This is a genomic window from Paraburkholderia graminis C4D1M (assembly GCF_000172415.1).
GTDB lineage: Bacteria > Pseudomonadota > Gammaproteobacteria > Burkholderiales > Burkholderiaceae > Paraburkholderia > Paraburkholderia graminis.
The window spans coordinates 227,752-339,681 of record NZ_ABLD01000006.1 but is presented as its reverse complement, the minus strand read 5'-3'; the positions used below and the strand labels follow the sequence as shown (position 1 = coordinate 339,681).

At 63.2% G+C, this 111,930-nt stretch carries 101 protein-coding genes (2 of these 101 cut by a window edge); 58 read left to right on the top strand and 43 right to left on the bottom strand.

Features of this window, described 5'->3' with window-relative positions:
* The 5 genes in view from ctaD to BGRAMDRAFT_RS13770 are tightly spaced (at most 11 nt apart) and all read left to right on the top strand, a layout consistent with a single transcriptional unit that may run on beyond the window.
* Positions 1-534, top strand: partial view of a cytochrome c oxidase subunit I gene (ctaD, locus tag BGRAMDRAFT_RS13790; protein ID WP_006049368.1) — the end only. The gene continues 1,416 nt to the left of window position 1, outside the view; the window shows 534 of its 1,950 coding nt (coding positions 1,417-1,950); the start codon falls outside the window, past its left edge; it ends in the stop codon at positions 532-534.
* A complete protein-coding gene (locus BGRAMDRAFT_RS13785) occupies positions 531-1,181 on the top strand; it encodes a cytochrome c oxidase subunit 3 (RefSeq protein ID WP_006049367.1) in 651 nt (216 codons plus the stop codon). The genes ctaD and BGRAMDRAFT_RS13785 overlap by 4 nt, the downstream gene beginning before the upstream one ends.
* Before the next feature lie 11 nt (positions 1,182-1,192).
* A complete protein-coding gene (locus tag BGRAMDRAFT_RS13780) occupies positions 1,193-1,525 on the top strand; it encodes a hypothetical protein (RefSeq protein WP_006049366.1) in 333 nt (110 codons plus the stop codon).
* A complete protein-coding gene (locus tag BGRAMDRAFT_RS13775) occupies positions 1,498-2,466 on the top strand; it encodes a cytochrome c oxidase assembly protein (RefSeq protein WP_006049365.1) in 969 nt (322 codons plus the stop codon). The genes BGRAMDRAFT_RS13780 and BGRAMDRAFT_RS13775 overlap by 28 nt, the downstream gene beginning before the upstream one ends.
* A complete protein-coding gene (locus BGRAMDRAFT_RS13770; protein WP_006049364.1) occupies positions 2,463-3,776 on the top strand; it encodes a c-type cytochrome in 1,314 nt (437 codons plus the stop codon). Before BGRAMDRAFT_RS13775 ends, BGRAMDRAFT_RS13770 begins: the two co-directional genes overlap by 4 nt.
* 45 nt (positions 3,777-3,821) lie before the next feature.
* Here BGRAMDRAFT_RS13770 and BGRAMDRAFT_RS13765 read toward each other — a convergent pair whose 3' ends face one another.
* Positions 3,822-4,331: a GNAT family N-acetyltransferase gene (locus BGRAMDRAFT_RS13765; RefSeq protein ID WP_006049363.1), complete on the bottom strand. Its 510-nt coding sequence runs from the start codon at positions 4,329-4,331 to the stop codon at positions 3,822-3,824.
* Between the two features lie 279 nt (positions 4,332-4,610).
* Between BGRAMDRAFT_RS13765 and BGRAMDRAFT_RS13760 the strand changes: the two genes are divergently transcribed.
* The 3 genes from BGRAMDRAFT_RS13760 to BGRAMDRAFT_RS13750 all read left to right on the top strand — a co-directional run bounded on the left by BGRAMDRAFT_RS13760 (position 4,611) and on the right by BGRAMDRAFT_RS13750 (position 7,892).
* Positions 4,611-5,126, top strand: coding sequence for a CinA family protein (locus BGRAMDRAFT_RS13760; protein WP_006049362.1), 516 nt, complete (start codon positions 4,611-4,613; stop codon positions 5,124-5,126).
* A complete protein-coding gene (locus BGRAMDRAFT_RS13755; RefSeq protein WP_006049361.1) occupies positions 5,123-7,171 on the top strand; it encodes an NAD(+) synthase in 2,049 nt (682 codons plus the stop codon). Before BGRAMDRAFT_RS13760 ends, BGRAMDRAFT_RS13755 begins: the two co-directional genes overlap by 4 nt.
* 133 nt (positions 7,172-7,304) lie before the next feature.
* The gene (locus BGRAMDRAFT_RS13750; RefSeq protein ID WP_006049360.1) at positions 7,305-7,892 is read left to right on the top strand and encodes a hemerythrin domain-containing protein; all 588 of its coding nucleotides are present in this window, start codon (positions 7,305-7,307) and stop codon (positions 7,890-7,892) included.
* A gap of 64 nt (positions 7,893-7,956) precedes the next feature.
* Here the strand turns inward: BGRAMDRAFT_RS13750 and BGRAMDRAFT_RS13745 are convergent, their stop codons facing one another.
* Positions 7,957-10,263: an FdhF/YdeP family oxidoreductase gene (locus BGRAMDRAFT_RS13745; RefSeq protein WP_006049359.1), complete on the bottom strand. Its 2,307-nt coding sequence runs from the start codon at positions 10,261-10,263 to the stop codon at positions 7,957-7,959.
* 278 nt (positions 10,264-10,541) lie between these two features.
* On the opposite strand from BGRAMDRAFT_RS13745, the gene BGRAMDRAFT_RS13740 reads away from it, so the two are divergent.
* Complete coding sequence (locus BGRAMDRAFT_RS13740) at positions 10,542-11,993, top strand: cytochrome ubiquinol oxidase subunit I (RefSeq protein ID WP_006049358.1); 1,452 nt, start codon at positions 10,542-10,544, stop codon at positions 11,991-11,993.
* A complete protein-coding gene (gene cydB / locus BGRAMDRAFT_RS13735; protein ID WP_006049357.1) occupies positions 11,974-12,990 on the top strand; it encodes a cytochrome d ubiquinol oxidase subunit II in 1,017 nt (338 codons plus the stop codon). Before BGRAMDRAFT_RS13740 ends, cydB begins: the two co-directional genes overlap by 20 nt.
* A 298-nt stretch (positions 12,991-13,288) precedes the next feature.
* On the opposite strand, the gene BGRAMDRAFT_RS13730 is transcribed toward cydB, so the two are convergent.
* Positions 13,289-15,970 carry a glucose/quinate/shikimate family membrane-bound PQQ-dependent dehydrogenase gene (locus tag BGRAMDRAFT_RS13730; RefSeq protein ID WP_006049356.1) on the bottom strand — a complete coding sequence of 894 codons (2,682 nt, stop codon included), beginning with the start codon at positions 15,968-15,970 and terminating at the stop codon, positions 13,289-13,291.
* A 164-nt stretch (positions 15,971-16,134) separates the two neighbouring features.
* Between BGRAMDRAFT_RS13730 and BGRAMDRAFT_RS13725 the strand changes: the two genes are divergently transcribed.
* The 4 genes from BGRAMDRAFT_RS13725 to BGRAMDRAFT_RS13710 all read left to right on the top strand — a co-directional run bounded on the left by BGRAMDRAFT_RS13725 (position 16,135) and on the right by BGRAMDRAFT_RS13710 (position 18,044).
* Positions 16,135-16,542: an NUDIX hydrolase gene (locus BGRAMDRAFT_RS13725; RefSeq protein ID WP_044021019.1), complete on the top strand. Its 408-nt coding sequence runs from the start codon at positions 16,135-16,137 to the stop codon at positions 16,540-16,542.
* 73 nt (positions 16,543-16,615) lie between these two features.
* Positions 16,616-16,843, top strand: coding sequence for a hypothetical protein (locus tag BGRAMDRAFT_RS13720; protein ID WP_006049355.1), 228 nt, complete (start codon positions 16,616-16,618; stop codon positions 16,841-16,843).
* 51 nt (positions 16,844-16,894) lie between these two features.
* Complete coding sequence (locus BGRAMDRAFT_RS13715) at positions 16,895-17,437, top strand: hypothetical protein (protein WP_006049354.1); 543 nt, start codon at positions 16,895-16,897, stop codon at positions 17,435-17,437.
* A 94-nt stretch (positions 17,438-17,531) separates the two neighbouring features.
* Positions 17,532-18,044, top strand: a complete 513-nt coding sequence (locus tag BGRAMDRAFT_RS13710) for a hemerythrin domain-containing protein (protein WP_006049353.1) — start codon at positions 17,532-17,534, stop codon at positions 18,042-18,044.
* 111 nt (positions 18,045-18,155) lie between these two features.
* On the opposite strand, the gene BGRAMDRAFT_RS13705 is transcribed toward BGRAMDRAFT_RS13710, so the two are convergent.
* Positions 18,156-18,656 (bottom strand): YciE/YciF ferroxidase family protein, encoded by a 501-nt coding sequence (locus BGRAMDRAFT_RS13705; protein ID WP_006049352.1) that lies wholly within the window; start codon positions 18,654-18,656, stop codon positions 18,156-18,158.
* 170 nt (positions 18,657-18,826) lie between these two features.
* Between BGRAMDRAFT_RS13705 and BGRAMDRAFT_RS13700 the strand changes: the two genes are divergently transcribed.
* A complete protein-coding gene (locus tag BGRAMDRAFT_RS13700; RefSeq protein WP_006049351.1) occupies positions 18,827-19,702 on the top strand; it encodes a manganese catalase family protein in 876 nt (291 codons plus the stop codon).
* A 104-nt stretch (positions 19,703-19,806) separates the two neighbouring features.
* Here the strand turns inward: BGRAMDRAFT_RS13700 and BGRAMDRAFT_RS13695 are convergent, their stop codons facing one another.
* The gene (locus BGRAMDRAFT_RS13695) at positions 19,807-21,045 is read right to left on the bottom strand and encodes a phosphatidylserine decarboxylase family protein (RefSeq protein WP_006049350.1); all 1,239 of its coding nucleotides are present in this window, start codon (positions 21,043-21,045) and stop codon (positions 19,807-19,809) included.
* A gap of 54 nt (positions 21,046-21,099) precedes the next feature.
* Positions 21,100-22,131 (bottom strand): flavodoxin family protein, encoded by a 1,032-nt coding sequence (locus BGRAMDRAFT_RS13690; RefSeq protein WP_029966266.1) that lies wholly within the window; start codon positions 22,129-22,131, stop codon positions 21,100-21,102.
* Between the two features lie 177 nt (positions 22,132-22,308).
* On the opposite strand from BGRAMDRAFT_RS13690, the gene BGRAMDRAFT_RS13685 reads away from it, so the two are divergent.
* On the top strand, positions 22,309-23,034 hold the full coding sequence (locus tag BGRAMDRAFT_RS13685) for a PIG-L deacetylase family protein (RefSeq protein WP_232292263.1): 726 nt from the start codon (positions 22,309-22,311) through the stop codon (positions 23,032-23,034).
* 92 nt (positions 23,035-23,126) lie between these two features.
* Positions 23,127-24,071: a glycosyltransferase family 2 protein gene (locus BGRAMDRAFT_RS13680; RefSeq protein WP_006049347.1), complete on the top strand. Its 945-nt coding sequence runs from the start codon at positions 23,127-23,129 to the stop codon at positions 24,069-24,071.
* A 39-nt stretch (positions 24,072-24,110) separates the two neighbouring features.
* Here BGRAMDRAFT_RS13680 and BGRAMDRAFT_RS13675 read toward each other — a convergent pair whose 3' ends face one another.
* Positions 24,111-26,792, bottom strand: coding sequence for an ATP-binding cassette domain-containing protein (locus BGRAMDRAFT_RS13675; RefSeq protein WP_006049346.1), 2,682 nt, complete (start codon positions 26,790-26,792; stop codon positions 24,111-24,113).
* 485 nt (positions 26,793-27,277) lie between these two features.
* Between BGRAMDRAFT_RS13675 and BGRAMDRAFT_RS13670 the strand changes: the two genes are divergently transcribed.
* The 8 genes from BGRAMDRAFT_RS13670 to BGRAMDRAFT_RS13635 all read left to right on the top strand — a co-directional run bounded on the left by BGRAMDRAFT_RS13670 (position 27,278) and on the right by BGRAMDRAFT_RS13635 (position 36,587).
* Positions 27,278-28,576 (top strand): glycosyltransferase family 4 protein, encoded by a 1,299-nt coding sequence (locus tag BGRAMDRAFT_RS13670; RefSeq protein ID WP_006049345.1) that lies wholly within the window; start codon positions 27,278-27,280, stop codon positions 28,574-28,576.
* Positions 28,577-28,685: 109 nt separating this feature from the next.
* Positions 28,686-29,291 (top strand): D-glycero-alpha-D-manno-heptose-1,7-bisphosphate 7-phosphatase, encoded by a 606-nt coding sequence (locus tag BGRAMDRAFT_RS13665; RefSeq protein WP_006049344.1) that lies wholly within the window; start codon positions 28,686-28,688, stop codon positions 29,289-29,291.
* Positions 29,288-30,577 carry a lipopolysaccharide heptosyltransferase II gene (gene waaF / locus BGRAMDRAFT_RS13660; protein WP_006049343.1) on the top strand — a complete coding sequence of 430 codons (1,290 nt, stop codon included), beginning with the start codon at positions 29,288-29,290 and terminating at the stop codon, positions 30,575-30,577. Before BGRAMDRAFT_RS13665 ends, waaF begins: the two co-directional genes overlap by 4 nt.
* Positions 30,578-30,602: 25 nt before the next feature.
* Positions 30,603-32,348 (top strand): carbamoyltransferase family protein, encoded by a 1,746-nt coding sequence (locus BGRAMDRAFT_RS13655; protein WP_006049342.1) that lies wholly within the window; start codon positions 30,603-30,605, stop codon positions 32,346-32,348.
* Positions 32,345-33,424, top strand: coding sequence for a glycosyltransferase family 2 protein (locus tag BGRAMDRAFT_RS13650; protein WP_006049341.1), 1,080 nt, complete (start codon positions 32,345-32,347; stop codon positions 33,422-33,424). The genes BGRAMDRAFT_RS13655 and BGRAMDRAFT_RS13650 overlap by 4 nt, the downstream gene beginning before the upstream one ends.
* A complete protein-coding gene (locus tag BGRAMDRAFT_RS13645) occupies positions 33,421-34,560 on the top strand; it encodes a glycosyltransferase family 9 protein (RefSeq protein WP_006049340.1) in 1,140 nt (379 codons plus the stop codon). Before BGRAMDRAFT_RS13650 ends, BGRAMDRAFT_RS13645 begins: the two co-directional genes overlap by 4 nt.
* Positions 34,550-35,506: a glycosyltransferase family 4 protein gene (locus BGRAMDRAFT_RS13640; RefSeq protein WP_006049339.1), complete on the top strand. Its 957-nt coding sequence runs from the start codon at positions 34,550-34,552 to the stop codon at positions 35,504-35,506. Before BGRAMDRAFT_RS13645 ends, BGRAMDRAFT_RS13640 begins: the two co-directional genes overlap by 11 nt.
* A 49-nt stretch (positions 35,507-35,555) precedes the next feature.
* Positions 35,556-36,587, top strand: a complete 1,032-nt coding sequence (locus BGRAMDRAFT_RS13635) for a UDP-glucuronic acid decarboxylase family protein (protein ID WP_006049338.1) — start codon at positions 35,556-35,558, stop codon at positions 36,585-36,587.
* On the opposite strand, the gene BGRAMDRAFT_RS13630 is transcribed toward BGRAMDRAFT_RS13635, so the two are convergent.
* Positions 36,566-38,326, bottom strand: coding sequence for a RecQ family ATP-dependent DNA helicase (locus tag BGRAMDRAFT_RS13630; protein ID WP_044021007.1), 1,761 nt, complete (start codon positions 38,324-38,326; stop codon positions 36,566-36,568). The two genes, BGRAMDRAFT_RS13635 and BGRAMDRAFT_RS13630, sit on opposite strands and share 22 nt — an antisense overlap.
* 233 nt (positions 38,327-38,559) lie before the next feature.
* Between BGRAMDRAFT_RS13630 and BGRAMDRAFT_RS13625 the strand changes: the two genes are divergently transcribed.
* The gene (locus BGRAMDRAFT_RS13625) at positions 38,560-38,820 is read left to right on the top strand and encodes a hypothetical protein (protein ID WP_006049336.1); all 261 of its coding nucleotides are present in this window, start codon (positions 38,560-38,562) and stop codon (positions 38,818-38,820) included.
* Between the two features lie 168 nt (positions 38,821-38,988).
* On the opposite strand, the gene BGRAMDRAFT_RS13620 is transcribed toward BGRAMDRAFT_RS13625, so the two are convergent.
* From BGRAMDRAFT_RS13620 to BGRAMDRAFT_RS13595, 6 genes are all read right to left on the bottom strand, one after another.
* The gene (locus BGRAMDRAFT_RS13620) at positions 38,989-39,600 is read right to left on the bottom strand and encodes a hypothetical protein (RefSeq protein ID WP_006049335.1); all 612 of its coding nucleotides are present in this window, start codon (positions 39,598-39,600) and stop codon (positions 38,989-38,991) included.
* Positions 39,601-39,703: 103 nt separating this feature from the next.
* A complete protein-coding gene (locus BGRAMDRAFT_RS13615; protein ID WP_006049334.1) occupies positions 39,704-40,873 on the bottom strand; it encodes a zinc-dependent alcohol dehydrogenase in 1,170 nt (389 codons plus the stop codon).
* Between the two features lie 170 nt (positions 40,874-41,043).
* Positions 41,044-41,349 carry a hypothetical protein gene (locus BGRAMDRAFT_RS13610; protein WP_006049333.1) on the bottom strand — a complete coding sequence of 102 codons (306 nt, stop codon included), beginning with the start codon at positions 41,347-41,349 and terminating at the stop codon, positions 41,044-41,046.
* A complete protein-coding gene (locus BGRAMDRAFT_RS13605) occupies positions 41,346-41,720 on the bottom strand; it encodes a phage holin family protein (RefSeq protein WP_006049332.1) in 375 nt (124 codons plus the stop codon). Before BGRAMDRAFT_RS13605 ends, BGRAMDRAFT_RS13610 begins: the two co-directional genes overlap by 4 nt.
* 116 nt (positions 41,721-41,836) lie before the next feature.
* Complete coding sequence (locus BGRAMDRAFT_RS13600; protein WP_006049331.1) at positions 41,837-42,121, bottom strand: CsbD family protein; 285 nt, start codon at positions 42,119-42,121, stop codon at positions 41,837-41,839.
* Positions 42,122-42,555: 434 nt separating this feature from the next.
* Positions 42,556-42,768: a hypothetical protein gene (locus BGRAMDRAFT_RS13595; protein WP_006049330.1), complete on the bottom strand. Its 213-nt coding sequence runs from the start codon at positions 42,766-42,768 to the stop codon at positions 42,556-42,558.
* 371 nt (positions 42,769-43,139) lie between these two features.
* Here BGRAMDRAFT_RS13595 and BGRAMDRAFT_RS13590 point away from each other — a divergent pair, with 371 nt between their 5' ends.
* From BGRAMDRAFT_RS13590 to BGRAMDRAFT_RS13565, 6 genes are all read left to right on the top strand, one after another.
* Positions 43,140-45,194: a TonB-dependent receptor plug domain-containing protein gene (locus BGRAMDRAFT_RS13590; protein WP_006049329.1), complete on the top strand. Its 2,055-nt coding sequence runs from the start codon at positions 43,140-43,142 to the stop codon at positions 45,192-45,194.
* Position 45,195: 1 nt separating this feature from the next.
* A complete protein-coding gene (locus BGRAMDRAFT_RS13585) occupies positions 45,196-45,726 on the top strand; it encodes a YfiR family protein (RefSeq protein WP_006049328.1) in 531 nt (176 codons plus the stop codon).
* Positions 45,723-47,666, top strand: a complete 1,944-nt coding sequence (locus BGRAMDRAFT_RS13580; RefSeq protein WP_006049327.1) for a putative bifunctional diguanylate cyclase/phosphodiesterase — start codon at positions 45,723-45,725, stop codon at positions 47,664-47,666. Before BGRAMDRAFT_RS13585 ends, BGRAMDRAFT_RS13580 begins: the two co-directional genes overlap by 4 nt.
* A gap of 83 nt (positions 47,667-47,749) precedes the next feature.
* Positions 47,750-48,202 (top strand): MarR family winged helix-turn-helix transcriptional regulator, encoded by a 453-nt coding sequence (locus tag BGRAMDRAFT_RS13575; RefSeq protein ID WP_006049326.1) that lies wholly within the window; start codon positions 47,750-47,752, stop codon positions 48,200-48,202.
* A 30-nt stretch (positions 48,203-48,232) separates the two neighbouring features.
* Positions 48,233-48,796, top strand: a complete 564-nt coding sequence (locus tag BGRAMDRAFT_RS13570; protein WP_006049325.1) for an isochorismatase family protein — start codon at positions 48,233-48,235, stop codon at positions 48,794-48,796.
* 64 nt (positions 48,797-48,860) lie between these two features.
* Positions 48,861-50,201 carry an MFS transporter gene (locus BGRAMDRAFT_RS13565; RefSeq protein ID WP_006049324.1) on the top strand — a complete coding sequence of 447 codons (1,341 nt, stop codon included), beginning with the start codon at positions 48,861-48,863 and terminating at the stop codon, positions 50,199-50,201.
* A gap of 106 nt (positions 50,202-50,307) precedes the next feature.
* Here BGRAMDRAFT_RS13565 and BGRAMDRAFT_RS13560 read toward each other — a convergent pair whose 3' ends face one another.
* Positions 50,308-51,831 carry a CoA-acylating methylmalonate-semialdehyde dehydrogenase gene (locus BGRAMDRAFT_RS13560; RefSeq protein WP_006049323.1) on the bottom strand — a complete coding sequence of 508 codons (1,524 nt, stop codon included), beginning with the start codon at positions 51,829-51,831 and terminating at the stop codon, positions 50,308-50,310.
* Positions 51,832-52,151: 320 nt separating this feature from the next.
* On the opposite strand from BGRAMDRAFT_RS13560, the gene BGRAMDRAFT_RS13555 reads away from it, so the two are divergent.
* Positions 52,152-53,561, top strand: coding sequence for an MFS transporter (locus tag BGRAMDRAFT_RS13555; RefSeq protein ID WP_006049322.1), 1,410 nt, complete (start codon positions 52,152-52,154; stop codon positions 53,559-53,561).
* Between the two features lie 27 nt (positions 53,562-53,588).
* Here the strand turns inward: BGRAMDRAFT_RS13555 and BGRAMDRAFT_RS13550 are convergent, their stop codons facing one another.
* Together BGRAMDRAFT_RS13550 and hpaR are read right to left on the bottom strand one after the other, a co-directional pair.
* A complete protein-coding gene (locus tag BGRAMDRAFT_RS13550; protein ID WP_006049321.1) occupies positions 53,589-54,614 on the bottom strand; it encodes a hypothetical protein in 1,026 nt (341 codons plus the stop codon).
* A complete protein-coding gene (gene hpaR / locus BGRAMDRAFT_RS13545; protein ID WP_006049320.1) occupies positions 54,611-55,018 on the bottom strand; it encodes a homoprotocatechuate degradation operon regulator HpaR in 408 nt (135 codons plus the stop codon). Before hpaR ends, BGRAMDRAFT_RS13550 begins: the two co-directional genes overlap by 4 nt.
* A gap of 192 nt (positions 55,019-55,210) precedes the next feature.
* Between hpaR and BGRAMDRAFT_RS13540 the strand changes: the two genes are divergently transcribed.
* Genes BGRAMDRAFT_RS13540 through hpaI form a run of 7 tightly spaced genes read left to right on the top strand, consistent with a single transcriptional unit; the run spans position 55,211 to position 61,230 of the window.
* Complete coding sequence (locus BGRAMDRAFT_RS13540) at positions 55,211-55,984, top strand: fumarylacetoacetate hydrolase family protein (protein WP_006049319.1); 774 nt, start codon at positions 55,211-55,213, stop codon at positions 55,982-55,984.
* Positions 55,981-56,739 (top strand): fumarylacetoacetate hydrolase family protein, encoded by a 759-nt coding sequence (locus BGRAMDRAFT_RS13535; RefSeq protein ID WP_006049318.1) that lies wholly within the window; start codon positions 55,981-55,983, stop codon positions 56,737-56,739. Before BGRAMDRAFT_RS13540 ends, BGRAMDRAFT_RS13535 begins: the two co-directional genes overlap by 4 nt.
* A gap of 29 nt (positions 56,740-56,768) precedes the next feature.
* Positions 56,769-58,226, top strand: coding sequence for a 5-carboxymethyl-2-hydroxymuconate semialdehyde dehydrogenase (hpaE, locus tag BGRAMDRAFT_RS13530; RefSeq protein WP_006049317.1), 1,458 nt, complete (start codon positions 56,769-56,771; stop codon positions 58,224-58,226).
* 60 nt (positions 58,227-58,286) lie between these two features.
* Positions 58,287-59,150 carry a 3,4-dihydroxyphenylacetate 2,3-dioxygenase gene (hpaD, locus tag BGRAMDRAFT_RS13525; RefSeq protein ID WP_006049316.1) on the top strand — a complete coding sequence of 288 codons (864 nt, stop codon included), beginning with the start codon at positions 58,287-58,289 and terminating at the stop codon, positions 59,148-59,150.
* 21 nt (positions 59,151-59,171) lie between these two features.
* Entirely contained in the window at positions 59,172-59,573 is a 402-nt protein-coding gene (locus BGRAMDRAFT_RS13520; protein WP_006049315.1) for a 5-carboxymethyl-2-hydroxymuconate Delta-isomerase, read from the top strand.
* A 41-nt stretch (positions 59,574-59,614) separates the two neighbouring features.
* Complete coding sequence (hpaH, locus tag BGRAMDRAFT_RS13515) at positions 59,615-60,418, top strand: 2-oxo-hept-4-ene-1,7-dioate hydratase (RefSeq protein WP_006049314.1); 804 nt, start codon at positions 59,615-59,617, stop codon at positions 60,416-60,418.
* Positions 60,419-60,426: 8 nt separating this feature from the next.
* Positions 60,427-61,230 carry a 4-hydroxy-2-oxoheptanedioate aldolase gene (gene hpaI / locus BGRAMDRAFT_RS13510; RefSeq protein WP_006049313.1) on the top strand — a complete coding sequence of 268 codons (804 nt, stop codon included), beginning with the start codon at positions 60,427-60,429 and terminating at the stop codon, positions 61,228-61,230.
* A 32-nt stretch (positions 61,231-61,262) separates the two neighbouring features.
* On the opposite strand, the gene BGRAMDRAFT_RS13505 is transcribed toward hpaI, so the two are convergent.
* Positions 61,263-63,596 carry a bifunctional diguanylate cyclase/phosphodiesterase gene (locus BGRAMDRAFT_RS13505; protein ID WP_006049312.1) on the bottom strand — a complete coding sequence of 778 codons (2,334 nt, stop codon included), beginning with the start codon at positions 63,594-63,596 and terminating at the stop codon, positions 61,263-61,265.
* Between the two features lie 92 nt (positions 63,597-63,688).
* Complete coding sequence (locus BGRAMDRAFT_RS13500; protein ID WP_006049311.1) at positions 63,689-64,957, bottom strand: DUF2252 domain-containing protein; 1,269 nt, start codon at positions 64,955-64,957, stop codon at positions 63,689-63,691.
* 394 nt (positions 64,958-65,351) lie between these two features.
* Between BGRAMDRAFT_RS13500 and BGRAMDRAFT_RS13495 the strand changes: the two genes are divergently transcribed.
* From BGRAMDRAFT_RS13495 to BGRAMDRAFT_RS13480, 4 genes are all read left to right on the top strand, one after another.
* Positions 65,352-68,054: a response regulator gene (locus tag BGRAMDRAFT_RS13495; RefSeq protein WP_006049310.1), complete on the top strand. Its 2,703-nt coding sequence runs from the start codon at positions 65,352-65,354 to the stop codon at positions 68,052-68,054.
* A 209-nt stretch (positions 68,055-68,263) separates the two neighbouring features.
* A complete protein-coding gene (locus BGRAMDRAFT_RS13490) occupies positions 68,264-68,524 on the top strand; it encodes a hypothetical protein (protein ID WP_006049309.1) in 261 nt (86 codons plus the stop codon).
* A gap of 280 nt (positions 68,525-68,804) precedes the next feature.
* Entirely contained in the window at positions 68,805-69,047 is a 243-nt protein-coding gene (locus BGRAMDRAFT_RS13485) for a hypothetical protein (protein WP_006049308.1), read from the top strand.
* On the top strand, positions 69,047-69,964 hold the full coding sequence (locus BGRAMDRAFT_RS13480) for a formate/nitrite transporter family protein (RefSeq protein ID WP_006049307.1): 918 nt from the start codon (positions 69,047-69,049) through the stop codon (positions 69,962-69,964). The genes BGRAMDRAFT_RS13485 and BGRAMDRAFT_RS13480 overlap by 1 nt, the downstream gene beginning before the upstream one ends.
* 35 nt (positions 69,965-69,999) lie before the next feature.
* Here BGRAMDRAFT_RS13480 and BGRAMDRAFT_RS13475 read toward each other — a convergent pair whose 3' ends face one another.
* Positions 70,000-71,250: an arsenic transporter gene (locus BGRAMDRAFT_RS13475; protein WP_006049306.1), complete on the bottom strand. Its 1,251-nt coding sequence runs from the start codon at positions 71,248-71,250 to the stop codon at positions 70,000-70,002.
* A gap of 298 nt (positions 71,251-71,548) precedes the next feature.
* Here BGRAMDRAFT_RS13475 and BGRAMDRAFT_RS13470 point away from each other — a divergent pair, with 298 nt between their 5' ends.
* From BGRAMDRAFT_RS13470 to dinB, 4 genes are all read left to right on the top strand, one after another.
* Positions 71,549-72,112 carry a YceI family protein gene (locus tag BGRAMDRAFT_RS13470; protein WP_006049305.1) on the top strand — a complete coding sequence of 188 codons (564 nt, stop codon included), beginning with the start codon at positions 71,549-71,551 and terminating at the stop codon, positions 72,110-72,112.
* A gap of 60 nt (positions 72,113-72,172) precedes the next feature.
* Positions 72,173-72,751, top strand: a complete 579-nt coding sequence (locus tag BGRAMDRAFT_RS13465) for a YceI family protein (protein ID WP_006049304.1) — start codon at positions 72,173-72,175, stop codon at positions 72,749-72,751.
* Between the two features lie 159 nt (positions 72,752-72,910).
* On the top strand, positions 72,911-73,618 hold the full coding sequence (locus tag BGRAMDRAFT_RS13460; protein WP_006049303.1) for a hypothetical protein: 708 nt from the start codon (positions 72,911-72,913) through the stop codon (positions 73,616-73,618).
* A gap of 68 nt (positions 73,619-73,686) precedes the next feature.
* Positions 73,687-74,853, top strand: coding sequence for a DNA polymerase IV (dinB, locus tag BGRAMDRAFT_RS13455; protein WP_044021003.1), 1,167 nt, complete (start codon positions 73,687-73,689; stop codon positions 74,851-74,853).
* Here the strand turns inward: dinB and BGRAMDRAFT_RS13450 are convergent.
* The 6 genes from BGRAMDRAFT_RS13450 to BGRAMDRAFT_RS13425 all read right to left on the bottom strand — a co-directional run bounded on the left by BGRAMDRAFT_RS13450 (position 74,820) and on the right by BGRAMDRAFT_RS13425 (position 83,806).
* Positions 74,820-76,310: a heavy metal sensor histidine kinase gene (locus tag BGRAMDRAFT_RS13450; protein WP_006049301.1), complete on the bottom strand. Its 1,491-nt coding sequence runs from the start codon at positions 76,308-76,310 to the stop codon at positions 74,820-74,822. The two genes, dinB and BGRAMDRAFT_RS13450, sit on opposite strands and share 34 nt — an antisense overlap.
* Positions 76,307-77,011, bottom strand: coding sequence for a heavy metal response regulator transcription factor (locus tag BGRAMDRAFT_RS13445; RefSeq protein ID WP_006049300.1), 705 nt, complete (start codon positions 77,009-77,011; stop codon positions 76,307-76,309). Before BGRAMDRAFT_RS13445 ends, BGRAMDRAFT_RS13450 begins: the two co-directional genes overlap by 4 nt.
* Before the next feature lie 90 nt (positions 77,012-77,101).
* Entirely contained in the window at positions 77,102-78,571 is a 1,470-nt protein-coding gene (locus tag BGRAMDRAFT_RS13440) for an efflux transporter outer membrane subunit (protein ID WP_044021060.1), read from the bottom strand.
* 50 nt (positions 78,572-78,621) lie between these two features.
* Positions 78,622-79,845 carry an efflux RND transporter periplasmic adaptor subunit gene (locus BGRAMDRAFT_RS13435; RefSeq protein WP_006049298.1) on the bottom strand — a complete coding sequence of 408 codons (1,224 nt, stop codon included), beginning with the start codon at positions 79,843-79,845 and terminating at the stop codon, positions 78,622-78,624.
* Between the two features lie 87 nt (positions 79,846-79,932).
* Entirely contained in the window at positions 79,933-83,136 is a 3,204-nt protein-coding gene (locus BGRAMDRAFT_RS13430; RefSeq protein ID WP_006049297.1) for an efflux RND transporter permease subunit, read from the bottom strand.
* Between the two features lie 235 nt (positions 83,137-83,371).
* A complete protein-coding gene (locus BGRAMDRAFT_RS13425) occupies positions 83,372-83,806 on the bottom strand; it encodes a VOC family protein (protein ID WP_029966336.1) in 435 nt (144 codons plus the stop codon).
* A 128-nt stretch (positions 83,807-83,934) separates the two neighbouring features.
* Here BGRAMDRAFT_RS13425 and BGRAMDRAFT_RS13420 point away from each other — a divergent pair, with 128 nt between their 5' ends.
* Together BGRAMDRAFT_RS13420 and BGRAMDRAFT_RS13415 are read left to right on the top strand one after the other, a co-directional pair.
* Positions 83,935-84,810: a LysR family transcriptional regulator gene (locus tag BGRAMDRAFT_RS13420; RefSeq protein ID WP_006049295.1), complete on the top strand. Its 876-nt coding sequence runs from the start codon at positions 83,935-83,937 to the stop codon at positions 84,808-84,810.
* 118 nt (positions 84,811-84,928) lie between these two features.
* Positions 84,929-85,564 carry a LysE family translocator gene (locus BGRAMDRAFT_RS13415; protein WP_006049294.1) on the top strand — a complete coding sequence of 212 codons (636 nt, stop codon included), beginning with the start codon at positions 84,929-84,931 and terminating at the stop codon, positions 85,562-85,564.
* A 6-nt stretch (positions 85,565-85,570) separates the two neighbouring features.
* Here the strand turns inward: BGRAMDRAFT_RS13415 and BGRAMDRAFT_RS13410 are convergent, their stop codons facing one another.
* The 4 genes from BGRAMDRAFT_RS13410 to BGRAMDRAFT_RS13395 form a co-directional block, all read right to left on the bottom strand.
* Positions 85,571-87,268 carry a SulP family inorganic anion transporter gene (locus BGRAMDRAFT_RS13410; protein WP_006049293.1) on the bottom strand — a complete coding sequence of 566 codons (1,698 nt, stop codon included), beginning with the start codon at positions 87,266-87,268 and terminating at the stop codon, positions 85,571-85,573.
* Positions 87,269-87,762: 494 nt separating this feature from the next.
* Positions 87,763-88,965: a DUF2252 domain-containing protein gene (locus BGRAMDRAFT_RS13405; protein ID WP_006049292.1), complete on the bottom strand. Its 1,203-nt coding sequence runs from the start codon at positions 88,963-88,965 to the stop codon at positions 87,763-87,765.
* 42 nt (positions 88,966-89,007) lie between these two features.
* A complete protein-coding gene (gene ftrA, locus BGRAMDRAFT_RS13400; protein WP_006049291.1) occupies positions 89,008-89,970 on the bottom strand; it encodes a transcriptional regulator FtrA in 963 nt (320 codons plus the stop codon).
* A 51-nt stretch (positions 89,971-90,021) separates the two neighbouring features.
* Entirely contained in the window at positions 90,022-90,429 is a 408-nt protein-coding gene (locus tag BGRAMDRAFT_RS13395; RefSeq protein WP_006049290.1) for a rhodanese-like domain-containing protein, read from the bottom strand.
* A gap of 357 nt (positions 90,430-90,786) precedes the next feature.
* Here BGRAMDRAFT_RS13395 and ald point away from each other — a divergent pair, with 357 nt between their 5' ends.
* Positions 90,787-91,905, top strand: coding sequence for an alanine dehydrogenase (ald, locus tag BGRAMDRAFT_RS13390; protein ID WP_006049289.1), 1,119 nt, complete (start codon positions 90,787-90,789; stop codon positions 91,903-91,905).
* Positions 91,906-91,996: 91 nt separating this feature from the next.
* On the opposite strand, the gene BGRAMDRAFT_RS13385 is transcribed toward ald, so the two are convergent.
* Entirely contained in the window at positions 91,997-93,307 is a 1,311-nt protein-coding gene (locus BGRAMDRAFT_RS13385; protein WP_044020996.1) for an MFS transporter, read from the bottom strand.
* A gap of 235 nt (positions 93,308-93,542) precedes the next feature.
* On the opposite strand from BGRAMDRAFT_RS13385, the gene BGRAMDRAFT_RS13380 reads away from it, so the two are divergent.
* Positions 93,543-95,621 (top strand): putative bifunctional diguanylate cyclase/phosphodiesterase, encoded by a 2,079-nt coding sequence (locus BGRAMDRAFT_RS13380; RefSeq protein ID WP_006049287.1) that lies wholly within the window; start codon positions 93,543-93,545, stop codon positions 95,619-95,621.
* Positions 95,622-95,723: 102 nt separating this feature from the next.
* Positions 95,724-96,530: a hypothetical protein gene (locus BGRAMDRAFT_RS13375; protein ID WP_006049286.1), complete on the top strand. Its 807-nt coding sequence runs from the start codon at positions 95,724-95,726 to the stop codon at positions 96,528-96,530.
* A gap of 27 nt (positions 96,531-96,557) precedes the next feature.
* On the opposite strand, the gene BGRAMDRAFT_RS13370 is transcribed toward BGRAMDRAFT_RS13375, so the two are convergent.
* The 5 genes from BGRAMDRAFT_RS13370 to BGRAMDRAFT_RS13350 all read right to left on the bottom strand — a co-directional run bounded on the left by BGRAMDRAFT_RS13370 (position 96,558) and on the right by BGRAMDRAFT_RS13350 (position 99,948).
* Positions 96,558-97,001: a bactofilin family protein gene (locus BGRAMDRAFT_RS13370; protein ID WP_006049285.1), complete on the bottom strand. Its 444-nt coding sequence runs from the start codon at positions 96,999-97,001 to the stop codon at positions 96,558-96,560.
* 49 nt (positions 97,002-97,050) lie between these two features.
* The gene (locus BGRAMDRAFT_RS13365) at positions 97,051-97,428 is read right to left on the bottom strand and encodes a hypothetical protein (protein WP_006049284.1); all 378 of its coding nucleotides are present in this window, start codon (positions 97,426-97,428) and stop codon (positions 97,051-97,053) included.
* Positions 97,421-98,431, bottom strand: coding sequence for a M23 family metallopeptidase (locus BGRAMDRAFT_RS13360; protein WP_044021058.1), 1,011 nt, complete (start codon positions 98,429-98,431; stop codon positions 97,421-97,423). Before BGRAMDRAFT_RS13360 ends, BGRAMDRAFT_RS13365 begins: the two co-directional genes overlap by 8 nt.
* 248 nt (positions 98,432-98,679) lie before the next feature.
* A complete protein-coding gene (dapA, locus tag BGRAMDRAFT_RS13355) occupies positions 98,680-99,543 on the bottom strand; it encodes a 4-hydroxy-tetrahydrodipicolinate synthase (RefSeq protein ID WP_006049282.1) in 864 nt (287 codons plus the stop codon).
* A 126-nt stretch (positions 99,544-99,669) separates the two neighbouring features.
* On the bottom strand, positions 99,670-99,948 hold the full coding sequence (locus tag BGRAMDRAFT_RS13350; protein ID WP_044020994.1) for a hypothetical protein: 279 nt from the start codon (positions 99,946-99,948) through the stop codon (positions 99,670-99,672).
* A 20-nt stretch (positions 99,949-99,968) separates the two neighbouring features.
* On the opposite strand from BGRAMDRAFT_RS13350, the gene BGRAMDRAFT_RS13345 reads away from it, so the two are divergent.
* Positions 99,969-101,261, top strand: coding sequence for an aspartate carbamoyltransferase (locus BGRAMDRAFT_RS13345; protein WP_006049281.1), 1,293 nt, complete (start codon positions 99,969-99,971; stop codon positions 101,259-101,261).
* A 62-nt stretch (positions 101,262-101,323) separates the two neighbouring features.
* Here the strand turns inward: BGRAMDRAFT_RS13345 and BGRAMDRAFT_RS13340 are convergent, their stop codons facing one another.
* Complete coding sequence (locus tag BGRAMDRAFT_RS13340; protein WP_006049280.1) at positions 101,324-102,166, bottom strand: alpha/beta hydrolase; 843 nt, start codon at positions 102,164-102,166, stop codon at positions 101,324-101,326.
* A 185-nt stretch (positions 102,167-102,351) separates the two neighbouring features.
* Positions 102,352-103,128 (bottom strand): NAD(P)H-dependent oxidoreductase, encoded by a 777-nt coding sequence (locus tag BGRAMDRAFT_RS13335; RefSeq protein WP_006049279.1) that lies wholly within the window; start codon positions 103,126-103,128, stop codon positions 102,352-102,354.
* Positions 103,129-103,204: 76 nt separating this feature from the next.
* Here BGRAMDRAFT_RS13335 and BGRAMDRAFT_RS13330 point away from each other — a divergent pair, with 76 nt between their 5' ends.
* Positions 103,205-104,113, top strand: a complete 909-nt coding sequence (locus tag BGRAMDRAFT_RS13330) for a LysR family transcriptional regulator (RefSeq protein ID WP_006049278.1) — start codon at positions 103,205-103,207, stop codon at positions 104,111-104,113.
* Between the two features lie 18 nt (positions 104,114-104,131).
* Here BGRAMDRAFT_RS13330 and BGRAMDRAFT_RS13325 read toward each other — a convergent pair whose 3' ends face one another.
* The gene (locus BGRAMDRAFT_RS13325) at positions 104,132-105,025 is read right to left on the bottom strand and encodes an aldo/keto reductase family oxidoreductase (RefSeq protein ID WP_006049277.1); all 894 of its coding nucleotides are present in this window, start codon (positions 105,023-105,025) and stop codon (positions 104,132-104,134) included.
* 117 nt (positions 105,026-105,142) lie between these two features.
* Here BGRAMDRAFT_RS13325 and BGRAMDRAFT_RS13320 point away from each other — a divergent pair, with 117 nt between their 5' ends.
* From BGRAMDRAFT_RS13320 to BGRAMDRAFT_RS13310, 3 genes are all read left to right on the top strand, one after another.
* Positions 105,143-106,039 (top strand): LysR family transcriptional regulator, encoded by an 897-nt coding sequence (locus tag BGRAMDRAFT_RS13320; protein WP_006049276.1) that lies wholly within the window; start codon positions 105,143-105,145, stop codon positions 106,037-106,039.
* A gap of 104 nt (positions 106,040-106,143) precedes the next feature.
* Positions 106,144-107,370 carry a sensor histidine kinase gene (locus BGRAMDRAFT_RS13315; RefSeq protein WP_006049275.1) on the top strand — a complete coding sequence of 409 codons (1,227 nt, stop codon included), beginning with the start codon at positions 106,144-106,146 and terminating at the stop codon, positions 107,368-107,370.
* Between the two features lie 270 nt (positions 107,371-107,640).
* Complete coding sequence (locus BGRAMDRAFT_RS13310; RefSeq protein WP_006049274.1) at positions 107,641-108,018, top strand: DUF2917 domain-containing protein; 378 nt, start codon at positions 107,641-107,643, stop codon at positions 108,016-108,018.
* A 104-nt stretch (positions 108,019-108,122) separates the two neighbouring features.
* On the opposite strand, the gene BGRAMDRAFT_RS13305 is transcribed toward BGRAMDRAFT_RS13310, so the two are convergent.
* The 4 genes from BGRAMDRAFT_RS13305 to otnI form a co-directional block, all read right to left on the bottom strand.
* Positions 108,123-108,704 carry a hypothetical protein gene (locus BGRAMDRAFT_RS13305; protein ID WP_006049273.1) on the bottom strand — a complete coding sequence of 194 codons (582 nt, stop codon included), beginning with the start codon at positions 108,702-108,704 and terminating at the stop codon, positions 108,123-108,125.
* A gap of 232 nt (positions 108,705-108,936) precedes the next feature.
* On the bottom strand, positions 108,937-110,139 hold the full coding sequence (pcaF, locus tag BGRAMDRAFT_RS13300) for a 3-oxoadipyl-CoA thiolase (RefSeq protein ID WP_006049272.1): 1,203 nt from the start codon (positions 110,137-110,139) through the stop codon (positions 108,937-108,939).
* 371 nt (positions 110,140-110,510) lie between these two features.
* Positions 110,511-111,491: a D-erythronate dehydrogenase gene (denD, locus tag BGRAMDRAFT_RS13295; protein WP_006049271.1), complete on the bottom strand. Its 981-nt coding sequence runs from the start codon at positions 111,489-111,491 to the stop codon at positions 110,511-110,513.
* A gap of 50 nt (positions 111,492-111,541) precedes the next feature.
* A protein-coding gene (gene otnI, locus BGRAMDRAFT_RS13290) for a 2-oxo-tetronate isomerase (protein WP_006049270.1) crosses the window boundary here: on the bottom strand, positions 111,542-111,930 show its final stretch. The gene runs 397 nt beyond the window's last position; the window shows 389 of its 786 coding nt (coding positions 398-786); its start codon lies off the right edge, out of view; its stop codon occupies positions 111,542-111,544.

Genomic DNA, 111,930 nt, shown 5'->3' with positions numbered 1-111,930 from the left:
CGCGTGTGGACGTATCCGCATGCAATGGGCTGGGACGGCCTGAACATGACGGCGACGATCGGCGCGATAACGATCGCAGTGAGCGTACTGATTTTTATCGTCAATGTGCTCCGTAGCTATCGGCATGGTGCAATTGCGGGCGCCGATCCGTGGGGCGCGGGCACGCTCGAGTGGAGCACCGCGAGCCCGCCGCCGCCGCATAATTTCGACGCGTTGCCGGTGGTTCACGGACGCGATCCGCTGTGGGAACCAGGCGCGCAGCCGACGCATGTCAGCGGGCTCGCGGCCGAGTCGCGCGAAGTGCTGTCCACCACTGCACTCGATGCATTGCCCGACCTGCGCTTGCTGTTTCCGTCGCCGTCGATCTGGCCGTTTATCAGCGCGGTGGCGACCACGGTGCTGTTCATCGGCTCGATCTTTTCGCCGTGGGCCGTGGTGTGGGGCTCGGTGCCCGTGATCGTCGCGATGATCGGCTGGTTCTGGCCGAATCGTGGGCAAAACCGGCGCGCGCTTCAGTTGGAGCAACGGCCATGACGGAGTTGCGCAAAGTGCCCGGCAATGCGGCGTTGGACCAACAGGGCGCCGCGCCTGCGTTGATGCTGGACGTGCGTCATTTGCCGAGCTTCGGCTTCGGACATCGCAGCCTGATGTGGTGGGGCACCGTATGCCTGATGCTGATAGAAGGCACCGTGTTCGCCATCGCGGCAATGGCGTACTTCTATCTGCGCAGCCTCACCGCGCACTGGCCGCTCGACGCGGCGCCGCCCGCGCTGCTGTGGGGCAGCGTGAACACGGCGGTACTGTTGCTGAGCATGTGGCCGAATCAACTCGCGAAGCGCGCCGCCGACTGCGAGCAGCGCGGCCGCGCGCGGCTGTGGCTCGCGGTGTGTCTGCTGTTCGCCGTCGTGTTCCTCGTGATTCGCGGCTTCGAATTCGCGGCGCTCAACGTGAGCTGGTATGCGAACGCGTATGGCTCCGTCGTGTGGCTGCTGCTCGGTCTGCACACCACTCACCTGATTACCGACGCCGTCGACACCGCGGTCCTCGCCGTGCTGTTATTCACCGGACCATTCGAAGGAAAGCGTTTCGTCGATGTCAGCGAGAACGCGCTGTACTGGTACTTCGTCGTACTGAGCTGGTTGCCGATCTATGCGGTGATCTATCTTGCTCCCCGGTTGTGATGGAGGTTGCCATGCGAACCTGGCTCGCGCTCCTTGGTGCGCCCTCCGCGGTACTCGCCGCGCTGAGCGCCGACTATGCGCTCGTCACGCCCTCGTGCGCGTGGCGCACGCTCTTGCCCTTGGGCAGCGTGACCGGCAGTGCGCTGCTGTTCTCGATCGTCGCCACGCTGCTTGCGTGGCATCGCTGGCGCGAGGCCGGCATGGTTGCGCCGGCGAGCGCGCCGGCCCTGCCTGCGCGGCCCGCGATGATGGCTTGCGCGGCCACATGGGTCGGCATGCTTTCGACGCTCGCGCTCGTCGCAATGTGGATACCGCAATGGCTTATTTCTCCGTGCGTGCAATGAACAATCCGCTCCGTTGTCTGCTTGCCTGCGCCGCGCTCTGCGCTTCTGCCGAGGTAAAAGCGCATGTGCTGAGCGCTGCCGAACGCAGTGCGCCGCCTGTGCTGCGCTGGACGTTCGAGCCGTGGGTCGTCGCCTTGCTGATCGTGAGTCTTGCTTTGTATGTGGCCGGCTATCGGCGTCTGCGCGCGCGCAGCAAACGCGGCCGCGAGATTCGCGCGCGTCAGCTAGGCGCATTCGTGCTCGGATGGCTCATGCTCGTCGCCGCGCTCGATTCGCCACTCGATGCGTTGAGCGCCGCGCTCTTCTCCGCGCACATGGTTCAGCACGAATTGATGATGATCGTCGCCGCGCCGCTGCTCGTGCTCAGCAGGCCGCTCGCGGTATGGCTATGGGCCTTTCCTCCCGCCGCGCGTCACCGGATAGCGGCGGCGGTTCGCACGCCGGCGTTGCGCGGACTCTGGCGAACGCTGTGCGCGCCGGCCGTCGCGTGGATGCTGCATGCCGCCGCGTTGTGGGCCTGGCATATGCCGCGTCTGTTCGAAGCGGCGCTTGCGTCGTCCGCTATTCACACGCTTCAACATGCGAGTTTTCTGCTGAGCGCACTATTGTTCTGGTGGGTCGTTTTCGGCGAAGGCACGCGGCGCGATCAGAGCGGCTATGCGATGCTGTCGCTCTTCACGACGATGGTTCACACCGGCGCGCTCGGCGCATTGCTCACGCTCGCGCCGGGACTTTGGTATCCCGCGTATATCGAGCCCACGTCGGTGCTCGGTTTCGATCCGTTGCAGGATCAACAACTCGGCGGACTCGTGATGTGGGTGCCCGGCGGTCTCGCCTATCTGATCGCGGCGCTTGCGACCGGCGCGCGCTGGCTGATGCATCGCGCGCCCGCGACGCTGATGCCGAACGCGCTGCCCGCACACAGAGACAGCAATTCATGATGCGGCGCTTCAGCTATTGGGCGCTGGGCGCTGCCGCGATGCTGTGCGTGCTTGGCGTGCTGCATGTCTCGCCGCAACAGCGCGCATGCGCGCAGCAATCGCAAGCCGCGGATGCCGCGCTTGTCGCGCGCGGCGACTATCTCGCGAAAGCATCCGATTGCGCGGGATGCCATACCGCGGTCGGCGGACCAGCGTACGGCGGCGGCCTCGGATTGACCTCGCCCTTCGGCACGATCGTCAGCAGCAATATCTCGCCGGACAAGCGCTATGGGATCGGCGCATTCAGCTATGAAGACTTCGCGCGCTCCGTGCGAGAAGGCGTGTCGCCAGGCAATAAGCGCCTCTATCCCGCGATGCCGTATGCGTCGTTTTCCAAAATGTCCGACGACGACATGCGCGCGCTTTACGCGTATTTCATGCATGGCGTGAAGCCAGTCCCTGAACCCGCGCCGCCGACGAAAGTCCCGTTCCCCTTCAATCAGCGCTGGGTGCTGTACTTCTGGCAACAGCTTTTCGCTCCAAAAGAACCGTTTCGGCCGAAGCCGGGACGCGACGCGCAATGGAATCGCGGCGCGTTTCTCGTGCAAGGCCCTGGCCATTGCGGCGCATGTCACACGCCTCGCGGCCTGGGCTTCCAGGAACGCGGCTACGACGAAACGTCGTCTACTTATCTGAGTGGTGGAGTCAACGACAACTGGTTTGCGCCGAATCTCACTGGCGATCCCGGCTCGGGGCTCGGGCGCATCGGCGAAAAAGATCTCGCCGCGTTTCTGAAGACGGGCCACGGTGCGGGCCTCGCGGCATTCGGCTCGATGGTCGAGCAGGTCGAAGACAGCACGCAGTATCTGACGGACGACGACGCGCTCGCGATGGCGCACTATCTGAAATCGCTGCCCGCGCAAAAACCTTCCGGACGCTACGATCCGCATGCTCAGCCCGACTTGCCGACGCGCAACGGCAATCGCGTCGATGCGCCGCAATCGGTCGGCGCACGCGTCTATGTTTCGTTCTGCGCACAATGTCACGGCGCGGAAGGCGCCGGCGTGCCGAATGTGTTTCCGCGCCTCGCGGGCAATCCGTCGGTGATCACCGAAGACACGACCTCGCTGATCCGCTTGATGGTGGAAGGCGGCAACAGTCCCGCGACGATCGGCGGGCCGCCGCGCCAGGCCATGCCCGGCTTCGCTCAAACGCTCACGAACGCACAAATGGCAAGCGTGCTTTCATGGATTCGCAGTTCATGGGGCAACGACGCGCGGCCCGTCACCGCGAACGACATTCAATCGCTACGCGAAAAATTGCATAAGTAGCGCGGCGTGTGTCGTGCCGCGCGATGCCGTCGCGTTTGTGACGCGTCACGCGTCGCGCATCGTTTCCTTGCGCTGATTGTCGGGCGCCTGTCCGCCGAGGCGCTTTTCGTAGCAGCATGCGTCGGCCTTGCCCACATACGGTCCATACGGCGCAATGCGCTGGAAACCATGCTTTTCATAGAAGTCGATGGCGCGGCGATTGTTCAGGTGCGTGCCGAGCCACAGCGCCTGATAACCGAGTTGCGCCGCTTCTTTCTCGAGTCGCGCGAGGATTGCACTGCCCACGCCATCGGCGCCCGGACGCGCATACAGGCGCTTGATTTCGGCGATATGCTCGCCCAGCGGACGAAATGCGCCGCAGCCAAGCGGAGTCGCCGAATCGCTTCGCGCCACCAGAAAGCGCGAGCAATCGAGCGTCACGTCGCGAATGGAAAAGCGGTTCTGTCCGCTGTCGCCGGTGAACACGGCGAGCGTCGCACTCAGTTCGTCGAGCAGCGTCTGTGCGTCCATCGAGGCGGGGTCCTCGCGATTGATAACGATTGTGGGAAACATCATGGGCGTCGCCTCCTTTACCGTCGCGTGTGGTTGCGCCCAACAGAAACAGCAATCGCTGTACCGATCTGCGAAGCGACGCGCCGATGCTTCCGCGGCCTCGGCAAAAAAAATGGCCCGCCAACTGGCGGGCCGAACCGAACAAACAACCATGGCGTCCCGGTGAAGGGACCATCGTGTGGAGCAATCCGCGTGCCGCTTCGAGTACCTGCACGCGCAACGGGTATCGCACTTGCTTGCAGAGAAGTGATCGGTCCATGCCCTGAATGAGAGAGGACAAAAATGAATATTCCCCGCAGCGTGGTTGGATTTCTGTCGTCGCGCGGTCTCGTGATCGCGACCGCCGAATCGTGTACCGGCGGTCTGATTGCATCGCTGATCGCAGACGTGCCGGGCAGCGGCGCGTGCCTCGACATGGGATTCGTCGTCTATTCGCCATCGGGCAAATGCGGTGTGCTCAACGTGCAGGCGCAGACGATCGAAGAGCACGGCCTGACCAGCGAGGAAGTCGCCCGCGAGATGGCCACCGGCGTGCTTGCGCTCGAAGCGTGCTCGGCGCATATTGCCGTTGCCAATACGGGAATTGCAGGGCCGCCGCCGAAAGGCACGGATCTCGCGCCGGGCACGCAATGCTTCGCGTGGCGCTACAAGCGCCGCGACGGCGAATACATGTTCAGCGAGACTCGCGTGTTCGACGGCGACCGTACGACCATCAGGCAGAACGCCGCGCTTTATGCACTGTCGCGGATCGAGCATTATTTCAATCAGTTGCCGAACGCGAGGCGCCGCGGACCATGACGCGATCATTTTTCAATCTCTACAGTCACGATTTCGCGCGTGTCGCGGTCGCGGTTCCTGTGTGCCGCGTCGCCGACCCGCAATTCAACGCCCAGGAAACGCTGCGGCTCGCGCGGGAAGCCGCGCAAAAGTGTGCGTTGCTCGTGGTGTTTCCCGAGTTGGGCATCTCCGCTTATACATGCGACGACCTCTTCCATCAGCGCGCGTTGCTCGATGCATGCGAAGCGGCAATCGGCGACATCGTTGCGGCGTCCACGAACATTCCCGCGGTACTCGTGATCGGCGCACCGCTGAAGATCGAGCATAAGCTCTTTAATTGCGCACTGGTCATTTCAAACGGCAAGCTATGCGGCGTCGTGCCGAAGAGTTATTTGCCGAACTATGGCGAGTTTTACGAGGCAAGGCAGTTCAGCGCAGCGGAGAATGCATCGTCCACCGAAGTAATGTTGTGCGGACAGCAGGCGCCGTTTAGCGCATCGCTGCTATTCGACGTTCCCGGCGCGCCGCTCTTTCGCTTTCACATTGAAATATGCGAGGACGTATGGGTTCCCGTGCCGCCTTCGTCGTTCGCCGCGCTGGCGGGCGCGACCGTGCTCGTGAACCTGTCTGCGTCGAACATCGTGATCGGCAAGTCGGGCTATCGTCATCAACTGGTTGGGCAGCAATCCGCGCGATGCCTGTCCGCGTATCTGTATTCGTCGGCGGGGCGCGGCGAATCCACCACCGACCTTGCATGGGACGGCCAGGCGCTGATCTACGAAAACGGCGAACTGCTGGCGGAATCCGAGCGTTTTCTCGATACGTCGCACATCATTTTCGGCGACGTCGATCTCGAACGGCTGTCGCGCGAACGAATGCGGCAGACGACGTTCGGCCAATCGACGCGCCGCCATGCAGACGAAGTCCGCAAATTCCAGGTGGTCAGCGTGCCGGCTTCGCTGCCGGACGCAGAGCATCTTCCGCTCATGCGCGCGATCAACCGCTTCCCTTATGTGCCGTCCAATCCCGCGACGCGCGACGAACGCTGCGCCGAGGTGTACAACATACAGGTGCAGGGACTGCTTCAGCGGCTCGGCGCGGCCAACATTTCGAAAGTCGTGATCGGCGTTTCGGGCGGGCTCGATTCGACTCAGGCACTGCTCGTCTGCGCGAAAGCGATGGACAGGTTGAAACTGCCGCGTTCGCATATCCTCGGCTATACGATGCCGGGCTTTGCGACCAGCAGCCGCACGCTCCAGCAGGCGAAAGATCTGATGCAGGCCGTGGGCTGCTCGATGCAGGAAATCGACATACGTCCAAGCTGCATGCAAATGCTGAAGGACCTGAATCATCCATTCGCGACCGGCGAAGAACAGTACGACGTCACATTCGAAAACGTTCAGGCCGGCGAGCGCACCAGCCATCTTTTCAGGCTCGCCAATTTTCATCACGCCATCGTGATTGGCACCGGCGATCTCAGCGAACTGGCGCTCGGATGGTGCACGTATGGCGTCGGCGATCACATGTCGCACTACAGCGTGAATGCGAGCGTGCCGAAGACGCTCATCACACATCTTGTCCGTTGGGTCGCGGAATCGGGTCAGGTAGGCGACGCGGGTTCGCGCGTGCTCGAACAGATTCTCGCGACCGAGATCAGCCCGGAACTGGTGCCCGGAAAAGTCGAGAAGGTGATCGATCAGAAAACCGAAAGCACTATCGGTCCATATGAATTGCAGGACTTCAACCTGTACTATCTGTTGCGTTTCGGCTTTGCTCCGTCGAAAGTGGCGTTTCTCTCGCAAAGCGCGTGGGCCGACCGGGAGCATGGCGTCTGGCCTGCGGGCCGGAATGTCGCGCGCAATCAGTACACGCTGGCCGACATTAAACGCAATCTGGCCATTTTCGCCGAGCGCTTTTTTCACACGAGTCAGTTCAAGCGCTCGTGCATTCCCAATGCACCCAAAGTCGGCTCCGGCGGTTCACTGTCGCCACGCGGCGATTGGCGCGCGCCGAGCGATAGCGAGGCAACCGTCTGGCTGCGGGACATAGAAACAATTCCGGACTAACCTGGCTAACACGGGGTTGCAGGTACGGAGAATGCGGTATGTCGCGCATCCGCGAGCGCCCGCATGCCGATGTTGCGCATGCCGACAATCCCCAATACCGACGCCTGGCGCCGCGTCATTCTGGAGAACTGCCATGCCCGATAGCAATTCCTCGATGTCGCCCACCATCACCTCAATGATCCGGCTGGATCATATGCATGTACTCACCGCGTTCCATCGCTATCATCCGGACACCGCGTGGTGGCGCAAGCGCGCAATTGTGAATTCAGTGTGTGCCGCGCTTGAAATTCACGCGCAGTTGGAAGAAGAGATCTTTTACCCGGCGCTGGGCGGCGTACTCAGCGAAGATCAGACGCTCGAAAAGAGCCGCCCGGAACACGACGAAATGCGCGCGACGATTGCGAAGCTGCGCGCGACCGGTCCCGAGGACGCAGCCTACGACGGTCTCTTTCAGCAACTGATGCGCGAAGTCATGCACCATGTGGCCGATGAGGAAACTGTACTGCTGCCCACCGCCGAACGCGCGTTGAAGGACGAGCTGCGTTCGCTTGGCGCGAAGATGACGCGCCGCAGACTCCAGCTTCTCGGCGAACGTCCGCGCGAAATCGCGGTGAATACGGCGGGCACGTTCCCGGTCGCCACTTTCTTGCTTGGCTCGTTGCTCGTGATCGGCGCGACGCATTGCCTGCCGAAATCGCGCAGAACTCGGTACGCCGATTAAGCGCCAATTAAGCGCTGATTACGCACTTACGATCAGCCGGGCTGTAGGAAGCCCGGCTGATTTGTCACGCCGAAGCCTGCGCGCCCGGTTTATCCACAATCCTCACCGGAATAGACTTCGCCCCTGGCACCTTGCTCTCTTCCGCGTAATGCCACAGCGGCAATAGCGGATTGCACTCGGGGTAATAGCCGGCGATACAGCCGCGCGGAATGTCGTACGCCTTCACGGCAAAACCGCTTACGCGCCGGTCGAAGCCGTCGTCGGCGATGGTCTGCAAGCCGATCTTGTCGCCTTCGGAAAGACCGCTCGCCGCCATATCGTCCGGATTCATCAGCACAACCATGCGGCTGCCTTGCACGCCGCGAAAGCGGTCGTCGAGACCGTAGATCGTCGTATTGAACTGGCTGTCGGAGCGCAGCGTCATGAGCCGCAGCGCGTCCGGTTCACGCTCGGGCATGTCGGGGTCTTCGCCCAGCGCCTTGGGCACGAGGAACTCCGCCTTGCCGCTCTTCGTTTTCCATTGCCGCTGGCTGGCCGGCAAAGGTTTGTGAAATCCGCCGGGCGTCCACATGCGCTGATTGAAATCGTGGAAAATCTCCGGGTACGTCTTCGCTATTTCGTCGCGCACCACCGAGTAATCGTCTCGCCACGCATCCCAATCGACGTTGAAACGCGTGCCCAGCGTCGCTTTTGCGATGCCGGCGACAATGTACGGCTCCGAGCGAATGTTCTCACTTGCTGGCTCGGCCACGCCATGCGAGCCATGCATGCAGGCGGTGCTGTCTTCCATCGAAACAGCTTGCTCGCCGCTCGCCTGCCGGTCGATTTCAATGCGGCTCAGGCACGGCAGAATGTACGAAATCTCGCCGTGCACGAGATGGCTGCGGTTGAGCTTCGTCGCAACGTTCACGTTCAGACGCAAACCGCGCCATGCGGGTTCAATGCGCAAACGGTCGGGTACTGAACGCACGAGATTGCCGCCGAGATTGAACACGCCTTTAACCTCGCCTTTAAGCATTGCCTCGAATGCCTCGACGGTATTCAGGCCTTTTTTGCGCGGCGGTTCGAACGAGAACTGACTGGCCAGTTTGTCGAGCGGCGCGAGTTCCGGTTTCTCCGTGATGCCGACGGTGCGCTGCCCCTGCACGTTCGAATGCCCACGCACCGGAGAAGGCCCGGCTCCCGGCTTGCCGATATTGCCGCGCAGAAAGAGCAGGTTGCATACCATGCGCACGTTCTGCACACCGAGTCGGTGCTGCGTGAGTCCCATGCCGTAATGAATCATCACGGCGTTGGCTTTCATGTATTCGTTTGCCGCAGCTTCTATCGCCTCGCGCGGCAAGCCGCTCACTTTCTCGATGTCCGCCCACGACGCCTCGCGCGCATAGTTCGCGAATGCTTCATAGCCGGTTGTGTGCTCGCGAATGAAGTCGACGTCGATGACGCGCGGCCGCGCCTGTTCGATGGCGAGATCGTCGGCGGCAATGACCGCCTTGCAGATGCCGAGAATCGCCGCAGTATCGCCGCCCGTCTTGAGCTGATGATATTGCGTGCTGATCTGCGTATTGTCGGGCGTCAGCATCTGCACCGGCGATTGCGGATTGGCAAAGCGCACGAGGCCCGGCTCACGAAGCGGATTGAACGTGATGATAGGTACGCCGCGTTTGCGCGCATCCTGTAACTGGTGAAGCATGCGCGGACTATTGGTGCCGACATTCTGGCCGAAGAAGAACATCAGATCGGTCTTCTCGAAGTCCTCGAGCGTAATCGTGCCGACGCCTACGCCGATCGCTTCCTTCAAGCCGACGCTGGTGCTCTCGTGACACATGTTCGAGCTGTCCGGCAGATTGTTGGTCCCATACATGCGCGCGAAAAGCTGGTACATGTATGAGGTTTCGAGCGATGCGCGGCCCGACGCGTAAAAGACCACGCTGTCCGGATCGAGCTGATTCAACTCGCGGCCAATTTCGTCGAATGCCTGTTGCCATTCGACCTGCACGTACTTGTCGGTGGCCGGATCGTAGCGCAACGGCGCGGTGAGGCGCCCTGCTTCTTCCAGATCATGATCGTGCCATGACAACAGTTCAGTTACGGTGTGAAGCTGAAAGAACTCGGGCGTCATCCGCTTCGATGTGAGGTCCCACGCCGTCGCCTTCGCACCGCTTTCGCAAAACTCGAACACGTGCGGGTCGGCCGGTTTCGCCCACGAACAGCTTACGCACATGAAGCCGTCCGGTTTGTTCTGCTTGCGCAGCGCTGCGCTGTCTTTGACGCTCACATGCTCCTGCGCCAGGATGGTCGTGACCGCTTTCAACGACCCCCAGCCGCCGGATGCATACGGGTAGTCTCGTGTGGTATCGCTCTCTTTCATCATCGTCTCCGCGCGATCGTCAATGTACAGGCGGTGAGCAAAGCATGTACCCGTGCCGCGCAATGAGCACTGCTGCTGACAATAGGGTTACAAGGCGGGTTACAAGGCGGGTTACAAGGCGGGTTACACGGCGCGTTACAAGGCTCTGCCGCGTGCCCGTTCGCACTGCCGCATCCATTCAAGCAATCGGGTCACGTATTTGCTACCCTGCATGAGCGCTTGCCGGGCGATTGCCCGTTCGTCGATGTCCGCTCACGTCCCTTACTCGAGGTTCCGCGATGCCACCCTCGGTTGACGCTCTCTTTCTCGCCCGCGCGCAATTCGGCTTCACCATCGCCTTTCACATCATTTTCCCGGCGATGTCGATTGGGCTCGCCAGCTACCTCGCGGTTCTCGAAGGTGCGTGGCTCGTCACCGGCAAGCCGGTCTATCTGGCGGTATTCCGCTACTGGCTGACGATTTTCGCCGTGGTGTTCGGCGTGGGTGTGGTGTCGGGCCTCGTCATGTCGTATGAGTTCGGCACCAATTGGGCAGGCTTTGCGTATCGTGCCGGCCCCATAGTGGGCCCGCTGATGGGCTACGAAGTACTCACCGCATTCTTTCTCGAATCGGGCTTTCTCGGCGTGATGCTGTTCGGCATGAAGCGCGTCGGACCCAGACTGCATTTTCTCGCCACGGCGCTCGTGGCGATCGGCACGTTGATGAGCGCGTTCTGGATTCTGGCCGTCAATTCATGGATGCAAACGCCGCAGGGCTTCACGATGGTGGACGGCCGCTTTTTTCCCGCGGATTGGCTCAGCATCATCTTTAATCCGTCGTTCCCCTATCGGCTCGTGCATATGGTGCTTGCCGCGTATTTGAGCGTGGCATTCATCGTGGGCGCGGTGGGTGCGTGGCACCTGCTGCGCGATTCGAGCAACGAGCCGGCGCGCCTGATGGCTTCGATGGCGTTGTGGATGGCGTGCATCGTCGCGCCGATCCAGATCGTCGCTGGCGACCAGCACGGCGTCAATACGCTCAAGCATCAACCCGCGAAGATCGCCGCACTCGAAGGCGACTGGGAGTCGAAACCGGGCCAGCCGCTCATATTGTTCGGCATGCCAAACATGAAGACGGAAACAACCGATTACGCCGTCGAGATTCCGCACCTCGGCGCACTGATTCTCACGCATACATGGAACGGCTCGATTAAAGGTTTGAAGGAGTTTGCGCCGGCCGACCGTCCGTTTTCACCTCTTATTTTCTGGACTTTTCGCATCATGGTCGGACTCGGCGTGCTGATGGCGCTGACCGGCTTTGCGAGTCTCGCATTGCGGGCGCGGCATTCGCTTTATCGCGCGCGCTGGCTGCACCGGCTCATGGTCGCGATGGGACCTTCCGGCCTGATCGCGCTGTTGTGCGGCTGGACCGTGACCGAAGTCGGCCGTCAGCCTTACACCGTGTATGGCCACTTGCGTACCGTCGACAGCGTATCGCCCATCGCCGCGCCCGGCGTTGCAACATCGCTCGCGGCTTTCGGCGTGGTCTATCTGATCGTATTCGGCGCGGCAATGGTGTTCCTGTTGCGGCTCATGGCGAGGCCGCCGTCGCTCGCCACCGAAGGGCCCGCGAAGGACAAGCCGCATCGCAGCGCGGGCATCACGCCGGGCCCCGCGCAACGGCAACCAGCATCGGCCTCTAGCGATAACGCTCTTTCACAGGACCCACGCCATGACAGCCGCCACGATTGATCTGCCGCTCATATGGGCCGCGATTCTCGCGTTTGCCGTGCTTGCGTACGTGCTGCTCGACGGCTTCGATCTGGGCGTGGGCATTCTGTTTGCCGTTGAGCGCAATCGGGACGATCGCGACCTGATGGTCAATTCCATTGCGCCGGTATGGGACGGCAACGAGACATGGCTCGTGCTCGGCGGCGGCGGACTCTTTGCTGTTTTTCCGCTCGCCTATTCGATCATTCTGCCCGCGCTCTATCCGCCGATCATCGCAATGCTGCTCGCACTCGTCTTTCGCGGCGTGGCTTTCGAATTCCGTTTTCGCGCGACAGGCCCGGGGCGCATGTGGTGGGACGTCGCTTTCTTTTCCGGCTCCGTCATGGCTGCTTTATGCCAGGGCCTCGTGCTCGGCGGATTGCTTCAGGGCATCCACGTCGAAGGCGTTTCGTATTCCGGCGGCTGGTGGGACTGGCTCACGGGCTTCACCGTGTTGTGCGGACTCGCGGTGATCGTCGGCTATGCGTTGCTGGGTTCTTGCTGGCTCATTTGGCGCACCGAAGGTCCACTGCATGAACGCTGCCGGCGCTACGCGCGCAGCATGGCCGTGGCAGTACTCGCGCTAATCGTGGTGGTCACGCTATGGACGCCGATGCTGCAAGGCTCGCTCGCCGAACGCTGGTTCCGCTGGCCCGCGATTGCATTCACGGCGCCAGTGCCGATCTTGCTGGTTCTTCTCGCGGCCGGCTTCTGGCGCAGTCTGTCGGCGCGCAGGCATGTACTGCCCTTGCTGTTTGCCTATGGCATTTTCATTCTTTGCTATGCGGGACTTCTCATCAGCCTCTATCCCAATCTTGTGCCGCCCGCCATTTCTTTCCGCGATGCCGCTGCGCCGCACTCGAGCCTGCTATTTCTTCTGGTAGGCGCTGCGATTACCGTACCGTTGATTCTCGGCTATACCGTCTACGCGTATTCCGTCTTCAAAGGCAAAATGCGCCCCGGCGAGGGATACCACTGACATGTGGCGACGATTCGCATGGTTCGTCGGTTTATGGATGCTGGGCGTGGCCACGGTAGGCCTAATAGCAGGCGTATTGAAAGTTATATTACGCGCGGCTGCGCATTAACTCTTTTGTGGAACGGGTTCTTCAATTGTGCCCGGTGAAATGTTTGCTCGCCCACGCGTAACGTTTTCAAATTTTTGTCGATAGTCGCGCGCTGCGAATGCGTACTGCGTGCTGCGTATTGCGCCGGCGAATACGAGGGAGTTCTTCCTCGTATTCGCCGGCGCTCTGGTCTTCAATGCAAACCCTTGATTACGGCAGCGTGTACGCGATCACATAGTCGCCCTGCTTCGTGCCGAGCGAGCCGTGGCCGCCCGCGGTGACGAGTACATACTGCTTGCCATTGCTGTCCGCGTAGGTCATCGGCGTGGCCTGGCCGCCTGCGGGCAAGCGCGCCTCCCACAAGCGCTCGCCGTTACGCACGTCATAGGCGCGCAAATAGTAGTCGAGCGTACCGGAGAGGAATGCGACGCCGCCGGCGGTCGTCACCATGCCGCCGAGACTCGGCACGCCGAGCGGCATCGGAATCGGCAAAGGCGCGCTATCGCGGATCGTACCGTTCTTGTGCTCCCACACAATGTTGTTGGTTCGCAGATCGACGCCCGCGACATAACCCCACGGCGGCGCCTGGCACGGAATGCCGAGCGGCGAAAGAAATGCGTTGATCTCGAATCCATACGGCGTGCCGCGAGCGAGCTTGATGCCGCTCGTTTCGCTGCCCTTCTTCTCGCCGTTGTCCGACGGAATCTGCGAACGCGGTATCAGCTTCGAAGTAAAGGCCATATAACTCGGATTCGCGATGAGTATTTGCCGCACCGGGTCCACCGCGACACCGCCCCAATCGAATACACCGAAATTGCCCGGAAATACGAGCGATCCCTGCTCCGAAGGCGGCGTGAACATGCCGTCGTAACGCAGCGATTTGAATTTGACGCGGCACCACAACTGATCGAAAGGATTAGTGCCCCACATGTCGCGTTCGCGCACTTTCGGCGGCTTGAAGTTAAGTGCGGAGAACGGCTGCGTCGGCGATGTGTGGTCGCCCGACGCGGCGCCTTGCGGCACGGGTTCTTCTGTAATAGGCACGATAGGCTTGCCGGTCTCGCGGTTCAGCACATAAATGCTGCCCTGTTTCGTCGATGCAATTAGCGCAGGCTGCACGCCGCCTGCCGTCTGCAAATCGATTAGCGAAGGTTGGCCGCCGACGTCCATATCCCACAGATCGTGGTGCGTGAATTGATAATTCCAGCGCATCTTGCCGGTTGCGAGGTCGAGTGCAACCACGCCTGCTGCCACTTTCTCGGAAGCCGGCGTGCGCAATCCGCCCCATTGGTCCGGCGTCTGATTGCCGAGCGGCAGATAGACCATGCCAAGCTTTTCGTCGACGCTGAACACCGACCACATATTCGGCGAATTGCGAACATATGTCTGGTTGGGGCCAACGGGCTGCGTCGCGTCCGGATTGCCGGCGTCCCAGTTCCACACGAGATGGCCGTCATGCACATCGAATGCACGCGTGACGCCGGAGGGTTCGTTGGTCGATTCGTTATCGGTGACGTGACCGCTGATAATCACGAGATCGCGCGTGACCGCCGGCGGCGATGTCGAGTAATAACCGCCCGGTGTGAACGGGCCGATGTTCGTGCGCAGGTCGATCTGACCGTTATTGCCGAAGTGCGTGCACGGTTGTCCCGTGTCCGCATTGAGCGCGATGAGGCGCGCGTCGGCGGTCGGCAGGAAGATGCGGCGCGGGCATTCGGCGCTGGCTGCAGCGTTGGTGCTGGCGTTGGCTGTCTGCTGCGTGGCGGCGGCAGTATCGCTCGCAGTCGTCGCAGCCGATGCGGATTGCGTAGTCTCGGCCGCCGCGGAAGCCGCGTTCGGCGATTCGGTGCTTGCCGATGCGGCGTCGGCCGCAGGCGTCGATGCAGCCGCGCCGGAAGATGCATTCGCAGTCACGCTTGCAGTCGCGCCCGAAGCCGCAGCCGCATTCGAGGCCACACTTGAAGCCACATTCTCACCAGCGCCCGGCGCCGAAGCCCCCGCTGCATTTTCCGCGGCCCCGGTCGTTGCATTCGCCGAATACATCGCGTCGTCGTGATACGACACGCCGCGGCATGTCATATGTTCCCAATGCTTGAAACCGACGGGACTCTGGATATGCGGATCGTAGCGCCACAGTTCTTTGCCCGACGCGGGATCGAGTGCAATCACGATACTGTGCGGCGTGCAGAGGAACAACTTGTTGCCTACCTTGATCGGCGTATTTTCATCGGTCGTTTCAGTCGGGTCGCCCGGACCCGGCTTGTCGCCGGTCTGGAATTGCCAGGCGACCTTCAATTGCCGCGCATTTTCAGGGGTGATCTGCGTAAGCGGCGAATAGCGCTGACCGAACGGCGAGCCGCCATAGTCGGTCCAGTCGCCGGCCTGCCGGTTCGCATCGCCGGCAAGCGTCGTGCTCGGCGCCGCGGCGGTGGAGGCCAGCGTGCCGGGGCGATCGTACGGATGATTGAATGCGGTGCCGATGCCAAGCAGCACCGTCACGATCACGGCGGCAGCCAACGGCACCACGCCCTCGCGATGCGCGGCCGGCGGCCCGAACACCAGTTTGCCTGCGACGGGCGGCAACAGCAGCCACAACGCGAGCACCAGCCACACCCACAAACGCGGCAGCAATTGCCAGAAATCGAAGCGTGCTTCCGTGACCGCCCAAATTGTCGAACCGAATAGAACGAGCGCGAACAACCAGAGCGCCGACCGCCGGCGAATGAACAGCAGCACACCGGTCAGCGCGATCGCAATGCCCGTTATGACGTAATACCAGGAGCCGCCAAGCGTAACCAGCGGGACTCCGCCCGCGGCTAACGCCAAACCGATAATGATAAATACGATACCAGGGACCGCGAGCGCGGGGGGAAACCGATGCGGCTTCGACATGTTCGCCACCTCTACAGACAATGATTCAAATTGAATTGCAACAATAGCCCACCCATGCAGGCTCGGAAGACGCTGCCCTGCGAGTAGCATTTGTGGTTCCCGGACGCTTGCCGGGAAGGCATAGTGCATGCTTTGTAAGGTCGCCCTTTCTTGCCCGATATCCGATGAAGCAGCGAGCCACCATACTCTGTCTACGCGCCAATAGCATCCTCCTCGTCGCGAGATCGAATGGAAGATGGGCGCTGCCCGGCGGCCGATGCAAGCCTGGCGAATCCGTCGCGGCAGCGGCCATTCGCGAACTTCTGGAAGAAACGCAATTGACCGATCTCGCGCTTCACTACATCTTCGAATTCTGGGGCGCGCGCACTCGCCACTATGTATTCGCCGCGCGTATTCCCGATGACATCGAGCCTGTTCCGGGCCGAGAGATCAGCCGGTGCCGCTGGGTTCGCGCGAAAGACATCCATTCCGCATGGGTCAGCGTATCGACGCGCGGAATCGTTCAGGTACTGCTCGGCGAAGGCAGTCCTGTGGGCCCCGCGCGAAGGTCGAGCCCGTTGCGTGTTTTCTGAGCGCCGCATTTGACGCGCGTGGCACAAGCGTTGCATCGCAAAGCTTGTCGCCTATTCACTCACGGAGTTTCAAATGGCAGGAGATAACTCGTTCAAGCCCGGCGAAATCGTCAAGACGTCCGGCATCTATGCAGTCGTTCATGACGACGGCAAGGGAACATTCGAAGTGACCTGCGTAGAGGGAGAACATTTTCCGCCGACACGCAGCGGCAAAGGCGCCCACTTCGAACTCAAATACGCGGCCACTCATGCGCATCGTCACGGCGAGCTGAAAGGCAGCGAAGCGCGACAGGCTGTTTAAAGAACCCAAACCACTGAACTCGCGCGCGCTATCGGCCAGGAGGCGAGACCGGTGCCCAAAGCTTCCGCCACACCATTCGCTCTCGCCGAGCGCGCGATCATCAGTCTGTATGACGGCGGCGTACTGTCGCCCGCCGTCCTCGAACGGCTTATCGCGTCGTTCGCCACGGCGAATCCCGACTGGGACACCGAGCCGACAGAGCGCTCGGTGGATGGACGCTCGCTTCACGAAGTCGTCGCTCTGACCATGCTGCCGGGCGAATCGCTGCGGGCGGCGCGCAAGTCGTTCATGTCCATCATCGAGCATATTGCGGGCGCGCCGAAAACGAAAAAGACAAGCCGTGCAGCGAGCAAAGTCAAAGAAGAAGTCGAGGAAGAAGAGCCGGCAGAAGAAGACGACGAAGACAGCGCCGAACTCGCGAGGCAATTATCCGGCGGTACACGCGGTACGCGCGGTACACGCGGCACATCGTCTAACCGGCGACGCGGCTCCGCGAAGAGCGAAGACGCCGACACGTCCGCACGCAAGCCTGCTGGAAGGGCCGCATTCAATCCGCTCGTGAATGCCGCGGCGCCGCGCAAGAGCAAAAGCTGACTGTTGGCAGAGAGCCGCCCGCCAACGGGCACAATGCTTGCGATGCTTCGCTCAGACATTCCGCCACGCGGCGGCGTTCAACATGGAGAGCGACATGCCGGAACAACAACCAACCCCCAACACCGACGACGCACTGGAATTACTGATCGCGGACCATCGCGCGGTCGAAAAGCTTTTCACCGCATTCAAGCAGGCCAAAGAGGACGATCTCGAAGCGAAAGCCACCCTCGCCCAACGCGCGTGTGAAGAACTGACCATTCACACCATCATCGAGGAAGAACTTCTTTATCCCGCCGCGGGTAAAGCGCTTCCATCGAGCGATGTGGTCGACGTCGAGGAAGCCTACGTCGAGCACTTTCTCGTGAAGACGCTAATCAGCAAATTCGAAACGCTGAAGGCGGGCGATAAGGGCTTCGACGCGACTTTCAAGGTGATGAGCGAAATGGTGCAACATCACGTCGAGGAAGAAGAGAACGAGCTATTCCCCGAATTGCGCAAGGCCAATCTCGACGTCAAGGGGCTCGGCCAGAAGATCGTGAAGCGCAAAACCGAGTTGCAAGGCAAACTCGACCAGGTGGGAAGCCGCGCTGTGGGCGATAAAACCTGATACACGTTCTGCGCCGCGCGGTGCGTCGCCGCGTATTGCCATAAAAAATCCCGCCCTGAAACGGCGGGATTTCGCTCGTCATTCGACGGCAACCGCGCTGCTTACCGCTGCTTACTTCTGCTGCTTCGCCTTCTCGTTGCCGGCGCGCTCCGCGAATTCGGTGAGCTTCAGATCCGTAGCTTTTTCTTCTTCCAACGTTTCCTTCAGCAGATTAACCGCCTCGGTAAAGCCCAACTGCTTGCCGATCGCGCAGAGACTGCCGTACGACGCGATTTCGTAGTGCTCCACCTTCTGCGCGGCCGCGACGAGACCCGCGTCGAGCACCGGTCCTCTTTCGATTTCGTCGATGAGTTCCTGGCCTTCTTCGATCAGCCCTTCCATCGCGACGCACTTCATTCTTTTCAACTTCACGCCACAACTTTCTACAACCTTGTCGATTCTTTCCACCTGTCCCTGCGTTTCCTCCAGGTGAACCTTGAATGCCTCGCTCAATTGCGGATCGGACGCAGCGCGCGAGAGCTTCGCCAGTGCTTTGGTCAATTGCTTCTCGGCGCTGTAGATATCCGACAGCATGTGAACGAACAGATCATCGACAGTCTTTCGCTGTGTCATATGCAACTCCCAAGGTAGTGGTTAGGAGCCCTGCATCGCGCAACGGGTGTGCCTGGCGAAGCGGACGGGCATGTGATTGAGCGTAGCGCGTCGCATTCGCACCAGGTACGGCGCATGCGCAGGCAAGCGTGCAGTCCAACGTTTCCCAACCATACTCAACGGAGAAGCCAATGTTCGTTCACAACAAGCGACTTCAATACACCGTGCGTGTCGCCGCCCCTAATCCGGGCCTCGCCAACCTGATGCTCGAGCAATTCGGCGGGCCCCAGGGCGAGTTGGCAGCCGCGTGCCGGTACTTCACCCAGGCCGTCGCTGAAGACGATCCGGGCCGCAAGGATTTGCTGTTCGACATCGCCACGGAAGAGTTGAGCCACCTCGAAGTTATCGGCTCGATCGTCGCCATGTTGAACAAGGGTGCGAAAGGCCAACTGGCCGAAGGCGTCGAGCAGGAAGCGGAGTTGTATCGTTCGCTGACGGGCGGGGGCAACGACTCGCACACGACCGCGCTGCTGTACGGCGGCGGGCCTCCGCTGACGAACTCCGCGGGCGTGCCGTGGACGGCCGCGTATATCGACACGATCGGCGAGCCGACCGCCGATCTGCGCTCGAACATCGCCGCGGAAGCGCGCGCGAAGATCGTCTATGAGCGGCTGCTGAATATCACGGACGATCCGGGCATCAAGGACGCACTCGGCTTTCTGATGACGCGCGAAATCGCTCACCAGAAGTCGTTCGAAAAAGCGCTGCATTCTATCCAGCCGAACTTCCCGCAGGGCAAGCTGCCGGGCGTTCCAGAATTTACAAACGTGTACTACAACATGTCCTCGGGCGAAGGCGACGCACGCGGTCCATGGAACGAAGGGCCGGAATGGGAGTTCGTGGAAGCGCCCCAACCGGCGGTGGACGGCGGCGACGGTTTGCCGTCGGTGAACGTGACGCAAGCGGACGTCGAAGTACTCGGCGCGCTGGCTTCGCGAACCGCTTCGGACACTGCAACCGATCCGGTGACGGGAGCGGATCTTGGATCGGGTAAGCAACCGGGTTGAGTTCCGATCCGCTATTTGAGAAGTCGCTTGTAAAAGAAAATGCCGCGGAGCGAGTCGCGCTTCGCGGCATTTGAACGTCACTACCGAACCAACGCTTCGTTTCGCTAGCGCGCCGTCGCAACGTGCGTTTTCACCTTGATTGACGATGCGTTGTCGAATGGCGGCTGCGGAACGAAACTGCTGATCACATCCCGCTCGAATACGAGGCAGCACGTCGAACCGCCGTACTGGAAAAAGCCTATTTCGTCGCCCTTTGAAACCCGCTGACCCGGCAGTGCTTCGATGATGCACGACGACACATCGGCCATACCGACGAATACGCAGCCCACCTGGCCAATGGCCGGATCGTCGCTTTCGATCACGATGATTGCCCGTGCCGCCAGCGCGGTAATGTACCCCTGCGAGTCGTTAAGACCGCCGGGATCGCGGCCTTCCGCATCGGCGTCCGAGTAATAGGTGCCGTCCAGCGCATAAGCCTTTTTAATGACGCCCGCGATCGGCGCATGCCAGCGGTGGTAATCGAATGCACTGAGAAAGCACTGGTAAATGGAACCGCCGACAAAGCGCTGCGCAAGCTCCCGCTGGCCGGCCGAAAAGATGTCCAGCAGTGAATAAGGCTGCGCCTTGATCCAGAAACTGTCGGTCAGTTTCACGTCTCTCTGGATGTTATACGGAGCCGCCTCGCAGGGACTGACAATGATCTTGTCGTTATCCGGCTGATCCACTGGCCGCTCGCCCTCGCGAAAGCGGCGCGTGAAAAAGTCGTTCCATGAAGAGAAGCCCCAATACGGCTTGTCCGGATCACACACGAACTGCGAAAGGTTGATCTTCTCGTCGGCCTCGGGCGAGAACCATCCGTTCGGGGGCGACGTATTCAGATGCTCGCGCGAATGCGGTCCGCTCAGGAATCCGCACCAGCAATCAAGCACATGCTTGATCTGCTGATTGAACGCGGGGTCGCGAAACAGCGCATAACCGGAAGGCATGCACATCGGCCAATCGAGTACCGCATTCAACGGGCAGTGGATCAGGCTCTTTTCGCTGAACGGCGGCGCATAAGTCATCAGATAGTCGATGATGACCATCAACTCTTCTATCGACGAATAGCCGAGTACATAGCCCTTATCGCGCGCCTGATTGATAGCCCGCGTCATATCCATGCGAAGAACCGGATCGCCGTCGAGGAGCGCGGCGAGCTGTTCGACCGCTGCCGTGCGCGGCGCATGCGCCGCACGGGCGCGAGCTTTTTCCGCCAGGTCGGTGCGGTATTGCGCGAGTTGCTCTTCGTTGCTCGGCAGCCACCCACCGAGCCGGCGCCGTTCGTCCGCTTCCTTGTCTGTCATGCTTACCCTTCCCTATTGCGTTAAACGTTGATGAAACACTGCGACGACGGGCGCCTATTTCGCGCGCGGCGTTTGCAACGCGTCGTCGGGCTGCTTGTATCCGTTGCGAATCTGCTCGACGCGCTCGGCGACCGCCTGCGCCACATTCACGACTTCCTGCTGCATAGCCTCGTCATGATCGAGGGCCGCGTGGCTCGTCGCATAGGGCTCGTAATAGCCGATAAAGCGGTCGAGCCGCGACTTCGGACCGGCTTCTATCAGTCCCATCCAGTCGAGCCAATCGCTCAGCGCACGGCGCGATCCTTCGATACCGGCAACATCGCCATGTACTACGAGGCCATAAGCCCTGCCCGCCAGATGCTTGGGATAGTCCCAGCCGGCAAGCTCGATTTTCTTCGCCTCCTCGGGCGTCTTGCCGTGCGTCGAGGTCGGATCGGGATTGCCGCCGTCCGCGCAAACGAGGCGATCCATTAGCAGCTTGAGCGGGCTCGCGACCTGATACCAATAGACAGGCGTGACGAAAATCACACCATGCGCGGCCGCAAAGCGCTCGTAAATCTCGTTCATCCAGTCGTTCACGAGACCGAGCGAATGATTCGGATAGCAACTGCATGGCCAGTGGCAAAGCGGCATCGCCGTCGAGACACAGCCTTTGCAGGGATGAATATGGAGATCGCGATCGGAATTCAGGCGCGACAGATCGAGGAAGTCGACGTCGAACGCTCGCCGCTCGAGCGCGCCTTGCGCGATTTTCCCGAGGCGGAAGCTCTTCGACATTTCGCTGGGGCACGTATAGTCGTTTCGCGACGAGGCATTCACGATGAGCACGCGCGAACGGCCAGCCGGATCGCGCTGCCGGACTTGTGCGGCCTTGATGCGCTCGCTCGCCGCGCGCCATTCGACGGACAGTTCGTAGTCGGGATCGGCATAGCCCGCGCCGGCCTTCGCCGTTATCGGCGATTTACGCGCGTGCGAATAGGCGTCCCACGCTATCGCTTCGAGCCGCGCGAGCGCCTCGTCTTCCGCGCGGAATGCGGGGTCGTAGAAGCGCGCCATGAAACGTTCGCGAAAGACTTCGCGCGGCAGCTTCTCCGTGATCTGCCCGCGGCGGACTTCGACGGGCACCGCCGCTATCGACGGGTTCTTTGCTTCGCTCACGTGGTCTCATGCAAAAAACGGTACGACGACCAAGCGAGCAACTAACGTTCCCGGATGCGATCGCGGCCACGACGTAGCGGAACCAGGCCTGGCATTTGCTTCTGAATGCGCTGCCCCGCTCCTGACAACTTACATCAAAGAATGATGCAATCACGCGCCCGCCTACTCGTCGTTTCTCCGCATCTGGACGATGCCGTATTGAGCTGTGGACTGCTGCTGACAGCGAGCCCGTCCGCCATTGTCTGCACCGTTTTCACTGCGCCGCCAGGCGAGAACATGTCGACCGACTGGGATCGGCAATCGGGATTCAAAGAGGCGTTCGAAGCAATGCAAGCGCGCAAACAGGAGGACGCCCATGCTCTGGAAATGCTGGGCGCCCGGCCCGTCCATCTGCCGTTTTGCGACGCGCAATACCTTCACACTCCGTCGCGCGATGAATTGGCCGAAGCACTGCGCCACACGCTCCATGCGTATCAACCCGAAAACGTCATGGTCCCGCTCGGCCTCTTTCACTCCGATCACACACTGGTATCGGATGCCTGTCTTTCGTTAATCGCCGGGATGGGCGACACGGTATTCCACACCTACGAAGAGATTCCGTATCGACGAATGGAACACGCGGTTCCCGATCGCATTGAAGAACTGACGAAGCGCGGTTACCTGCTGAGTCCCGCCGACGACCTCGCAGCGACCGCGCGCCAATCCGTTTCGCATGAACAGATGAAGCGCGAAGCGATTGCCGCGTATGCGAGCCAACTACGCGCATTCGGCCCTGATGCCGAAACCACGCTCTATTGCGAGGAAAAGTACTGGCGACTGCAACGAGCGTAAAAAAAACCGGAGGCCAAACCTGAAGCCAGTTGAAAGCGAACGGCACATCGTTTGCTTGAAGCGGGAATCCCCCGTCAAGAACAAAGAACAGCATGGATAAAAAACCGCTTTCCCGGCGCATTTCGGTAGTCGTTCTGACACACAACCGCGCCGCCGAGCTTGTGGCCACCCTCGAGCGCTTACTCGCCCTTCCAGAAAATCCGCCCATCTTTGTGGCGGATAACGGCTCGAATGACAATACCGTCGCGCTGGTGAGGACGCTCTTTCCGACCGTATGCATCATCGAATGCGGAGGAAATCTCGGCGCAGCCGGGCGTAATCGCGCCGCCGAGTGCGTCGGCACAGACTACGTAGCGTTCTGCGACGACGACACCTGGTGGGAGCCGGGCTCGCTCGAACGTGCGGTGCAACTGCTCGACGCGTGGCCCAACGTGGGTGTATTGAGCGGGCGCGTCGTGGTGGGCGAAGACAGGATCACGGACCCCATGTGCTCGGTGATGCGCGCGAGTCCGCTCGGCAGCGAGGGACTGCCGGGGCCCGCGTTAATCGGCTACATGGCGGGCGCGTGCGTATTTCGCACGTCGCTTTTCCGCGAGTTGGGCGGCTACGAGCCGCGTCTTTTCATCGGCGGAGAAGAAGAACTTGTCGCGCTCGATGTGCTCGCGTCCGGGCACGCGATTGTCTATTGCGATCAACTGACGGTGCATCATCATCCGTCGCCGGCGCGCGATAGCACTTTGCGGCGGCGCACACTCGCGCGCAATGCCGTGTGGGTCGCGTGGCTGCGGCTGCCGTGGCCGGAAGCGTGCCGCGCAACAGCGCAGGCGCTCGCCACCTTCTCGCGCGAAGGCACGCTCGCGCGCGATGGCCTCGCACTGCTGCGCGGTCTCGCGTGGGCATTGAAAAACCGCAAGCCCGTACCGCCTAACGTACTGAACCTGCGCGAACGCGTGCACATCGGCGAACGGCAGATGGCCGCGCCCGCGCCAAGCACTCGCGCGAAGGCTACGGTTGGCAAAGCCGACGCAAGCACGTGATCTGAATCGCTTGATCCAAGCGAGCGCGTCGAAAAGTTACTACGCGCCCGTGCGCGCGGTCGCCATCGCAAGGTTGCGAATCTCGCCGATCAGCTTCTGCGGCGCGACGGGTTTCGTCAAATGTGCCTGAAAACCAGCCATTTTCGCGCGCATGCGGTCTTCGGCCTGCGCATAGCCGGTCAGTGCGATGGCCGGCACGCGGTCCTGCAACGGCAACTGACGGTCGGCTTCGAGCCGCCGCAAACGGCGCAGCACGTCATAGCCGTCTTCATCGGCGAGCACGATGTCGCATAGCAACGCATGCGGCCATTGCGTGGTCGCGGTCTGCGCGAACCAGTCCAATGCCTCCTTGCCCGACGACGCCGTAAGCACGCGTGCGCCGCTCGCCGTGAGCACCGCTTCGAGCGCGTCGAGCGCATCTTCCTGATCGTCGATCGCCATCACGAAGAGGCCTTCGAGCGGCGCTGCGCCGTCGGCATCGGCAATGGGCGCCGCCGCCTGAGTACTCGATTCGGCATCGGCCACGGGACGCAGCGGCAGCATCGCCACATACGCGAGCCGCCCGTTGAGCGGCATCAGCGTGAAGCTGCCGCCGGCAGCGGACAGCGCTTCTTCCATATGACGCGCCGCTGCCTGCGACAATTCGGCGGGCTTCTCGCTCATGCCGAGCACCGTCACCCAGACCTGATTGTTATGCCGCTCGACGCGCAACTCGATGCGCTGCCCGGGCCTCGCGTGCTCGATCTCGTTGCGGCACAAATCGGCGATCAGCGGTTGCAGCACGCTCGGGTCGCCCGTCACCCGCAGATCGTTGTCGCTGATCTGCGGGTACAAGGTCACCCGCCGCGCCGCGATTTCGTCGTGCAGCGCATCGATCACGCCGGCCATCAGCGCGGCGAGACTGACCGATTGCGCGGTGAGCTTGCGCTGCGCGTGCTCGAGTTCGCCCTGCTGCCATTGCAGCGACCACATCTTCGCGTAGACGCCGTCGCGCGCGAGCAGTTCGCGATGCGTGCCCTGCTCGACCACGCGGCCATGCTCCATCACGAGAATCCAGTCGGCGTCGACCACGGTCGAGAGCCGGTGCGCGATCACAATCGACGTGCGGCCTTGCGCTAGCCGCGTCAACTCGGTTTGTATCGCGCGCTCCGAACGCGTGTCGAGCGCTGACGTCGCTTCATCGAACACGATGATGCGCGGGTCCTTCAGAATCGCGCGCGCAATCGCAATGCGTTGCCGCTCGCCGCCAGAGAGCCGCACACCGCGCTCGCCGACGCGCGTGTCGTAATGATCCGGCAATCGTTCGATGAATTCGTCGAGTTGCGCCGCGCGCGCCGCCCGCACCACGTCCGCACGCGTGGCGGAAGGCCGCCCATAGGCGATGTTGTATGCGATCGTCTCGTTGAACAGCACCGTGTCCTGGGGCACGATGCCGATCGCCTCGCGCAAACTCTTCTGCGTGACCTGGCCGATGTCCTGTCCGTCGATGCGTATCGTGCCGCTCGTCGGCTGATAAAGGCGAAACAGCAGCTTCACGAGCGTCGATTTTCCGGAGCCGCTTCCGCCCACTATCGCGAGCGTCTTGCCAGGATACGCATGAAAGTCGACGTCGCGCAGAATCTGCCGCGCCGCGTCGTAGCCAAAGTCCACATGCTCGAACGAGATCTGTCCGGCGCTCACGATCAGCGGTTTCGCGGCCGGCTCGTCAATATCCTCGCCGACACGCCCACGCGCGGCGAGTATCTCGAACATGCGCTCGACATTCACCATCGCGTCGTTGGTCTCGCGAAACACGAAGCCGAGCGTGTTGAGCGGCATGCAGATCTGGATGATGTACGCATTCACCAGAATCAGATCGCCGACGCTCATGCTCCCCGCCACCACATGCTGCGCCGCGAGCAGCATGATCGCGCCGATGCCGAACGCAATCACCGCACTCTGGCCGACGTGCAGCGCGGTCAGCGCACGCTGATTCGCGGTTCTCGCGTGCACCCACTTGTCGAGCACGGCGGAAAGGCGCTGCGTTTCGGTGTCTTCGGTGGCGAAATATTTGACGGTGTCGTAATTGAGCAGACTGTCCACAAGCCGGCCATCGGACTGCGCCTCGAGCGCATTCACCGCGCGCTGGAACGCGACGCGCCGCCGCGTGAAGATGAACGTATAGACCGCATAGCAGACGAAGGTCGCGGCAATCGCGATCATGAACTCGCGCGCGTAGTTGTGAACCATGATCGCGACAATCGTGACGATTTCGAACGCGGTCGGCACGATCGTAAAGAGCGCTACGCCAAGCAGAAAACCGATGCCGTCAGCGCCCTTCTGCACATCGCGCACGATTGCGCCCGTCTCGCGCTTCGTGTGGAAGCGCGCACTCATGCGGTGCAGATGCGCGAAGGTCCGCTCGGTGAATGCGGCGACCGTGCGCTGCGTCACGATGCTGAACACCACGTCGCGCGCTTCGTTCAACGCGTCGCCGAGAAAACGCAGCAACGCATACGTCAATACGAGAAACACCGGAAAGAACGCCTGCGCGACCGGGTGCCCCAATTCGTCGACGACATGCTTGAGCACGAGCGGTATCAGCACGGTCGCGAGCTTTGCCGAGATCATCAGCAGCAACGCGGCGAGCGTCTGGTTGCGGTAGCGCCAGACCGCGCGCGTCAGGTCGGCGGCAATGCGGCGGGTCAACTGGGAACGGGGCAGCGTGGCGGGGTTCGGCATGAGGTCCCTGAGAGAGCCGCCGCAGCAATGACGCTGCAACGGGCATTAGATTCCACTATGCGGATTCACAAAGCGGCGCGACGAAAAACGCGGCATGTCGAGTCGCGCGCCGAGGCCAGTGACGAGCAAACGATGCGCCCGCCGTCGGACAAAACTTAGCACACGCGAGACCGCGACGACAGGCGCGATTCTTCTCGCATCGCAGAGAAAAAAATTCGCGCTTCTCCAGGAAGTACTACTCGAAATTACATGACGGGTTGTAGAAAAAGGGAACGCCACACCGCTTCTCTCCCGCGAAAAAGGGAACGCTACAGCGCTTCTCCGCACCCACTGTCGGATCAACGGTTCTTGCGCGCCTTGCCGCGCATAGGCACACCACATGCTGTGGCCGGGTAACAGCGTCGTATCGGCGGAAATTGCATAAGAGTGCTCAGCAAACCGCGCGATGCCCGCCCTGCTAATGCCTATCTCGCGAAGGAATGTCAATGAAGATCGCCCTCATCAGTGAACACGCCTCGCCCCTCGCCGTCGCCGGAGGCGTCGACAGCGGAGGACAAAACATTTACGTCGCGAACGTCGCGCGTGAACTCACGGAGATGGGCCATCAAGTGGATGTGTTCACGCGGCGCGACCGCGCGCTGCTGCCGCTCATCTCCGACATGGACGGCGTGCGCGTGATCCATGTGCCGGCAGGGCCGCCGATGCAGTTGCCGAAAGAACGGCTGCTGCCGTTCATGGACGAGTTCGCCGCGTTCCTGATCGAGTTCTTCCGCGGCGAGAAGACGCCGTATGACGTGATGCACGCGAACTTCTTCATGTCGGGCCTCGCGGCATTGAAAGTGAAAGCGGCGCTCGGCGTGCCGCTCGTCACGACGTTCCATGCACTCGGCCGCGTGCGCCGGATACATCAGGGCGCGAACGACGGCTTTCCCGACGAGCGCTTCGCGATCGAAGACGACCTCGTCGCGCAATCCGACGTGGTGATCGCCGAATGCCCGCAGGACGAAGCCGACCTGATCGAGCATTACCGGGCCGACCCCGCGCGCATTCAGACTGTGCCGTGCGGCTTCGACGCCGACGAGTTTCATCCGATGGACCGCGCCACTGCCCGCGAAGCACTCGGCTGGCAGCAGGATCAGTTCACCGTGCTGCAACTCGGACGCCTCGTCGAGCGCAAGGGCATCGACAACGTCGTGCGTGGCGTCGGCGTGCTGAAGCAAGCCTTCAGCGCGTCGGCCGAGCTGTACGTCGTGGGCGGCAATTCGGATGCGCCGAATGAAAAGGCCACGCCGGAAATCGCGCGCTTGCGCGGCATCGCGCGCGACTGCGGCGTCGCCGGCCAGACTCATTTCGTCGGGCGGCGCGGGCGCGCGCAATTGCGCTACTTCTATAGCGCCGCCGACGTCTTCGTGACGACGCCGTGGTACGAGCCGTTCGGCATCACGCCGGTCGAAGCAATGGCGTGCGGCACGCCGGTGATCGGCGCGGACGTCGGCGGAATCCGCTATTCGGTGGCGGACGGCATCACCGGCTTTCTGGTGCCGCCGCGCGATCCGGCTGCGCTGGCCGCGCGTCTCGACCAGTTGCGGCGCGACCCCGCGCTCGCTCGCCGGATGGGCGAAGCGGGCCTTGAACGCGCACGCAAGGAGTTCACGTGGCGCGGCGTGGGCGAAGCGCTCGCGCAAATCTATATGCGCACCGCGCGGCTCGTGCCGGCAAAGACCGCGGAAGAAGAACGCGTGGAGGTTCGCGTGCGCGCGGCGGCCGGCGCGTCGTTCCGCTAGAACACCGCGCGTCGTCGCAGCGCTATCAGCGCAGCCAGTTTCGTTGAGCCGGGGCGGACGCACTGTCCGCTTCCGGCGAATCGCTTACGTTTTCGGCACCGCCATCATCATGCTGCAACCCGCTGTGTTTCTCGACAAGGACGGCACGCTGCTCGACGACGTGCCGTACAACATCGACCCTTCGCTGATGCGCCTCGCACCCGGCGCTCGCGAAGCGTTGACGCTGCTCGCGAGCCAGCCGTTCGCGCTGTTCGTGATCAGCAATCAGTCGGGCGTCGCGCTCGGTAAGTTTCAGCGCGCCGCGTTAAAAGAGGTGGAAGCCGAACTCGCCCGCATGTTCAGCGAATGCGGTGCGACGCTCGCCGGCGCTTACTGGTGCCCGCATCATCCGGACGGCACGGTCGCGCCCTACGCGACCGCCTGCGATTGCCGCAAGCCGGCGCCCGGACTGCTGCTGCGCGCGGCGCGCGAGCATCGGCTGGATCTCGCGCGAAGCTGGTTCATCGGCGACATTCTCGACGACGTGGAAGCGGGCAATCGCGCCGGATGCCGCACGATTCTGCTCGACAACGGCCACGAGACCGAGTGGATAGAAGGACCGCAGCGCGTGCCCGGCGCGCGCGCCGCTGATTTATACGAAGCTGCGCAGATTGTCGTGCGCAGCGTCGAAGCGGTATCGCGGCCCGCGCCCGCCGGCGAGGAAACCGCTCGATGAACGCGCCGCTCCTCATCGCCCAGCCGACACTCGCGCACGCTCGCGTGCCCGACAGTCCGCAGCTCGCGCATTGGGGCGAGGACATCAAGCGGATTCTGTGCGTGCGGCTCGACAACCTCGGCGATGTGCTGATGACCACGCCCGCGCTGCACGCGTTGCGCGAGTCGGGCCCCGGCCGTCATATCACGCTGCTCGGCTCGCGCAGCGGCGCCGCGCTCGCGCCGTATCTGGACGATGTCGACGACGTGATCGAATACGAAGCGCCGTGGGTCGCGAATCCAGCCGCGAGTTCGCGCTCGCTCGCCGACGATCAGCGCATGCAGGAGCGCTTGCGGCACGGCGGCTTCGACGCGGCCGTGATCTTCACCGTCTACAGTCAGAGCCCGTTGCCCGCTGCGATGCTGTGTTATCTCGCGGGCATTCCGCGGCGGCTCGCGCATTGCCGCGAGAATCCGTATGCGTTGCTCAGCGACTGGCTGCGCGAACCGGAGCCGCAGCAGCGCACGCGTCACGAGGTGGAGCGGCAACTCGATCTCGTGCGCCAGGTCGGCGCACAAGCGCCCGATACGCGGATGCGCTTCGCTGTGCGGGATTCGGATAGGCGCGCGCTTGCGAAGCAGCTTGCGGCACGCGGCGTGCATAGTGACGCGAAAAGCCGCGCAAATGGCAGCACCCAGCACCGCGCCCCGTGGATCGTATTGCACCCAGGCGCAACGGCCGCATCGCGCCGCTATCCGCCGGAGCGCTTCGGCCAGGTGGCCACGCGCCTCGCCACGGAAACCGGCGCACCTATTCTGATCACCGGCAGCGCGAGCGAACGGCCGCTCGTCGATGCAGTGATCGCGGCGGCCGCGCCTCGCGTTCGCGCGCAACTGCACGATATGAGCGGGGCGCTGTCGCTCGGCGAACTCGCGGCGCTGATCGAGCGCGCCAGCGTGCTGGTGTCGAATAACAGCGGACCGGTCCATCTTGCGTCCGCGCTTGCCACGCCCGTCGTCGATCTTTACGCGCTGACGAATCCGCAGCACACGCCGTGGCAGACGCCGCATCGCGTGCTGTTTCGCGATGTCGAATGCCGCTGGTGTTATCGCAGCGAGTGTCCGCAACATCATCACGCGTGTCTGCTCGGCGTGACGCCCGGCGAAGTCGTGACAGCCGCGCTGGAGTTGCGCGCCGAAGCGCAGTCACACGCGCCGTCTGCGCGCCGTGCTTCCGACAACCCACCCAATGCCCACCACGAAAGCGACGCGGCACGGCCGCTCGCCAAACAACCGGTGGCGCCCTGACAACCCACTTCTACTGCGAACGCCCATGTATACACTCGGAATCAATGCCGTCTATCACGACAGCGCCGCAGCCATCCTGCGTGACGGCGTGGTGCTCGCCGCCGCCGAAGACGAACGCTTCACGCACGTCAAACATGCGAAGCGTCCCGTGCCGTTCTCGACCTGGCAACTGCCCTTCGATGCCATCGACTACTGCCTGAAAGCCGCCGGCATCACGCTTGCCGACGTCGATCACGTTGCGTATTCGTACGACCCGAGCCTGTTCGGCGGCATGCCGAAGCAGCCGGGCGCGACCATCGAACTGCCCTTCGATCCGGCCAACACGCGCCTCACGGACCCGTCCGCATCGCCGTGGGACCCGCTCTTTCTCAGCTATATCGCGAACGCCAAGGGCCAGTTGCTCGACGGTGCGCCGCATCATCTGCGCAAGCGTTTTCAGGGCGTGGACCGCAACAACGGCTTCAAGTGGCATTTTGTCGAGCATCACCTCGCACACGAAGCTAGCGCGTTTCTCGCGGCGCCTTACGACGACACCGCCGTGCTCACGATGGACGGCCGCGGGGAAGGCGTGACGACCAGCATGGGCCAGTTCGTCGACGGCGAATATACGCGGCTCAAACAGGTCGAGTTGCCGCACTCGCTCGGCCTGCTCTATGAAGCCGTGACCGACTGGCTCGGCTTCCTGCATTCGTCGGACGAGTACAAGGTGATGGCGCTCGCGTCGTACGGCAAGCCCGAATATGTCGATGTGTTCCGCGACATCGTGCGTTATCGCGGCGACGGCAGCTATACCGTCGACGCGCCGCGCCTCGTCAAGCGCTTTGGACCGGCGCGCGAACGCGGCGGCCCGCTTGAGCAGCGCCACTTCGACATCGCGCATTCGTTGCAGCGCGTGCTCGAGGAAACGGTGCTGCAACTCGCCGGCTGGCTGCATGAGAAGACCGGCTTGAGCAAGCTCAGCATGGCGGGCGGCGTGGCGCTGAACTGCGTGATGAATTCGAAGCTGCGCGACGCTGGCCCGTTCGACGACGTATGGGTCCAACCCGCCGCGGGCGACGCGGGCACCGCGCTCGGCGCGGCGCTGTGGATCGACTATCGCGAACGCAGCGAGCGCGGCGACCGCAAGCGTCACTGGACGATGGACCATGCGTACCTCGGCCCCGAGTATCCCGAAGAGGAAATCGAACAGTTCCTGAAATGGTCGAAGGTGCCCTATCGGCGGCTTGACGACATTGCCGGCGAAACCGCCGACCTGCTCGCGAGCGGCAAGGTGATCGGCTGGTATCAGGGCCGCACGGAATTCGGTCCGCGCGCGCTCGGCGCACGGTCGATTCTCGCGTCGCCCGTCGATCCGCACATGCAGGCGAAGCTCAACGAGATCAAGGACCGCGAGGACTTCCGGCCAGTCGCGCCGGTCGTCATGGAAGAGCATGCGAGCGAATGGTTCGTGAACGGCAAGGTCGCGCCGTTCATGCTGTTCGTGTTCGACGTGCACGCCGACAAGGCAGCGCGCATTCCGGCCGTGCGCCATGTCGACGGCACCGCGCGCGTGCAGACCGTGAACCGTTCGCAGCATCCGCTCTATTACGATCTGCTCGCCGCATTCAACCAACGCACCGGCGTGCCGATTCTCGTCAACACGTCGTTCAATACGCGCGGCGAGCCGATGGTGAATTCGCCGCGCGACGCGGTGGAGTCGTTCTGGACCTCGCCGCTCGACGCGCTCGTGATCGGTCCGTTTCTCGTCGAGAAAGCGAGGGATAGCGCATGAGTCCATCCGCTACGGGACCGATGGACGTAACAGGCGGCTTCAGTCGTTCGCATGACGAGACGGAGCCGATCGCCGCGGGCTATCCGGGTGCGCTGCTCGCGCACCTCGATGTGTCCGTGGTGGTGCCGACTTACCGGCGGCCCGACATGCTGGCGGCGTGCCTTCGCGCGTTGACCGAGCAGGACTTTCCTGTCGACCGCTATGAAATCGTGGTCTGCGACGACGGCCCCGACGAAGCGACGCGCGCCTGCGTCGCTCACATTGCGGCCGAGCAGGCGAAGCGCGGGCTCACGGTGCGCTATGTGCCCGTCACCCGCACGCAAGGTCCGGCCGGCGCGCGCAATGCGGGCTGGCAGCAGGCGCGCTCGCCGGTGATCGCCTTCACCGACGACGACACGCTGCCCGATCCGCATTGGCTGCAAGAAGGGCTCGCGGCGATCCGCCAGGGCGCGGCGGCCGCCGCGGGCAGAATCGTCGTGCCGCTGCCCGCCGTGCCGACCGACTACGAAGCCGATGCAAGCGGACTCGAACGCGCCGAATTCGCGACCGCCAATGTATTCGTCGCCCGGAGCTTTCTGACGATGACGGGCGGCTTCGACGAACGGTTTACATCAGCGTGGCGCGAGGACTCCGACCTGCAGTTCGCGCTGCTGCAAGCGGGCGGCAAGATCGTACGCGCGAACGAGGCGGTCGTCGTGCATCCCGTGCGGCCGGCGCGTTGGGGAGTCAGCATTTCGCAGCAAAAGAAAAGCCAGTTCGACGCGCTGCTGTACAAGAAGCACCCCGAACTGTTCAAGGCGCGGATTCGCTCGTCGCCTCCTTTTCTTTATTACCTGATTCTGTGCGCCGCATTGGCCGCGCTGATTGGCGTCGTGATCGGAGACACGACCACCATGACGCTCGGCTTTGTCGCATGGCTTGCGCTGACGGCCTACTTCTGCGCGATACGCCTGCGCGGACGGGACCGCGGTTTGCGGCACATCGCCGAAATGGCGTGGACGTCGATCCCGATCCCGTTCCTCTCGATCTACTGGCGGCTTTACGGCGCCGTACGTTACAAGGTGCTCTTTCTATGAATGCAGGCCCGTTCATCGCGTCACTCGCACCGCGGCGCATCGCCGTTTTTCGTGCGCTGCAGCTCGGCGACATGCTCTGCGCGGTGCCGGCTTTGCGGGCGCTGCGCGCGGCTGCGCCGCACGCGCATATCGCGCTGATCGGTCTGCCGTGGGCGCAGTCGTTTGTCGAACGTTATGCGGATCTCGTCGATGAGCTGATCGTCTTTCCGGGCGCCGAAGGCTTTCCCGAGCAGCGCGAATCGAACGACGGCCTGCCCGCGTTTTATGAACGGATGCGCGCGCAGCATTTCGATCTCGCGATCCAGTTGCACGGCAGCGGCGGCATTGCGAACGATCTGATGCTTCAGTTCGGCGCGCGCGCTTATGCAGGCTTCGTGCAGCCGGACGAGCCGCCGCGCGATGGCGTGTTCATCGGCTGGCCCGACGATTTGCCGGAGCCCGAGCGCTATCTTGCGTTGATGAGCGCGCTAGGTGCCGACACCACCGAGCGGCACTTGTCGTTTCCGCTGAGCGATCGCGATGGCGACGAATATGCGTCGCTCGTCGCCGCACACGGTATCGAAGCACAGCGTCTCGTGCTCGTTCATCCTGGTGCGCAATTGCCCTCGCGCCGCTGGCCCGCCGCGCGTTTCGCCGAAGTCGCGGACCGTCTCGCCGCCGACGGCTGGCAGATCGCGATCACGGGAACCGCGGCTGAAGCGTCGCTTACCGGCGAGGTGCTCGGCGCCATGACCGCGCCCGCGTTGCACCTGGCCGGCGCGACGTCGCTCGGCGGATTGGCGGCGCTCGTCGCGCATGCGCGGCTCGTGGTCTGCAACGACACGGGCATTTCGCATATCGCCGCGGCTGTCGCGACCGCGTCGGTGGTGATTGCATCGGGCAGCGACACACGGCGCTGGGCGCCGCTCGACCACGCGCGGCATCGCGTGCTCGCCGACTATCCGCCGTGCCGTCCGTGCATGTTCCGCGAGTGCCCGTACGGCCATCCTTGCGCGCTGAATATCGGCGTCGAGCGCGTGGTCGAGACGGCACGCGCGCAACTGGCCGAGGTTCACGGCGCCCGTCCCGCCGGTCCGTACGCGTTGCATACACAGACCGGAAGCGGGCCCTTCGAGGAGTTGCATCATGCTGCGTAACTGCCGCCGTCTGCGTGTGTTGACATGGCACGTCCACGGCAACTATCTGTACTACCTGACTCAGGCGCCGCACGACTTCTATCTGGTGACGAAGCCGGGCCATCCGCCCGGCTATGCAGGCAAGGTCGGCGTGCTGCCGTGGGGCGACAACGTCGACGAAATCAATGCGGACGACGTGCCCGATCAGGAATTCGACGTGATCCTGTATCAGCACAAAACGCACTGGGAATACGACCGCGAGCATGTGTTGAGCGAGGCGCAACGGCGCCTGCCGCGCGTCTATATCGAGCACGATCCGCCGCAGGAAAACCCGTTCCAGCAATGGCATTGGGTCGACGATCCGGACACTCTGCTGGTCCACGTCACCCACTTCAACCGGCTGATGTGGGATTGCGGCGTGACGCCGACGCGCGTGATCGAACACGGCGTGGTGGTGCCGGAAGGCGTGCGCTACAGCGGCGAACTCGAACGCGGCATTGTCGTCGTCAATCATCTGGCGCAGCGCGGAAGGCGGCTTGGCGCCGACGTGTTCGCCGACCTGCGCACGCGTGTTCCGCTCGATCTCGTCGGCATGGATGCGGAGCGGCTGGACGGTATCGGCGAAGTCGGCAATCTGGATCTCGCCGCGTTCAGCGCGCGCTATCGCTTCTTCTTCAATCCGATTCGCTGGACGAGCCTCGGTCTCGCGATTGTCGAGGCGATGACGATCGGCATGCCGATCGTCGGCCTCGCGACCACCGAACTCGCGACGGTGATTCGCAACGGCGAAAACGGCTTCGTGCATACGGATGTGAATGCGCTCGAAGACGCGATGCACGAGTTGCTGCGCGACCCGGCGGAAGCACGGCGTCTGGGCGAAGGCGCGCGGCGCACCGCGCTCGAGCGCTTCCACATAGACCGTTTCGCGCAGGACTGGCACGAAGCGTTGCTGCACGTTACCGCATGAGCGGCGCGTCTTGACGACCTTCGCCGAATCATCATAAGGACGACGCAACATGAAAGAACTCACCCGCAAGCGGATTCTCGTCACAGGCGGCGCCGGCTTTCTCGGCTCGCACCTGTGCGAGCGGCTCGTGACGCAGGGCCATGACGTGCTGTGCGTGGATAACTTCTACACCGGCACGAAGGACAACATTGCGCATCTGCTGGACTGCCCGAACTTCGAGCTGATGCGTCACGACGTGACATTTCCGCTTTATGTCGAAGTCGACCAGATCTACAACCTCGCGTGTCCCGCATCGCCGATTCATTATCAGCACGATCCGGTGCAAACCACCAAGACGAGCGTGCACGGCGCGATCAACATGCTGGGCCTCGCGAAGCGCGTGAAGGCGAGGATTTTTCAGGCGTCGACGAGCGAAGTGTATGGCGATGCCCTCGTGCATCCGCAGAAAGAAGACTACTGGGGCCATGTAAATCCGATCGGCCCGCGCTCGTGCTACGACGAAGGCAAGCGCTGCGCGGAAACGCTTTTCATGGACTACCGGCGCCAGCATGGCCTGTCGATCCGCATCGCGCGAATCTTCAATACGTATGGGCCGCGCATGCATCCCACCGATGGCCGTGTGGTGTCGAACTTCATGATGCAGGCGCTGCGCGGCGAGCCGATCACGCTCTATGGCGACGGCTCGCAAACGCGTTCGTTCTGTTACGTGGACGACATGATCGACGCGTTCATCCGCCTGATGAATTCCGCCGACGACCCAGGCGGTCCGGTCAATCTCGGCAATCCGCACGAAGTCAGCATGCGCGAGATCGCGCAACGGATCGTCGCGATCACGGGCTCCAATTCGCCGCTCGAATTGCATCCGTTGCCGACCGACGATCCGTGGCATCGGCAGCCGGATATTTCGCGCGCGCGCGAGTTGCTCGGCTGGCAACCGCAAACCTCGCTCGACGACGGTCTGCAGCACACCGCGCGTTACTTCCGCGCGCGAATTGAGGCGAGTTCGGAGGCGAGTTCGGAAGCGGGTTCAGAAGCGGGCGCGCCAAGCGCGCCCGCGGCTCAGCGTCCGGCCCTCACATAGCTCGCGAGAAAGGTGCGCGTGCTGCCGTCGGGGAATTGCACGGCCACCTGTTCGCCGCTCGCGAGCGCGACCTCGCCTGCGCCGTAACGCGGCACGCGTACTGCATCGCCCGGCGCCCAGACGCGCGGTTTGGGCGGCTCCATTTTCTTGCGCGGCGCCTTCGTGTCCGCTGACGTTGCGCCTGCAACGATCGCATCCGGCGCGACGTCGATTTGCGGCGGACGCACGCAGTTATCGCACACGCCGCAGCGCTCGACGGCGGGCGTATCGCCGTAATAGTCGAGGATTGCGCGCCAGCGGCACTGGCCGGTTTGCGCATAGTCGATCATTGCCTGCAGCGTTTCCCTGTCATGCGCGCTCATCTGCTCGAATTGCGCCGCGGCTTTCGCGACGGTGTCCCGCGTGGATTCACGGGCCGATTCGCGCGCATCCTCATGCGTTCGCAGACGATAACGGCGCTGCCGGTCGCGGCCCGCCACGCGCGCGTCGACCAGCATGTTCAGCGCGACTTCGAGCTTGCCGGCGCCGACATCGGGCAACGCATCCTTCAGCGCCTTGAGCGTCATACCCTTCGGCTCTTCGCCGATACGCGCCGCCAGCGTGTCATACACGCGTTGCGCCAGTTCGACGTTCGGGTAGCGTCCCGCAAGAAAGAACTGCTGGATGCGCTTGTCGTTCAGGTCGAATAGCAGCACGCAATCGGCAGGCTCTCCATCGCGGCCCGCGCGGCCCGTCTCCTGATAGTAGGCATCGAGGCTGCCAGGTATCTGGTAATGAATCACGAAGCGTATGTCCGCTTTGTCGATGCCCATGCCGAACGCGTTCGTCGCGATCATCAAGCGGGTCGCGCCCGACATGAACTGCTCCTGCGCCTCTTCGCGCGCGGCCGCCGACATTCGGCCGTGATATCGCGACACCGATTCGCCGGCTTCCGTCAGCCAGCCGTGAATGCGGTCGACGTCGCGCACGGTGGCCGCATACACGATGCCGGCGCCGCCGAGCGATCCGATCAGCTTCGACAGTTGCTCGCGCTTCGCGGCCATCGCGCGCGCGGCGCCGTCCTTGCCGCCCGCCGTGCTCACCTGCACAACGCGATAACGCAGATTCTCGCGATACGTGCCCGTGCGAACCACAAGCGGGTCGCGCAGCGCGAGCGAATGCACGATGTCGTCGATCACGCGCTGCGTCGCCGTTGCGGTCAACGCGAGCACGGGCGGTTGCCCGAGCGCCTTCACCGCTGCGGCGATCTCCAGAAACGCGGGACGGAAATCGTGTCCCCAATGCGACACGCAATGCGCCTCGTCGACGACCACGAGGCCGACGCGATTTTCCGGGCGCGCGCGCAACGTCTCGATGAACGCCGGCTGCGCGAGTCGCTCGGGCGTCACGAACACAATGCCGCTATCGCCCGCTGCAATGCGTTGCAGCGCCTCGCGCTCGGCGCGGCTTTTCAACGTGCTGTTCACCAGCGTGCAGTCGATGCCGGCCGCGAGCAGCTTGTCCGCCTGGTCCTTCATCAACGCGATCAGCGGCGACACGACGAGCGTCGTGCCTTCGAGATGCAGCGCGGGTAACTGGTAACACAGCGATTTGCCCGCGCCGGTGGGCATCGTCGCAAGCGTGTCGCGATGTTGCAATACGCTGCGGATAATGTCCTCCTGCCCCGCGCGCAAACGCGCGATGCCGAACATGTCGCGCATGGTCTTGCGCATGCTGCGAAGCCGTTGGTCGACTGTCATGGTTATGAAGAAGCGTCCTTGCAGGCGTTGCCGCCCGCGGTGAAGTGAAGGATGAATTGCCGCTCGTTTTCGGCGCCCCGAGGTGCACGGTTGCAGTGCCTTTTAGCCGCCGAGCAATTAGCGTGCAGCACCCTTTCTTCTATGCGTTGCGGCGAGCGCGCCGCGGGTATCGCGTTTGCTCGATTCCCGATGTGCATCGACGAATGCGTGAACCCAACCGAAAGGAGAAAGCGATGAATCAGGAACCGTCCGATCCCGTCGAACGCGCGGACCAGCGGCGTGAAGAAGAACTCGGCGATGGCGATGTGAAAGTGAATCCCGACGGCAAAGTCGAACAGCGTCCGCATGGAAGCATGGACGCCACGCTACTTGCGAAGGACAAGGATCATCCGTCGGAAGGGCCGTACACGCCCGAGCACGATCACGTCGATCCGGATCTCGAACCCGGCGGCGCGAAAGGGCATCCGACCAGTAAGGATGATTTGTCCGCGTGAGTTGGCGCGAGTTGCGTTGGGTTGCGTTGGGTTGCGGGCGAAAGTACGCCCGCAATTCGCGCGGCAGTAAGCAATAAATAGAGTCAGGCGGCCAGCATCACGCCGCCGGACAGCCGGCCGGGCGAAGCGTACCGCCGCACTGCCGGCACGCTTCCCGCACTCACTTATTCACGCGCCGTTCGTCGCGCTACCCGTGCGTCCAACATTCGCCTGCGCCGCTGACTGACCGCTGCGCGTGTACGGCGCGAGCGCATCGGGCGCGCGCATATCGCGTGGCGTTTCGAAGTCCGCGAGCGCGGCGCCGCGCATTTCCTCCGCCGACTTCGCAAAGCCGGTGCGATCGCTGTAGTCGACCGACGGCAAACGCGGCGCGGCGGCCGCGCTTTTCGCCGCATACACATCGAGCGCGGTGACGCATGCGACGTTGACGGCCGCGACGGTCGCGCGTTGCCGGTCGCGTGCGCTCCACTTGTTCGACGACAGCGCCAGCGTGCCGAGATCGAGCGCATCGCCGCCGACACGCGCCCACAAAAACGGCCGCGGATTGCGCGACGCAAGAATGCCGACGCCGCACGCAAGCTCGCGCAATCCATAGAAACGCACTGCCCCCGGTCCCGCGTTCACACCGGCAGCGCGCGCCATCATGCGCGGCGCAACCAGTTCCGCGATGCCCAGCGCAATGCTGAACCACGCCAGACCGCGTGCGACGGAATCCGGCTGCGGCAGCTTTTCCTTCAGCGCGCGAACGCCCTCCTGCTTCGACTCGTTACGTGAATCCATTTGCATCACCTTCGTGTGTTGGGCCGCGATCGATCGACGCGGCCCAGGTAGTCAAAAAGTGCAGCACGCTTTGCATGGTCAATGGAAAACAACGGCATGAACATCAAGGCTTCAGCACGACCTTGATGCAGCCGTCTTCCTTGTCGCGAAACGTCTTGTACATGCGCGGGCCTTCATCGAGCGAGACCGTATGCGTGATTACGAACGACGGATCGATCTGCCCTTGCTGGATTCGCCGCAACAGGTCGTCGGTCCAGCGGTTGACGTGCGTTTGTCCCATGCGCCACGTGAGGCCCTTGTTCATCGACGCACCGAACGGAATCTTGTCGAGCAGCCCGCCGTACACGCCGGGCACCGACAACGTGCCGGCAGGACGGCAAACGTAGATCATTTCGCGCAGCACATGCGGGCGATCGGTTTCGAGCATCACGGCCTGCTTCGCGCGGTCGTACATGGAGTCGAGCGAGCGCGTGGCGTGCGATTCCATGCCCACGGCGTCGATACATTTTTCGGGGCCTTTGCCGCCCGTCAGTTCCTTCAAACGCTCGAGCACGCTCTCGGCCTTGAAGTCGATCGTGACCGCGCCGCCCGCGCGCGCCATCGAAAGACGCTCGGGCACGCAGTCGATTGCGATCACCTGTTTGGCGCCAAGCAGCACGGCGCTGCGGATCGCCATTTGCCCGACCGGACCCGCGCCCCAGATCGCAACGGTGTCCGTCGGTTCAATATCGCATTGCACTGCCGCTTGCCAGCCGGTCGGAAAGATGTCGCCGAGAAAAAGCACCTGCTCGTCGGTGAGGCCGTCCGGAATCTTGACGTGCGTTTTGTCCGCGAAGGGCACGCGCACGAACTCCGCCTGGCCGCCGGGATAGCCGCCCGTCAGATGCGTGTAGCCGAACAGACCCGCTGTGGTGTGGCCGAACATCTTGTCGGCGATGTCCTTGTTGCGGTTCGTGCGCTCGCACACCGAGAAGTTGCCGCGCCGGCACTGATCGCATTCGCCGCAAATGATCGTGAACGGTACGACGATGCGGTCGCCGACCTTCAGCGCCGTGTTTTCCTTGCCGACTTCGACGACCTCGCCCATGAACTCGTGGCCCATGATGTCGCCGGATTCCATGCCGGGCATGAAGCCGTCGTACAGATGCAGATCGGAGCCGCATATCGCGCAACTCGACACCTTGATGATCGCGTCGCGTGGATGTTCGATCTTCGGATCGGGCACGGTGTCGCACCGGATGTCTTTCTTGCCATGCCAGCTAAGCGCCTTCATAAAGTCCTCCACACTGTAGGGTTCATCGGCTCGCGGCTGCATTGCCCACATGGGCGCCTTGCGAACATTGCGACATTGCGCATGAAACGCGCCGCCCGCTGCGTCACGCGATAGTTGCTACATCGCGCGTGTAAATTCGCGGCGCGGACATCGCAGCGCCGCACCGCGCGCTAGTGCTGAAACACGCTTCGCGCAGACCTGGTGAGCCATGCCATCACGCTCGTTCGCGCGAGCGTTCCGATCGCCTTGCGCGGTCCGAGCAGCGCCGCGGCGACACCGGCCGCGAGCAGGAGCGCCACGTACGGCGTGTCGGCGAGCGAGCTCATGACGTTGACGGCCGGCAAGCCGCCCTTGATTGGATGACGCGACGGTGTGCGCAGCGCGAGATTCGCGGACAGCAACTGCGCGCGCGACATGGCCATGCGCTCGAGAATGATCACGCGATGTTGCTGATGCCGAAGCGGATCGTGTTTCATTTCAGGGCATCCTTCAGGGCTTCGAGGTCGCTCGACATTTCGTCGCGCAGAACGTGCAACGGCTCGGCGGGCTTTTGCGTCTTCATCATCGCGAAGGTCGCAATGGAGATGAGCAGCCACGCCGCCGCGACGCCCCACGCGACTGCGACCACGTACGGCGTATTCCACGCCGAGACGATGATGGCCACGCATAGAAACGAGAGGGTGAACATGGCGGCGACTGCCAGCACGACCATCGCGATGACCTCGCGTACGAGCCGCGCTTTGGCCTCGTCGAGCTCCAGCGCCAGAAGCTCGGCGTAGTCGACTGCCCGACTGGAACAGAAGCGCGCCACGTTGCGCCACTGGCTGACTCTGCTATGTATCGACATCGTGTATCTCCCGCCGCAATGCCGTCACGCGCGCTCGCCGCCGGATGTGCCGGGCGGCGAGCGCTTCATCGCAACGATGCAATCGACTCTGTGCCAACCGTGTCTTACGACCGTTTCTAACGGTAATCCCTGTCGTCGCGGTAATCGCGTGCGGTCGAGGAGCGCAGCGCGCCGAGTATGAAGCCCGCCGCCACCGCAATCGCGAGTGCGGTGAACGGCCGCTCGGTGGTCGTCTCGCGCACGACGTCGGTGAGATCGGCCCATACCTGTTGAGCCTTGCCGCTCAACTCGCGCGCGGTGCCGGCCATTTGCGTGCCGGTGTCGCCGAGCATGTCGCCCGCCGTCTGCTCGAGCTTGCCGCCGATTTCCTTTACCGTGCCTTCCACTTTTCCTGTTTCCATGTCTGCTCTCCGTGGTTTGTGCGCACAAGCGCGCACTGCGCTGCCGCGCTGCCGGAGCTCCGGCATGCGTTGCCGTCACGCCGCAAGAAGCAGGCCGCGTGAACGGATCTTCGACACTCGACGGATAGCGGCGCGCTCGCGCGGCGAATCGCATCGGCGCGCGACGGAGAACAATGGAGAAGAGAGCGAGGAATGAAGAAGTAAAAGCGGAGAAGCAGAAGCGGCGCAGTCAGCGCGAGCATGACAGACGCATTGGACGCGCGCCGTCACGCGAACGCGTCGGCGCATCGTGGAGAAATCGTGGACAAAAGCCGCACGAACTCGCTGCTACATTGATGTATGCACTCGCGCAACCAGGGCAGTTCAGGAGGCGCGACTATGCATGCGAGCCGCGCGGGTTGAAACCGCGCGTGAATAAACCGCTAACGACAGGGTTAACCCGGCGGCAACGCGCCGTTGAGTATGCGCTGCAAGGTGTCGATCTTGCGAAGATGCACGCCCCATAGCTGGCCGGCGTCCTTGATACGGCGCAGCCGATCGTGCCAATAGCTGAGTGGAAATGCCGAGTTCTCGCGCGCACTCGCATGCGAGCGCAGCAGCACATGTTCGATATGGGCGAGATCGCGTTCGATCATCGCCTGTCGCATGGAGCCGAGCGCTCCGTTGGAGAAGGTCTGTCGCATGGAAGTAGCAGGCGGCGGTAAAAGCACCCAACTAGCAAAGCGCGTGCCGCGGGACCGCGATTAACCGGTCCAATCCCGCCGAAATCCATGCGGGGCGCGCTATTCCTCTTTAGCAAGCAGGCGCCGCGACCTCGCTTTCTTGCGTCAACGAGTCGTAGAAAAACGCCTTCGTCCATGCCCCTTTTTACAATCGACGCCTGCGCGAAAGAACACCGCGCGCGCCGCAATGCGCCCCGTCGCAAGCCGCCTTCTGATTCAAGCTTCCCCGCCGCGAGCCGATAACAAAAAGGTGACGATCCATTTTGAGGAGCGTTCTCCAGATCAATTCGGCTGTCATGGCTCCCATTACGCGCGCTTCCTATTCCGCTTGCTATTCCCTCACGCACCGCCTGGTCGTTTATTCGGTCGCCGGGCTGGCGACGCTTTGTTCGCCGGCCGCTTTCGCCGACAACGAGCCCGCCGCGAGCGGAACGTCGGTGTCGGACACGGCCGACCTGGCCGCGATGCCACTGGAGGCGCTGATGCAGGTCACGGTCAACACCGCGTCGCGTTTCGATCAGTCCGTCACCGACGCGCCGGCTGCGGTCGTCGTGCTCACCGCCGAGGACATCCGTGAGTTCGGCTGGCGCACGCTCGCCGATGCGCTCGCGTCGCTGCCAGGTCTCTATGTCACGAACGATCGCTCGTACCAATACCTCGGTGCGCGCGGCTTCCAGCGCCCCGGCGATTACAACAGCCGGTTCCTGCTGCTGATCGACGGCATTCGCACGAACGACGGCGTGTACGGTCAGGCGCCGATCGGCTCGGACTTTCCGCTCGACATGGATCTCGTCAAGCGCATCGAGTACGTGCCGGGTCCAGGTTCGTCGATGTACGGCGCGAACGCGCTGTTCGGCGTCATCAACGTCATCACGAAGAGCGGCAGCGATCTGGCCGGCGCGGAAGCCGCGGTCGCGGCGGGCAGCTTCGGCGAAAAGAAGGCGCGTGCGTCATACGGCTGGCATGGCGCGCATGGGGCCGACATTCTGCTGTCGGCAACCGCATATGGACGAAACGGAGAGGACTTGTATTACCCGGAATTCGACACGCCGGATCAGAACCACGGCGTTGCGCACCGGCTCGACTACGACCGCGCGCAGGACTTTCTCGCGCGCGCCGCTTATGGCGATTTCCGGTTCAGCTTCATCTACGGAAATCGCACCAAGGGTATTCCCGATGCGCCATACGGCGCCGTGTTCAACGCGCCGTTCAGCGTGTCGGATACGCATAGCTATGCGGATCTCACGTATCAGCATGCGTTGTCCGATGGCGTGATGCTGGCATCGCAGCTTTACTGGGGCCGCTACGATTACCGGATGCCGGCGATCGACGGTCCCGCGCCGTACGTGGTGAACATCGATGGAAGCCACGCGCTGTGGTACGGCGCCGACGTGCACGCGACCATCTCGTCGCTTGCGAAACATCGCATCGTGGTCGGCGCCGACTTCGCGAGAGACGCGCGCCTTAACCAGTACAACTACAACGTCGACCCGTACTCGCAAATGCTCGACGACCATCACAGCGGCAATCGCGCCGGCGTCTATGTCGAAGACGAAATCACGCTGCCCTGGAACTTCACGCTGAACGCGGGCTTGCGTTACGACCAGCAGACGTCCGCGGGCGGCAACCTGAGCCCGCGTATCGGACTCATCTACAAGCTGACTCCACGCGATACGTTCAAGCTGCTATACGGTCAGGCCTATCGCGCGCCGAACGCGTATGAAATGTACTACGCGATAAGCGGCCCGGATGGCCAGTTGGGAAACCGGTCATTGAAGGCGGAGCACATCGCGACCACCGAACTCGTCTATGAAAGAGCGCTGTTCACGACGGCGCGCGCAACGCTTTCGCTATTCCAGTACGACGCGCGCGATCTGATCAGCCAGACGCTCGATGAATCATCCGGGCTCTTCATTTTTCGCAACGTAAGCCGCGCGAGCGCGCGCGGCGCCGAACTCGCCTATGAACAGCGCGTCGCGGGCGCGCGCGTGCGCGCGAGCTATTCCTACCAGATAGCTCACGACTCGAACACCGGCGCTTCGCTGCAAAACTCGCCGAGGCATCTCGGCAAGCTCAATCTCGCCGTGCCGTTCTTCGCCAATGCGTTGATGACCGGACTCGAAGTGCAATGCACGTCGTCCCGTCTCGCCGCGGCCGGCGACGCCGGCGGCTTCTGCCTTGCGAACCTGACGCTCAGTTCGCGCCGCCTGGTTCGCGGGGCCGATCTGTCGTTCTCCATTTATAACCTCACCGATAAACGATACGCCGACCCAGTGGGCCCCGGCTTTACACAGGAGACAGTTGCGCAGCAAGGCCGGACTTTCCTCTTCAAGGCCGTCTACGGGTTCTGACATGGATCGCGTTCGCATCCAGATCATTGCGGCGTCCCTGATATTTGCGTCGCCGGTCATTGTGCAGACCTCCGTCGACGCGCAAGTGGACTTGCCGGCGCTCGAGGCCGCCTACATCTTCAACTTCGCGCAGTTTACGGACTGGCCCGCGGGCCGTCCTGTCGACAACGTACTGTCGATCTGCGTGGACCCGGAGAGCCCGCTCGGCCAGGCACTTGCGCGACTCGACGGCAAGCACGGCGGCAAACAGGCGTGGCGGGTTCGTCCGTTGCCGCGCGGGGAGAAGGTTGGCGATTGCCAGCTCGCGGTACTGACGGCGAGCACGGCTTTGAGCGCGGCAGTCAAGGCGCTGCTCGCTTCGGACGCACCCGTGGTGATCGTCAGCGAAGCGGACACGGCCGACCAGGGATGGGTGATCCGCCTCGTGCGCGAAGGCGATCACCTGAAGTTCGACATCAACGTTACCGAGGCTTCACGCCGCCGCATCACGCTCAGTTCGAAACTCATGCGGCTTGCAAGGACAGTGCTATGAAAAGTTTCCCGGTCTTGCGCCGGTTTGCATGGCCTCGCGAACACGTCAACCTCGTCGGCGTGATGATTGCGCTGCTGATTTCCAGCGTCGTGCTGCTGGTCTATCAGGCGCTTTCGCTGCGCACGTCGTTGACCAACGACGTCAGCATGCAGGCGTCCGTGCTCGCGGAAAATTTGACTGCATCCGCGATGTTCGGCGACCGCGACGCCACCGCCGAAGTGCTCGGCTCGCTGCGCAAGGTGCCGCATGTGGAAAGCGCGACCGTCTATACGCCCGACGGCGAACTGTTCGTGCGTTATACGCGCCCCGGCCTGAGCCGCAGTGAATCGGAAGAAGGCACGCTCGCCAATGCCGGCAGTTCGCCGCGTCTTTCGCTCGAAGATATTTTCGTCGCGGCGCCGATTATTCATAACGGTCAACTGCTCGGCAGCATCGTGATCGTCGCGACCACCGAAGCGATAAAAATGCAGCTTGCGCAATACGGCTGCTTTCTCGTCGGCGCTTCGCTGTGTTCGGTGTGGATCGCCTCGCTCGTGATGCGGCGCATGCGCGAGCGCGTATCGCGCGCGGAGAAGGACCTCGAATATCTTGCATCGACGGACCCGCTCACGGACCTGCCTAACCGCCGCGCGTTCTACGACGAACTGAAAGCGCGCCTGCATAAAGCGCACGCGGCCGACAAACGCGTCGCGCTGATGATGGTCGATCTCGACAACTTCAAGATCGTCAACGACACGCTGGGTCATGGCGCGGGCGACGAACTGCTCAAGCAGGTTGCCGACGCGTTGCGCAATGTCGTGCGGCCTAACGATCTCGTGAGCCGCATTGGCGGCGACGAATTCGCCGTGGTCATCGGACCGGACGCGAGCCGCGTTCGCGCACGGGCGACCGCGGGCCGCATCGCGCGCAACCTGTCTCGTCCGTTCATTCTGCACGGCAGCGACTCGGTGGTGACGGCAAGCGTGGGCTTCAGCGTCTATCCGGAAGACACCGGCGAAATGGCGGAACTGGTGAGCAATGCCGACATCGCGCTTTACTCCGCGAAAAGCAGGGGCAAGAGCATTGCCGTCGAGTTTCAGAGCGAGATGACAGCGGAAGCGCAGCGGCGCGCGCGCATCGAGGCGGAACTGCGCAAGGCCGTCGATCAGGACGGCTTGCAGATCGTCTATCAGCCGCAGTTCGACTGCCTGTCGGGACGGCTGCTCGGTGCCGAAGCGCTGGTCCGTTGGACCCATCCTTCGGAAGGACCTATTTCGCCGGCTGAATTCGTGCCGATCGCGGAGAACAGCGATCTGATCGTGTCGCTCGGCCGCTGGGTGTTGTGGCGCGCATGCCGCGACGCGGCGAACTGGAACGCCGGCCGCAATGCGGGCGTGCATGTGGCCGTGAACATTTCGGCGCGGCAATTGCGGGCCGAGGGCTTCACGAACGAAGTGTGCGACGCGCTCGAAAAAAGCGGCCTGCCCGCTTCGCTGCTCGAACTCGAACTCACCGAAAGCCAATTGATGTCCAATATGTCGGTGGGCATTCAGGCGATGCAGGAACTGCGCGCGGCCGGTGTGCGCCTCTCGCTCGACGATTTCGGCACCGGTTACTCGTCGCTGTCGTATCTGCAATCTTTTCCGGTGCACAGCATCAAGATCGACCGCAGCTTTATCTGCCCGTTGCCGAATGGCGGGCAGCCTATCGTCACCGCAATCATTTCGATGGCGCATAGTTTCGGGCTGCTGGTCGTCGCGGAAGGCGTCGAATATCCGGCGCAACTCGAATGGCTGTGCGATGCGCATTGCGATGTCGTTCAAGGCTTTTTGACCGGCCACCCGATGTCGCTCGAACAACTGCTCGCCATCATTCGCATGGAAGAAGACAGAGGGGAACATAAGCGCGTCGGCCGCCGCTCGCCGCTGCGGCCGCGAGCGCAACGGGCGCCTACCGCCTGAAGGTCCGCTTCAAAGCCCGCTTGACCCTCGCGATATATGAAGGTAACCTGCACAGGTAACCTTCATATATTGTTCCGGCACGCATGGCCAAAAACGATCCGCCGCTCGACACCGACTCCCTTCACGTATTGGCCGAAGACCTGCGCGTGCTGACCGGCAAGCTGCGCCGCCGTCTGCGCGAAGAAGCACACCTCGGCGACTTCACGCCTTCGCAAATACAGGTACTCGGGCTGCTCGAACGCGAGGGCCCGGCAACGGTTACCGAACTCGCGCGCGCGCACGGCATGCGCCCGCAATCCATGGGCGAGACGCTTTCGGTTCTGAAAGCCGCGGGCCTCGTGAGCGGCGCGCCAGATCCGAACGACGGCCGGCAAACCGTGCTCACTCTCACGCCGGCCTTTCGCAAGAAGATCAAGGCGAGCCGCGCCGCGCGCGAAGACTGGCTTTTTCGCACGATCCAGACGCGCTTTTCAGCGGCCGAGCAAAAGCAGCTTGCCACCGGCGTCGAATTGCTCAAACGCCTGATCGACTCGTAATCCGTCAACCTCACCGCAAGAGGAATACGTATGGCACTGACTACACTCGATGCAAAAACCGCGCTCGTCGTGATCGATTTGCAGCAAGGCATCGTGGCGATGCCCACGGCTCATCCCGCCGCGCAAGTCGTCACGCACGCGGCCGCTTTGGCCGAAGCATTTCGCCGTCACGGCCTGCCCGTCGTGCTCGTCAACGTGGCGGGCGGCGCACCTGGGCGCGCGGAGCAGGCACGCCCCACCGGCAACTTTCCGCCGGAATTCACCGACCTCATGCCCGAACTGAACCCGCAAGCGTCGGATCATCTCGTCACGAAACGGACGTGGGGGGCGTTTACGAATACAGACCTCGAAGCGTATCTGCGCGAGCAAGGTGTGACGCAGATCGTGCTGGCGGGCATCTCCACCAGCATCGGCATCGAATCCACCGCGCGCTTCGCGCACGAGCTGGGGTTCAACATCGCCTTTGCCGTCGACGCGATGACCGACCTGCATCTTGACGCCCACACGAATAGCCTGACGCGAATCTTTCCGCGGCTCGGAGAGACCGGCACGACGCAGCAGGTACTCGCCATGCTGGAACAAACGCGCGCATGAGCATGAGCTTGATCACGCGCCGCAAGCCCAACCTCAGTCACGCGTCTGTGCGCAAGGAGCCGTAGTGAGCAGCACATTCCGTTCGCTGCGCAACTTCAATTACCGGATGTGGGCGAGCGGTGCGATCGTCTCGAACGTCGGCACGTGGATGCAGCGCACCGCGCAGGACTGGCTCGTGCTCACGGAACTCACGCAGCACAATGCGACGTCCGTGGGTATCGTGATGTCGCTGCAGTTCGGGCCGCAAATGCTGCTGTTGCCGCTCACCGGCTACGCGGCGGATCACTTCGACCGCCGCAAGCTGCTGTTCTTCACGCAGGCAGCGATGGGCAGTCTCGCGCTCGGCCTCGGCCTGCTGACCATCACGGGCCTCGTGCAACTGTGGCAGGTCTACGTTTTCGCGGGACTGCTCGGCTGCGTGACCGCGTTCGATTCGCCCGCGCGTCAAACCTTCGTGTCGGATCTTGTCGGCGAAAGCGATCTGTCGAATGCGGTCGCGCTCAATTCGACCTCGTTCAATGCGGCGCGAATGATCGGGCCGGCAGTGGCCGGCTTGCTGATTGCATCGGTCGGAACGGGTTGGGTGTTTCTGATCAACTCGCTCTCTTTCATTGCCGTGCTCGGCGCATTGCGCATGCTGCGCGTACGCGAACTTCACGCGAAGCCGCTCGCGGTTCGCTCGCGCGGCAGCTTCGTGGAAGGCTTCAAATATGTGTGGAAGCGCCCCGATCTGAAGGCCGCGCTTTTGATGCAGTTCCTGATCGGCACGTTCGGACTCAACTTCCCGATCTTCATTTCGACGATGTCGGTCAGCGCATTTCATGCAGGCGCCGGCGAATACGGCGTGCTCAGTTCGACGATGGCGGTGGGTTCCGTCACCGGCGCGCTGCTGGCCGCGCGCCGCGCGCAACCGCGCATGGCGTTGCTGCTGGGCGCGGCGGCGATCTTCGGCGTGGGCTGCACGGTTGCTTCGTTGATGCCGAACTATGTGCTCTTCGGCATTGCGCTCGCGTTCATCGGCGTGTCGACGCAAACCTTCAATACGTCCACCAACAGCCTCGTGCAACTCTCCACGGAACCTGCGATGCGCGGCCGCGTGATCGCGATTCTGCTCGCTATCGCGCTGGGCGGCACGCCGCTTGGCGCGCCCGTCGTCGGCTGGGTCGCGGATCGTTTCGGTCCGCGCTGGGCGCTCGGCGTGGGCGCGGCGTCGGGCTTCGCGGCCGCGCTGGTGGGCCTCATGTATCTCGTCCGATACCGCAGTCTGCGCGTGTTTTTCGACGCGGGGCGCCTTCGCTACAGCATCGACGAGCCGCGCCAGGCGCCGCCTTATGTGAGTCCCGCCATCGCCGTGCAAAATGCGGTGCTCGATGAGGCGGAAGAAGAGTCGTCGTCGGGTGTGTGAAGTGTGAAATGTGAAAAGGCCATGAAAAAAGCCGCGGCTCGAGTTTGAGCCGCGGCTTTGTTATTAGGCTTGTTGCGCTTGTCGCGCTTCGTGCTTCTACCGCGAATTACTTCGCAACAGGCATCGTGAATTCCGCGCCCTTCGCGATGCTGTCGGGCCAGCGCTGCATGATGCTCTTGTAGCGCGTATAGAAGCGCACGCCCTCTTCGCCGTACGCATGGTGATCGCCGAACAGCGACCGCTTCCAGCCGCCAAACGAATGCCATGCCATCGGCACCGGAATGGGCACATTGATGCCGACCATGCCGACCTGAATCTGCCGGCCGAACGCGCGCGCGACGCCGCCGTCGGACGTGAAGAGCGATACGCCGTTGCCGAATTCGTGTGCGTTGATCAGTTCGACCGCACTCGCGAAATCGGGCACACGTACCACCGCCAGCACCGGGCCGAAGATCTCTTCCTTGTAGATCTTCATTTGCGTGCCGACGTTGTCGAACAACGTTCCGCCGATGAAGAAGCCCTCTTCTTTCGCGACCGCATGCGTGCGGCCATCGACGATCAGCGTAGCGCCCTCTTCCACGCCGGATGCGATATAGCCCGCCACTTTCGCCTTGTGCTCGGCGGTCACGAGCGGGCCCATTTCGGCGTCGAGGTTCTCACCGTTCTTGATGACGAGCGACTTCACGCGCGGCACGAGCTTTTCGATCAGCCTGTCGGCGACATTGCCCACCGCCACCGCCACCGAGATCGCCATGCAGCGCTCGCCGGCCGAGCCATAGGCCGCGCCGATGAGCGCATCCACGGCCTGATCGAGATCGGCGTCGGGCATAACGACGAGGTGATTCTTCGCGCCGCCGAGAGCCTGCACGCGCTTGCCGCGCTTCGATGCTTCGCCGTGAATGTATTCCGCAATCGGCGTCGAGCCCACAAAAGACAGCGCCGCCACGTCGGGATGCTCGATCAATGCGTCGACGGCCACCTTGTCGCCGTTCACCACATTGAATACGCCATCGGGCAAGCCGGCTTCCTTCAACAACTCGGCAATGCGCAACGACGCCGACGGATCGCGCTCGGACGGCTTCAGCACGAATGTGTTGCCGCAAGCGAGCGCGACCGGGAACATCCACATCGGCACCATCACAGGAAAATTGAACGGCGTGATGCCGGCCACGACGCCGAGCGGCTGACGCAAATTCCAGTTGTCGATGCCGCCGCCGATCTGATCGGTGAAATCGGTCTTCAACAGGTTCGGAATGCCGCACGCGAATTCGACGACTTCGATGCCGCGCACCACTTCGCCTTGCGCGTCCGTGAACACCTTGCCGTGCTCGCGCGTGATGAGCATCGCGAGTTCGTCGTGATGTCTGTTGAGCAGTTCCTTGAACCTGAACAGAATGCGTGCGCGCTTGAGCGGCGCGGTTTCGCTCCATGCCGCAAACGCCGCCTTGGCCGATTTGACCGCGGCATCCACTTCCTCGACCGATGCAAGCGCGACCGAGCCCGTCACCTTGCCAGTCGCGGGATTGAATACGTCCTTGAAACGGCCGCTGCCGGGCGCAGCCAGCGCGCCGCCGATGTAGTGACCGATCTGCTGCACTGACAGCCGGTCTTGCTCGTTTACTGCGTTCATGTCGTACCTCACGTTCGGGAATGGGCCGCGGTGTGTACCGGGCAGACAGGCGGATTCGAGACCCGCCAACTGTATCGACGTGAAGCGGGTAATTCCCTATACAGCAAAACAGAACCGCGCCTCACTGTATTGTTTTTTGCGCAGCAACTGTATTGGATAGACGGGAATGTGTAGGGGATGTGCCGACGTGTGACGCGTTGCAGCATCCCGGTACATACGCGCTGCATCGCCGTGTAAGTCCTGGCTTGCATAGTTCGTGAGCCGGACGCCAAATCACAAAACCGCACGACAGGTCACGCATTTCGGTGAGGAGGCGCGACATGGCAACGAACGCATCGGCGAGTGGCCGCAAGCATCGCGGACAGGCTGGCAAGGCAACGGCCAGTGGCTGGATCGGCTCGGCACTCGAGTACTACGATTTCTTCATCTACGCGCAGGCAGCGGCGCTCATCTTCCCGCAGTTGTTCTTTCCATCCGGCAATCCAAAGATCGCGATCGTCGCGTCGCTCGCGACGTATGGCGTCGGTTACGTCGCGCGGCCAATCGGCGCATTCGTACTCGGCCATTGGGGCGACACGCACGGCCGCAAGAACGTGCTGCTGCTCTGCATGTTCCTGATGGGCTTTTCGACGATGGCAGTCGGCCTGCTGCCTACTTATCACCATGTCGGGCTGCTCGCGCCGACGCTGCTCGTCGTGCTGCGTTTGATTCAAGGCTTCGCGGTGGCCGGAGAAATCTCGGGCGCGAGTTCAATGATTCTCGAACATGCGCCATTCGGACGACGCGGCTATTACGCGAGCTTCACGCTGCAAGGCGTGCAGGCCGGACAGATTCTTGCGGCCGCCGTGTTCCTGCCGCTCGCCTATTACATGGAAGAAAGCTCGTTCAATTCGTGGGGCTGGCGCATTCCGTTTCTGCTTAGCGCACTCGTGCTGGTGGCCGGCTACATCATCCGCCGCGAGGTCGAAGAAACACCCGCTTTCGCGAAAGAAGACGCGAGCGGCGGCGTGCCGAAGTCGCCGATTGCGGAAGCGTTCCGCTATAACTGGCAGGACATGCTGCGCGTGGTCGGCTGCTCGCTGATGAATGTGATTCCCGTCGTCGCGACGATCTTCGGCGCGGCGTATGCGGTGCAGGCCGCGTACGGCATCGGCTTTTCGAAGAGCGTGTACCTGTGGATACCCGTGATCGGCAATATTGTCGCCGTGCTCGTGATTCCATTTGTGGGCAATCTGTCGGACCGGATCGGCCGGCGTCTGCCGATCATCGTCGGCGCGCTCGGCGCGGGGCTGCTGTCATTTGGATACTTGTACGCGATCAGCATTCATAACGTCGCGCTCGCGATGGTGATGTCGATCCTCATGTGGGGCGTGGTCTACCAGGGCTATAACGCGACTTTCCCGAGCTTCTATCCCGAGCTTTTTCCGACGCGCTCGCGCGTCTCCGCGATGGCGATCGGACAGAACATCGGCACCACGATTACCGCATTGCTGCCCGCGTTGTTCGCTTATGTCGCGCCGCCGGGATCGCACAACGTTCCGGTCACGATCGGCGCGATCACCTTCGGCATAACGATCATCGCGGCGGTGACTGCGTGGAGCGCGCGCGAGAACTACCGCGTCAGATTGAGCGATCTCGGCCAACCCGGCGCAGTGCCGCTCGACAAGACGAGCTATGACCAGTTGAGAGCCGAAACGTTGGCTGAGTCGAAAAAGGCGGTTGCTTCATAGTGCTCCCGCAGCATCGTGTATTGCGGCTCAGCGCCACTGCGCAGTGAGTTCGTTCGCGAGGACCATCTTCTCGCGGACGCGTTCGATAAACGCCGCGTCGATGCCGCTTTGCGCCTTCAGGAATTTGAGCGCCGCCGAATGAACCACGCGCATCGCGCCGCCGTCTATTCCGCCGATACGCGCTGCGCTGCGGCGCGTTTCTTCCACGAGATCGCGCGCGCTGCTGAAGTCCGGTGACAGGCCGCTTTGCGCTTCAAAGCCGGCTTGCAAACCGGCCGCATGATCGCGCGACTGCCCGAGAAGATCCATGTCGACGAGCAGGTCGACGCCTTCTCCCATTCGGCACGCGCAAAGCACCCACAGCGCGACAAACGCGCGATACGCGTTATTGCCTTCCGCGCTGCGTGCATAGTGTTCGCACGCGATTGCATAGGCGTCGTCGGAAGCGGGCACAGCGGGCGGCAGTTTAACGTCGCACAAGTCGATGATCTGTTTGACCAACGGTTCCGCGCGATTCAACCCGAGTACGCGAAACGGCGCGGCCACAAAAAACGGATTGCGCCACTGCTGGTTGAGGAGCCACCCGGATGCAAATTGCGACGCGGGATTGCGCAGCACGCCGACGTGCATCGCATCCGGAAACGCCTGTCTGAGCCACGGCAATCTTCCTGACGAACGACAGAACTTGAACACCGGCACACTGCTCTGCTTTTGCCCGTACTCGCAAAGGCTGCGCAAATACGCCGCCAGCGCGGGGAATTCGGCGTCCGGCACGTCGCCGAAACGGTCGATGCCGAATGTTCTCCGGTATCCGCTCACACCGCGCACACTTTCCGGCAGGAACGGCCGGTACTCGTCGAAATACGGCGCATCGAGCGGCGGATGTCCCGAGGTTAGCGTCGGGAGGCTTGCGGACACGTCGGCGAGACTCAGGTCGGCGAGCACGTTGCTAAGCGGCTCGTAATATCCCGTCGCGCCGTTGAGCGCGCGAAGACGGGACCACACCCAGGTGCCGCCGCTGCGCCAGCCCGTATGCAGAAATATGGCCTTCATTCGTCTTCTTCCTCGAGACCGGCAAGCAGATCGTCGACGGCGCGATAGACCCGTTCGACAATCTCCGGACCCACCTTGCGCTCCAACTCGCGGTATTGCGCCTCCAGTTCCTTCGAGATCACACGCACGAGTTCGACGCTCGTATCGGTGAGCGAAACCAGCACGCGCCGCTGATCTTCCGCGAAACGCTCTTTCGTTATCAACTCCATGCTCTCCATGCGCGCGAGTACGCCCGCCATGCTCGGGCTCGAGATCGTGCAGATGTCGGAGATATGACGCGGCTCCATCGGGCCGTGCTCATTGAGCGCGCGAATCACGCGCCATTGCTGCTCGGTCAAACCGTGCGCCGTGATCAACGGACGAAAGCGCTCCATCATTTTTTCCCTGGCGCGCAGCAGCAGCATCGGCAGGTTGCGGTGCAAAACTCGTGTGGAAGCAGACGAAGACATAGTGGGCGATGAATGAAAGCAGCCGTCGAAACTTAAGGGAAAACCCGCGATCAGCCGACTGGCTATTGACCCCGGATCATATCAAGCGCAATACTACTAACATGTTAGTGTTTATGTCGAGTCTCCATTCAGAGGCATAGCCAGTTCATGTTTGCACTTGCCGATTATCTGTTGCACCCGGAAGGCGACGCGTTGCCTCGCGATGTCGATGCGCAAACCGCGGCGGCGCTGCTCGCGCGCGGCATGGCGTGCCGGCCGCCTGTGAGCGGCGCAGTCTACGGCACTTTGCTCAACGACCGTGCCGCGCTCAATGCGCTCGGCGATGCGATGCATGCCGCGCCGTACAAGGCGCCGCCGAAAGCGCCGGTTCTTTATCTGAAGCCGCGCAATACGCACGCGGGGCATCGGGCGAAAGTCGTCGTGCCGGACGATGAGCTGGGCGTCGAGTTAGGCGCTTCGCTTGGCATCGTGATCGGGCGCACTGCGACGCGCGTCAGCGCCGAGCGTGCGTTCGACTATCTCGCGGGCTACACGCTCGTGGCCGATCTCAGCGTACCGCACGCGAGCGTATATCGGCCCTCCGTGCGATTCCGGGCGCGCGACGGTTTTTGCGTGATCGGACCGGCGCTCGTCGCAGCGCGGCACGTTGCGAATCCCGACGAACTCGCCATTACGGTTGCGCTCAACGGTGCGCATGTGTTCACGGCGAGCACGGCGTCGTCGGTGCGCAATGTGGCGCAATTGCTCGCGGATGTCACCGACTTCATGACGCTCGCGCCAGGCGACGTCATCACGACAGGTGTGCGGCACGGCTCGCCCGTCGCGCATCGCGGCGACGAGGCGATGCTGTCAATCGGCGCGCTGCCGCCGCTTCACGTCTCGTTTGTCGGCGCAACTCAACACGACGGAGAACAGTCATGATGCGCGGCCGCGTGGCCTATGCAGGCGCAATTCACGAAGCCTATCCGCACGCGAAAGGCGTGCAGCTTGCGGACGGACGTATATGCGCCGAAGAGCAGGTCGTCTGGCTCGCGCCTGTCGAAGTCGGCACCATCTTCGCACTCGGATTGAACTACGCCGAGCATGCGAAAGAATTGCAGTTCAACAAGCAGGAAGAGCCGCTGGTGTTCCTGAAGGGACCGGGTACGGTGCTCGGTCATCGCGGCTTCACTCGCCGCCCCGCCGATGTGGCCTTCATGCACTACGAGTGCGAACTCGCTGTGGTGATCGGGCAAACCGCGCGCAACGTACAACGCGAACATGCGATGCAGCACGTGGCCGGCTACATGATCGCCAACGACTACGCGATCCGCGACTACCTCGAAAACTATTACCGCCCGAACCTGCGCGTAAAGAATCGCGACGGCGCGACGGTACTCGGCCCGTGGTTCGTCGACGCTGCCGATATCGACGACGTCACGCAACTGGAATTGCGCACGTTCGTCAACGGCACGCTGCAACAACGCGGCAACACGCGCGATCTCGTGACCGACATTCCCGCGCTGATCGAATACCTCAGCGGCTTCATGACGCTCGCGCCGGGCGACGTGATTCTGACCGGCACACCGGAAGGCATCGTCAATGTGAATGCCGGCGACCAAGTAGTGTGCGAGATCGACGGTCTGGGCCGCCTCGTCAACACGATTGCATCCGACGCGGATTTTGGCCGCGCGTGATCGGCAGCATAAAGAAAAGGGACAACGCAATGCGAATCGAACATCTGATCAACGGCAAGACAGCCGGCGCGAAAGACTACTTTGAAACGGTCAACCCGGCGACGCAGGAAGTACTCGCCGAAGTGGCGCGCGGCGGCGAAGAAGAAGTGCATGCCGCCGTGCGAGCCGCAAAAGAAGCCTTTCCCGCATGGGCGAGCAAGCCCGCCGCCGAACGCGCGAAGCTGATCCGCAAGCTCGGCGAATTGATCGCGAAGAACGTACCGGATATTTCAGAAGCCGAAACAAACGATACCGGCCAGACGATTTCGCAAACGCGCAAGCAACTCGTGCCGCGCGCGGCCGATAACTTCAGCTATTTCGCCGAGATGTGCACGCGCGTCGACGGTCATACCTATCCGACCGACACGCATCTGAATTACACGCTGTTCCATCCAGTCGGTGTGTGCGCGCTGATTTCGCCGTGGAATGTGCCGTTCATGACAGCCACGTGGAAAGTCGCGCCGTGCCTTGCGTTCGGCAATACGGCGGTGCTCAAGATGAGCGAGTTGTCGCCGCTGACCGCGTCGATGCTCGGCAATCTCGCGCTGGAAGCCGGCATTCCGGCCGGCGTGCTGAACGTCGTGCACGGCTTCGGCAAGGAAACCGGCGAGCCGCTCGTCGCGCATCCGGACGTGCACGCAGTGTCGTTCACCGGATCGACCGCGACAGGTAACCGGATCGTGCAGACCGCGGGTCTCAAGAAGTTCTCGATGGAACTTGGCGGCAAATCGCCATTCGTTATTTTCGACGACGCCGATTTCGAACGCGCGCTCGACGCCGCTATTTTCATGATCTTTTCGAACAACGGCGAACGGTGTACTGCGGGCTCGCGCATTCTGGTGCAGAAGTCGATCTACGTGAAGTTTGCGGAGCGCTTTATCGAGCGTGCAAAGCGCCTCACGGTAGGCGACCCGCTTGCCGACAGCACGATCATTGGCCCGATGATCAGCCAGGGGCATCTGGCCAAAGTGCGCAGCTATATTGAACTCGGCCCGAAAGAAGGCGCGACGCTGGCGTGCGGCGGCCTCGATACACCTGATTTGCCCGAGGCCATGCGCAAAGGCAACTTCGTGATGCCCACGGTTTTCGTCGATGTGGACAATCGCATGCGTATCGCGCAGGAAGAGATCTTTGGCCCGGTCGCGTGCCTGATTCCATTCGACGACGAAGCCGACGCAATTTGGCTCGCGAACGACATCTCGTACGGCCTCTCGAGCTATATCTGGACCGAAAACAGCGGACGCGCGCATCGCGTCGCGGCTGCCGTCGAAGCCGGCATGTGCTTCGTCAACAGCCAGAACGTGCGCGATTTGCGGCAACCGTTCGGCGGCACGAAGGCGTCAGGTGTGGGACGCGAAGGCGGCACGTGGAGCTACGAAGTGTTCCTCGAACCGAAGAACATATGCGTGTCGCTCGGCTCGCATCACATTCCGCGCTGGGGCGTCTGACACGCCGGACAATTTCACGCGAGGCCCGCAAGGTCTCGCGGCACAGAAGAGGAGACCGCGATGGGTAAGCTCGCGCTGGCAGCAAAAGTGACACACGTGCCGTCGTTATATCTGTCCGAACTCGACGGTCCGCATAAAGGTTGCCGTCAGCCCGCCATCGACGGCCATCATGAAATCGGCCGGCGTTGCCGCGAATTGGGCGTGGATACGATTGTCGTGTTCGACGTGCATTGGCTCGTCAATAGCGAGTACCACATCAATTGCGCGCCGAAATTCGAAGGCGTCTACACGAGCAACGAACTGCCGCATTTCATCAAGAACATGCCGTATGCGTATCCCGGCAATGTGGAACTCGGCAATCTGATCGCCGAAGCCGCGAACGAAATCGGCGTGAAAAGCCGCGCGCATAGCGAAACCACGCTTGAGCTCGAATACGGCACGCTCGTGCCGATGCGCTATATGAACAGCGATCAGCATTTCAAAACCGTGTCGGTCGCAGGCTGGTGTATGTGGCATCAATTGGAAACGAGTGCGCGCTTCGGGCTCGCGGTACGCAAGGCAATCGAAGAACGCTATGACGGCGCGGTTGCGATTCTCGCGAGTGGGTCGCTGAGTCATCACTTTGCCGACAACGGCACCGCCGAGCAGTTCATGCACAAAGTGTGGAGTCCCTTTCTCGAACAGATGGACCGCCGGGTTGTCGAGCTCTGGCAAGCCGGTGACTGGAAAACCTTTTGCGACATGCTGCCGCTCTACAACGAAAAATGCTGGGGCGAAGGCGGCATGCACGACACGGCAATGCTGCTTGGCGCGCTAGGCTGGGACCGCTATGACGGCAAGGTGGAAGTGATTACGCCGTATTTCGGCAGTTCGGGAACCGGGCAGATCAATGCGATCTTTCCGGTCACGCCGCTGCCCGCCTGAATCGAAAACGGAGGAGTTATCGTGCCGCATCTGACACTGGAATACAGCGCTAATCTCGCCGATGGAGAAAGTATTAGCCGCTTATGCAATACGCTCGCTGAGAGCCTCGCCGCGCAGCGCGACCAGGAGAAGAGCGTTTATCCAATCGGCGGCATTCGCGTGCGCGCGCTGCCTTGCGAGCACTATTGCATTGCCGATGGACGCGCGGATGCAGCGTTTCTACACGCGAACCTGAAGATTGCCGCAGGCCGCTCTGGCGCGATAAAGAAAGCAACCGGCGATGCGTTGTTCGAAACGATCAAGCAGCACTTCGCCAATGAGTTTGAAACGTGCGGGCTCGCGTTGTCGCTGGAAATCAACGAATTCAGCGAAGCCGGCACGTGGAAACACAACAACCTGCATGCGCGGCTCAAAGCGCAGTAGCGAGCCGGCACACACTCATAGCGGCTCAATAGAGAACCATCATGCTAGACCAACAAACTATTCGCGATCTCGCGGCGCAACTCGATCATGCGGAGAAGACGCGCACGCAATTGCGCCACTTTTCCGCGGCGTATCCGCAGATGACGGTGGAGGACGGTTACGCGATTCAGCGCGAATGGGTGAAGCTCAAGCTCGCCGAAGGCCATGTAATCAAAGGACGCAAGATCGGCCTCACGTCGCGCGCAATGCAACGCTCTTCGCAGATCGACGAACCCGATTACGCGCCGCTGCTCGACAGCATGTTTATCGAAAACGGCCAGGACATTCGCGCGGATCGCTTCATTGCGCCGCGCGTCGAAGTGGAACTGGCGTTCGTGTTGAGCAAGCCGCTCAAGGGCCCCGGCATCACGCTATTCGATGTACTCGACGCCACTGCGTACGTCACGCCCGCCGTTGAAATCATCGACGCGCGCATCGAGCAGTTCGACCGCGACACGCGCGCGCCGCGCAAGGTGTACGACACGATTTCCGACTTCGCGGCCAATGCGGGCATCGTGCTCGGCGGGCGTCCGGTGCGTCCGCTCGATGTCGATCTTCGCTGGGTCGGCGCACTGCTGTATAAAAACGGCGCCGTCGAAGAAAGCGGACTCGCGGCCGCAGTGCTCAATCATCCGGCGACGGGCGTCGCGTGGCTCGCGAACAAGATTGCTCCGTACGACGAAATGCTCAACGCAAACGACGTGATTCTGAGCGGCTCGTTCACGAGCCCGATCGCCGCGAAGGCGGGCGACACCTTTCACGTCGACTATGGTCCGCTCGGCGGAATTGGTTTGAACTTCATTTGAGTGCGCACATGTCCTTGCCGCAAAACACATTCAAGCGCGCGCTGCGCGAAGGCACGCCGCAATTCGGCTTGTGGGCCGCGCTCGCCGATGCCTACGTGACCGAGTTGCTCGCCACCGCCGGGTTCGACTGGCTGCTGATCGACAACGAACACGCGCCGAACGACGTGCGCAGCACGCTCGCGCAATTGCAGGCGGTGGCCGCGTACGCATCGCATCCGGTCGTGCGGCCGGTGCGCAGCGACAGCGCGCTGATCAAGCAGTTGCTCGACATCGGCGCGCAGACTTTGCTTCTGCCGATGATCGACACCGCCGAACAGGCCGCCGATGCCGTCGCGGCCACGCGCTATCCGCCGCACGGCATTCGCGGCGTGGGCAGCGCATTGGCGCGCGCGTCGCGCTGGAACCGCGTGCCCGATTACCTGAACCGCGCCGCCGACGAACTGTGCGTGATCGTGCAAGTGGAGACCGTGCAAGGCATGGACAATCTGCCGGCGATTGCAGCGGTCGACGGCGTCGACGGCGTTTTTTTCGGTCCTTCGGATCTGAGCGCGTCGATGGGTCTGCTCGGCAAGCCGGGCGATAGAAGCGTGCGCGAAGCGATTCGCGGCGGCATAGAAACCGTGCGGAATGCGGGCAAGGCCGCGGGCGTGCTCGCGCCTGATCGCGCGATCGCCGACGAGTATCTTGCGGCAGGCGCTACGTTTGTCGCGGTCGGAACGGATACGGGGTTGTTGAGCCGCGCGGCGGCGGATCTGGCCGCGTCGTATAAGGGCAATGTTCAGGCAGCGGCGGCCGTGAAAGGCGGGTACTAAAAGCGAGCGGCCGGCGACGATCTAACCGCCCCTCACTCCCCCGCCGGCCAGGGCAACCCTTGCGCCGACCAGTCCAACTCCACCCCGATCACCGAGCGCTCATCCGCGAACTGCGCCGCAAGCGTCACTGCAATGCAAGGTCTTCCGCTCGCGAGCGAAAGATAAGGATTACTGGCAATCGCCACACCCGGCAGCAGCACGGCATTGCGATAATACGGCCGATGATCCCACCGCGCATCGCGCGGATTGGCCACCGGATGCAGCGACGCGCCTTCCATGCTCCACGCCGGCCCCGGCACTTCCGGGCCGACCTGCCGACCCGAATCGTCGAGAACAAAGCAGCTCACGCAACGCTCGAACGACGCAAGTGCAGCGAACGCGCGCTCCATCGCGGCCCCCGCATGCAGCGCGTCCGCAGCCTCGCGCAACGCGAGGCGATACGGCTCCACCACAGACTCGAACAACGCATGCTGATGCGCGCGGCCTTGCGCGATGACATCGAAAGCATCGTCGATTCGCAGATGCACCGAGCCTGGCGGCGCGATCTCCGGCGCGGGCCGCCCGAGCAGATAACCTTGCGCGAAGTCCACATTCGATTCGACGGCGAGTATCAGTTCCTCGGTCGTCTCCACGCCCTCCACCACGACTAGCATGCCCGCCTGATGCAGCAGCGACACGAGCTTCGGCAAGATCGGCTGCTCGGTGCCGTGCCCGGTCGCGCGTATCAGTTCGCCGTCGAGCTTGACGATGTCCGGACGGATGCGCAGCAGCCGGTCGAGGTTCGATTGACCGGCGCCGAAATCGTCGACGGCAATCAGGAAGCCGTGCTCGCGGTACAACGCCGCCGCGCGCGACATCTCGTCGACGCTGCCGCCGTGCGACTCCAGAATCTCGAGGATCACCTGCTCCGGCGCGAGCCCCACTCTGCGCACGATCCCGGTGAGTTCATCGGCATAGCCCTCGGCGACGAAAGTGGCCGGCAGAATGTTGAGGAAAAGCCAGCCGTCCGAGGGCAGCGACGCGCGCGCGTTCGCCAGATGCACGGCATGACTCGCGCGGTCGAGCACCCCTTCGTCGTTGGCGGGCTTGCGCGCGAACAGCACCGCGGGCGGCAGCAAGGTGCCGTCGTCGAGCTCGCCGCGCAACAGCGCCTCGAAACCGACCTGCTTCTGATGCGACAAACTGAAGAGCGGCTGAAAGTGCGAGGTCAGGTAATAGTCTTCCCATTTATGCCGCGAGCCGCCCGCGCCCGCTGTGCCGCAAGCGTCCTCGATCAGCAGTTGCAGCGGCGCATCCGGCACCGGCCGCTCGGCGCATACGCGGTTCCTGCCGGACTGCTTCGCGCGTAGCAGGGCTTCGTCGGCGCGATCGAGCAGGACCATGATGTTTTCGTCGCCGCGATGCTCGGCCACGCCGAAGCTCGCGGTCAGATGACCGTCCGGGCGCTCGAGCGCGGCAATCGCACCGCGCAGCCGCTCGGCAAGGCGCAGCGCGCCGGCAAGTCCATCGCAGGACAGCACCGCGAATTCCTCGCCGCCGATCCGGCTCACACTGTCGCCGCGCGTGGTTTGCTCGAGCAGAACCTGGGCGACCTGGCGCAACGCGAGGTCGCCCACCGCATGACCGAACCTGTCGTTGAGCGACTTGAAATTGTCGATGTCGAGAAAAATCGCGCTGGCCTCGCCGCCGCGCGCGAGTTCGGCGAGGCGCCGCTCCGCCTGCGCGACGAACGCACGGCGGTTTTGCAGGCCGGTCAGCGGATCGGTCGCGGCCAGTTGCGCGAGCTGATCCTCGAGCAGAAAGTGATTGCGCCGGAACCCGTAAAAGCCGAAATGAAAGACGACGGCGGTCGGCATGCCGATCGCGGCGATCCACATCCACACGACCACATCGACGTCGGCCGTGTGCGGCGCAGACGGCAACAAGCCGATCGCCGCCGCATAGAAAAGCGCGCTGCCGACCACGAAATGCGTCGGCGTCAGCCACAGCGGCGCGGCGCAAACCGGGATCACGACCATCGCCGGCAAGGTCCACAGCAACGGCTGCTGCACGCCCGCCACGTTCAGCGCGAGACCGGCGACGAGCGTCAGCGAGAAGGCCACGCCGATCGCGCCGAACGTCCACGTCGATTTCGCGAGCGGAATGGCCAGCACCAGCAAAGCCAGCACGAGCGCGCAGCCGAGCCGGTACGCGAGCGGCTCGGCGGGCCCGGCGACGAGGCCGCGCGCCGCCACCAGACAGAGGAACGCGACGACTGTGAACGCCATCGTCACCGTCGAAAGCGGGCGCTGATGTTCAAGCGAGCGCTGGTGAAAGCGCTGGCGCAGGCCGGCATCGGCGGAGTGCTGCGGCGAGGTCAGGAGCATAGGAAGGGCTAGCAGGCGGGTCCGGTCACTCTACCGATGTATATCGGCAATCATCGGACGAATATTTAGCCCTTCGTGAAAAAAACCGCGCTTCAGCCCTCGCCGACGCCCGTTGCGTATTTGCGGCAATGCTCGAGATAGCCGGCCGCGTGAGTGCTGACCAGTTGGACGATGCTCTTCCAGAGCCAGCCGGGCGCATCCAGCGTTTTCGAGCGGTTCTTGCGCAACTCGGCCAGCCATGCCTTGCGTTCGGCGAGGTCCATCTGCCGCGCGTGCGCCTTGCCGACCACGAGCGCGAGAAAGCGAGCCGCCCTGGTCGCTTCGTCGCGGGTCAGTTGCTCGATGGTCAGCTTCATGTCCTGCGGCAGCAGTTCGCGCAACACGACGGGGCGGTCCGTGAGGCGCGCGGGCCTCATCCGTTCGCCGAGCGAAGGCGACAGATGCCGCGCGCCTTCCACCACGCGCTCGGCGTGATCGCGCGGCATTCTCACGCCCGAGCAGCGCGGCGCCGCGGCCTGCGCGGCTTCCTTGATGTCGACGAGGCATAGGTCGTCGCCGTCGGCCGCGGCGCCGTCGATGTCGAGCAGCACCGCGTAGCGCAACCGTCCGAGCGAACTGCAGCCCTTGACCCAGTACGCGGCGTCGAGCACCTGGACTTGCGCGTCGGCGCCCGCGCCGCGCAATGCGGTCGCGAGCGCGGCGATCGACCTGGTCCTGCACAGCTTGTCGATCTCGCGCCGCTCGGTTTTGTCGAGCGGCCAGAAACGCGAACCCAATGGAATATACGGCTCGGCGTCGTCGATACGCTCTTCGGCGAGATGACGCCACGTACGATGGATCGCCTCTTTCATCACGACGCGTACCGCCTCCGGTTTTTCCGCGTGAATGTCGGCCTCACCCGCGGTTTCGTCGAAGGCGCGTTCGTAGCCGTCGGCGAGCGCTTCCATCATGTGGACGATCGTCACGCCGGGCAGATCGGAGCCGCGCGCGGCCGTCGCAAGCGAGAGCCCGAGGCGGATCAGATCGTGCGCGGGATTGCCGATCACCGTCTGATCGAAGTCGCGCATCTGGATCTCGACGCGCCCGTAGGCATCCGCGACCGGCCCGATGTTGCCGGTATGGCAATCGCCGCAAATCCACACCGCCGGACCTTCGGGCAGCGCGTGGCCCTCGATGCCGTCGAGCCACTCATAGAACCGGCTCGTGCTGCCGCGCACATACGCATGCGCCGAGCGCGCCATTCTCGCGTTGCGGCGCGCGGTCAGGAGCGGCTGCCGGCCGTCGGCGCGAGGCATTTTCCTGGAACGCTTGCTGGGAGATTTCTTCGCCAGCTTGCTGGTTGCGACGGGCTTCTTCGGCATCGTACGGTCCGCTCTTATCAATCTGCGAAGCCGGCGACATTCGCCGTCGCCAGCGCTCGCGGCGCGCATTCGTCGCGCGCGCGTGCACTCGACATCCAGCAGAAAACGAGCCTATCGCTTGAAGGATTCTGTAAGGACGCGCAGCGCAACAACGACCATCGCGCGAACGATGAACCGCCGCAAAAGCAAACACGCAAAGGCTCGCTTCGACAGAAATGCGCATGCGCTTATTGCCGCTTTCGAATGCGCGCGCGAGCGCCGCAGGTAAAACTTGCGAGCGTTTAAGGTGCGCGCGCAACTAAACGGCATGCGCGGCGTATCGGCCCTTTACGCGGAGAATGTGAAACGGCAGACTGGACACCCACCTCATTAACGCGATCTCGTGGAGCGACGCATGCCCTTTCCGGCACAAGATCATGGCTGTACAGGCTGGGGCGGCGAAATGGCGCGGCGCATCAGTGAATTCGACTGGGCGGCGACCGGCGTCGGCGCGATCGCGGACTGGCCGCGCAGCCTCACCGCCACGGTGCAGTTGCTGCTCGCTTCGCCGGTGCCGCTCGTGCTGCTGTGGGGCCGCTCCGGCTACATGATCTACAACGACGCGTACGCAGTTTTCGCGGGCGGACGGCATCCGTATCTGCTGGGATGCCCGGTCGAAACAGGCTGGCCCGAAGTCGCCGAATTCAATCGCCACGTCATGACTACGTGCCTCGCGGGCGGCACGCTCTCGTATCGCGACAAGGAACTCGTGCTGCTGCGTGAAGGCAAGCCCGAGGACGTGTGGATGGATCTCTACTACAGCCCCGTCGCCGACGACAGCGGCGCGCCCGCGGGCGTGCTGGCCGTCGTCGTCGAAACGACTGGGCGCGTGCTGACCGAGCGCTGGCGGCAACGCGCCGAAGCGGAACTGCACGAGACCAACGAACGTCTGCAACTCGCGCTCAATACGGGTGCCGTGCTCGGCACTTGCGTCGTCGACATGCAGACCGGAAAGATCACCGGCGACGAGCGCTTTGCCCGCACCTTTTCGTTCTCCGTCGAAGAAGCCGCGCGAGGCGTCGATCACAGCGCCGCCGCCCGAATGATTCATCCAGACGATCAGTCGCTACTCGAACGCCTGAGCGCGGATGCGCTGCAAGAAGGCAAGCCGTTTCGCGCCGAGTACCGGATTCGCCGCCCTGACGGCGACTATGTGTGGGTGCAGGCAAACGGCCAGTGCGAGTTCGACGAACACGGTCAGCCGACACGCTTGCCGGCTGTGCTGATCGATATTCACGAACGCAAGATCGCCGAACAGTCGCTGCGCCAGTTGACCGAGACGCTCGAACAGCGCGTGGCCGACGCGGTCGCGGCGCGCGCGCTCGCCGAAGAACAACTGCGCCAGGCGCAGAAAATGGAAGCGATCGGCAGTCTCACCGGCGGCGTCGCGCACGACTTCAACAACGTGCTGCAAGTGATCAACGGCAACCTGCAGATGATGGCCGCCGACGCGAGCGGCAATCCGGCCACGCTGCGCCGTTTGTCGGCAGCGACCGACGCGGTGAAGCGCGGCGCGAAACTCGCCGCGCATCTGCTTGCGTTCGCGCGGCGCCAGCCGCTGTCGCCCACTGTGCTGAACCCGCGCCGCCTGCTTGCCGGCATGAGCGAGATGCTGCATCGCGCGCTCGGCGAAACCATGCGGATCGAAACCGTATTGAGCGACCATTTGTGGCACGTACAGGTCGATCGCAACCAGTTGGAAAACGCGCTGCTCAATCTCGCCATCAATGCACGCGACGCGATGAAGGCCGACGGCACGCTCACCGTGCGCGCCGCGAACCGCGTGCTGGACGCAGCGTTTTGCAGCGACAAGCCGGAGCTTTCGCCGGGCGAATACGTGGTGTTTTCCGTCACCGATACCGGCGCGGGCATGCCGCCCGACGTGCTCGAGCATGCGTTCGAACCGTTCTTTACGACCAAGCCTCACGGTCATGGCACGGGCCTGGGTCTCAGCATGGTGTTCGGCTTCGTTAGGCAGAGCGGCGGGCATACGCTGATCGAAAGCGAGTTGGGGCGCGGCACGACGGTATCGCTGTTTTTCCCGCGCTGCTGCGAGCCCGAAACGGCCGAAGCCGCCGATGAAACCAGCGCGCCGGTGGGCGGCGGCGAAACGGTCCTCGTGGTCGAGGACGATGCCGACGTGCGCCTGACCGCCGTCGAAATGCTGGTGCAGCTCGGCTATAAGGTGCTGACGGCGTCGAGCGGCGACGCGGCGCTCGAATTCATCGACAGCGATGTGCCGATCGACCTGCTGTTCACCGACGTCGTCATGCCCGGCAAGATCAAAAGCGTCGAGTTGGCGCGGCGTGCCGCGGCCCGCTCGCCGTCGGTGCCGACGCTGTTCACGTCGGGCTACACGCGCGATGAAATCGTCCACCACGGCAAGCTCGACGCGGGCATCACGCTGCTCTCCAAGCCCTACCGCCGCGACGATCTCGCGCGCAAGGTGCGCGGGGTGCTGCGCGCCGCCGCCGGCGGAGCTGGCGGCACGGCGGCTGTCGGCAAGATGACGGATCGCGAAATCGCCGCTTGTGTGCCGAGCGTTGCGTATGATCCGGCGAGTGGCGATGCGTCGGGCGTCGCTACGTCGGGCGTCGATGCGCCGGGCCTCGCCACGCCGTTGACTCCAACACCCAAGGCAGCCGCAAACGAGAGCGAGTCCGCATCGACCGACGCGCCCGCGCGCTCGCCGGCTCATGTGCTGCTGGTCGAGGACGACGCCGATTCGCGCGAGGCGCTAAGCTGCCTGCTCGGCGCGCTCGGGCTCGATTGCACGTCGGTCGGCAGCGCCGAAGAAGCGCTGCCGCTGCTGCCGGCGCAGCGCTACGACATTCTGTTCACCGACATCACGCTGCCCGGCATGTCGGGCGACAACCTCGCGCGCGCCGTGTTGCGCGAGCAGCCTGACGTGCAGGTGCTGCTGGTGTCCGGCTATGGCGCACAGGCGCCGATCGGCGAGCGCATCCCCGGCGCGCGACTGCTCGGCAAGCCGTTCGACCTCGCGCAACTGCGGCGCGAACTGGCGCAATGGGTCAATCCGATCGAAGCGGCATCGTAACGCCGGCACGGCCACGCAAGCGATGAGCTTTTAGCCCCATGCCGCGGAATGCGGCATATATTGGTTTATATCGATGCAAGCACACACGGCGCGAAGTGCGCGACACCTGCGCGCCCTGGTATGATGCCGGGCACGCCTGTTCCGCTGTCGAATGGGCGCCTTGCGAATGGGCGCCTTGCCCTCCGCCGCTTTTTGTCACGAGAGTCATCATGCCCGCTCAACACGACCCTGCCGCCAACCCGAGTCCCGCGAAGGCGACGCGCAAAGAGCTGTCCATTACGGTGCGCAATCTTCTGATGGTGGCCGTCGGCGTCATCGTGTTCGCGGCGGTCGCGGGCGTGGTGCTGTATGAGCCGATTGCTTACGGCGACGCCATTCCGAACTTCGGCATCATTCTGATGCTCACGGTCCCGGTGATTGCGGGCGTGGCGTTTCGCGTGGGGCTGGATGCGTGGCTGGATCGGCAGTAAGCGTCATCGCGACGTGAGTTAGCCACGCACTGCCAGTGGCAGTAGCCAATTCCTTCGGCAACATAAACCACAACTTCTAATCGAGCTTCCTCGCGCGGTTAGATTCCGCGCGTTGCGTCACCTCGTTGCGCCATCTCAATGCGCCGTTCCAGCGCGCAGATCAGACTTCCCAATCCGAGCTTCCCGCCGCACTCCGGTTGTCCTGAAGAATCGGGGAACGCCACTTGCTCGTACGTTATCGCCGTCCACCTTTTTTGTCGCCTCTTATCGGATACGTCAGATGAGCTACCAGAACCTGGACAACGAGATCGCCCATCTCGAGCGGGTGTTCGGGCGGATCTCGGTGAATGACGCGATTCCGCTTTCGTACTGGGACAGTCGCTTGCGGATGCTGGCGAATGCGCCGCTCGTGCCCGCGCAACAGGCGCGGCTCGCGCGGCTCGAAGCCACGCTTGCCGCGCTGCGGGAGCCCGAGGAAGCGGTCTGCGAAGCGCCCGGCCCGCGCTCGAAGGATGCCCGCTGATGACCGATGCCACGCGCGAAGAGCAACGGCAGTCATCCGCCGAATCGACGGAATCCGCCGGCAACGACGTCCCGCGAGCCCAGGACGCCGGCGCCGATTCCCCGCATCTGAACGAGGGCGAGCAGGATCAGGCGGCGCATCACACCGCCCCGCACGCGCTCGTGCTGCATGAGATCGTCCGCGAAGAGGGCGAAGCCGCACTCGAGCGGACGATTGGCGCGCTGATCTGGTCGTCGCTCGCGGCCGGGCTTTCAATGGGCTTTTCGTTTCTCACGCAAGCGGTGCTCGAAGCAGGACTGCCGGATACGTCATGGCGTCATCTGGTGTCGAGCTTCGGTTACTCGATGGGTTTCGTGCTCGTCATCATGGGACGGCAGCAGCTTTTCACCGAAAGCACGCTCACCGTCGTGCTGCCCGTCTTGACGCGGCGCGATCCGAAGACGCTGCTGAAAGCCATGCGCCTATGGGCCATCGTGCTGTTCTTCAATCTCGTGAGCACATGGATTTTCGCCGCGATGCTGCGCATTCCCGATGTGTTCGCGCCCGCCGTGGTGCAGGCATTCGGCGAGGTGTCGCGCGCCGCCGTCGGTTCCGAACACATGCTGCCGACGATGGTGAAAGCGGTTTTCGCGGGCTGGCTGATTGCGTTGATGGTGTGGCTATTGCCGAGCGCGCGTTCGGGCCGCCTGCTGACGGTGCTGCTGATTACCTATGTGGTGGCCGTGAGCCATCTGTCGCATATCATCGCCGGATCGACGGAAGTGGCGTATGCGTTTTTCAGCGGCGACGCGAGTCTGCGCGATTATTTTCTGCGCTTCCTCGTGCCGACGCTCGTGGGTAATACCGTGGGCGGAATGTCATTGGTCGCGCTGCTGAATCACGCGGCGATCGCGCCGGAAATCAACGGTCATCGCTGACGCTTGAAAGCAGAGGCGCCGTGATCCACGGCGCGTCAGCCGATCAGAATGCGCGCGCCGAGCGCGAGCACCAGCGCAGGCAGCATCACCACGACGCCCACCTTCAGGAACTTCATGAAGCTCACGTCCTCGCCTTCGCGACGAATCGCGTTGAGCCAGAGGATGGTCGCGAGCGAGCCGGTGATCGACATGTTGGGCCCGAGATCGACGCCGATCAGCAGCGCGTCGATCACGCGCTCGGGACTATGCGCCTGCATCACCGTCGAACTCGCGATCAGGCCGGCCGGCAAATTGTTCATCAAGTTGCTGCCGATCGCGATCGCCATGCCGGCCCAACCCGCCGTGCTCGCTTCGTTGTGCGCGGCACCCTCCTGTGTCAACGCGGCCAGCATGCGGATCACGCCGGTATGGTCCAGCATTTCGACGAGCACGAAGAGCGCGGCCACGAGCGGCAGCACGCTCCACGATATTTCGCGGATCATCGGCAACGGCGATTTGCGCTCCTGGATCAACACGACGATTGCGGTCAACGCACCGAGTATCGCCGTGGGCAAGCCCAACGGAATATCGAACGCCGATACGGCCAGCAGCACGACGGCCGTCACCGCAATGCCCGCGAGCGCAACGCGTCCACTCGACGAGAGCCGCAGCGGCTCGAGATTCGCCTCGCAGATGCCGGCAAGCGCGTCGCGCTGCGTCCAGCGCAGCAGCGCATACGTTGCGCCGATCGACAGCAGCGAAGGCAACGCGAAGCGCATAAGCCACGGCCCAAGCGCGGGCGTGTGGTTGCCGTACAGCACGATGTTGGCCGGGTTCGAGATCGGCAGAACGAAGCTCGCCGCGTTGGCAATGAACGCGCAGACGAAGAGCAGCGGCAACGGATCGGTCTTCGCTTTCTTCGCGGCGGCAAACACAGCCGGCGTGAGCACGACCGCGGTGGCGTCATTCGAAAGAAAGGCCGTGATTACCACGCCGACCAGATAGACCAGCATGAAGAGCTTGCGCGGCGAGCCTTGCGCATGATTCACGGCGAGCACGGCGACCCAGTCGAACAGACCTTCACGGCGGCCGACTTCGGAGAGCAGCATCATGCCGAACAGAAACAGATAGACGTCGGTGCCCTTACCGACGGCTTCCATCGCGAGATGAAGCGGCAGCAGCCCGAGCGAGACCAGCAGCACCGCGCCCGCCACCGCCCACACTGCCTCGGGCCATTTGAAAGGCCGCGTGATAACGCCGGCTGTAGCGAAGGCGGCGATGCCCCATGAAAGGAAAATCGAAGTCAAAACTAACGTCCTGAATGATGGTTGTACGTGGGCCGTGCCCGGTGCGCAGGATAACCCAACTCGGTTCGACCTCCGCCGTTCGTCGGTGCTCGTTGCAACGTGCAGGCCCGGACGGCATTAACGTCATCCGTAGAACGATGTGTTCTCTCGCATCCGGCTATTCGGTTCTTCTTGACATCCCTATCATTCGCAGTCAGCGCGGCAACGGCTTGCTCGCCGATTCGCTACGGACTGTTGGCAATCAAATTCCCCACTGTGTGCAATGAACGCGCATGGGTTCGATAGGATGCGTACCACCATGAAAACGATACTTCATCACTCCATCCTGGCGGGCGCCGCCGCGCTGTCGCTGTTCGGCGCGAGCGTCGCGCATGCCGACGTCGACACCAGCAAAAGCACCGTGATCGCGACGACGAAACAGATGAACGTGCCCGTCGACGGCAAGTTCAGGAAGTTTTCGGCGCAGCTATCGTTCGATCCGGCGAAGCCGACGGCGGGCAGCGCGAACGTGTCGATCGACACCGGCAGCTACGACCTAGGCGCCGACGACTACAACAAGCAGGCGCAAGGCAAGGAGTGGTTCGACAGCGCCGCTTACCCGGCCGCTACCTTCGTTTCCAGCGCGATCGCGCCGGCGGGCGGCAATCAGTACAAGATCACCGGCAAGCTGACCATCAAGGGCAAATCGCAGACGGTGGTCGTGCCGGTCACCATTGCAAGCCAGGGCTCGACGCAAACCTTCGACGGTTCATTGCCGATCAAGCGCTCGCAGTTCGACGTCGGCACCGGCGAATGGAAAGACACGTCCGTCGTCGCCGACGAAGTCGTCATCAAGTTCCATCTCGTCGCCTCGAAGAAGTAATTAGAAACCCGAAGCAAATCATCAAAGCGCCGTCGCGCTTCTTAAAACCTGGAGAACATCTTGAAGAAGCAATTCCTGCTCGCCGCCGGCGCTCTCGCCGCCGCCCTGTCGTTCAACGCAATGGCCGCCGACACGTATCAACTCGATCCGACGCACACGGCCCCGAGCTTCGAAGCGGATCACTTCGGCGGCGTATCGATCTGGCGCGGCAAGTTCAAGAAAAGCACCGGTACCGTCGTGCTCGATCGCGCGGCGAAAACCGGCACGGTCGAGGTGACCATCGACATGAGTTCGGTGGACATCGGCAACGACAAGCTCGACGCGGAACTGGTCGGCGAGAAGTTCTTCGACGTCGCGAAGTATCCGAGCGCGACCTACAAGGGCACGCAAATCCGCTTTGAAGGCGACAAGCCGGTGGAAGTGATCGGCACGCTGACCATGCATGGCGTGACCAAGCCGGTGAATCTGAAGATCGAGTCGTTCAAGTGCTTCGTGAACCCGATGCTCAAGCGCGAAGTGTGCGGCACGGAATCGACGGCGACGTTCAACCGCGACGATTTCGGCGTCGACTTCGGCAAGACGTACGGCTTCAAGATGCAGACCACGCTGCATATCCAGGCTGAAGGGATCAAGCAGTAAACCTCGTTATGGCGGGCGCCGCTGCGCGCCCGCTATAGTCGCTACTTACGCGGCATTATTTCCGCTTTCCCGACGACGCCGGACTTGAGCCGGAAGAGCCGCCGGAATCGCCCGCTTTTCATGCATTTGAACTGCGCGCGCAAATCGTAAAGTCCCCGCATGCAATTGATTTTTGTCGGGAGACAAGCGGTGGTGCAGGTGAAACGGCAGGTAAAAAATGCGGCTCTCGCCGCGGTTGCGGCGATGGCGGCGCTGGTCGCATTGACTAATACGGCGCACGCGCAGGAGATTTATGTGCACGGCGGCACGCTCGGCGCGGGGATCGGCGCTGCGCTGCCGCTCAATTCATGGACGGGCGTGCATGCGGAATTCGAAGGCCTCGGCTTCTCGCATTCGGTCAACGTCAATGAAAACGAGTACGACGGTCACCTGAAGCTGCTGCAAGGCGGCCTCTATCTCGACGTGTTCCCTTTCCGCTCGAGCGGTTTCCGCCTGACGGCCGGTGCGCTCATCAACGACGACGAACTCTCGGCACACGCCGTGCCGAATGCGCAAGGCAACTACAAGATCGGCGACGACTATGTGCCGGCAGTCGGCCCCGCGCCGTCGGCCACGGTCACGCTGCCGCGCGTGATGCCTTATGTCGGCATCGGCTACGGTCACAAGCCGGTCTCGAAGGGCTTCGGTCTGACTTTCGATGTCGGCGTCGCGTATGGCCGTCCGCGCACGCACTACAACGTGCCCGCGATTTATTCGATGTTCACGACGCAAGCGAATATCGACGAGCAGGAACAGAAGATTAATGACAAGGTCGAGCGGTATAAGTTGTATCCGGTGGTGCAACTCGGTGTGAGTTATCGGTTCTAGACCGCGCTCGCCGGCACTCCCGCGGCCGACCAAGGTACTATTACGGTTACCTTCCGTTTCCGCCCTCCATGAGTTCAGCAAGCCGCCGTATCGCGCATCTCGACATGGACGCGTTCTACGCGTCCGTCGAGCTATTGCGCTATCCGGAATTGCGCGGCAAGGCGGTCGTGATAGGCGGCGGCCGCAACAGCGCGCCCGAAACGCTCGAAGACGGCAGCCGCCGTTTTGCGAAGCTGCGCGATTACGCGGGGCGCGGCGTGGTCACCACGTCCACTTACGAAGCGCGCGCGCTCGGCGTATTTTCCGCGATGGGCATGATGAAGGCGGCCGTGCTCGCGCCCGACGCGATCCTGCTGCCCACCGACTTCGACTCCTACCGTCATTACTCGCGGCTCTTCAAGGCCGCAGTAGCGACGTTCACGGATCGCATCGAAGATCGCGGCATCGACGAAATCTATATTGATCTCACGGAGTTGCCGGGCGAGCCGCGCGACATCGCGGCGCGCATCAAGCAGGCGGTCAATGAAGCCACCGGCCTCACGTGCTCGATCTGCGTGGCGCCGAACAAGCTGCTCGCGAAGATCGGCTCGGAGCTCGACAAGCCCGACGGCCTCACGATTCTCACGCCCGAAGACGTGCCGCTGCGCGTGTGGCCGCTGCCTGTGCGCAAGGTCAACGGCATCGGTCCGAAGGCGGCGGAAAAACTGACGGCGCTCGGCATCGCCACGGTAGGCGATCTGGCGGCGGCGGACGCGGGTCTGTTGCAGGATCACTTCGGGCACAGCTACTCGGCGTGGCTCACGCGCGTCGCGCGAGGCGAGGACGAGCGGCCGGTCGTGGTCGAATCGGAACCGAAGTCGATGAGCCGCGAAACCACCTTCGAGCGCGATCTGCATCCGCGTCACGACCGGCCCGCGCTGTCCAGTTCGTTCACCGGCTTATGCGTGCGGGTCGCGGAAGACCTCGTGCGCAAGGGCTATGTCGGCAAGACGGTCGGCATCAAATTGCGCTACGACGATTTCCGCACGGTCACGCGCGACCTGACGCTCGAGACGCCCACCGCCGACGCCGCGGAAATACGCCGCGCGGCCACCGAATGTCTGCGCCGCGTCGAGTTGAACCGCAAGCTGCGCCTGCTCGGCGTGCGCGTGAGCGCACTGAGCCTCGCGAGCGCGCAGCCGCCGCAGCGGCGTCTACCGGTTCAGGCGGACTTGCCCTTCACGAGCGACGAATAGGAAGCCGGCGAGGAAGCCGGCGCCGACGCACTGCCCGCGTTCGCCGCGGCATTGGCCGTCACGTTCGCACGCGCGGGCGGCGTGACGCTTTCCACATGCGACGCCGCAATCGAAAACGCAAACGTGTTGACGCCGTTCGCGCTCTGCACCGACACGCTGCCACGATGCATCTCCGCAATCGCCTTCACGATCGCGAGACCGAGGCCGTGATTCTCGCGACTATTCGTGCGCGACGCTTCCACGCGATAAAAACGGTCGAACAGATGTTCGAGCACCGCGGGCTCGATCGGCTCGCCGGGATTCGCGACTTCGATCCGCACCTGCTCCCCCTCGCGCACGATCCTGACGCCGATCGCGGCGCCCGGCTGGCAGTGTTGAATCGCGTTCATCAACAGATTCGTGCAGGCGCGGCCGAACAGCGAGCGGTTCACCTGAGCGACGGCATCGCCATCGAGGCGCGCATGCACGCGAGCCTCTTCCAGCGGAATCTCGAGAAACTCCAGCGTATGCGCGACTTCGGCCGCGAGCGACACTTCCATGAGACCGGTCGCGCGCTCACCCTGATCGGCGCGCGCGAGAAACAACATGTCGTTGATGATCGCGCGCATGCGTTCGAATTCCTCGAGATTCGATTGCAGCGTGTGACGCAGATCGTCGACGGAACGATTGCGGGTTAATGCGACTTCGGTCTGGCCGATCAGAATGGTCACGGGCGTGCGCAACTCGTGCGCGACGTCCGCATTGAACGACTCGAGCCGGCAATACGCGCCGTCGAGCCGCTCCAGCGCGCCGTTAAACGAATTCGCGAGGTCGTTCAACTCGTGCGGCAACGAGGCTGTATTCAACCGTTGCGAGCGATTGTTCGGACTGACGGCGGACGCATCGCGCGTGAGACGCGTCAACGGCGCGAGGCCGATACGTGTGACCGAGTAACTGAGTAGAAGCACCGCGAGACTGCCGAGCGCCGACAGCGCGGCGAGCGCGAAGCCGAACACGCGCATCGTGCGAATGTTCGGCAAGTAGCTCGATGCGACCTGCAACTGCATCGGCGGACGCGTCGAATAGCCGGGAATGGAGACGGTGGTGGTGAGCATGTCGTCGCCGCCGCCCGCCGGTTTGACGCGCGCGTAGCCGCCAGGCCAGCTCTTCACGATTGTCCCTTCGATCGGTTTGCCGTAGTTGTAGGACGGCTCGGTGCTCGTGACCGCGTACACGGTGCTGCGGTCATGCGGCGTCATGTCGGTGAGCTTTTCGCGCGACATGCGCCATTTGTCAGGCGTCATCCCGTGATTGCAGATCAGCCGCGCGATTTGCGCGCGGTCGTCGAGCGATTCGCGCAAATGGCTTTCGAGCTGCGAGCGCAACACCGCAAAAAGCCCCGCGCCGATGACCGTAAATACGAACAGCGCGACGAGCGCGAACATCAGGGCGAGGCGTCGCGCGATGGAACGGTTCATGACGGCTCCCCGTCTTCGTGCAGTTCGCGCGCTTCGCGCACTTCGAGTACATAGCCCATGCCGCGCACGGTATGCAGCAGCTTCGACGGAAACGGGCCGTCGAGCTTCGCGCGCAAGCGCTTGATCGCCGTCTCGACCACATTGGTATGACTGTCGAAGTTGACGTCCCACACAAGCTCGGTGATGGCCGTCTTCGACAGAATATCGCCTTGCCTGCGGGCTAAAACGCTCAGTAGCTGGAATTCTTTCGCGGTCAGGTCAAGCCGTACGCCGTCACGCGTTGCGCGCCGCCCGATCAGATCGACAAACAGATCGCCGACGGAAATCAGCGTGGATTCCTGCGAACGCGTGCGGCGCGCCAACGCATGCAGACGCTCGACGAGTTCGAGAAAGGAGAATGGTTTGGTGAGGTAGTCGTCCGCGCCTTCGCGCAAACCGCGCACGCGGTCGTTCACGTGATCGCGCGCGGTCAGCATGATGACCGGCGTGGACTTGCGCATGCGCAGCGCCTTCAGCACGCTAAAGCCGTCGCGCTTGGGCAGCATGACGTCGAGCACGATCACGTCGTAATCGAATTCGGTGGCCAGATACGTGCCCTCTTCGCCGTCGAGCGCGACGTCCACGACCCAGCCCTGCTCCGTCAAGCCGGAGCGCAGATAGTCCACGACCTTGTGCTCGTCTTCAACGATCAGCAACTTCATGCGCGTCCCCTAGTGTCTGCATTATACGAAACGCCCTGCATTGCCTGTTCAGCGTGCTTGCTCGCTTGTTGCGCCACGCCACACCGCGCATTACTGCGCAGCGGCGCGCGTTTGCGCGTCATGTTGCGCGGCACCTTGGCCCGCGCCCGCGAGCGCTGGGTCCGCGCCCCAGCCGCCGCCCAGCGCCTTCACGAGCGCCACCGACAACGTCATCTGCTGCCCGCGAATCTGCGCGTCCTGGCGCTTGCTGTTGAGCAGCGACTGCTGCGCGGTGATCACGTTCAGATACGCGACGAGGCCGCCGGAATAGCGGTCGTTCGCGAGCCCGAGCAGGCGCTCCGAGTCCGCGACCGCTTCTTCCGATTGCTTCGCCGCGCCGTCGAGCACGGCAAGACCCGTGATGCCGTCCTGCACCTGCTGGAACGCGTTGAGCACCGTCTGCCGATAGTTGGCCTCGGTCGCCTTGTAGCCTTCGCTCGCGAACTGCACGTTGGCCGCGCGCCGGCCGCCGTCGAACAGCACCTGGCCCGCAGCGGCGCCGAGCGTCCACATCAGCGTCGGCGCGCTCAGCAGACTCGCGAACTGCGTGCTTTCCCAACCGATGCCCGGCGTCAGCGTGAGGCTCGGAAAAAACGCGGCTTTAGCGACGCCGATCTGCGCATTGGCCGCCGCCATCGCGCGCTCGGCGGAGGCGATATCGGGCCGGCGTTGCAGCAGATCGCTCGGCACGCCGAGCGCGATGGCCGGCACCGGAAAGCTCAACACTTTCGGTTCGATCGCGAATTGCGGCGCGGGCACGCCGACGAGCGCGGCAATCGCGTGCTCGTATTGCGCGCGCTGGTTCAACAGCAATTGCGCCTGCACACGCGTGGTATCGAGCAGCGACTTCTGCTGCAATACGTCGAGGCCCGACACTGCGCCGAGGTCGTGTTCGGCGTTCACGTAGTCGAGCGCTTTCTGTTGAAGCTTCACCGATTGATTCAGCACGTCGATCTCGGTGTCGAGTTCGCGCAGCGAGAAGTAATCAGTCGCGACCTCGGTGGTCAGCACGAGCCGCGCGTTGGCGAGATCGTCGGCCGACTGTTCCGCGGATGCCGTCGCCCCTTCCACCTGACGACGTATGCGGCCGAACAGGTCCGTGTCGTAGTTGATCGTCGGGCCGATTTGCAGATTGTTTTGCACCGTCGACATGGTCGGCAGCGCGTAGTTGGTGCGCGGCCTGTCCGCCGAAATGCGAAAGCGCGACGCGGATGCCGCGAGGTCCACTTCGGGAACCTGCTGCGCGCGCGTATTGGCCAACGTCGCTTTGGCCTGCTCATAGTGCGCGCTGGCGGCGACGAGCGTCTGGTTCTGCGCGAGCGCTTGCGTTTCGAGCGAGGCGAGCGTGGCGTCGCGATAGACGTTCCACCAGTCCGGGTCCATCGGCGCATGCGAAGGCGCCGCGACGCGCCAGTATGAATCCGTGTTCCATGCAGGCGGCACCTCGGCCTGCGGGCGCTTGTAGTCCGGTCCAACGGTACAGGCAGCAAGCATGACCGCGCTCGCCACAACAGCCGTCATCGCCCCCGCGGCTGCAAAACCGCTCACTGCGCGGCTCGCGCGTTGCGGCTTCACGACGCCTCCTTCCCGCTCTTCTGCGGCTGCGCGATTTCCACATGATCGCCGTCCGCAATCGAATCGCTCGGGTTGATGACGACTCTATCGTTCCCGTCGATGCCGCTTTCTATCTCGAGCGTCTGGCCGAGATCCTGCGCGATCACGATCTTGCGCAACTGCACGTTGCCCTTCGCATCGACCACGGCAAGCCGCGGACCTTCGGCGCGAAACAGCAATGCATTGCCGGGCACCATCCATTCGGCGCGCGCCACCGAAGGCAGCGCGACCTGCACATACGCGCCGGGACGCAGCGTGTTGTCCGGATTCGGCAACGTCACCTCGACTTGCAGCGAGCGAGTGGGCACGTCGATCGCGCCGGAAATGTGCGTGACGCTGCCATGAAACTGTTGACCGGGCAGCTCGGCCTGCGTGACGACCACCTTCTGTCCGACCGATACGTTCTGCGCATACGCCTGCGGCAATTGCACATAGACGCGCAGCGGGTCCGACTGCGCAAGCGCGAACAACGCACGGCTCGTGCCGCTGCCGGCGTCGATCAGATCGCCGACATCGACATTGCGCTGCGTGACCACACCGGCAAACGGCGCGACGATCCGCTTGAACGATTCGAGCTGACGCAAGCGCTGCACGTTCGCATCGGCGGCGGCGAGGTTGGCGACGCTCTGCGCGTACGTGCTTTGCCGCTCGTCGAGTTCCTGCTGCGAGACCGCATCGCGTTGACGAAGCTGCTGCCAGCGTTCGAGCGAGCTCTTTGCAAGCGCGAGGCTCGAACTGATCTGCTGACGCTGCGCCGAGGCCTGCGCAAGCTCCTGATCGATCTCGGGCGTATCGAGTTCCGCGAGCAATTGGCCCTGCTTCACGCGCGTGCCGATGTCCGCATACCAGCGCAGCAGATAGCCGGTCGAGCGCGCATAGATCGGCGATTCGACGCTGCCGCGCAGCGTGCCCGGCAAGGTCGTCGCGCCGCCGCTTTCGGCCGGCGTCGGGCTCACAACGTTCACGTATTGCGTGGCGTTCTGTTTCGTCGTCTGCTCGACGGCGCGGTTTTGCATCAGGTTCGCGATCACCGTGCGCAACGCGCCGAGCGCGAGCAACGCGAGCACGATGAAGATGGCGATCTTCGCGCGCTTCCATTCGCGATTACGCGGCGGCAATGCGTGGCCGCTTTCCGTCTCGCGCGACGGAATCGCCAGCGATGCATGAGTTTTTTCGGTCATCTCAGTTGGCCATCTCGGTTAGCTAGCTCCGTGAGTTGAGTAGCCGGTTTCTTGACGTTTTCCACGATTCGCTGTTCTGTTCAGGCTTTAGGCCGGCTCGCCGGCACTACCGCTTTCGCCTGCGCTGTTGCCGTCGTCTTCATGATCGTTGCGATGACGACGCGCGAGGCGCGTATGTATGCCCGCGAACACGAGCGGCACGAAAAACAGCGTGGACACCGTTGCAAACAGCAATCCGCCGATCACCGCGCGGCCGAGCGGCGCGTTCTGCTCGGCGCCTTCGCCGAGACCGAGCGCCATCGGAATCATGCCGATGATCATCGCGAACGCCGTCATCAGCACCGGACGAATGCGGCTCGCTCCCGCTTCGAGCGCGGCGGTCAGCGGCGGCGCGCCGGCCGACAGGCGCTGACGCGCGAACGCGACCATCAGAATGCTGTTGGCGGTGGCAACGCCCATCGTCATGATCGCACCGGTCAGCGCAGGCACGCTCAGATGCGTGCCCGTCAGAAACAGCATCCATACGATGCCGGCCAGCGCCGCAGGCAAAGCGCTCACGATGATGAGCGGATCGACCCACGACTGGAAATTCACCACGATCAGCAGATACACGAGCACGATCGCCATCGCCACGCCGAGACCGAGACCCAGGTACGAAGTGCGCATCGTTTGTACCTGGCCGCGCACGGTGATCTGACTGCCGCGCGGCAGCGTCGCGCGCGCTTTCTCGACGAGCTTGTCGACCTGGTTCGCGACGCTGCCCAGGTCGCGCTTGTCGACGCTCACATAGAGGTCGATCACGGGCCGGATGTTGTAATGCGTGACGACCGCGAACTGGTTTTGCGGTGATACGCGCACCAGATTGCCGAGCAGTTGCGTCGGCCCCGTTGACGATGCCGAGACCGGCGTGCGCAACAGATCGTCGATGGAAGAAATGCGGTACTGCGGCGTTTGCACCGCCACGTTGTACTCGACGCCGTTGCGGTCGTTGTACCAGAAGCCCGGCGACGTCTGCGAGCTTCCCGATAGCGAAACCAGCAGGTTTTGCGCGACATTGCTCGCGGTGAGATTGAGCTGCTGCAAACGCGTGCGGTCCATTTGCAGGTTGATCGCGGGTTCGTCGAGCTTTTGCTGGATGTGCGTATCAACCGTGCCGGGAATCAGGCGCACTTCTTTCAACAGCTTGCGCGCGACGTCGAAATTGCCTTGCTGGTCCGCGCCGGCAATCTGCACGTCGACGGCCGCGGGCAAGCCGAAGTTGAGAATCTGCGTGACGATGTCGGCGGGCTGGAAGAAAAACTCGACGCCCGGAAAACGCTGCGGCAGCATCGCGCGCAGTTTGTCCACGTAGACCTGCGTCGGCTCGTGGCCTTCCTTCAACGCGATCTGGATTTCGCCGTCGAGCGTGCCGATCGTGCCTGCATTGCTGTATGAAAGATTGATGCCGCTATACGGCAGACCAAGATTATCGAGGATGGTGCCGAGTTCGTTCGCGGGCACCACTTCGCGGATCACCTTCTCGACTTCGTCGGCAAGACGCGCGGTTTCCTCGATGCGCGTGCCGGTCGGCGCGCGCATATGCAGGCGGATATTGCCCGCGTCGACGCTCGGGAAAAAGTCTTCGCCGAGCACGAATGCGAGTCCCATCGAGACCACGCAGAAGCCGAGAAATATGCTGCCGAAGCGGCGGCGGCGCACGAGCAGGCTGCTGAGAATCACAATGTACGCGGCGCGCATGCGCTCGAAACCATTGTCGAAACGCCGGTAAATGCGCTGGAAAAGACCCGGTTTAGCAGCGGCTTTCGGTTTGTGCGCGTGGCCCATCAGCAGCATCGCAAGCGTCGGCACGAGCGTGCGCGACAGAATGTACGACGCCAGCATCGCGAATACAACGGCTTCCGCGAGCGGCACGAACAGGTAGCGCGCCACGCCGGTGAGAAAGAACATCGGCACGAACACGATGCAGATGCACAGCGTCGAGACGAGCGCGGGAATCGCGATTTCGCCGGCGCCTTCGAGAATCGCATCGTGCAGATTGGTGCCCATATGCAGATGCCGTTCGATATTTTCGATCGTCACCGTCGCATCGTCGACGAGAATGCCCACCGCGAGCGCGAGGCCGCCAAGCGTCATGATGTTGATGGTCTGCCCGAGCGCATGCAGTGCGATCAGCGACGAGAGAATCGACAGAGGAATCGAAATCGCGATGATGCAGGTGCTGCGCCAGTTGCCGAGGAACAAGAGAATCATCGCGGCCGTGAGCGCGGCGGCCACCACCGCTTCGTGCACCACGCCCTGCACCGCCGCCTTCACGAATACCGACTGGTCGAACAGCGCCGTGATGTTCAGGTCCGGCGGCAATGCCGCGCGCGCCGCCGGCAGTAAACCGTGCAACGTATTGACGATCGACAGCGTCGACGCACTGCCGTTTTTCAGCACCGAAATCAGCACGCCGCGATGACCGTCTTGCCGCACGATATTCGTTTGCGGCGAGAAACCGTCGCGCACGTGAGCGACTTCTCGCAGATAAGTCGTCGCGCCGTTCACCGTGCGCACCGGAATGTCGTTGAGACCTTCCAGCGTCGACGGCGAGCCGTTCATGTTGATCGTGTATTCCTTCGGTCCGATCTTTGCCGTGCCTGTCGGCAGAATCAGGTTTTGCGCGTTGAACGCGCTGACCACATCGAGCGGCGTCAGACCTTTGGCGAGCAACGCGCGCGTATTGAGGTCGACGGAAATCAGCCGCGATTTGCCGCCATACGGATAAGGCACGGCCGCGCCGGGAATCGTCACGAGTTGCGGCCGCAGGAAGTTCAGCGCGGTATCGTTGAGTTGCTGCTCGGAGAGCTTCGTGCTCGACAGGCCGAGTTGAATCACCGGAATGCTGGACGCCGAGTAGCTGATCACGAGCGGCGGCGTGGCGCCCGGCGGCATCTGCTTGAGTTGCGCCTGCTCGACGGCCACGGTCTGCGCGATGGCGGTCTGGATGTTCGCATTCGGCTGCAGAAACACCTTGAGGATCGTGATGCCCGCAAGCGAATTCGACTCGATATGCTCGATGTCGTTGACGGTCGTCGTGAGACTGCGCTCGTTTACCGAGGCGATGCGGTGCGCCATGTCCTCCGCGGACAAGCCGTTGTACGTCCAGATGATGCTGACGACCGGGATGTTGATTTCCGGCAGCACGTCGACCGGCGTGGTGAACAGCACAAAAGGCGTCGCCAGCACAATCAGAATGGCCATCACGATGAACGTGTATGGCCGCTTAAGCGCAACGTTGACAATCCACATGAAACGCGCCTGAAGAAGTGCAGGTCACTGCGGCTGAGCAGCGGGAGGTGGGCGAACTGGCGCTATGCTAGATCGCCTGGACCAACACCTGCATGGCGCCAAAATGGCGGAATTGTCAGGAAGCTTATCGTAAGGAAAAAGCGTTGACGGGCGGCCCTTTTGGAAAATCGGGCCGCACTTTTATTTCAGTTTGCCTACGCGCTCTTCATGTTTTCACTCGCGCGCTCTGCTTGCTCTACTTGGCGAACAGCGACGACATATCGGCGAACGCCTTGAATTCGAGCGCATTGCCCGACGGATCGAGGAAGAACATCGTGGCCTGTTCGCCGACTTCGCCCTTGAAGCGCACATGCGGTTCGATGATGAAGTCGATGCCCGCCGCTTGCAGCTTGTCCGCGGCGGCCTGCCATTGCTCCATCGAAAGCACGGCGCCGAAGTGACGCACCGGCACCGCGTCGCCGTCGACCTTGCTGGTCTGGCGATGTCCCGCTTCTTCCGGCGCGAGATGCGCGACGATCTGGTGCCCGTAGAAATTGAAATCGACCCATTGATCCGAGCTGCGGCCTTCGGGGCAACCCAGCAATTCGCCATAGAACTCGCGCGCGGCGGCGATGCTATGGACGGGAAACGCGAGATGGAACGGCGGCAAGGTGGTGTGCGTAACGCTCATGATGTGGAACTCGCTGTAGATGATGCGATGGACGATGGAGATTGACTCGTCAAGTTTAACCACAAGCAAAAGTGATCGGAAACGATATATATTTGAGCTGACCATCACCGGAATCGATCAGTCGAAACATGCTTGCAGAACTTAGAACCTTGATTGCCGTTAGCCAGTACGGCACGTTTTCCGCTGCGGGCGCGCGGATCGGGCTCACGCAGTCGGCTGTCAGCGCGCAGATGCAGCGGCTCGAAGAGGAACTCGGGTTTGCTCTGTTCGACCGCACGGGCCGCTCCGCGATACTCAACGACGCCGGCCGGGAAACGCTCACGCTCGCCGAGGAAATCATCGCGCTCTATGCGCGGCTTTCCGAACGCGGCGCGGTTGCGGCCGAGAGCGGCATGCTGCGCGTGGGCGCGATTGCATCGGCGCAAGTGTCGTTTCTCGCGGACGCGCTCGCGCGTTTTCGCGACGACCGTCCGGGCTGGCGCATTCGTGTCGTGCCTGGCGTATCGCTGAATCTGCTCGGACAGGTGGACTCGGGCGAACTCGATCTCGCCGTCATCATCAAGCCGCCGTTTGCGCTGCCTTCGGAACTCGAATGGCGCACGCTCGTCACCGAGCCGTTCGTGCTGCTCGTGCCCAAAGCGCTCGCGCGCGGCAAGCGCGGGTGGCGCGAACTGCTCAAGAGCGAGCCGTTTATCCGCTACGACCGCAGTTCGTTCGGCGGGCGGCTCGTCGACCGTTTTCTGCGGCGTTCGCGGCTGAACGTGCACGACGTGCTCGAACTGGACGAGTTGCAGGCGATCGCGCAGATGGTCGCGCGCGGCATCGGCATCGCGCTGATTCCCGACACGGCGGGCCTCGGCAAGTGGCCTGCGGGCGTCGCCGCGTTGTCGCTCGAAGACGCGACGTTTCATCGCGAGATCGGGCTCGTGCAGCGTCCGCGGCATAGCCGGCAAGCGGTGGCGGATGCACTCGCCGATTGCATCGGGAATGCGGCGCAAGGATAACAACCGCGCGCGGCTCGCGCGCAATTGTGCCGATCAGCGCTTCATCAACTGTATCTGTGCGGTCGATGCAGCAGCGCGCAAAATCGTGATTCCTCTGGCCGCCCGCGAGTCTTAACTGATGACGCCCACCGCTTTCCTCACCGCCGATGTCCTGATCGCCTACAGCGCGTACTTCGTCGGCACCGCAAGCCCTGGTCCGAGCAATCTCGCGATCATGTCGCTTGCGATGAGCGCGGGCCGCCGTTCGGCGCTCACGTTTGCGCTCGGCGTGGTGTCCGGATCGTTCTTCTGGGCGCTGCTGGCGTCGCTCGGTTTGTCGGCGCTGCTCGCCACGTATTCGGAATGCCTCGTCGCGATCAAGATTGCGGGCGGCGTCTATCTGCTTTGGCTCGGCTTCAAGTCGGCGCGCTCCGCGTTGGCGCCCGCCGCGTTGCCCGCTGGCGACGCGCGACAGAACGAACCGCTCAAGCGGCTCTATCTGCGCGGCCTGTTGCTGCATCTCACCAATCCGAAAGCGATTCTCGTGTGGATGTCGATCGTTTCGCTCGCGATGTCGCCGGCGGGCGGCGCGCATACCGCGCCGGTCGTGCTCGGCTGCATGGCTATCGGCGTGTCGGTGTTCAGCAGCTATGCGCTGCTGTTTTCGACGGCATCCGCGCGGCGCGTGTATCTGGCGATCCGGCGCTGGCTCGACGGCTCGCTCGCGATCATGTTTGGCATTGCAGGCTTCAAACTGCTGACGTCGAAAAGCTAAGCCGCGTTATTTGTCGGCGGGCTCTTCAACGCCTGCCGCGCGCAGCGCTTCATGCAAGGTGCCGAAAATGCAGCTTGCGTCGACGATCGGCGTGATGCCGTGCCGATCCATGTCGGAGCGCAAATAGCGGTTCACGCGCGCAAAAATCACGTGGATGCCGCTACGCTTTAACGCAGTGCATAGCTCGCCGACCGAGCGCGCCGCCGAATAATCGAGGTCGGTAATTGCGCTTGCATCGATCACGAACCAGCGCACCTTCGTCGGCGCATGGTCGATCAGGCGTCGCGTATCGTCGACGAAAAAGTGGTCGTTCGCATAGAACAGGTCGGCGCCGAAGCGATAAACGATCAGCCCCGGCGCGGTGTGTCTGCCGGGAACGGCGGGAACCGGCACCCACATGCCGTCGTCGCCGGGCTCGAGAATCATCGTATGCGGACGGTAGCTGTGGCGCACGTGCCGCAGCAGCGACACGGCGACCGCAATCAGAATGCCGTGCTCGACGCCGATCAGCACGACGGCCGCAGCCGTGAACACCGCGAGCGCGAATTCGCCCGGACTTTCGCGGCGAATCGCAAACAGCGTCTTGAGATCCACGAGTCCGACGGCGATCGTGAATACGATGCTGGCGAGAATGCAGCGCGGCAAATACTGCAAAAACCGGCTGAAAAACAGCAGCACCACGACGACCACCGCGGCGAACACGATCTGCGCAAACTGGCTGCGTGTGCCGGCGCGATCGGCCATCGCCGTCTGCGTCGGGCTGCCGTTCACGACGAACGCGCCTGAAAATGCTGCGGCTGCGTTGGCCGCCGCGATGCCCAACAGATCCGCGTTGGTGTCCGCCACCTGATGGTGCCGCTCGGCAAACACGCGGCTCGCCGCCGCGCTTTGCGCGACGATCATCACGAAGCACGAGGCGGCGACCGGCACCAGATCGAGCGCCTGTTGCCATGTCACGGACGGCATGCGAAGCGGCGGCAGCCCGCCCGCGACCGGGCCGAGCACCGCGATGCCGTGCGCGGCGAAACCGTACACATCGCTCGCGACGATTCCCCCGACGACGGCGATCAACGGCATCGGCACGCGCGGCCGCACGCGTTTGAAAAACAGCACGGACGCGACGACCAGCACCGAAACGGCCAGCGTCGGCCTGTTCAGTTGCGCCCACTCGCGCACGACGAGAAGCAGTTGATCCACGCTGCGCGACGCGTGACCGGGCAAGCCGAGCATATCGCCCAGCATCGCAATGCCGACTTGCACGCCGACGCCCGCCAAAAAGCCGACCAGCACCGTGCGCGACAGGAAATCGGCGAGAAAGCCGAGCCGGAAAATGCGCGCGACGAACAGGAGCGCAGCGGTCAGCAATGCGACCATCGCGGCAAGCGACGCGTATTCCGCGCTCGAAACGGGCGCCATGCTCGCGAGGCGGCTTGCGAAGATGGTGGCGGTAGCGGAATCGGCGGCGACGACGAGTTGCCGCGACGCGCCGAAGAACGCGAACGCGATAAGCGGCAGAAAGACGGTGTAAAGCCCGGTAACGGCAGGCATGCCGGCAATGCGCGCATAGCCGAGCACTTGAGGAATATCCATCGACGCAAGCTGGACGCCCGCGAGCGTATCGCGCATCGCCGCCGCGCGGTTCAATGGAAGCACGCCCTTGAGCACGCCCGCGCGCGCCGTCCACTTCGCCAGAAAATCTCGCATACGCGATGCCGCCCCAGAGCCAGGTTATCGCGCATCGTGCCGCGACCCGGCACTGGAAAGCAAGGCCCGTGGACAAATTGCCAACGGCTAATGCTAATAGCTAGTAGAAAACAGCTAATGGCTCACCCGGCCGGCAACGGAACTCACTTGCCGGCTTTGCTCGAACCCGCGGCGTTGAAAATCAACGCTTGAAGTGACCTGTCCGCGGATCGACATGCCGCGCGAAACCGAAAAGCGCCGCAATGCAGATTGGACAGGCGATGAAGAAAACGGCCAACATCTCGCACCCCGTAACCATTTTTTGTTAGTACAAGTCTACGCGATAAGCCGGTGAATTAAATGAGGGAAAACAGCAAATCACTGTTGCCGACTATTACACCATTGTCAGGTAGCGGCGCTTTTTAGGCCCTGAAAGAGGGCGTAAAACCGATGAACGTCGGATGAGCTGATCGGCGTGCAAGCCTTTGTTTGAAACCGCAAACGTTTCCGCCGCACTACCCTTTGAACGCGCCGCGATCGTAAGCCTCGCAATACGCTTTCCAGTCCGCCGCGACTTGCGCCGCGCATTGCGTCGCGAGTTCGATCAACGGCGCCTGCCAGTCGGTGCGATTGCCGAACGCGATCAACTCATCCGCGATTGACGACTTCTGCCGCCCGCCGCTGCGCAAATGCGCCCATGCGCTCAGTTCCGCCATGCTGACGACGACGCCCTCCAGCCTCGGCAGTTTGCCGTCCCAGTCCTTCAACGCGACGCGGTCTTCCGAAGGCTGCAAACTGCGCAGCACGTACGAGCGCCGATTGAAATCGACCGCGTGCAGAAACGCCTGCGACACCGCCTGATTGCGCCGCTGAATCTCGACGACGCGCTCCGCCTCGCTTCGCCATGCGGGCTGCGGCGTGCGCATATGCGGTACGACTGAAGAAGGCAGCGCTTCTTTCAGGTCGATCAGATAGTTGCCGTCCGGCGAGCCCTTGCCTTCGACGAGAATCACATAACGGTCCACGCCGAGGCTTCCTGTACCCGCGATCCGGCGTGCAACGTCGAGCACGCGATAAAAGCCCGGATCGGTCTCGCCCGCAGCGAACTGCAGCATGAACTGCGTGATTGCGGCACGTCGCTCATCGCTCACGGGCAGCGCTTTCTTGCCGTCCACCTTGAGCGTGCGCGTCTTGCCCTTGAGCGTCGTGCGGCGGTCCAGATGCGCGGCGCGCGTGCGGCTCGCCAATCCATCGAACAGATCGCGCACCATGCCGGACGATGTCTCGCGTTCGACCCAGCGCGCCTTGCCGAGCGCGAGCGCCGCGCCATATGCGTGCACGGCCGTATGACACAGCGCGAGCGCCTGCGCGCGGCTCAGCTTGAGGTCGGCCGCGCCGACCAGCACGCTCGTCAGCAAACGCACGAGTTCGTACAGATTCGGCGCGAGGCACGCTTCGTCAAAGTCGTTGTTGTCGAAATAGACGAGGCGGTTATCCGCTTTGTAGCTGCCGAAATTTTCGAGGTGCATGTCGCCGCAAATCCAGACGGGCGGCGCATCGTCGAGTAACGCCTGTTGCGGCAGGCGCTCATAAAACAGATGACATGTGCCGCGCAAAAACACGAAAGGCGAAGCACACATCGCCTTGTATTTCATGGCCAGCCGTTCGGGATCGCGCCCGGCGTTAAAGCGCGCGATAGTCTCTGCAATGTCGATCATCTGGTTTCCTTGCAAGCGGCGTGGCGCGTGGTCCTCATCAAGCTACGCCGTCGGCGCGCCGAACTTCTTACGATACGCTCCGGGACTCGTGAGCGCGATGCGCCTGAAATGCCGGCGCAGCGATTCCTCGGAACCGAAGCCGGCGAGTTCCGCGACGCGCGCCATCGGCAGCGCGCCCTGCGCTTCGAGCAACTCACGCGCGATGGCCACGCGCTCGCGCACCAGCCATTCGTACGGGGCCATCCCCGTCGCGTCATGAAACTGGCGTTGCAGCGTGCGCGGACTCATCGCCGCGCGTTCGGCGAGCGAGCGCAGCGTGTGCGGCAACGCGGGATGACCGCGCACCCAGTCCATCAGCCGCGTGAGGCGTCCGCTTTCGTCGTGCGGCACCGGGCGCGGCACGAACTGCGCCTGGCCGCCCTCACGATGCGGCGCGACCACGAGCCGCTGCGCGACCCGGTTCGCGACCGCGCTGCCATGATCGCGCCGCACGAGATGCAGCAACATGTCGAGCCCCGCCGCCGATCCCGCCGACGTGATGATCTGCTTCTCGTCGACATAGAGCGCGTCCGGCTGCACGCGCAGATGCGGATAGCGCTCCTGCAATTTCGCGGCATAACGCCAGTGCGTCGTGACGGTCTTGCCGTCGAGCACGCCCGCGGCGGCCAGCACGAACACGCCAGAACAGATCGAACAGAGGCGCGCGCCGCGGCGATGCGCGGCGCGAATCTTCTTCAGCAACGGCTCAGGCGGCAGTTCATCCACATGACGCCAGCCGGGTATCACGATGGTGTCAGCGCGATCCAATAGCCTCAGCGTGTATGGCGCGGCGATCGTGATGCCGCCCGCCGCGCGGATGGGTCCAGGCTCCGCTGCACACACCGCGAAGCGATACCAGTCCACGCCGAGTTCCGGGCGTTCGAGCGCGAACAGTTCGGTCACGCAGCCGAATTCGAAGGTGCAAAGCCGGTCATAGGCCAGCGCGACGACAAGATGATTGTGCATGGCGTGATGTTACCGCTCCGCCCGCGAACGCGGCTGCTTCAATGCGCGCTTTCAGGCTGCCGCGGCCGCATTCAGTTCGAAGCCCTCGTCGAGCCAGCCGGTCACGCCGCCGATCATGACTTTGACCGGCCGGCCGAGCTGCGCGAGCCGCATCGCACCACGCGTCGCGCCGTTGCAATGCGGACCCGCGCAGTAGGTCACGAAGAGCGTGTCGGGCGGATAGCCGGCGAGCTTCGACGCCACGATCTTGCCGTGCGGCAAATTCACCGCGCCGGGCACATGGCCGCGCGCGAACAACGCGGGACTGCGGACGTCGAGCAACACGAAGTCGGCGGCGTTCGGGCCGTGTGCCATCGCCGAGTGCACATCGGCACAATCGGTTTCGAAGGCGAGCGACGCGCTGTAATGCGCGAACGCAGCGGCGCTGTCGGCAGCGGGTACGGCGGATACTTCGGACATGTCTGGCTCCTTCGCGTGTTTGAATGGAGACGATTATCCTGACGCGGCCGATCAGGCGACAGTGGCCATATCGACAACTTCCGGCAACATCACGCCACGGCCATTGCATCGCGGTTCGTCGATTGGGCGCGCCGCGTCCGGTCAGCTTGCAACCTCCGCTGTGATCGCTGGCGAACTGATCGCGGCTCCGGCTCTCGATCTAATTGCGTGCACGGCTCCTACAAAAACTCGGGGCAGCCACGCTTTGCGATCAAGCGTATGCTGGGTTCCACTTCTATATATAAGAGACCTGCTCGTTGCCGTGCCGCAGTGCACGAACGAGTCGTTCAGCGGGCTGTTCCGCAACTGGAGGATGACATGCTGGTTGGCGTACCCAAGGAAATAAAGAACCATGAATACCGGGTGGGACTGACGCCGTCGTCGGTCCGCGAAATGGTGGCGCACGGTCACACCGTCACGGTCGAACAGGGCGCGGGAAGCGGCATCGGGGCGTCGGACGCCGTCTATGAAAAAGCCGGCGCGACGATCGTCCCACGCGCGGAAGATGTATTCGCCGCGGCCGAGATGATCGTCAAGGTGAAGGAGCCGCAAGCCGGCGAACGCGCCATGCTTCGCGAAGGCCAGATTCTTTTCACGTACCTGCACCTCGCGCCCGACCCGCAACAATGCGCCGATCTGATCAGGAGCAAGGCCGTCTGCATCGCCTATGAAACGGTCACGCAGGCCGCCGGCGGCTTGCCGCTCCTTGCGCCGATGTCGGAAGTCGCCGGCCGCATGTCGATCCAGGCGGGCGCGTATTGCCTCGAGCGTGCGCATGGCGGCAAGGGCATCCTGCTGGGCGGCGTCGCGGGTGTGCCGTCGGCGAAAATCGTGATTCTGGGCGCGGGCGTGGTCGGCTCGAATGCGGCGCAGATCGCGGTGGGAACGGGCGCGCAGGTCGTCGTGATCGACCGCAATCTCGACGCGCTGCGGCGCATCGACCGGCTGCTCGGCGCGCGCGTCATGACGGTGTTTTCGAATCAGGACAACGTCGAAAAGCATGTGCTCGAAGCCGATCTCGTGATCGGCGGCGTGCTGATCCCCGGCGCGGCCGCGCCGAAACTCGTGACGAAAGCGATGGTTGAAGCGATGCAGCCCGGCTCCGCAATCGTCGACGTGGCCATCGATCAAGGCGGTTGCTGCGAGACCGCGAGGCCGACCACGCACGCGGACCCGACGTACATGGTCGGCGACGTGGTTCACTACTGCGTCGCCAACATGCCGGGCGGTGTGCCGCGCACTTCGACCTACGCGCTGAACAACGCGACGCTGCCTTTCGCGCTGCAGATCGCCGACAAGGGATGGCGCAAGGCGTTGCAGGACAACGCGCATCTGCGCAATGGCCTGAACGTCGCGTTTGGCAAGGTGACGTGCAAGGAAGTGGCCGAAGCGCTCGACTACACGTGGGAAGCGCCGGAATCCGTCATGACGATGTGACGCGGCGGCTGAGGGCTGCTGCCGGCGGCTTAGCATGACGCCGGCAGCAGGCTAAGCGCGCGGCTGCGCGCCCTCGCGCCCAATCTACCGCTTACTCGACATGCACCTTCACATGCTCCGGCCGTCCCGCTGCATAACCGAACCACGCCGCCACCACGCAAACGCCCGCGCACAACGCAGCCAGGCTATACAGCGAGCCGGTTGCATGCAACAGCGATCCGGCGATGAACGGTCCGCATGACGCGATCAGATAGCCGATTCCCTGCGCCATGCTCGACAGTTGCGCGGCGACATGCGAGTCGTACGAACGCAATCCGATGACGGTCAGCGCGAGCGTGAACGACGCGCCCTGCGCGATGCCGAGCAGTAACGCGAACATCCACATGATCGGGAAAGGCCCGAAGAAGCAGCCCATCAGACCGAGGCCGGTCAACAGCAGCGCAGCCACGTTCACCACGCGCTGATCCCGCAGACGCACAAGCAGGAACGGCAGCAGCAACGACGCCACCGCCTGCGTGACGACGCTCAGCGAGAGCATGAACCCGGCATCGACAGCGCTCATGCCGCGCGTGCGAAGCACCGTCGGCAGCCAGCCGAACACGATATACGCCAGCGACGATTGCGAACCCATGAACAGCGTGACCTTCCACGCGAGCGGATCGCGCCACAAGCCGCGCACGACGTGCACGCGTCTTCCCGCATGCACGGCTTTGGCAGGCAGATTCACGCCCCACACGAGCGTAGCCAGTGCCACAGGCAACGACCACAGCGCCAATGCCCACGCCCACGCGTTGCCGCCCGCGCCGTCGAATAGATGCGCGATGGCATTGGCCGCCGGCACCGTGGTAGCGGCTGCCGCGGCGGCGCCCGCGCACATGGCGGCGCTGTAGACGCCGGTCATCAGCGCGACGTGGTGCGGGAAATCGCGCTTGACCACGCCCGGTATCAGCACATTCATCAAGCCGATCGCAAAGCAGGCCACGATCTGGCCGACATACAGCACCTGCCATGCGGGAACCACACGCAATGCGGTGCCGATAGTCAGCAGCATCAACAAAGCTAGCAACGCGCGTTCGCTGCCGAGGCGCCGCACGAGCATCGGTGCAAGCGGGCCGAATAGACCGAAGCATAGCGACGGCAGCGTGGTCAGCACGCTTGCGCCGGTGCGCGACAGGTTCGTCGCCCGCACTGCTTCGAGCAGTATCGGACCGACGCTCGTGATCGGCGTGCGCAGCGAAAAAGCGATCAGCGCGAGGCTCGCGGCGAGCGCGATGCTGCGAGCGCGCGAATCGTGCGGAGCGGCGTCCGCGACCGGCCGCGCGGTGCCGCGGCGTTCAGTCGATGCAGTTGCAGCGTCTGCCGCCGCACGCTGGGAATGATCGGAAGGGTTGGGGGCGGTCATCAATGAGGCGGTTGTGGGGTTGCCTGCCATTGTATTCGGCAAAGCGCTGGGCAGCGGGCATCCGGCATCCGCCATACCGCAGATAAGGCATTAGGTATCGACGCGCGACGGCGCCCGGCAGCGCAACGCGCAAGGCCGGGCGCGGCAATCGCTAACATATTGAAAATTAATTAAATAAACGCGCCGAATGGTCGATAACTAGTTCAGCCGCTTTTCCATCGCGGTTGGACTTCACATGCAGAGCTCATACAATCCCTGGCTGGTGGCAATGTCGTTTGTCGTGGCGACGCTTTCGTCGTACACGGCACTCGATCTGACCGCCCGCATCTTCGTGCTGGCGTCGCCGCGGCTGCGGCACGTCTGGCGTATGGGCGGCGCGGCGGCGCTCGGCGTCGGCATCTGGTCGATGCACTTCGTGGCCATGCTCGCGTTTTCCCTACCGATTCCGCTCGGCTACGATTTCGCGGAGACCGCTTATTCGCTCGCGCTCGCCATCGGCGCGTCATATCTGGCGCTCTGTCTGACCACGCGCGCGCGGCTGACGGTCGCGCGCCTGATGGGCGGCGGCGCGTTCATGGGCCTCGGCATCGCCGGCATGCACTATAGCGGCATGGCCGCGTTGCGCATGTCGCCCGCCATTAGCTATCGGCCCGTGTGGTTCGCCGCCTCGCTCGCGATTGCGATCGGCGCGTCCACGGCGGCGCTGTGGATGGCGCGCGCCCTCAGCAACGACGACGAACAGTATGTGCTGCGCAAACGCTGCGGCGCGGCGTTCGTGATGGCGATTGCGATCAGCGGCATGCACTACGCTGCGATGGCCGCCGCCGACTTCGCGCCGGGCGCGATCTGCGGCGCGGCGGCCGGGGTGAATGCCGCGTGGCTCGCGACGTCGGTGATTCTTTTCACGTTCGCGATTCTCGTCGTCACGTTGCTGCTGTCGCGCTTCGACGCGCGCACGAGTTTCCTCGTCGGCGCGTTGTCGAAGCTCAACGGACAGATCGTGCGCCTCGCCACGCTCGACACGCTGACGGGCCTGCCGAACCGCGCCACGCTGACCGAGCGCATCGAGCGGGCGATTTATGCGGCGCGCCGTCAACGGTCGCTGTTCGCGATCCTCTTCATGGATCTCGACGGCTTCAAGACGATCAACGATTCGCTCGGCCACTCAGCCGGCGATCAGGTGCTGTCCGCGTTCGCGCAGCGTCTGCTCGTCTGCGTGCGCGCGGGCGATACGGTCGCGCGCCTAGGCGGCGACGAATTCGTCGTGCTGTCCGAGAACCTGGCGTCGCGCGACGACGCCGCCACGCTCGCGGAAGGCGTGCTCGAACGCATGCGGCACGACACGTGGACCGATTCGCAGCCGCTGCAGGTGATGCCGAGCATCGGCATCGCGTTGTTTCCCGAGGACGGCGATACCGTCGACACGCTGCTCAAGCACGCGGACGCCGCGATGTACGAAGCGAAGCGCGCCGGGCGCAGCACGTATCGGTTCTTCGAACGGAGCATGAACGAAGCGGCGATGCGCACGCTGCAGATTCAGAACGCGTTGCGCGACGCGCTTGCCGAACACCATTTCACGCTGCATTTCCAGCCGAAATTCGACGGCAGCAGCGAGTCGCTCGCGGGCGCGGAAGCGCTGATCCGGTTGCACGATCCGCAACTCGGCACGCTCGCGCCGCTCGAATTTATTCCGATCGCCGAACGTTCGGGGCAGATCGTGCAGATCGGCTACTGGGTATTGCGCGAGGCATGCCGGCAAATCAGGCGCTGGATCGCGCAAGGGCTGCCGCCGATCAAGGTGGCCATCAATCTGTCGCCGCGCCAGTTATTGCAGGCCGATCTCGTGCCGACCATGCTCGAGATCGTGAAGACGGAAGGCGTGAAGTGCGATCAGATCATGTTCGAGATCACCGAAACGGTCGCGATGCAGGACGCGCCCCGCACCATCGACATGCTTCGCGAGTTCCAGGCAAGCGGCTTTGAAATCGCCATCGACGATTTCGGCACCGGTTATTCGAGCCTCGCGTATCTGCAACGTTTTCGCGTGAAGCAACTGAAGATCGACCGCTTCTTCACGAACGGTCTCGACGCGCACGGCCCGGAAGGCAGCGCGATCGTTTCGGCGATCATCGCGCTTGCGCATTCGCTCGAAATGGATGTGGTCGCGGAAGGCGTCGAAACCGAGTCGCAAATGCACATGCTAAAGGCGATGCGCTGCGATGAAATGCAAGGCTTCCTGCTCGGCAAGCCGTTGACCGGCGAAGCCTTCGGCGATCTGCTGCGAGGACGGACGATGACTGCCGACGCCTGCTGATTCGACACGCGTCAAATGTGAGTGAAATGCGCGAGAAAAGTTATTCCGCCGTAGCCCGATCCGACGATAAACAATAAAAGCTGCACAGGTGCTGGAGACTTCATGAGATTCGACGTAGCGACGTTTACCGCGTTGTGGCTAATCACGTTTCTGTGCTGCGCACTGATCGCTACCGTGCTTGCGCGGATGTTCGCGCAAGTGAGCGCGTTCCGCTTCTGGGCCGCCGCTTTTTATCTGCTCGCGACCGCTTCCGCATGCTTCGCGTTGCATCTGACATGGCGTACCGATCTGCTGCTCTTTGCAACCGCGGCGCTCGCGCTGCAAAGCCGCATCCTGCTCTGGGCCGGCACGCGTAAACTGTTCGGTGTCCCGGTTTCGTGGCGCACCGCGATTATCGTGATCGGCGCATTCTGCGTGTTGTATGGCGGGGCGTTGTTGCTCAAGCTGCCCATGCTGCCGCGCGCCGTTCTGCTCGCGCTGTTCTTTGCGCCCTATCGCGCCGCCACGCTCTATGAGGTGTGCCGCCGACGCCGTCCGCAACTCGGTCTTGCGCGGACCATCGTCGCGATCGGCGCTGCTATCGCGACGCTCAGTGCCATCGTGCCGCTCATGCTGGTGCTGCTCGACCGCGCGAATCTCGCTTTGCTGCTCGGCAATCCGCAGACCACGTCGGCGGTCTACGCGGTCGTGTTCGCGGGCGACGTGCTGCTCGCGAGCGGCCTCATGGTGCTGGCGTTCAAGCTGCTGATTCTCGAACGCGACATGCTCGCGACGCTCGATCGCAGCGCCAGTCAACGGCTCGCCGTCGTGCGAAATATGCGGGGCATGACGGGCTCGAATGCCGCTCACGATTATCTGACGGGCGCCGACGAACCCACGCAACGCTGCCCGCTGCCAGGCGCGGTGTGAACTTCAGCACCTCATTGCACCACGTCATTACGCTTCGTTGAGCGCCATCGAGTTCGATTCGCGTCCGGCGTCGAGCATCGACGTGAGCGGTGTCGGCGCATTGCCTCCGTCGCGCCGCGTGAGCTTGCCGTCCACCGACGCGCCGCAATCCATGCGCAATTGCTGATAGTAGATGTTGCCCGTCACATGCGCGTTGGCCTGCAACTCGACGAAGTGATCCGCTATCACGTCGCCGACAATCTTGCCGTTGACGACCACATCGTAGCCATGCACGTTGCCTTCGATGGAACCGCGGTCGCTGAGCACGAGCAGCGTCTGGCCACCGGGCTCGCCGCTGACATTGCCCTTCACGTGGCCGTCGAGACGCAGGCCGTTGGTGAACTGAAGATCGCCGACGATGCGCACGTCGTGTGCAATCAGGGTGGCAAGCTTGGTTTGCTGAATGCCTGCGGCTTTTTTCTTGCTGAACATACGGACTCCGGAAAAAAATGGATGACGCGAATCACGCGCGGCGGCGCGCCTAGCGTCGCGGCGCTGCCCTGCTCTGCCCGCGCAGGAACTGCAACTGGTCGTTGAGCCGCGCGACTTCCGCAGCGGCGCTGTCCGCTGTTTTCTGCACCGACGCGCGCGCGGCTGACTCCTGCGCCAACGCGAGGCGCGCACGAGCCAGTTCGGTCTCCTCGGCGCTTTTATCGACGGGAACCGGCAGGCATTGCCTGAGCGGCAGACCGGCGCGCCACGCGTCGGCGGCGATCACCGCGGCCGCGCCGGCCAGCGCGCTCAGCGCGCAGACAAGCGTCCACACGACGATGCGAACGCGCAGCGGGCGCACGGGTGCGAGTGCATAAGCGCCATGCGCCACACGGCTTGCGTCGCGGGAAAGAAAGCGGTCAGCCATGAGAAGGAGGCGCGAAAAGCGCGAGATAAGCCGCGGGATCGACGGGCGCGCCGTTGACCAGCACTTCGAAATGCAGATGCGGGCCGGTCGAGCGTCCGGTCGAGCCGACATCGGCAATGTATTGGCGCGGCAGCACGAGGTCGCCGACATGCACGACGATCCGCGACGCGTGGCCGTAACGGGTCATCAATCCGTTGCCGTGATCGATCTCGACCGCATTGCCATAACCCGACTTCTCGCCTGCGAAGACCACCCGGCCACCCGCGGCGGCGAGAATCGGCGTGCCTGTTTTCGCGACCAGATCGAGGCCCGGATGAAAACTCAGCCGATGTGTGAAGGGATCGGTGCGGTTGCCGAACGGCGAACCGAAACGCGCGCCGTCGGCGGGCATGCGGCCGGGGAACGCGGCGTACGCGACCGCGTGTGCCGCCGTCTGCTGCTCGAGCGCGCCGAGCGTCGCGGCGATGCAATTGAGTTGCTCGCCGGTGCGCTCGGCGTCGAGGCGCGCGCCGAGGTATCGCGGCGCGTCGACGCAGCGTCGTGGCGGCAACGAAGGGCCGCCCTCGCCTTCGCTGTCGGTGGCCGATGAATCGCCGCTCGACGCGGGCAGCGTGGGAGAAGCGGTGGGAGAAGTGCCAGGCGAAGCGGCCGGCGAGGCAACGGGCGCGAGCGGCGCTGGGCGCGGCGTATTCAGACGGGTTTCGAAGTCGCGCAACGCACCGACCTGCGCGGTGAGGCGCGCAATGCGCGGCTCGATTTGCGCGACCGACGCGTTGAGCTTGCCGAGCTGGTCAATTGCGTAATCGCGCTCGATGCGGTTCGCGCTTTGCATACCGGAGACGCCGCGCGCGGACCAGTACTTGCCGATCGCAATGCCGGCCGCGAGTGCGAGCACGGCAGCGGCAAGCGCGGCGCCGAGCGCGAGCGCCGTCGCCGAACGGCGCGTGATCAGTCCCACGGAACCGCTGGAGAGCCGGTCGCGCGCGCGAAACACGAACGCCATCAGCACGCCCCCCGGCGCGAGCGGCATGCAGCTCGCCGCGCACGGCGCGTGAGCGGCACATTCAGGACAAACACGGATCGGACGAACTCGACTGACTGCATGCGGCATCCGCCGGACGGATGCCGGCGGCGATAATCGATAGAGGGCGCCGATTATCGCCTCATCGCCGAAAATAGCATCTCAAATATTAGGGGCGCATCTCGCTGCGCAGTTCGCCGCGTGGTTTGCCGCGCAGTTTGCCGCTCCGCTCACGCGCGCTCCAACGCGGCGAGACGTTGCGCCAGAATTCCGCTCGCGCGCGTCATCGGCAGACGAAGTTCGTCGCGGATCAGCCCTTGCAGCGCGAGCGATGCCTTCACCGGCGCAGGATTCGGTTCGGCGAACAACGCGTGAATCAACGGCACGAGCGTGTGAAAAATGCGCCGCGCTTCGTCGAGCGCGCCTGCCGCGAGCGCGCGATACAGCGCGACGAAGCGTTCCGTGCGCACATGCGCCGACGCCGCAATCGCGCCGCTGCCGCCCATGCATAGCGTGTTGAACATCTGCAGGTCTTCGCCCGCGAGCACCTGCAAGCGGCCGTCGCGAATCAGCGCGAGCGTGGTGTCGAGCGAACCGGCGCAATCCTTCACCGCCTTGATCCGCGGATGCCCGGCGAGCGTCAGCAACGTGTCGAGTTCAAGCCGCACGCCGGTGCGCTGGGGAATGTCGTACAGCACGACCGGCTTGTCGCTGGCATCGGCAAGCGCCATGAAATGACTGACGATGCCCGCCTGCGACGGCCTCACGTAATACGGCGCGGCCATCAGCACGCCGGCGATCGGCAGCGAATTTAGCTCTTGAATGCGCTCGCGCATGCTCGCGGTGTTGTTGCCCGATACGCCGACGACCACGGGCAACGGCGCATCCTGAGCCGCTTCCAGAATGGTCGCCAGCACCGCGTCCTTTTCCGCGGCGTCGAGCGCGGCCGGCTCGCCCGTCGTGCCGAGCGCCACAATCCCCGCGACATCCGCGTCGGCATAGCGGCGCACGAGCGCACGCAACGCGGCGTGATCGACCGCGCCGTCGGCGAAAGGCGTGATCAGCGGAATCCAGATACCCGAAAAAATAGACATGTCTTTCCTCTTGCGTCGATGAGCGACCGTATCGATTCCGGCAGCGTGCGAAGGAGAAAGACAGGAAGGACCGCCGAAGCGCGTGATCCGCTGTTCCGTCGCATCTGACGGAACAGCGTGCTCCGGTCAGATGAGCGGCTGTTTTTTGGCTTTGGCGCTGAACTCCGGGCTGCATTGCTCGACGCGCGGCGCGTTCGAGAGCGAGCGGCGCGCGCGGCGTGCGGCCGCCGCGTCTGCGAATGCAGAACGAAGCGCGGTCGACGGGCAGAGTCGGAGAAGTTGGCCGGAGAGCATGAAGCGCAGTGTAACCGCGCCGCGCGCAGCTTGGCAAAGCGCATCTTGAAATTGCTTGACTTCTATCGCGGGCAAATTAATATACGCATCGCGTATATCCGGCGCAGCCACTCCGACAGACAGGTGCCTTCATGAGCGTCCCGCAACAAGCCTTCCTCCGCGACGCCATGCGGCGTCTGAACATGACGCGCGAGACCTTCGCGGGCCGCATCGGCGTGTCGCGAAGAGCGCTGGATACGTGGCTTCTGCCGGACGACTCGCAGGAATCGCGTGCGATGCCGGAGATTGTCGAGCGATTCGTGTCCGAGATCGTCCTGCATGGCGAGCCGGGTGAAAAGTATACGCAAAGCGTAGATTCGCAATCGCTCGCGAGCCAGATGCTGTGGGAAGGCAAGCCGCAGTTGCTGTCGGTCGATCAGTTCTCGCGCGACTCGGTGGAAGCGCTGTTTCGCGTCGCCGACATCATGCAGCCCATCGCGCGGCGCCGAAAAATCTCGCGCGTGCTGGAAGGCGCGGTGCTCGGCAATCTGTTCTTCGAGGCCAGCACGCGAACCCGCGTGAGCTTCGGCGCGGCCTTCTGCCGGCTCGGCGGTTCCGTCTGCGACACGACCGGCTTCACGTTTTCGTCGATGGCCAAGGGCGAGTCGATCTACGACACGAGCCGCGTGATGAGCGGCTACGTCGACGCGCTGGTGATCCGCCATCCCGAGCAAGGCTCGGTGGCGGAATTCGCGCGCGCGACCAACGTGCCGGTGATCAACGGCGGCGACGGCCCCGGCGAACATCCGAGCCAGGCGCTGCTCGACCTCTACACCATTCAGCGCGAATTCTCGCGGCTCGGCAAGATTGTCGACGGCGCGCATATCGCGCTTGTCGGCGACCTCAAATATGGGCGCACCGTGCACTCGCTCGTCAAGCTGCTGGCGCTCTATCGCGGCATCAAGTTCACGCTGATATCGCCGCCCATGCTGGAAATGCCGGGCTATATCATCGAGCAGATTTCGCGCAACGGGCATGTGATCGAACAGACTCACGATCTGCCGAGCGGGCTGCGCGGCGCCGACGTGGTGTACGCGACGCGCATTCAGAAAGAGCGTTTTACCGACGAATCGTTCGAAGGCTACACGCCCGACTTCCAGATCAATCAGGCGCTGGTGGACAGCGTGTGCGGCACCGATACGCTGATCATGCACCCGCTGCCGCGCGACAGCCGGCCGGGCGCGAACGACCTGAGCGTGGACCTGAATCACGATTCGCGGCTTGCGATTTTCCGGCAGACCGATAACGGCATCCCGGTGCGGATGGCGATATTCGCGGTGCTGCTCGGCGTCGAAAAACTGGTTCAGCATTCGATGCGCGACGCGGCCTGGCGCCCGCCCGCGTATCTCGGCCCGGACGACGCCGTGTTTCATGGCATCGACTGAAGCTGCCTCGGTAATTTAGTTCGGTTACCGAAATAAATCCCGGCAGTGGTAACCAGAGTGCATCAAGCTATCGCACTGTTGCCGTTGCGTCTGAAACCGGCCGCAAAAAACTGCACCTGGTACTGCACTGCATTCGCCCAGTACTTCCACGTATGGCCACCGGGCCGCTCGGCATACCGATGCGGCACGCCAAGCTCGACGAGCCGCGCATGCAGCATCCGGTTCGAGTGCACGAGCGAATCGTTCGTGCCGCAGTCGATCATCAGCGCCATGTGCGCGCTCGCGAAGCTGCGCGCGTGTTCGACAATCGCCTCGCTGTTCCAGAAGTCCGCGTGCCGCGCCGGATCGCCGAACACCTGATCGATGCCCGGCTCGTCCTCGCAACCGCGCGGATCGACTGCGCCGCTCATGCTGCCGGCCGCGCCGAATTCGTCCGGCCGGTCGAGCGCGATATGCAGCGCGCCGAATCCACCCATGCTCAAGCCGGTGATCGCGCGCGCGTCTTTGGTTGCAATCGTGCGGAAATGCATGTCGATGTAGGCGACGACTTCGGTGCCGACATACGTGGCGTAGCGGCTACCCGCATCGACGGGACTGTCGATGTACCAGCTTTCGCGTCCGCCGTCCGGCATCACGAGGATCACGCCGTAGCGGTCGGCGAGTTTGCCGATAGGCGAATTGGCGGTCCAGTCGGTGTAGTCGCCGCCCGAGCCGTGCAACAGATAGACGACCGGGAAGCGGTCGGCCGCGTTGCTGCGCGCATAGCGGTCGGGCAACACGACTGTCGCTTCGAGAGACTTGTGCATGGCCGCGCTCGGAATCGTCACGACACGGGACTGGAACGCCCATGCGGGAGCGGCGGCAAGCAGCATCGCGATCAGCCAGACAAGACGTGCTGTACTCATATTCGTCGCTCTCCCTTCTACATGTGCGGACAACACAGTCGATGCAGCAGCGGCTCTGCATGCGGGGCGGCAAATTCCAGCGACGACTCTAGCAACGGCGACTTACAGCCAAATTTCAACGAACCCTACGATTCGCCTCACTCCATGCGCGACGCATGCATCGGCAACATGCGCGCGCGATCCCGCTATTTGACATGCACGCTCAGGCCCTCGCGGCCCGGCGCGATGTCGTCCTTCAGCGTCAACTCGGGAATCAGATAATCGCCGCCGTTCTGCGGACGGAACGGTATCGGCGCGGTATTCCAGAGATTGTCCAGGCGCTTGCCGAGCGCATCGCGTACTTCAAGATATTTTTCTTCGTCGATGCGGCTCGTGCGATACACGACGAACGGCGGCAGCACGTCGAAGCCGGGGTAATAGAGAATGCCGTGCTGGATCGGGAACAACACATCGTCGATGGGACCATTGATGCCGCGCGGACTGTAGTGCGATTCCCAGCCGCCCGTGGTGACGACGAGCATCGCGCGCTTGCCGGCTAACATGCCTTCGCCGTAGCGGTCGCCCCAGCGCGCATCGGAATGCTCGCCCACGCCGTACGCGAAACCATAGGCGTAGACGCGCTCCACCCAGCCCTTCATGATCGCGGGCATCGAGAACCACCACAGCGGGAATTGAAAAATGACCGCATCGGCCCATTTCAGCTTCGCCTGTTCCGCGGCGATGTCCGGGCTTTGCAGTCCATTCTCGAATGCATGCTTCGACGCGCGCGACGGATCGAAGCGTTCGCCCGTTGCAGGCGCGAGGCTATCGGCTGCATCGAGCGACGCCTTCCAGTTCATCGCATACAGATCGGAGACCTGAACCGCGTGCCCCGCTTCCTGCAGGCGCTTGACGGAGAAGTCCTTCAGCGATCCATTCAACGACCGCGGTTCAGGATGAGCATAAACAATCAGAACGTTCATTTTGCGTTGCCTTGATTCATGTGGGAATGCACCCACGATAGTGGCCGGCGCGGTATATTGGAAATGAATTGCTGATATGACAGGTATAGCCGTGAATAATCTGCGCAAGCTCGATTTGAATCTGCTCGTCACACTCGACGTACTGCTCGCGGAACTCAACGTGACGCGCGCGGCGGAGCGGCTGAATTTCTCGCAGCCGTCAGTAAGCGTGCATCTCGCGAAACTGCGCGACGTGCTCGGCGATCCGCTGCTGCTGCCGGGGCCGCGAGGCATGCGCGCCACCGCGCGCGCCGAGGCGCTGCGCGAGCCGTTGCGGCAGGCGCTCGAAGCATTGGAGCAAGCGGTCGCGCCCGCGCGTCCTTTCGACCCAGCGCAGGCGACGCAAACCTGGCGCATTGCCGCGACGGACTACGCCGAGTCGACCATCGTTCTCCCGGCGTTGCAAGGGCTGCGCACCGCAGCGCCCGGCACGCGGCTGGCAGTCGTCGAAGCCGTGCCGCCGCGTATTGCGAAGCAGGCGGAACAAGGCGAGATCGACCTCGGCTTTCATACCAGCGAAGACGCGCCCGCCGGCTTGCGGCGGCGCGTGCTGTTTGCCGAGCGTTATGTGCTTGCCGGACGCGCGGATCATCCGCGTCTCAAACGGCGGCCCACGTTGGCGCAGTTTTCGAAGCTCGAGCACGTGATCGTGTCGCCGGACGGCGGCGGCTTTGCCGGGGTCACGGACCAGGTTCTGGCCCGCGCCGGTCTCACGCGCAGAGTCGTGCTTTCCGTTCCGCACTTTCTGTTCATGATCTCCGCGCTCGCGAACAGCGACCTCGTGGCGATGGTGCCCGCGCGGCTCGTCCGCGATAACGCTGCGTTACGCGTGGTCGAGTCGCCCGTCGAAGTCCCCGGCTATGAAATGGCGATGCTGTGGCATGAGCGCTCGCATCGCGATCCGGCCCATCAGTGGTTGCGCGCGCATATCGCCGGTTCGGTTTGATGAAGCGTCATGCGCTGACTAGCTCTGGCCGTCAACCTGACCATCGCCGCGGCCGATCGCATCCAGCTTCGCGAGAATCTCGCCGCTCAGTGTAAGGCTGGCCGCCGCCAGGTTCTCACGTAGATGCGCGACAGACGACGTGCCCGGGATTAACAGAATGTTGGGCGCGCGCTGCAGCAGCCAGGCGAGCGCCACTTGCATCGGCGTCGCACCGATGGTTTGCGCGATCTCCGTCAAAGCCGACGACTGGATCGGCGTAAAGCCGCCCAGCGGGAAAAACGGCACATACGCGATGCCTTTATCCGCGAGTTGATCGATCAGCGCGTCGTCGGTGCGGTGCACGAGGTTGTAGTGGTTCTGCACGCAGACAATCTTCGCGATGCGCTGCGCCTCGGCCACTTGCGCCGGCGTCGCGTTGCTCAGGCCGATGTGGCGAATCAGGCCGCGCTGCTGAAGCTCGGCGAGCGCGGTGATCTGCTTTTCGATCGACCCTTCGCTCGGCGCGTGCACGTCGCCCATCAGCCGCATGTTGACCACTTCGAGCGCGTCGAGCCCGAGGTTGCGCAGATTGTCATGCACGCCGCGCTCCAGATCCTGCGGCTCCTGCGCCGCCAGCCACGCGCCGTCGCTGCCGCGCACCGCGCCCAGCTTCGTGACGATCACGAGATCGGCGGGATACGGATGCAGCGCCTCGCGAATGAGCTGGTTGGTGATATGCGGGCCATAAAAGTCGCTGGTGTCGATGTGATTCACGCCTTGCGCCACCGCTTCGCGCAGCACGGCAAGCGCGGCGTCGCGATCCTTCGGCGGGCCGAACACGCCTGGTCCCGCGAGTTGCATTGCGCCATAGCCCATGCGCCGGATCTGGCGGCCGGCGAACGGGAAGGTGTCGGTGATTTCGAGGTTCGGCATCAGGCTCTCCTTGCTGGTAGTTGAAGCGCAGTATGGCCGGGATTGCACCGTTTAATAAGGCGGGCTAACGTGCACGGGTCGTGCAAAAAAACGAACAATCAAAGACGAACCATCGCCATGGAATTAAACGACCTGACCGCGTTCATCTCGGTCGCACGTGCGGGCGGCTTTCGCGACGCGGCGCGCAGCAGCGGCGTTTCCGCTTCGAGCCTGAGCGTCGCCGTGCGCCGGCTCGAAACAAAGCTCGGCTTGCGTCTGCTGAACCGTACGACGCGCAGCGTCGCGCCGACCGAAGCAGGCGTGCGTCTGCTGGAAAAACTGACGCCGCTTTTCAGCGAAATGGAAGCGGCGCTCGACGTGCTCAACGGCTTCCGCGAGCAGCCGAGCGGCACGCTCAAACTGAACGTGCCCGCGAGCGCCGCGCGCATCGTGCTGCCCGATATCATCGCGCCGTTTCTGAAAGCGTATCCGGACATACGCGTCGAAGTGCTGGTCGAGGACGGCTTTGTCGACGTGCTCTCGATCGGCTGCGATGCCGGCATCCGTTACGACGAACGGCTCGAGCAGGACATGATCGCCGTGCCCATCGGTCCACGCGTGCAGCGCTTTGCGACGGCTGCCGCGCCGGACTACCTCGCGCTTCGCGGACGCCCGCAACATCCGCGCGAGCTGCTTTCGCACGCTTGCCTGCGCGGCCAGTTTGCCGGCGGAGCGATGCCAACCTGGTACTTCGAGCGCGACGGCGAAGTGGTGCAACTGAATCCGTCCGGGCCCCTGCTCGTGCGGCCGGGAGCAGCAATGGACCTGCTGATCAACTCGGCCGTCGCGGGCGTCGGCGTGATCCATCTGTTCGAACCCATGCTTCGGCCGCATCTCGACAGCGGCGCGCTCGAGCCGATTCTCGAACCGTGGTGGCAGCGCTTTTCCGGACCTTTTCTGTATTATCCCGGCCACCGTCATGTGCCGGCGCCGCTGCGCGCATTCGTCGATTTCCTGAGGGACCGCAACGCATGACGTGACCGGCCCGCAATTTCGACGCCACGCCGCCGATTTGCGGTGATAATGGGCTGCCGCCATTGCAGCGACGCACTTCCCAAAACCTGATCGACCGCGCCATCATGAACGACAAACGCGTTAGCCCGCTGCGCAACTTCGCCGGTTTCATTCGCGCCGAGCGGCTCCGACTAACAGAGCAATGGATGAACGCGGTTTTCGGCGACGCCGACCTCGTGGAAGCCGACAAGCTCACGTATCAGCAACTCGCCGACCATCTGCCGGAAATTCTCGAAGGCTTGTGCGCGGCGCTCGATATCGAAGACCTGGAAAGCGTCGAACCGGCCATCGAACGCGATGCCCGAAAGCACGGCCTGGTGCGCTGGCGCCAGGGCTATCGCATCGAAGAACTCGTGCGGGAACTCGACCTTTTCCACCAGGTTCTCGCCGATGCACTCGAAGACTACGCGTCGCGCGACGGCACATTCACGCGCCGGCATGAGCGGCGCGCGCGCCGCATGATCGCCGAAACGCTGAGCGTGGTCACGCTCACGTCGATCAGGGAAGTGGTCAGCGAACGCGACCGCAAGATCGACGAATACACCGGGCGGCTCGAACGCGCCAATCACGAACTGACGCTGAAGCAACGGCTCGTCGGCGAACTGTACGAGTCGCGCATGCACATCACGCGCAGCGTGGTTCACGATCTGCGCAACTTCCTGAACGCGTTTTCGATGGCGCTGCAACTCATCGCCCGCGCGCCCGCGAAAGCCGACACCGCGCTGACTCTGGCCAACCGCCAGGCGGAAGACATGAAGGCGCTCGTCGAGCAGATGGTCGAGTACTCGGTGATACTCGGCGACGGCGCGCCGTTGACGCCCGAACAGGTCGATCTGCATGAACTCTTCGAGGAACTGGTTGCGTCGTCGCGGCCGTCCATCGAGGCAAAGGGGCTGACGCTGCGCTCGGCATTCGATCCGGCGCTGCCCGCTGTGACGTCGAACCGTTTGAAGCTTAAGCAGATCGCCGTGAATCTGCTTACCAACGCAATCAAGTACACGCAATCAGGACAGGTCGAGTTGCACTTTGCGATGGCCGGTCCGGAGCATTGGTCGATTCGCGTGTCCGATACCGGCGTGGGCATCGCGCCCGCCGATGCGGATCGCGTCTTCCATGAATTCGAGCGCGCGGCGGACGACGACATTCCCGGCACCGGGCTCGGACTCGCCATCGTGAAGGAACTGTGCCGCGTGCTGGGCGGACACATCGAGTTCGTGTCGCGCGAGGGCGTGGGCACGACGTTCACGATCCGCTTTCCGTTGACGCTCGAGGAGGAGCGGTTGCAGAACTAACAGCACCCGCCACCGCGGCTACGGAAAATAGCGGCCGAATTCCGTTGACAGAGCGTGCGGCAAAACGGCACACTCAATTCATGTTCACGCACACCTCCATCGCCGTCGCGATTAATCACCCGAAGCGAGCCGTCATCGGCTGGCCTTTGGGAGCATGTGCGCGTTAGCAGTCTGAATCTGTAAAACAAGCCCCCAAGGCCCCGCCGGTAACGGAAGGGGCCTTTTGTTTTGTGGGCGCCTCCGTCAGCCGGCTCTATAACGGAGAGCAAGATGGATCAGGCAAGCCCGCAGTGCATGGACGACGACGCACGTGTTCTGGCGTATCAGCAGGACGAGCGTCTGCCGAAGGTGGTGGTGCATTTTCCGGTCGCGCCTGGCGCGACGCTGACATGGCGCGTCGAAGCCGACAGCACGCTCGCGGTGAACGGTGCGCGTCTTTGGCTGACGCGCGTTAGTTCGCCTTACGATCACTGGCTGGTGCCGGGTCAAACGTTCAGCCTGCAGCGCGGCGAACGCATATGGCTCAGCATCGACGGCGAGCGTACGGCGCATGTCTCGCTGACTTATCTGTTGCCCGCACAGGGCTTGTTCAGGCGTTGTCTAAGCCGGCTCGCCCGCCTGGGCCTTGGACCGCCGACACCGCGTTGACATGCTTCCCGCGTGCGAAACACGCTCGCGAAAAGTGCAACGGCGCGATGGTCTCTTGCAGGCCATCGCGCCGCGCAAATACTCATGCTTTACCGAATTGTGTCTTACTGCGTATCTTGCGGCGTGACCTCGACGGCCGCAGCGGAGACGAACACCGCATGGATCGTATCGCCCACTTTCACACCGGTCAGATCGACTTGCGGACCGGCTTCTAGCGTCTGCGTCTGATAGGCGCCGCGCAGCGTGACGAGGCGCCGTTTGCGGTCGATCTTCTGCACGGTGGCAAGCACTTCAACCTGGCGCGCCGATTCGAAGCCCCCCGAAGCCGGCGCATAAATCTGCGTATCGACACGTTCGCGAATGCCCTTGCCTTTGCCGTCGACACGATCCGCCTTCACGAGCAGCGCGTTCTTGTAGAGCGCATCGACACGATCGCCGACTCTGAGCTTCTCGAAGCCGGCAACTTGCTGACCCACGAGCACGACCACCACGTTACCGCCTGCGCCCTTCAGCGTCAGCGCGCGGCTGCCGGGATCGATGCCCACGATCGTGGCCTTCAGATGCACCGGCTGTACCGCGCTCACAATGTCTTGCGCGGCGCTCGCCATCGCGTCTTGCGCCCATGCCGGTTGAGCCGCCGCGAGCACCGCTGCTGCCAATGCCGCTGCAATCGTCGCTGACTTCATTTACGCTCTCCTCGATGAATCGCCCTTTATTCAATGCGCATTTCGCATCGCTCCATACGCATATATTCAGGACGCTTGATTAAAGGTGCAGCGCAAAGATTGTACATGCCTTACAGAAAGCTTCAATCGCGCGAAGGGCCGCAGGCATCCATGCAAAAAAACAGCCTCTTCGCTGTTGGGCGAAGAGGCTGTTGTGCGCGGAGCGTTATCTAACGCAGACGCGTTCAGAACATCACACGCGTTCGATGGCGATTGCAATTCCCTGTCCGACGCCGATGCACATCGTGCACAACGCGAAGCGTCCTTGCGTGCGTTGCAACTGGTACATCGCCGTCGTAACGAGCCGCGCGCCGCTCATGCCGAGCGGATGACCCAACGCGATCGCGCCGCCGTTCGGGTTCACGCGTGCGTCGTCGTCGGACACGCCGAGCGTGCGCAGCACCGCAATGCCTTGCGACGCGAACGCTTCGTTCAGCTCGATCACGTCGAACTGATCGATGGTCATGTTCAAACGCGCCAGCAGTTTTTGCGTGGCGGGCGCCGGGCCGATGCCCATCACACGCGGCGCGACGCCGGCCGTCGCGATGCCGAGCACGCGCGCGCGCGGCGTGAGGCCGAAGCGCTTCGCGGTCTCTTCGTTGGCGAGCAGCAGGGCCGCAGCGCCGTCGTTGACGCCCGACGCGTTGCCCGCGGTCACGGTGCCGTCAGGGCGCACGACGCCCTTCAGTTTCGCGAGCGTCTCAAGGCTCGTTTCGCGCGGATGCTCGTCTTGCGACACGGTGATCGGATCGCCCTTCTTCTGCGCGATCGTCACACCGACGATTTCCTGCGCGAGCGTGCCGTCCTTCTGCGCGCGCGCGGCTTTTTGCTGACTGCGCAGCGCGAACGCATCCTGATCGGCGCGGCTGATGTTGTAGTCGGTCGCGACGTTCTCGCCGGTCTCGGGCATCGAGTCGACGCCGTACATCTGCTTCATCAACGGATTGACGAAACGCCAGCCGATGGTCGTATCGTAGATGTCGGCCTGGCGCGAAAACGCGCTGGTCGCCTTGCCCATCACGAACGGCGCACGGCTCATGCTTTCGACGCCGCCTGCCACCATCAACGCGGCCTCGCCCGATTTGATCGCGCGCGCCGCGATGCCGACCGCGTCCATGCCCGAACCGCACAGGCGGTTCACGGTCGAGCCGGGCACCGCTTGCGGCAAGCCCGCGAGCAGCAGCGACATGCGCGCGACGTTGCGGTTGTCTTCGCCGGCCTGATTGGCACAGCCGTAGATCACGTCGTCAATGGCGCTCCAGTCGACGTTCGGGTTGCGCTCCATCAGCGCCTTGAGCGGCACCGCGCCCAGATCGTCGGCGCGAACCGACGACAGCGAACCCGCATAGCGGCCGATGGGTGTGCGAATCGCGTCGCACAGGAATGCTTCGGACATGTGATGTCTCCAGTGATGTACTGCGCGCGGCGCCGGCAGAAGCGCACGGATGAGTCGGGCATCGGCCGGACGGGCTGCCGGGCGGTACTCGCGGGAATTCAGCTTAGCGCAGGATAGGGAACGATGCGTTCGAGTCGCCGGCCGTTTTGTTCTTTATGCGAACAGACGGTCATATATCGAACAACAAGATTCGATGATAGGCGCGCGGCGGAAACGCTGTCAAGCGAACGCCGGCTTGCACCAGGGAATACGTGAGAAGCCGGAACGCGCACGGCAAAGTGTCTGACGATTGAGGCGCTCGCACCGCGGCCCGTGTTTGCAAGGCCGCGGCGCGAGGCTGGAGGGACGTTTAAAGGGACGCTAAAGGGACATTACCGCAGCGAGATGCCTTCGTCGGCAATATAGCCGCGGATCACATCGGCGAAACTTTGATCGCCGCGCAAGCCGAGCTGCTCGGCGCGCGACGTATCCCATCGTCCGGGCCAACTGCCGACAATCTTTTCCACGCGCGGATCCGCTTGCCACACGATCCGTTTCACGACTTCGTCGCCGGCCACTTCGCGCAACGCCGCGACCATCTCGTCGACGCTGACCGAAATGCCGGGCAGATTCAGCACACGCTGGTTGGCGAGCGCGGCGGCATCGAGCTCCAGGCCGGCGATCAGGCATTCAATCGCTTTGCGCGGCGACAGCAGCCACAGGCGCGTCGAGCCGTTGACCGGACACACAGCCTCTTCGCCGTTCAGCGGCTCGCGGATAATGCCGCTCGCGAACGACGACGCCGCTGCGTTCGGCTTGCCCGGCCGCACGCTGATGGTCGGCAGGCGCAGAACGCGTCCGTCGACGAAACCGCGCCGCGAGTAATCGTTGAGCAGCAACTCGGCGATCGCTTTCTGCGCGCCGTACGACGACTGCGGATTGAGCGCCGTATCGTTCTTCACGACCTCGGGCAACTCGCCGCCGTACACCGCGACCGAACTCGTAAACAGCACGCGCGGCCGGTGTCCGCGTTGCCGGCAAACATCCAGCAGCAGACGCGACGCATCCAGATTGATGCGCATGCCGAGATCGAAATCCGCTTCGGCCTGCCCGCTGACGATCGCGGCAAGATGAAAAATCGCCGCTGTCTGGCCGTCGATCGCGCGCTCGAGCACGCTGCGCTCGGCGATATCGCCGACTTCGGTGCGCACGCGGCTGTCGCCGAAATCGTTGGCCTGCACGACGTCGAGCAGCACGAGTTCCGTGAGTGCTTGCGGCGCGCCCTGCGCGTCTTTCAACGAACCGCGCGCGAGCAGTTCACGCGCGAGGCGCTGACCGAGAAATCCTGCGCCGCCGGTAATGAGTACTTTCATGATTCGCTTGAGTCCTCGTGTTGGGTTATGGGGCCGCGCTCAGGCCGCCTTTACGCCGCGTTCAGATAAGGCTTTAACCAGCCGAGTCCCGCGGACGTCGCGGCGCGCGGCCGGTATTCGCAGCCGATATAGCCGTCGTAACCGAGCGCGTCGATCACCTCGAACAGATATGGATAGTTGATCTCGCCCGTGTCCGGCTCGTGCCGCTCGGGCACGCCCGCGACCTGAATGTGGCCGATGCCCGCGAAATCGCGCCTTAGTTTCATCGCGAGATCGCCTTCGACGATCTGGCAGTGATAACAGTCGAACTGCACCTTCAGATTCGGCGCGCCGACTTCCGCGCAAATGGCTTGCGCTTCGTCCTGCCGGTTGAGAAAAAAGCCCGGCATGTCGCGTGTATTGATCGGCTCGATCACGATCGTGATGCCCTCCGCTTGCG

What these genes read in the sequence shown, in the direction of transcription:
- BGRAMDRAFT_RS13785 (WP_006049367.1), top strand. Translation starts at nt 531, where the DNA reads ATGACGGAGTTGCGCAAAGTGCCCGGCAATGCGGCGTTGGACCAACAG.
- BGRAMDRAFT_RS13780 (WP_006049366.1), top strand. Translation starts at nt 1,193, where the DNA reads ATGCGAACCTGGCTCGCGCTCCTTGGTGCGCCCTCCGCGGTACTCGCC.
- BGRAMDRAFT_RS13775 (WP_006049365.1), top strand. Translation starts at nt 1,498, where the DNA reads ATGGCTTATTTCTCCGTGCGTGCAATGAACAATCCGCTCCGTTGTCTG.
- BGRAMDRAFT_RS13770 (WP_006049364.1), top strand. Translation starts at nt 2,463, where the DNA reads ATGATGCGGCGCTTCAGCTATTGGGCGCTGGGCGCTGCCGCGATGCTG.
- BGRAMDRAFT_RS13765 (WP_006049363.1), bottom strand. Translation starts at nt 4,331, where the DNA reads ATGATGTTTCCCACAATCGTTATCAATCGCGAGGACCCCGCCTCGATG.
- BGRAMDRAFT_RS13760 (WP_006049362.1), top strand. Translation starts at nt 4,611, where the DNA reads ATGAATATTCCCCGCAGCGTGGTTGGATTTCTGTCGTCGCGCGGTCTC.
- BGRAMDRAFT_RS13755 (WP_006049361.1), top strand. Translation starts at nt 5,123, where the DNA reads ATGACGCGATCATTTTTCAATCTCTACAGTCACGATTTCGCGCGTGTC.
- BGRAMDRAFT_RS13750 (WP_006049360.1), top strand. Translation starts at nt 7,305, where the DNA reads ATGCCCGATAGCAATTCCTCGATGTCGCCCACCATCACCTCAATGATC.
- BGRAMDRAFT_RS13745 (WP_006049359.1), bottom strand. Translation starts at nt 10,263, where the DNA reads ATGAAAGAGAGCGATACCACACGAGACTACCCGTATGCATCCGGCGGC.
- BGRAMDRAFT_RS13740 (WP_006049358.1), top strand. Translation starts at nt 10,542, where the DNA reads ATGCCACCCTCGGTTGACGCTCTCTTTCTCGCCCGCGCGCAATTCGGC.
- cydB (WP_006049357.1), top strand. Translation starts at nt 11,974, where the DNA reads ATGACAGCCGCCACGATTGATCTGCCGCTCATATGGGCCGCGATTCTC.
- BGRAMDRAFT_RS13730 (WP_006049356.1), bottom strand. Translation starts at nt 15,970, where the DNA reads ATGTCGAAGCCGCATCGGTTTCCCCCCGCGCTCGCGGTCCCTGGTATC.
- BGRAMDRAFT_RS13725 (WP_044021019.1), top strand. Translation starts at nt 16,135, where the DNA reads ATGAAGCAGCGAGCCACCATACTCTGTCTACGCGCCAATAGCATCCTC.
- BGRAMDRAFT_RS13720 (WP_006049355.1), top strand. Translation starts at nt 16,616, where the DNA reads ATGGCAGGAGATAACTCGTTCAAGCCCGGCGAAATCGTCAAGACGTCC.
- BGRAMDRAFT_RS13710 (WP_006049353.1), top strand. Translation starts at nt 17,532, where the DNA reads ATGCCGGAACAACAACCAACCCCCAACACCGACGACGCACTGGAATTA.
- BGRAMDRAFT_RS13705 (WP_006049352.1), bottom strand. Translation starts at nt 18,656, where the DNA reads ATGACACAGCGAAAGACTGTCGATGATCTGTTCGTTCACATGCTGTCG.
- BGRAMDRAFT_RS13700 (WP_006049351.1), top strand. Translation starts at nt 18,827, where the DNA reads ATGTTCGTTCACAACAAGCGACTTCAATACACCGTGCGTGTCGCCGCC.
- BGRAMDRAFT_RS13695 (WP_006049350.1), bottom strand. Translation starts at nt 21,045, where the DNA reads ATGACAGACAAGGAAGCGGACGAACGGCGCCGGCTCGGTGGGTGGCTG.
- BGRAMDRAFT_RS13685 (WP_232292263.1), top strand. Translation starts at nt 22,309, where the DNA reads ATGCGCTGCCCCGCTCCTGACAACTTACATCAAAGAATGATGCAATCA.
- BGRAMDRAFT_RS13680 (WP_006049347.1), top strand. Translation starts at nt 23,127, where the DNA reads ATGGATAAAAAACCGCTTTCCCGGCGCATTTCGGTAGTCGTTCTGACA.
- BGRAMDRAFT_RS13675 (WP_006049346.1), bottom strand. Translation starts at nt 26,792, where the DNA reads ATGCCGAACCCCGCCACGCTGCCCCGTTCCCAGTTGACCCGCCGCATT.
- BGRAMDRAFT_RS13670 (WP_006049345.1), top strand. Translation starts at nt 27,278, where the DNA reads ATGAAGATCGCCCTCATCAGTGAACACGCCTCGCCCCTCGCCGTCGCC.
- BGRAMDRAFT_RS13665 (WP_006049344.1), top strand. Translation starts at nt 28,686, where the DNA reads ATGCTGCAACCCGCTGTGTTTCTCGACAAGGACGGCACGCTGCTCGAC.
- waaF (WP_006049343.1), top strand. Translation starts at nt 29,288, where the DNA reads ATGAACGCGCCGCTCCTCATCGCCCAGCCGACACTCGCGCACGCTCGC.
- BGRAMDRAFT_RS13655 (WP_006049342.1), top strand. Translation starts at nt 30,603, where the DNA reads ATGTATACACTCGGAATCAATGCCGTCTATCACGACAGCGCCGCAGCC.
- BGRAMDRAFT_RS13650 (WP_006049341.1), top strand. Translation starts at nt 32,345, where the DNA reads ATGAGTCCATCCGCTACGGGACCGATGGACGTAACAGGCGGCTTCAGT.
- BGRAMDRAFT_RS13645 (WP_006049340.1), top strand. Translation starts at nt 33,421, where the DNA reads ATGAATGCAGGCCCGTTCATCGCGTCACTCGCACCGCGGCGCATCGCC.
- BGRAMDRAFT_RS13640 (WP_006049339.1), top strand. Translation starts at nt 34,550, where the DNA reads ATGCTGCGTAACTGCCGCCGTCTGCGTGTGTTGACATGGCACGTCCAC.
- BGRAMDRAFT_RS13635 (WP_006049338.1), top strand. Translation starts at nt 35,556, where the DNA reads ATGAAAGAACTCACCCGCAAGCGGATTCTCGTCACAGGCGGCGCCGGC.
- BGRAMDRAFT_RS13630 (WP_044021007.1), bottom strand. Translation starts at nt 38,326, where the DNA reads ATGACAGTCGACCAACGGCTTCGCAGCATGCGCAAGACCATGCGCGAC.
- BGRAMDRAFT_RS13625 (WP_006049336.1), top strand. Translation starts at nt 38,560, where the DNA reads ATGAATCAGGAACCGTCCGATCCCGTCGAACGCGCGGACCAGCGGCGT.
- BGRAMDRAFT_RS13620 (WP_006049335.1), bottom strand. Translation starts at nt 39,600, where the DNA reads ATGGATTCACGTAACGAGTCGAAGCAGGAGGGCGTTCGCGCGCTGAAG.
- BGRAMDRAFT_RS13615 (WP_006049334.1), bottom strand. Translation starts at nt 40,873, where the DNA reads ATGAAGGCGCTTAGCTGGCATGGCAAGAAAGACATCCGGTGCGACACC.
- BGRAMDRAFT_RS13610 (WP_006049333.1), bottom strand. Translation starts at nt 41,349, where the DNA reads ATGAAACACGATCCGCTTCGGCATCAGCAACATCGCGTGATCATTCTC.
- BGRAMDRAFT_RS13605 (WP_006049332.1), bottom strand. Translation starts at nt 41,720, where the DNA reads ATGTCGATACATAGCAGAGTCAGCCAGTGGCGCAACGTGGCGCGCTTC.
- BGRAMDRAFT_RS13600 (WP_006049331.1), bottom strand. Translation starts at nt 42,121, where the DNA reads ATGGAAACAGGAAAAGTGGAAGGCACGGTAAAGGAAATCGGCGGCAAG.
- BGRAMDRAFT_RS13595 (WP_006049330.1), bottom strand. Translation starts at nt 42,768, where the DNA reads ATGCGACAGGCGATGATCGAACGCGATCTCGCCCATATCGAACATGTG.
- BGRAMDRAFT_RS13590 (WP_006049329.1), top strand. Translation starts at nt 43,140, where the DNA reads ATGGCTCCCATTACGCGCGCTTCCTATTCCGCTTGCTATTCCCTCACG.
- BGRAMDRAFT_RS13585 (WP_006049328.1), top strand. Translation starts at nt 45,196, where the DNA reads ATGGATCGCGTTCGCATCCAGATCATTGCGGCGTCCCTGATATTTGCG.
- BGRAMDRAFT_RS13580 (WP_006049327.1), top strand. Translation starts at nt 45,723, where the DNA reads ATGAAAAGTTTCCCGGTCTTGCGCCGGTTTGCATGGCCTCGCGAACAC.
- BGRAMDRAFT_RS13575 (WP_006049326.1), top strand. Translation starts at nt 47,750, where the DNA reads ATGGCCAAAAACGATCCGCCGCTCGACACCGACTCCCTTCACGTATTG.
- BGRAMDRAFT_RS13570 (WP_006049325.1), top strand. Translation starts at nt 48,233, where the DNA reads ATGGCACTGACTACACTCGATGCAAAAACCGCGCTCGTCGTGATCGAT.
- BGRAMDRAFT_RS13560 (WP_006049323.1), bottom strand. Translation starts at nt 51,831, where the DNA reads ATGAACGCAGTAAACGAGCAAGACCGGCTGTCAGTGCAGCAGATCGGT.
- BGRAMDRAFT_RS13555 (WP_006049322.1), top strand. Translation starts at nt 52,152, where the DNA reads ATGGCAACGAACGCATCGGCGAGTGGCCGCAAGCATCGCGGACAGGCT.
- BGRAMDRAFT_RS13550 (WP_006049321.1), bottom strand. Translation starts at nt 54,614, where the DNA reads ATGAAGGCCATATTTCTGCATACGGGCTGGCGCAGCGGCGGCACCTGG.
- hpaR (WP_006049320.1), bottom strand. Translation starts at nt 55,018, where the DNA reads ATGCTGCTGCTGCGCGCCAGGGAAAAAATGATGGAGCGCTTTCGTCCG.
- BGRAMDRAFT_RS13540 (WP_006049319.1), top strand. Translation starts at nt 55,211, where the DNA reads ATGTTTGCACTTGCCGATTATCTGTTGCACCCGGAAGGCGACGCGTTG.
- BGRAMDRAFT_RS13535 (WP_006049318.1), top strand. Translation starts at nt 55,981, where the DNA reads ATGATGCGCGGCCGCGTGGCCTATGCAGGCGCAATTCACGAAGCCTAT.
- hpaE (WP_006049317.1), top strand. Translation starts at nt 56,769, where the DNA reads ATGCGAATCGAACATCTGATCAACGGCAAGACAGCCGGCGCGAAAGAC.
- hpaD (WP_006049316.1), top strand. Translation starts at nt 58,287, where the DNA reads ATGGGTAAGCTCGCGCTGGCAGCAAAAGTGACACACGTGCCGTCGTTA.
- hpaH (WP_006049314.1), top strand. Translation starts at nt 59,615, where the DNA reads ATGCTAGACCAACAAACTATTCGCGATCTCGCGGCGCAACTCGATCAT.
- hpaI (WP_006049313.1), top strand. Translation starts at nt 60,427, where the DNA reads ATGTCCTTGCCGCAAAACACATTCAAGCGCGCGCTGCGCGAAGGCACG.
- BGRAMDRAFT_RS13505 (WP_006049312.1), bottom strand. Translation starts at nt 63,596, where the DNA reads ATGCTCCTGACCTCGCCGCAGCACTCCGCCGATGCCGGCCTGCGCCAG.
- BGRAMDRAFT_RS13500 (WP_006049311.1), bottom strand. Translation starts at nt 64,957, where the DNA reads ATGCCGAAGAAGCCCGTCGCAACCAGCAAGCTGGCGAAGAAATCTCCC.
- BGRAMDRAFT_RS13495 (WP_006049310.1), top strand. Translation starts at nt 65,352, where the DNA reads ATGCCCTTTCCGGCACAAGATCATGGCTGTACAGGCTGGGGCGGCGAA.
- BGRAMDRAFT_RS13490 (WP_006049309.1), top strand. Translation starts at nt 68,264, where the DNA reads ATGCCCGCTCAACACGACCCTGCCGCCAACCCGAGTCCCGCGAAGGCG.
- BGRAMDRAFT_RS13485 (WP_006049308.1), top strand. Translation starts at nt 68,805, where the DNA reads ATGAGCTACCAGAACCTGGACAACGAGATCGCCCATCTCGAGCGGGTG.
- BGRAMDRAFT_RS13480 (WP_006049307.1), top strand. Translation starts at nt 69,047, where the DNA reads ATGACCGATGCCACGCGCGAAGAGCAACGGCAGTCATCCGCCGAATCG.
- BGRAMDRAFT_RS13470 (WP_006049305.1), top strand. Translation starts at nt 71,549, where the DNA reads ATGAAAACGATACTTCATCACTCCATCCTGGCGGGCGCCGCCGCGCTG.
- BGRAMDRAFT_RS13460 (WP_006049303.1), top strand. Translation starts at nt 72,911, where the DNA reads ATGCAATTGATTTTTGTCGGGAGACAAGCGGTGGTGCAGGTGAAACGG.
- dinB (WP_044021003.1), top strand. Translation starts at nt 73,687, where the DNA reads ATGAGTTCAGCAAGCCGCCGTATCGCGCATCTCGACATGGACGCGTTC.
- BGRAMDRAFT_RS13450 (WP_006049301.1), bottom strand. Translation starts at nt 76,310, where the DNA reads ATGAACCGTTCCATCGCGCGACGCCTCGCCCTGATGTTCGCGCTCGTC.
- BGRAMDRAFT_RS13445 (WP_006049300.1), bottom strand. Translation starts at nt 77,011, where the DNA reads ATGAAGTTGCTGATCGTTGAAGACGAGCACAAGGTCGTGGACTATCTG.
- BGRAMDRAFT_RS13440 (WP_044021060.1), bottom strand. Translation starts at nt 78,571, where the DNA reads ATGACGGCTGTTGTGGCGAGCGCGGTCATGCTTGCTGCCTGTACCGTT.
- BGRAMDRAFT_RS13435 (WP_006049298.1), bottom strand. Translation starts at nt 79,845, where the DNA reads ATGACCGAAAAAACTCATGCATCGCTGGCGATTCCGTCGCGCGAGACG.
- BGRAMDRAFT_RS13430 (WP_006049297.1), bottom strand. Translation starts at nt 83,136, where the DNA reads ATGTGGATTGTCAACGTTGCGCTTAAGCGGCCATACACGTTCATCGTG.
- BGRAMDRAFT_RS13425 (WP_029966336.1), bottom strand. Translation starts at nt 83,806, where the DNA reads ATGAGCGTTACGCACACCACCTTGCCGCCGTTCCATCTCGCGTTTCCC.
- BGRAMDRAFT_RS13420 (WP_006049295.1), top strand. Translation starts at nt 83,935, where the DNA reads ATGCTTGCAGAACTTAGAACCTTGATTGCCGTTAGCCAGTACGGCACG.
- BGRAMDRAFT_RS13415 (WP_006049294.1), top strand. Translation starts at nt 84,929, where the DNA reads ATGACGCCCACCGCTTTCCTCACCGCCGATGTCCTGATCGCCTACAGC.
- BGRAMDRAFT_RS13410 (WP_006049293.1), bottom strand. Translation starts at nt 87,268, where the DNA reads ATGCGAGATTTTCTGGCGAAGTGGACGGCGCGCGCGGGCGTGCTCAAG.
- BGRAMDRAFT_RS13405 (WP_006049292.1), bottom strand. Translation starts at nt 88,965, where the DNA reads ATGATCGACATTGCAGAGACTATCGCGCGCTTTAACGCCGGGCGCGAT.
- ftrA (WP_006049291.1), bottom strand. Translation starts at nt 89,970, where the DNA reads ATGCACAATCATCTTGTCGTCGCGCTGGCCTATGACCGGCTTTGCACC.
- BGRAMDRAFT_RS13395 (WP_006049290.1), bottom strand. Translation starts at nt 90,429, where the DNA reads ATGTCCGAAGTATCCGCCGTACCCGCTGCCGACAGCGCCGCTGCGTTC.
- ald (WP_006049289.1), top strand. Translation starts at nt 90,787, where the DNA reads ATGCTGGTTGGCGTACCCAAGGAAATAAAGAACCATGAATACCGGGTG.
- BGRAMDRAFT_RS13385 (WP_044020996.1), bottom strand. Translation starts at nt 93,307, where the DNA reads ATGACCGCCCCCAACCCTTCCGATCATTCCCAGCGTGCGGCGGCAGAC.
- BGRAMDRAFT_RS13380 (WP_006049287.1), top strand. Translation starts at nt 93,543, where the DNA reads ATGCAGAGCTCATACAATCCCTGGCTGGTGGCAATGTCGTTTGTCGTG.
- BGRAMDRAFT_RS13375 (WP_006049286.1), top strand. Translation starts at nt 95,724, where the DNA reads ATGAGATTCGACGTAGCGACGTTTACCGCGTTGTGGCTAATCACGTTT.
- BGRAMDRAFT_RS13370 (WP_006049285.1), bottom strand. Translation starts at nt 97,001, where the DNA reads ATGTTCAGCAAGAAAAAAGCCGCAGGCATTCAGCAAACCAAGCTTGCC.
- BGRAMDRAFT_RS13365 (WP_006049284.1), bottom strand. Translation starts at nt 97,428, where the DNA reads ATGGCTGACCGCTTTCTTTCCCGCGACGCAAGCCGTGTGGCGCATGGC.
- BGRAMDRAFT_RS13360 (WP_044021058.1), bottom strand. Translation starts at nt 98,431, where the DNA reads ATGGCGTTCGTGTTTCGCGCGCGCGACCGGCTCTCCAGCGGTTCCGTG.
- dapA (WP_006049282.1), bottom strand. Translation starts at nt 99,543, where the DNA reads ATGTCTATTTTTTCGGGTATCTGGATTCCGCTGATCACGCCTTTCGCC.
- BGRAMDRAFT_RS13345 (WP_006049281.1), top strand. Translation starts at nt 99,969, where the DNA reads ATGAGCGTCCCGCAACAAGCCTTCCTCCGCGACGCCATGCGGCGTCTG.
- BGRAMDRAFT_RS13340 (WP_006049280.1), bottom strand. Translation starts at nt 102,166, where the DNA reads ATGAGTACAGCACGTCTTGTCTGGCTGATCGCGATGCTGCTTGCCGCC.
- BGRAMDRAFT_RS13335 (WP_006049279.1), bottom strand. Translation starts at nt 103,128, where the DNA reads ATGAACGTTCTGATTGTTTATGCTCATCCTGAACCGCGGTCGTTGAAT.
- BGRAMDRAFT_RS13330 (WP_006049278.1), top strand. Translation starts at nt 103,205, where the DNA reads ATGACAGGTATAGCCGTGAATAATCTGCGCAAGCTCGATTTGAATCTG.
- BGRAMDRAFT_RS13325 (WP_006049277.1), bottom strand. Translation starts at nt 105,025, where the DNA reads ATGCCGAACCTCGAAATCACCGACACCTTCCCGTTCGCCGGCCGCCAG.
- BGRAMDRAFT_RS13320 (WP_006049276.1), top strand. Translation starts at nt 105,143, where the DNA reads ATGGAATTAAACGACCTGACCGCGTTCATCTCGGTCGCACGTGCGGGC.
- BGRAMDRAFT_RS13315 (WP_006049275.1), top strand. Translation starts at nt 106,144, where the DNA reads ATGAACGACAAACGCGTTAGCCCGCTGCGCAACTTCGCCGGTTTCATT.
- BGRAMDRAFT_RS13310 (WP_006049274.1), top strand. Translation starts at nt 107,641, where the DNA reads ATGGATCAGGCAAGCCCGCAGTGCATGGACGACGACGCACGTGTTCTG.
- BGRAMDRAFT_RS13305 (WP_006049273.1), bottom strand. Translation starts at nt 108,704, where the DNA reads ATGAAGTCAGCGACGATTGCAGCGGCATTGGCAGCAGCGGTGCTCGCG.
- pcaF (WP_006049272.1), bottom strand. Translation starts at nt 110,139, where the DNA reads ATGTCCGAAGCATTCCTGTGCGACGCGATTCGCACACCCATCGGCCGC.
- denD (WP_006049271.1), bottom strand. Translation starts at nt 111,491, where the DNA reads ATGAAAGTACTCATTACCGGCGGCGCAGGATTTCTCGGTCAGCGCCTC.